Source organism: Streptomyces antibioticus (genome assembly GCF_002019855.1).
Lineage (GTDB): Bacteria > Actinomycetota > Actinomycetes > Streptomycetales > Streptomycetaceae > Streptomyces > Streptomyces antibioticus_B.
This window is the reverse complement of record NZ_CM007717.1, coordinates 2732420-2847412: the sequence shown is the minus strand read 5'-3', so window position 1 is coordinate 2847412 and position 114993 is coordinate 2732420. Positions and strand designations below refer to the sequence as shown.

The following is a 114993-nucleotide window of genomic DNA, read 5'->3' as shown; positions in this document are numbered from 1 at the left end:
ACCCGTCTGCCGTGCACGTACGCCGTCAACTGCCCCTCGTAGTCCGGCAGTTCCCCGGCGACGAACGAGGCGAACTCCTCCCGTACCGCCTCGAAGCCGTCGGCCACGGTGCCGTGGATCTCCTGCGTGTCCGCCATCCCAGTCATCCGCTCTCCTCAGCCGGCCTTCCACAGACCGGTACGGCGAGGTGTACCCGTTCGACTCAACTGTGACAGCGGGGTGTCGGTGTCACCGATACCCCGGACGGCCTAGAGGCCCTTGTCCCGGCCTCGGGCTAGAGTTCGGCCATGCGAGATCTTGGGGTGGGGTTCCGGTACCTCCTGAAGGGCCAGCGCTGGGTGGCCCGGCACGGCAAGCAGTACGGATTCGGGCTGCTTCCCGGCCTGATCACACTCGTCCTCTACATCGCCGCGCTCGTCGCGCTCGCGGTGTGGGGCGCGGACTTCGTCGGCTGGGCGACGCCCTTCGCCGACGACTGGTCCAGCCCCTGGCAGGGCCTGTTCCGAGGCTTCCTCACCGCCGTGCTGTTCGCCCTCGGCCTGCTGCTGTCCGTCCTCACCTTCACCGCCGTCACCCTGCTGATCGGCCAGCCCTTCTACGAGAGCCTCTCGGAGAAGGTCGACCGGGACGTGTCCCCCGACGGCACCGCACCGCAGTCCACCCTGCCCCTCTGGCAGGAACTGTGGATCTCCGCCCGCGACAGCCTGCGCATCCTGGCCCGCGCCCTGGTCTGGGGCCTGCTGCTGTTCGCCTGCGGATTCATCCCGCTCGTCGGACAGACCGTCGTCCCCGTGATCGGGTTCTTCGTCACCGGCTTCTTCCTCACCGAGGAACTGACCTCCGTCGCCCTCCAGCGCCGCGGCGTCGACCTGCGCGCCCGCCTCGCCCTGCTGCGCACCCGCAAGACCCTGGTGTGGGGCTTCGGCACCCCGCTGGCCGTGTCCTTCCTGGTGCCCTTCGTCGCCGTGTTCCTGATGCCGGGCGCGGTCGCCGGCGCCACCCTCATGGCCCGCGAACTGCGCGGCGAGGAGATCCAGGAGGACGGCGAGAACGACGGGGACGACGACGCGAACGGCGGGAACGGCGGCGGCGACTCCGAGGAGATCACCGCGTGACCGAGATCCTCGCCGTCGCCGTCATCACCGTCCTGGCCGTCGTCGCCCCCGGCGCCGACTTCGCGATGATCGTCCGCAACAGCTACCTCTTCGGCCGCCGCACCGGACTGCTCGCCGCCACCGGCGTCGCCGCCGGCGTCCTCGTGCACGTCACCTACACCATGCTCGGCGTGGGCCTGCTGATCGCGTCGTCCACCGTCCTGTTCACGGTCATCAAGGTCATCGGCGCGGCCTACCTGATCTACATCGGCGTCCGCACCTTCCGCACCAAGGGCGACGTCGAGATCGACCTCACCGCCGGCACCGAACTCACGCCGTTCGCCGCGCTGCGCGCCGGGTTCCTCACCAACGTCCTCAACCCGAAGACCACGCTCTTCGTCGTCTCCACGTTCTCCCAGGTCGTCAGCCCCGGCACACCCGTCGCCCAGCAGGTCGGCTACGGCCTGTTCATGGCGCTGGCGCATCTGCTCTGGTTCGGCGTCGTCGCCGTGTTCTTCTCGCAGGAGCGGATGCGCACGCTGATGCTGCGCGCGCAGAAGGTCCTCAACAAGGTGATCGGCACGGTCCTCGCCGGCCTCGGCATCAGCCTCGCCTTCGCACCCGCCCACTGAGGACCCCGCCCACTGAGGACCCCGCCCACTGAGGACCCCGCCCTCTGGCTTCGGGCTACTCCCCGGCCGCCACCGCCAGGATCGCCCGCACCTGCGCGACGATGTCCAGCCGGTTCCGGACGAACTCCGGGTCGGTCACCTCCGTGGTGTTGCCGGCGCCGAACTGGAGCACCGGCGTGTGCACATGCCCGCCCGGCAGCCGACCGTGCAGCCCGAGCCGGTCGCGCAGCAGCGTCGCCCGGTAGGCGATCTCGTTGGAGAGATAGTCGCCGCCGCCCCCGGCCCGCGCGAGCGACCCCGCGGTGGGCCCGTCCGGCCGTACGACGGCCGTGGTGCCGCCCGCCGGTATCTCGGTCACGCTCGTGTTGTCGTAGACCGGGAACCGCCCGGTGGCGGCCGCCGTGATCGCCGCGTACGGCAGGGTCGTCGTCGTCCACTGCGGCTGCCCGGCGGGGTCGGCGACCGGGATCGTACCGGTGTCGCCGACGTTCTCGTTGTCCGCGAAACCGCCGCGCCAGGCGCCGTTGGTGCGCTCCACGTCGAAGCGGCCGACCCGGCCCTGGCTGACGGTCGCGAACAGATCGACGCGCGGCAGATACGGCCGCAGGGTGCGCTCCACCGTGCCCTCCGCGAAGTCCCGCCAGCGCACCGGGAACACCACCGCCTCCACCCGCGCGGGACCGTCCGCCGTCTCGATCACCGTGCCGTCGAGGGCGAGCGCACTGGCCCCGGACGGGTTGGAGATCCGGATGTCCCGGTCCAGGGTGAACGGGTCGAAGCCGGTCACCAGGACCCGCTTGAGCCCCTCGGTGCGCGGATACCCGATGCCGGTCTGCCCGCGCGAGGTGCGCTCCAGGGAGTCGAGCAGCGCGCCGCGCTGGGCCTCACCGAGCCCGAACTCCGGCTCCCAGGTGCGCACTTCACGGCTCAGACCGAGCCGGGCCCAGTACAGCGGCCGGTCGTCGTCCCGGCTCAGGTCGCCGCCCGCCGGACCGCGGCCCTGCGCCCGGTCCACGGCCCGCCGCCACAGCGCGGTGCCCTCGCGGACGACGATCCGGCGGGCCTGCGCGTAGGAGCGCGCGTCCGCCAGCAGCCGGGCCAGCCGCGGGGCGAGCGCGTCGAACCCGGAGCGGGCCAGGATCTCCTGGGGAACGGCCCGGTCCAGCCGCAGTTCCTCGACGGTGGGGGCGGGTGCGGCCGGGGCCGCGGTCGCGGTGGCGGGGGCGGAGAGTCCGGCCAGCAGGGCCAGTCCGAGGAGACCGACACGAACGCGTAGTGCGTGCACAGGAGTTCAGGTCCTTCCGTCGCTGTGGGGGAAGCGTGGTGCGGGACCGGGGAAGTATCCCGTGACGGAAGGGGCCGGCGCCATGGCGCGCGTTTCCGCCGGACGGGACCGGCCCGCCGATGCACGATGGAACGACCGCGCGCCCGCACTCGACGAGGAGGCCCCCATGGCAGCAGCAGGACCCGAGGTGGCGACCCAGGCCGGACCCGGCACGACGACCGGCACCGTGTCCGACGCTGTGCCCGACGCCGCGACCGAGCACGCCGTCGAGGCCGCCCTCGTCCGGCTCGACCTGGACGCCAAGGCCCGGCTCCTGGCCGGGCAGGACACCTGGTCGCTGCCCGCGCTGCCGGAGATCGGCCTCGCCTCCCTCGTCATGTCCGACGGCCCGATCGGCGTCCGAGGGGTGCGCTGGACCTCCGACGACCCCTCGATCGCCCTGCCCTCCCCGACCGCCCTCGCCGCCACCTGGGACCCTGCCCTCGCCCGCCGCGCCGGTGCGCTGCTCGCCCAGGAGGCCCGCCGCAAGGGCGTCCACGTGCTGCTCGCCCCCACCGTCAACCTGCACCGCTCCCCGCTCGGCGGCCGCCACTTCGAGGCGTACAGCGAGGACCCGTACCTCACCGGCCGGATCGGCACCGGCTATGTGACGGGCGTCCAGGAGGGCGGCGTCGGCACCACCGTCAAGCACTTCGTCGCCAACGACGCCGAGACCGAGCGCTTCACGGTCGACAACCTGATCGGCGAACGCGCCCTGCGCGAGCTGTACTTGGCCCCCTTCGAGGCCATCGTCAAGGACGCGCGCCCCTGGGGCGTCATGACCGCCTACAACTCGGTCAACGGCACCACGATGACCGAGCACCACCATCTGGTGAACGAGGTGCTGCGCGACACCTGGGGCTTCGACGGCGTCAACGTCTCCGACTGGTCGGCCGCCCGCGACACCGTCCGCGCCCTGCGCGGCGGCCTCGACCTCGCGATGCCCGGCCCGCGGACCGTCTACGGCCCCGCCCTCGCCGAGGCCGTGCGCGACGGCCGCCTCGACGAGTCCGAGGTCGACACCGCCGTACGCCGCGTGCTGCGCCTGGCGGCCCGCGTCGGTGCCCTGGCCGGCGCCGGACCCGCCGTCACCGACCCGCCCGCGGACCTCGACGGCGAGGCGCTCGCCCGTGAACTGGCCCGCCGTTCCTTCGTCCTGGTCCGCAACGAGCGCGCGGCCCTGCCGCTGCGGCCCGGCACCACGGTCGCTCTGCTCGGCGCCGCCGCCCGCGACGCCCGGATCCTCGGCGGCGGCTCCGCCGTGGTCTTCCCGGCCCGGACGGTCTCCCCGCTCGACGGCCTGACCGCCGCCCTCCCAGAGGGCGCCCTCACCTACGCCGTCGGCGCCGACCCCGACGAGGAACTCGCCGTCGCCGACCGGGGGTTCGCGCTGCGCGCGGTCTGCCGGGCCGCCGACGGCACCCTGCTCGGCACCGGCTCCGCGCCCAACGGGCACATCCAGTGGATGGGCGCCGACCTCCCCGAGGGTGTCACCCACGACCGGCTGCGCACCGTCGAACTGACCGGCACCTTCACCCCGCGCGAGAGCGGCGTCCACACCTTCGGCACCCGGGGCCTGGGCGCCTTCCGGCTCGCCGTCGGCGGCACCGTGCGCTTCGAGGGCGTCGAACGCCCCGAGAAGAAGGACCCGTTCGCCGCCTTCTTCGGCGGCCCGGTGGAACGCGCCCGCGTCGAACTGACCGCGGGCGAACCGGTCGACGTCTCCCTGACCTATGTCGTCGAGCTGCCCGCGGACGGCCCGCTGAAGATCGTCACCTTCACCCTCTGCCACCAGGAACCCCGGCGCGACCCCGACGAGTTGATCGCCGAGGCGGTCGAGGCCGCCCGCGCCGCCGACACCGCCGTGGTCGTCGTCGCCACCACCGAACGCGTCGAGTCCGAGGGCCACGACCGCGCCGACCTGCGGCTGCCCGGCCGCCAGGACGACCTGGTCCGCGCCGTCGCCGCCGCCAACCCCCGCACCGTCGTGGTCGTCAACTCCGGCGCCCCGGTCGAACTGCCCTGGCGCGAGGAGGTCGCCGCCGTGCTGCTCACCTGGTTCCCCGGCCAGGAGGGCGGCGCCGCCCTCGCCGACGTCCTCACCGGCGCCGAGGAACCCGGCGGACGGCTCCCCACCACCTGGGGCTCCCTCGCCGACGCCCCGGTCACCCGGGTCGCCCCGGACGACGGCCGACTGCCGTACGACGAGGGCGTCCTCATCGGCCACCGCGCCTGGGAGCGGGCCGGCCGCACCCCGTCCTACCCCTTCGGCCACGGCCTCGGCTACACCGACTGGGCCTACGAATCCGCCGAGGTGACCGGGACGGCGGCGGAGGGGACGACGGTGCAGGTGCGGGTCCGCAACACCGGCACCCGCCCCGGCCGCGAGGTCGTGCAGGTCTACCTCGCGCCCACCGAGCCCCACGCCGGGCCCGACGCCGACCAGCCGGACCACCCGGACCACCCGGATCACCCGGACCAGCCGCACCGCCCGGCCCGCTGGCTCGCCGGGTTCGCCGCCGTCGAGGCCGGACCGGGGGAGACCGCCGAGATCACCCTCGACCTGCCCCGGCGCGCCTTCGAGATCTGGGACGAGACCGCTCACCGGTGGTTCTTTGTGAAGGGTTCGTACGAAATCCAGGTGGGACGCTCGATCGCGGACCGCAGGATCGGCGTGGCGGTTACCGTCTGAAGCGGGCCCCAGACGCCCCCCTGAGCAGCCCCGGTCCGGGACCCTGACCCCTGGACCGGGGCTTACTGACAGGCTTCTGTCGGTTCTGCGACTAGCGCGCCGAGAAGCCGTACACCGTCTCCGAGCGGTACACCTCGCCCGGCCGCAGCTCGGTGCTCGGGAACTCCGGCCGGTTCGGGGAGTCCGGGAAGTGCTGGGTCTCCAGCGCGATCCCCTCCCCGGGCAGGAACGGTTCGCCCAGGTGGTCCGCCGAGTACACCTGGATGCCGGGCTCGGTCGTCGCCACCGTCAGCACCCGCCCGGACCCCGGGTCGTACAGCTCGGCCACCTCCACGGGAGCGGCGGTGACGCCCTTGTCGAGCACGAAGTTGTGGTCGTAGCCGGGCCCCAGCTTGCGCGGGGTCCGGAAGTCGAAACGGGTGTCCGCGACCTCGGCCAGCTCCCCGGTCGGGACGAGGTCCGCGTCCACCGGCGTGTACCGGGCCGCCGCGAGCCGCAGTTCATGACCCCAGGCGTTCCCGGCGCCCGCCAGGTTGAAGTAGCTGTGGTTGGTCAGGTTCACCAGGGTCGGTTCGTCGGTCACCGCCTCGTACGCGAGGCGCAGCGCGCCCGACGCGTCGAGCGTGTAGGTCGCCGTGACCTCCAGCCGGCCGGGGAAGCCCTCCTCGCCGTGCGGGCTGACCCGGCTCAGCCGCAGCCCGTGCTCGACCGGCGTCACCTCCCACACCCGCTTGTCGAAGCCGCGGGGGCCGCCGTGCAGGGAGTTGGGCGCGTTGTTGGGCTCCAGCGCGTACGTCACCCCGTCCAACGGGAAACGGGCGTGCGCGATCCGGTTCGCGTACCGTCCGATCAGCGCGCCGAGAAAGGGCTCCGGGTGCGTGACATAGCCGTCCAGGTCCGCGAACCCCACCACCACGTCCGCCGTCCGCCCGTCCCGGTCCGGGACCTCCACGGACTGCACGATCCCGCCGTACGACAGCACCCGCACCCGGGTGCCCGCCCGCTCCAGCGTCCAGCGGTGCACCGCGGTGCCGTCGGAAAGTGTTCCGAAGTGTTCGCTCATGAGCGGAACATTAAGTCACGGCCCGGCGGACGCCCCAGTCACGGCACCTTCGCGACCACCTTCCGGTAGGCGATCTCCGCCAGCCGCGCCTGTCCGTCGGTGCTCGGATGGAACCAGTCCCAGTGGCTCAACTGATCCGTGCCGAACCGGAAGTCGTACACCGCGCCGCCGTCGAACCGGCACCGCTCGTCCTTCGCGCAGACCTCCTCCAGCACCGCGTTGTAGTCCTCCACGCGCCGCTGCACGGTGTCGCGGCGCTCGGTCGCCGCCGTGTCCAGCGCGTCCGCGTCGCCCAGCATCGACGGGCAGATCCCAAGCTTCCACACCTGCTTGCCCAGCACACTGGTGCGCCCCTGCGCCCACAGCCGCTTCAGGTTCGGCACGCTCGCCACGTACACCTGCGCCTTCGGCACCTCACGGCGCAGCGCGCGCAGCGCGTCCTGGAAGTCGGCGCGGAACTCGGCGACCGGCGTCATCGCCGCGGTGGACGCCCGGCACGCGTCGTTCGCCCCCGCCATCACCGTCACGAGCTGCGGCTTTCTGGCCGCGGCCCGGGTCATCTGGGCCGGCAGGTCCGCCATCCGCGAGCCGGTCACCGCGTAGTTCCAACTGTGCGTGGCCGCCTTCGCCGTACCCAGCAGCCGGACCGCCAGGCTGTTCACCTCGGCGCTGGCACCGGTCGCCCAGGACACCTCCGGGCAGTCCTGGAGGACCGAACAGGCGTCGAAACCACGCGTGATGGAGTCGCCCACCGCCGCCATCGACGACGGACTGGAGTCCCACAGCGGGGTCGGCGACGGCGACGGACTCACCCGCCCCGCCCGGTCCCCGGACGGCGCGTCGCCCCCGCCGCCCAGCGCGTCACAGCCGGCCAGCCCCAGCACGGCGGCCGTGGTGACGGCCAGCCCCGCGCGCGCCCGCCGGTATCGCATCCGCATCCCCTGATGATCCCCTCGTTCTCGGTGCAACGCCCCCTCATGACAACGTCCGGGAGTTCCCGGACCCCCGCCCGGCGCGGACCCGGCCGGGGCCCCGCCCCGACCGCGGCCCGCGGAACACGGCGGACAAGATGGCCCACAAGAGGGAACGCGCGACCCCGCTCCAGGCGTCCTGCCGGGTGAATGGCGGCGGTTTCGGGGCACCGGGACCGACGGTACGTCACACTCCTTGCACCGCCGCACGGTAGCCTCGCCATCAACGCGGCTGCCTGCCACCGCCGCCACACCAGCCAGCAAGACTGTCCCGCTCTGCCCGGAGGTCCCGGTGACGACACGTGGAGTTCTGTACGTGCACTCCGCGCCGCGCGCGCTGTGCCCGCACGTCGAGTGGGCCGTCGCCGGGGTGCTCGGCACACGCGTCAGCCTCGACTGGATCCGGCAGCCCGCCGCGCCCGGCACCTGGCGCTCGGAGTTCTCCTGGCAGGGCGAGGTGGGCACCGCCTCCAAACTCGCCTCCGCGCTGCGCGGTTGGCATCTGCTGCGCTTCGAGGTCACCGCCGAGCCCTGCGCCACCGCCGAGGGCGAGCGCTACAGCTGCACCCCCGACCTCGGCATCTACCACGCCGTCACCGGCATCCACGGCGACATCCTGATCCCCGAGGACCGGCTGCGCGCCGCCCTGCTGCGCAGCCAGCGCGGGGAGACGGACCTGGAGGCCGAGCTGGCCAAGCTCCTCGGCAAGCCCTGGGACGACGAACTGGAGCCCTTCCGCTACGCCGGCGAGGGCGCCCCGGTGCGCTGGCTGCACCAGGTGGTCTGAGGGCCGTACCGCCCGCCGTACCATCCGCCCTATCGCCCGCCTGTGACAGCAAAGGGGCCCCACCTCGAAAGGTGGGGCCCCTTCACACGCGTACGCGCGTCTCTCAGACCGTGCGGAACGCCAGGACCACGTTGTGCCCGCCGAAGCCGAACGAGTCGTTCAGCGCGGCGATACGGCCCTCCACGGGCAGCTTGCGCGCCTCGCCGCGGACGATGTCGACGTTCGCCTCGGGGTCGAGGTTCTCGACGTTGATGGTCGGCGGGGCCACCCGGTGGTACAGCGCCAGGATCGTCGCCACGGACTCGACACCGCCGGCGCCGCCGAGGAGGTGACCGGTCATCGACTTGGTCGCGGAGACCGCGAAGTGGTCCGCCTCGTCCCCGAAGACCTTCCGCAGCGCCTTCAGCTCGGCGATGTCACCGGCCGGCGTGGAGGTGGCGTGCGCGTTCACGTGCACGATCTCCGCCGGGTCCAGGTCGGTGTTGTCCAGCAGGTTCTGCAGGGCGTGCGAGATGCCGCGGCCCTCCGGCTCCGGCTGCACGATGTCGTGCGCGTCGGCGGAGATGCCCTGCCCGACCGCCTCGGCGTACACGCGGGCCCCGCGCTTCGCCGCGTGCTCGGCGGACTCCAGGACGACCACACCGGCGCCCTCGCCCATCACGAAACCGTCGCGGGCGACGTCGTAGGGGCGCGAGGCGGCCTGCGGGTTCTCGTTGTTCTTGGACATCGCCATCATGTTGCCGAACGCGGCGATCGGCAGCGGGTGGATGGCGGCCTCCGTACCACCGGCGACGACGACGTCGGCGCGGCCGGTACGGATCATCTCGATGGCGTAGCCGATGGCCTCCGCGCCCGACGCGCACGCCGAGACCGGCGTGTGCACGCCCGCGCGGGCGCCCACGAGCAGACCCACGTTGGCGGACGGGCTGTTCGGCATCAGCATCGGCACGGTGTGCGGGGAGACCCGGCGGACGCCCTTCTCCTTCAGCACGTCGTACTGGTCGAGGAGGGTGGTGACACCGCCGATGCCGGAGGCGATCACGGCGCCGAGCCGGTCGGGGTCGGCGGCCGGGTCCTCACCGGCCCGGCCCTCGAAGCCGGCGTCCTTCCACGCCTCCTGGGCCGCGATCAGCGCGAACTGCGCCGAGCGGTCCAGCTTGCGGGCCTGCGGCCGCGGAATGACCTCGGTGGGCTCCACGGCGACCGGGGCCGCGATACGGACGGCCTGGTCGGCCGCCCAGTCCTGCTCCAGGAGCTGCACACCGGACCTGCCGGCGATCAGCCCCTCCCAGGTAGAGGCTGCGTCGCCACCCAGCGGTGTGGTTGCGCCGATACCGGTGACGACCACGGTGCGATTGGTCGGGCTCACGGATTCTTTCTCCAACGTGACGAGGATTCAGCGGCGCCACCGCCGGGTGGCGGGGCAGTCCGGCCCAGGGGACCGGGGTGGATCAGCCCTGGTTCTTGAGGATGTACTCGGTCGCGTCGCCGACCGTCTTGAGGTTCTTGACGTCCTCGTCCGGGATCTTGACGTCGAAGCGCTCTTCGGCGGCGACGACGACCTCGACCATGGACAGCGAGTCGACGTCCAGGTCGTCGGTGAAGGACTTGTCCAGCTGGACGTCCTCAACCGGGATGCCGGCGATCTCGTTGACGATGTCGGCGAGACCGGCGACGATCTCTTCCTGAGTGGCGGCCATGGTGGCGCTCCTTCTTTGGTATCCAGAGGGTGTGGCTGTGGTGCTTCATCCCGCCCCGGATCGCATGATCCGGCACGGAGTGCCTAGGGGAGGGTAACGACAGTGGCGGCGTAGACGAGACCCGCCCCGAATCCGATGACGAGCGCGGTGTCGCCGCTCTTCGCCTCGCCGGTCGCCAGGAGCCGCTCCATCGCGAGCGGGATCGAGGCGGCCGAGGTGTTGCCGGTGGTGCGCACGTCCCGGGCGACCGTGACGGACTCCGGCAGCTTGAGGGTCTTCACCATCGAGTCGATGATCCGCTCGTTGGCCTGGTGCGGGATGAAGACGTCCAGGTCGGCGGCGCTGATCCCGGCGGCGTCCAGCGCCTCCTTGGCGACCTTCGCCATCTCGAACACGGCCCAGCGGAAGACCGCCTGGCCCTCCTGCGTGATCGCGGGGAACCGCTCGACGGTGCCGTCGCGGTAGTCCGTCCACGGCACGGTCTGCTTGATGGTCTCCGACTTGTCGCCCTCGGAGCCCCACACCGTCGGGCCGATCGCCGGCTCGGTGGACGGGCCGACCACGACCGCGCCCGCGCCGTCGCCGAACAGGAAGGCCGTCGCACGGTCCTCCAGATCGGTCAGCTCGGACAGCCGCTCCACGCCGATCACCAGGACGTACTCCGCCGAACCCTCGACGATCATGCCCTTGGCGAGCGTGAGGCCGTAGCCGAAGCCCGCGCAGCCCGCCGAGATGTCGAAGGCGGCGGCCTTGGCGGTCCCCAGCTTGTCGGCGATCTCGGTCGCCACGGCCGGGGTCTGCTTGAAGTGCGAGACGGTCGAGACGACCACGGCGCCGATCTGCTCGGCGGCGATCCCGGCGTCGGCGATCGCCTTGCCGGACGCCTCCACCGACATGGCGGCCACGGTCTCCTCGGCGTTCGCCCAGTGCCGGGTCTCGATGCCGGAGCGCGAGCGGATCCACTCGTCGGAGGAGTCGATCGTCTCCAGGATGACCTCGTTGGGCACCACCCGGACGGGACGGTAGCCGCCGACGCCGAGGATCCGCGCGTACGGGGCGCCCTTGCTGGGCTTGATCTTCGCCATCAGGGCTCCTCAGGCGACGCCGTGCTCGGCGATGAGCTCGCGAGCGGCGTCGAGGTCGTCGGGGGTCTTGAGCGCCAGCGTTCTGACGCCGGGCAGGGCACGCTTGGCGAGACCCACGAGGGTGCCGCCGGGGGAGACCTCGACGATCGCGGTCGCGCCCAGCTCCTTGAAGGTCTCCATGCACAGGTCCCAGCGGACCGGGTTGGCGACCTGGCCGACCAGCCGGTCCAGGACCTCGGCGCCGGCGGTCACGGTGCCGCCGTCCTTGTTGGACACGTAGGCGACCGTCGGGTCGGCGGCCGTGACGTCCGCGGCGGCCTTGGCGAGGGTCTCCACCGCGGGGGCCATGTGGTGCGTGTGGAACGCGCCGGCCACCTTCAGCGGGACGACCTTGCGGACCCCCTCGGGCTTGTCCTCGTTCAGCGCGGCGAGCTGCTCCAGCGTGCCGGCGGCGACGATCTGGCCCGCGCCGTTGATGTTCGCCGGGGTCAGGCCCAGCTTCTCCAGATGCGCGACGGACACCTCGGGGTCCCCGCCGAGCAGCGCGGACATCCCGGTCCCGGTCACCGCGGCGGCGTCGGCCATGGCCAGACCCCGCTTGCGGACGAGGGCCAGCGCGGCGGTGTCGTCGAGGACGCCCGCGAGGACGGCGGCGGTGAACTCACCGACGCTGTGTCCGGCGACCGCGCCGGGCGACACGTCGCCGAGCGCGGCGGCGGACAGGATGCCGGCGGCCACCAGCAGCGGCTGGGCCACCGCGGTGTCGCGGATCTCGTCCGCGTCGGCCGCGGTGCCGTAGTGGGCGAGGTCCAGGCCGATGGCGTCCGACCACGCGGCGACGCGGTCCGCGGCACCGGGCAGTTCGAGCCAGGGAGTCAGGAAGCCGGGCGTCTGGGCGCCCTGGCCGGGAGCGACGAGTACGAGCACTCTCACACTCTCTCTTGGGGACGGGCAAAGCCGCCCGTGGGGACAGGGACGAAGAACGGCAGGGGGTTTTGTGGACCCCCGACAAAAGCCTAGGTCTGGGGTTCGCCATCCATCAGGCGCCCCAGGATCAGCGCGATCCGCAGCGTGAACGCGGAGCGTACATCCGAAGGCGACCAGCCGGTGACGTCAGTCACACGTCGAAGCCGGTAGCGCACGGTGTTGGGATGGACGAACAGCATCCGCGCCGCGCCCTCCAGACTGCTCGCCTGTTCGAGATAGACCGAGAGCGTCTCCAGGAGCGCCGACCCGGCCTCCTCCAACGGTCTGTAGATCTCCTCCACCAACTGCTCGCGCGCGCTGGGATCACCGGCGATCGCGCGCTCCGGGAGGAGATCGTCCGCCAGCACCGGACGGGGTGCGTCCTGCCAGGCGGAACACGCCTTGAGCCCCGCCGCGGCGGCCTGTGCGGACCGGGTGGCGGCGAGCAGATCGGGTACGACGGGCCCGGCGACCACCGGTCCCGCGGCGAACGGCCCGATCAGCGACTTGGCGACGGCCAGCGGGTTGTCGCTGCCGCCGGCGATGACCACGAGCCGCGATCCGAGCACCCCGGTGAGCACCTGGAGCTTGGCGTGCCGCGAGGCCCGCCGGATCGCCTCGACGGTCAGCTCGGAGTCCCCGTCGGGGGCGGTGCCGAGGACCACGCACACATGCTCCGGCGCGTTCCAGCCGAGCGCCGCGGCCCGGCTCACCGCGCCCTCGTCGGCCTCGCCGCTGAGCACCGCGTTGACCACGAGGGACTCCAGCCGGGCGTCCCAGGCGCCGCGTGCCTCGGCGGCCTGGGCGTACACCTGGGCGGTCGCGAAGGCGATCTCCCGGGCGTAGACCAGCAGCGCCTCCCGCAGGACGCTCTCGTCGCCCGGGGCCGCGACCTCGTCGATCGCGGACTCCATGACCTCGATGGTGGTGCGCACCATCTCCACGGTCTGGCGCAGGGTGATGGCCCGGGTCAGCTCGCGCGGGGCGGTGCCGAACACATCGGTGGAGATCGCCTGCGGCGCGTCGGGGTGCCGGAACCACTCGGTGAACGCGGCGATGCCCGCCTGGGCGACCAGCCCGATCCAGGAACGGTTCTCCGGGGGCATCGCCCGGTACCAGGGCAGGGTCTCGTCCATCCGCGCGATGGCCTGGGCGGCCAGACTTCCGGAGGACTTCACCAGCCGCTTCATGGTCGCGGGGTGCGGGTGCGCGGCGTGTGCCGCCGGGTCGGGGTGAGTGGCTTCGGGTTCGGGCACGGTGACAAGACTGCCTTATCGGGACGCGAACGTGCGCCGGAGGGTCGTGGGGCCGCGGGACGGGGCGGGCCCCGGCGGGACTACGGTGGGTCCGTGATGGACGTACGCCGCGCCGACGCGCGCTACCCCGGAGGGGACCCGGCGGCCGGCATCGAGACCCGGCACGCGTTCTCCTTCGGCCCCCACTACGACCCGGACAATCTGCGCTTCGGGGCGCTGATCGCCTGCAACGAGGAGCGCCTCGCCCCCGGCGCCGGCTTCGACGAGCACCCGCACAGCCACACCGAGATCGTGACCTGGGTGGTGGAGGGCGAGCTGACCCACCGCGACTCGCGCGGACACGCGACGACCGTGCGGCCCGGGGACGTCCAGCGGCTCGGCGCGGCGTCCGGCGTGCGGCACGTCGAGCGCAACGACGGCCCGGACCCGCTCACCTTCGTCCAGATGTGGCTGGCCCCGCTCGACCCCGGCGGCGACCCGTCGTACGAGATCGTCCGCGGGATCGCCGACGCGACGCCGTACGCCGTCCCCGAGGCCGGCGCGATGCTGCACGTGCGGCGGCTCGTGGCGGGCGAGCGCACGGCGGTCCCGGACGCGCCGTACGTCTACGTCCATGTCGTGCGCGGCACGGTCCGGCTGGACGGCGTGGAGCTGGGCCCCGGCGACGCGGCCCGGATCACCGACGCGAAGGACCTGACGGCGGCCGGGGTGAGCGAGACCGAGCTGCTGCTCTGGGAGATGGCCCAGGCCCTGTTCTAGCGCAGCTCGGCCAGTACGGCGTCCGTGAACGGCGGCCACGCCTCGACCGCCCAGGGGCCGAACGCCCGGTCCGTGAGGGCCACGCAGGCCGCCCCTGTGCTGTTCCCGCCCGCCCACCCTGCGGACGGGTCGATCCACAGGAACGTACCGGACTGCCCGAAGTGACCGAAGGTGCGCGGCGAGGAGGCGGCGCCGGTCCAGTGCGGGGACTTGCCGTCGCGGATCTCGAAGCCGAGGCCCCAGTCGTTGGGGTTCTGGTGGCCGTAGCCCGGCAGGACGCCCTTGGTGCCCGGGTACTGCACGGTCATCGCCTGCGCGACCGTGCGCGGGTCGAGCAGCCGGGGCGCCTGCACCTCGGCGGCGAACCGCAGCAGGTCCTCCACCGTCGACACCGCGTCCTTCGCCGGGGACCCCTCCAGCGAGGTGTCCGCCATGCCCAGCGGCTCCAGCACGGCCTGCCGCAGATACTCGGCGAACGGGATGTCGGTGGCCTTGGCGAGATGGTCGCCGAGCTGCTCGAACCCGGCGTTGGAGTACAGCCGCCGGTCGCCGGGCGGGGCCGTCACCCGGTGCTCGTCGAAGGCCAGGCCCGAGGTGTGCGCGAGCAGATGACGGACCGTCGACCCGGGCGGCCCGGCGGGCTCGTCCAGTTCGACGGCGCCCTCCTCGTAGGCGACGAGCACGGCGTACGCGGCGAGCGGCTTGGTGACCGAGGCCAGCGGGAAGCGCCGCCCGACCGGGCCGTGGGTGCCCAGGACGGTGCCGTCCGCGCGCACCACGCCCGCGGCGGCGGTGGGAACCGGCCAGGTGGCGAGGGACGCCAGGCTTGTCAGGGAGGACATGCCGTCGAGCCTAAGGGGCCGGGAAGGTCAGCCGCATCGAGGGGTCCGGCTTGCGCACGAAGCCGAGGGACGCGTAGAGCGGCTCGGCCGCGGCGGAGGCGTTCAGGTCGACCTGCGGGACCCCGCGCTCCCGGAACCACGCGAGCAGCGACTCCATGCACGCGCGCGCGTACCCGCGGCGCCGGGTCTGCGGGTCGGTGGCGACGCTGAAGACGTGCCCGACCCGCCCCTCGGGGTTGCCGGCCCGTCCGATCCGGTACTCGACCGTCCCGGCCACCAGCGCGGCCAGCGCTCCCGGCCGCTCCGGATGGTCCACCACGAACGCGCCGAAGTCCCCGTCGGGCTCGGCGAGCCGGGCCGTGAGCACGGGGAGCGAGTCCGCGTGCCAGTCCGTGTGCCAGGCCGCGTGCAGGTCCCCGGCACCGCGGTCGGGAAGCAGGGAGTCGATCATCACCTGACGCAGCCGCAGCACCTCGGCGGCGTCCTCGGGCCGGGCCCGGCGTACGGCAGTCATGTCCGGCACGGTAATCGCCGTGATCAGGCCGCGTCCCACGGTTTTCTCACCGGTTCCGCTTGCTTCGAGCACACTCCAAGGCCATAGCGTGGAGGGCATGACGGTGTTGCAGACCACGCCCGTGACCACCGAACAGACCCCCGCCCCCGCCGACGTGTGTGCCGCGCCGGCGCCGCGGCACCCCCGCCCGAACGGCCAGGACAGCTACACGATCAGCGAGGTCGTCGCGTTCACCGGCCTGACCGCCCACACCCTGCGCTGGTACGAGCGGATCGGGCTGATGTCCCACATCGACCGCTCGCACACCGGGCAGCGCCGCTACAGCAACCGCGACCTCGACTGGCTCGACCTCGTCGGCAAGCTGCGGCTGACCGGTATGCCGGTCGCCGACATGGTGCGGTACGCCGAGCTGGTGCGCGAGGGCGACGGCACGTACGCGGAGCGGCACGCGCTGCTGGAGGCGACCCGCCGGGACGTCCGGGCCAGGATCGCCGAACTCCAGGACACGCTCGCCGTGCTCGACCGCAAGATCATGTTCTACTCGGACGCCTCGCGCGCCACGGCCTACGAGGCCGAAGCCCTCGGAGCCCCGGCCCCCGAACCGGAAAGGACCGCCCGATGAGCGCCACGCCCCTCCCCACCGCCCCCCTGGGAACGCACGGCCCCGAGGTCGGCGTGCAGGGCCTGGGCTGCATGGGCATGAGCTTCGCCTACGGCCCCGTCGACGCCGACGCCTCCCGGGCCACCCTGGAACGCGCCCTGGACCTGGGCGTCACCCTGTACGACACGGCCGACGCGTACGGCGCCGGCGACAACGAACGCTTCCTCTCCCCGTTCTTCAGGGCGCACCGCGACGAGGTCGTCGTCGCGACCAAGTTCGCGCTGTCGATCCCGCCGGACGACCCGACCCGGCGGGTCATCCGCAACGACGCGCCCTACATCCGCCAGGCCGTCGAGGCGAGCCTGACGCGGCTCGGCATCGAGGCGATCGACCTCTACTACATGCACCGGCGCGCCCCCGAGGTCCCGATCGAGGAGACCGTCGCGGTGATGGCCGACCTGGTCCGCGAGGGCAAGGTGAAGCATCTGGGCCTGAGCGAGGTGACGGCGTCCGAGCTGCGCGCCGCGCACGCGGTCCATCCGATCGCCGCCGTGCAGTCGGAGTGGTCGCTGTTCTCCCGGGACATCGAGGCCCGGGTGGTGCCGGCGGCCCGCGAGCTGGGTGTCACGCTCGTCCCGTACTCCCCGCTCGGCCGGGGCTTCCTCACCGGCGCGTTCGCCAGCGCCGAGACGCTCACGGCCGACGACTTCCGCCGCCAGCAGCCCCGCTTCACCGGGGAGAACGCCGCCGTGAACGCGGCCCTGCTGGAGCCGGTCCGCGCGGTGGCGAAGGCGCATGACGCGACGCCGGGCCAGATCGCGCTGGCCTGGGTCCACGCGCGGGCCCGGGTGCACGGCCTCCCGGTGGTCCCGATCCCGGGCACCCGCACCCCGGCCCGGGTGACGGAGAACACCGCCGCGGTGGCGATCGAGCTGACCGCGGACGAGCTGGCGGCCCTGGAGCCCATCGCGGGGCGGGTCGCGGGCGACCGGTACGCGGACATGACGTTCACCTCGGCGGGCCGCGAGTAGCCGGGCCGCGCGCGGCTACAGCTCGGAGAGCAGCTCGGCCTTCTTCGCGGCGAACTCCTCGTCGGTGACCAGACCGGCCTGGTGCAGCTCCCCGAGGTGCCGGATGCGTTCGGCGATGTCCGCGGGGTCACGACGGGGGCCCGGGGGCGCGGCGGTGACCGCGGCCGCGGGCCCGCGCGTGCGCACGGCCGCGAGGACGGCGGCGGCGAACGGCAGCGACTCGTGCACGGATCCGTACCCCAGCCCGAAGACGACCGTCGCCGGGTCCTGGTCGGCCTGGGCGGGCGCGTCCTCGCCGCGCAGCAGCCGCAGATGCCCCTCGAACACCTCGGGGGAGCGCCACTCCACGCCGTTCAGCTCGGAGACGTCGAAGCTCTGGTCGCCGGCCTTCCACTTGGCGGAGGACGCGCCGGTCCAGAACCACCGGTAGCGCACGGTCCGCCCGTCGAAGGACGCCTTCCCGTCGTACGCCTTGAAGGACAGGGGCGCCTCCGGGGCCGCCACCAGGAAGCGGTCCGCCGGGCCGGGGTCGGGTTTCAGCCGGGCGCGCAGTTCGTCGGCGTAGTACTCGGCGAGGACCTCCCGCTCGGCGGGCAGCACCAGCCGGTACGGGTCGCACCCCTCCTTGAGCTGTCCCGCCGCCGCCTCCACGAGGGGATCGGCGCCGGGCCGCGGCTCGGCACGCAGGACGACCGTCCCCCGCCGCCCGGGATCGAGCGTCACCCCGGCCAGGGCCGCCAGCGGAATCCTTCGCTCCCCCAGCGCGGCCAGCAGCTTGGGCGTGCGCAGACCCCGTTCGTAGCGGATGAGGACGGAGTCGGAATCGAACTCCCAGGCGGCATGCAATCCGGCCAGTACGTCACCCATGCGGCTCATCGTATGCGGGACACGCATCTACGTCCCCTCCCTGCGCGCGCCGCAATTCCTGCGTCTCTACGCGCGTCCGGCCGTCGTCGTGTCGGACAAACCCACCCGGCAGGAGTCCTCCTGCCCGGTCTTGCCCGCGCACCGCACCGAGCGGTACGCGCCAGTGCCGATGTCGGCGAGGTTGCGCAGACTGTCCGTGCCCGGCACGAAGTAGCCGCCGTGGCCCTTCGCGTCCCGGGAGGACAGCAGCCGGGCGCCGAACGCCCCGGCCATCGGGTCCTCGCCGTGCCCGAGGCCGCCCAGCTCCAGATGCGGTACGTCCTGCACCCAGTCGTCGGCGTCCCGCATCGCCCAGACCCGGGCGTCGGTGCCGAGCTGGGACGCCTTCTCCACCCGCATGCCGGGGCTGCCGGCCACGGCTATGTCGGCCACCCGCTCCGGCATCCCGCGCGCGGCGACCCCGCACACCACCGAGCCGTAGCTGTGGCAGAACATCGACACCTGCGAGGTGCCGGGCAGCGCGTGCAGCAGCGCGTTCAGCCGGACGGCGCCGCTCTCGGCGCGCATCGCGGTGGCCGAGTCGATGCCGAGGCCGTCGGGGGAGGTGTAGTCCGCCCAGGCGATCACGGCGGTCCGGGTGCCGGGGCTCGACGCGCGCTCGGCGTCGAACAGGGCCTGCGCCATACCGGCGGGGGCCGACCAGCGGCGGTCGGTGCGCTGGAAGGTGAGCAGATCGGTGTCGACGCCGGGGACGACCACGGAGATCCGCTCGGCCCGGTCGAGATCGCCGAGGACCTCGGCGACCCGGCCCGAGCCGTCCGGGTCGAAGGCCAGGATCTGGCGGCCTGCGGTGCGCAGCGCCTCGTAGCGGTCCAGACGGCGGCCGGCCTCGCGCTGTCCGCCGGGGGAGAGGCGCTCGTCGTGGGTGCGGGCGGCCTCGATACGGATCTGCTGCCCGAGGGCGATCCGGTTGGCCCGGTAGCGCAGCTCGACGGGCGCGCCGTTCATGTTGCCGACCGCGAGCGCGTAGTCGTGCGCGAGGGCGGTCTGCTGGTGGTCGGTCAGCGAGGCGAAGAACTCGGCGAGCCGGGCGGGCGCGGCCTTCGGGTCGGGCAGCGCGTGACCACCTGTGCGGCCGTCCTTCCACGCGGACAGGGAAGCCTGGAGAGCGGTGGGCTCCCGTTCCTGCCGCAGGGCGGTCCAGCCGGTGGTCGCCAGCATCACGAACACCACGGCCAGGGCGAGCAGTGCGCGCCAGACGCCGAGTTGGGGGGAGGTGTCGAAGGAAGTCACTGGGAGGACACACTAGGAGAACGGGAGTGTCTCGGGTTAATAAAGTGATCGGTATCACGTTTCAAAGAGAGTGGCACCGGTCATACATGCCTTTACGGCCTCATGCCGTCACACCGTACGCCAGTCGCCCAGTAGGGCGGGCCCCACCTGGTCCAGGTAGCGGGACGTGAGCGCGTGGATCCCCGCGAGGCTGAACTCCTCCTCCAGCAGCCACTGGCGCTCGGTCACCCGCATCACCGCGCTGAAGACCGCCACCGCCAGCCGGGGCCGCGGATCGGTGTCCGGGTCCAGCCCCTCGCGCTCGGCGATCACCCCCGCGATCGTCTCCTCGGTCTCGGCCGCCCGGCGCAGATGCGCGGCGAGCAGCACCGGCGTCGACTCGATCACCCGGTACATCCGCAGATACAGCTCCACCGGGACGACGGACTCGACGGCCTCGCCGATGGAGTGCCAGCCGCTCAGCACGGCCCGGCGCAGCGCCTCCATCGGCGGCTCGTGGGGCGGGCGCGAGCGGACCGCGTCGACGAAGTGCGCCACGGTCAGCTCCTCCAGGGCGAGCGCGGCCTCCTCCTTCCCGGCGAAGTAGCGGAAGAAGGTGCGCTGCGAGACGTCGACGGCGGCGGCGATCTCGTCCACGGTGGTGTGCTCGTAGCCCTGGGAGACGAACAGTTCCACGGCGGCCCGCAGCAGTGCGTCCCGGGTGCGCTGTTTCTTGCGCTCGCGCAGTCCCGGCGGGGGCGGTGCCGTGTCCATGAACTGACCCATCTCTCTGTACCGAATGTCGTGACAGTTACCGACTAGTGAACTCGTTTGTCAATTGTCAGTCGCTGTCATTAGCCTCTGGGCATGACTAGTCAGACCACCATCGACACCCCCGGGCCGGGAGGCAAGGCGCCGGGCACCCCGCCGGGCCCGGCGCCCGTCACGGGGCTGCGGGGCCATCCGTGGCTCACCCTCATCACCGTCGCCGTCGGGGTCATGATGGTGGCCCTCGACGGCACCATCGTGGCCATCGCCAACCCGGCCATCGCCGACGATCTGCACGCCACCTTCGCCGAGGTGCAGTGGATCACCAACGCCTACTTCCTCGCCCTCGCGGTCTCCCTGATCACCGCGGGCAAGCTCGGTGACCGCTTCGGCCACCGCCAGACCTTCCTGATAGGCGTGGTCGGCTTCGCCGCCGCCTCCGGCGCGATCGGGCTCAGCGACAGCATCGCGCTGGTCGTCACCTTCCGGGTCTTCCAGGGCCTGTTCGGCGCGCTGCTGATGCCGGCCGCGCTCGGCCTGCTGCGGGCCACCTTCCCGGCCGAGAAGCTCAACATGGCCATCGGCATCTGGGGCATGGTCATCGGCGCCTCCACCGCGGGCGGCCCGATCCTCGGCGGTGTCCTCGTCGAGCACGTCAACTGGCAGTCGGTGTTCTTCATCAACGTGCCGGTCGGTGTCCTCGCGCTGGTGCTGGGCACCCTCATCCTGCGCGACCACCGCGCGGAGAACGCGCCGCGCTCCTTCGACCTGCTCGGCATCGCCCTGCTCTCGGCCGCGATGTTCTGCCTGGTCTGGGCCCTGATCAAGGCCCCGGCCTGGGGCTGGGGCGACGGCAAGACCTGGGCGTTCATCCTCGGCTCCGCGCTGCTCTTCGCGGGCTTCGCGGTGTGGGAGACGAAGGTCAAGGAGCCGCTGATCCCGCTCGGGCTGTTCCGCTCCGTGCCGCTGTCGGCCGGTGTGGTCCTCATGGTCCTGATGGCCATCGCCTTCATGGGCGGCCTGTTCTTCGTGACGTTCTACCTCCAGAACGTGCACGGCATGAGCCCGATCGACGCCGGTCTGCATCTGCTGCCGCTCACCGGCATGATGATCGTCGGCTCGCCGCTGGCGGGTCTCGCGATCACCAAGCTCGGCCCGCGTGTCCCGCTGGCCGGCGGTATGGCCGCCACCGCGATCGCCATGTACGGCATGTCCACGCTGGAGAAGGACACCGGCAGCGGACTGATGTCCCTCTGGTTCGCCCTGCTGGGCTTCGGCCTCGCGCCGGTCATGGTCGGCGCCACCGAGGTCATCGTCGGCAACGCCCCGCTCGAACTGTCCGGTGTGGCCGGCGGTCTCCAGCAGGCGGCCATGCAGATCGGCGGCAGCCTCGGTACGGCCGTGCTGGGTGCCGTGATGGCCTCCAAGGTGGACGGCGACCTGCCCTCCAACTGGACCTCCGCCGGGCTGCCCCCGCTCACCGAGGGCCAGCTCGACCAGGCGTCCGAGGCGGTCCAGGTCGGTGTGGCACCGGTGCCCGAGGGCACCCCGGCCGAGGTCGCCGCGAAGATCACCGACGTCGCGCACGACACCTTCATCTCCGGCATGAGCCTGGCGTCGCTGGTCGCGGCCGGGGTCGCGCTGGTCGCGGTCTTCGTCGCCCTGCTGACCAAGCGCGGTGCGAACGCGGACGCGGGCGCGGGCGTGGGCCACATCTGATCCGCTCCCGCTCGTCTTCTCCTCGGGGCGAGGGATCCTGACGCGTCGTCAAGGAATTTCCCCTATCAGGGTGACAACGCTAAAGGTCCCTCGCCTCCGGCACCCGCCCCAGGTCACAGTGGGTCAAGCCCTCCGCAAGGCAGGAGGGCGGCCGGGCCCGCGGCGCGCTGCCGGAGGGGGACAGCGCGCCGCAACGGGCCCCGGCCCCGGGCGGCATCGGGCATGAACCGCGCGTGCGGGGTACCCGGTCATCGAAACATCCCCGGAGGACAGGGAGTTGACGATGGCCGGCTTTGGACACGGCACGCGCAGGTACCCCCGCTCACGTGGCCGGACGGGGTCACGGACCGGGCCGGATCGCGCGACGCTCGGGATCGTCGGACTCGTCTGTGCCGTGGCGGGATTCTTCACCCTGGGCATCGTCCTGGGCCCGGTGGCGATCGTCTGCGGCTGGCTCTCCATGGGGCGCGCCTGGTCGTCCCGGTCCCTTCCGCCGCTCATCGCCGTCGTCCTGGGCGCCGTCGACACCCTGCTGGCGGTCATCTGGCTGGCGGGGGCGGCGGGGCCGGGCACTGGCTGGCTCTGAGCGCGGGCGGCACTTCGGTGAAGGAACCGTGGTGAAGGAACCGTGGTGAAGGAACCGTGGTGAACGACCGACCCGCCGGGTCACCCGGCGTGCGCATGTTCGCGAACGGAGGGGGGTGGCGGAACCCGCGGGTTCCGCCACCCCCCTCCGTCCTGTCGCGCCCGGCGCCCGGTCAGGCGTCGCCGCCCGCCGCCCCCGGGTCGGCCGCCGTCACGTCAAGCAACTGGTACCGGTCGATCGCCTGCTTCAGCAGCGACCGGTCGACCTTGCCCTCCTTGGCCAGCTCGGTCAGCACGGCCACCACCACCGACTGCGCGTCGATGTGGAAGAACCGCCGCGCCGCGCCCCGGGTGTCGGCGAAGCCGAAACCGTCCGCGCCCAGCGACTGATAGGTCCCCGGCACCCATCGGGCGATCTGGTCCGGCACCGACCGCATCCAGTCCGACACCGCCACGAACGGCCCCTCGGCCCCGGTCAGTTTGCGCGTCACGTACGGCACCCGCTGCTCCTCCTCCGGGTGCAGCAGATTGTGCCGCTCGACCTCGACGGCCTCGCGCCGCAGCTCGTTCCAGGAGGTCGCCGACCAGACGTCGGCGCGTACGTTCCACTCCTCGGCCAGGATCCGCTGCGCCTCGATCGCCCAGGGGACGGCCACCCCGGACGCCATGATCTGCGCCGGGATCGACCCCGAGGTGCCCCGGCCGATGCGGTGGACGCCCTTGAGGATGCCCTCGACGTCCACGTCCTCCGGCTCGGCCGGGTGCTGGATCGGCTCGTTGTAGACGGTGAGGTAGTAGAAGACGTCCTCGCTGTCCGGGCCGTACATCCGGCGCAGACCGTCCTGCACGATGTGCGCGATCTCGTACCCGTACGCCGGGTCGTAGGCCACACAGCCCGGGTTGGTCGAGGCGAGGAGCTGGGAGTGGCCGTCCGCGTGCTGGAGCCCCTCACCGGTCAGGGTCGTGCGCCCGGCGGTCGCGCCCAGGACGAAGCCGCGCGCCAACTGGTCGGCCATCTGCCAGAACTGGTCACCGGTGCGCTGGAAACCGAACATCGAGTAGAAGACATAGACGGGGATCAGCGGCTGGCCGTGCGTGGCGTACGCCGAACCCGCCGCGATCAGGGACGCCGTGCAGCCGGCCTCGCTGATCCCGTCGTGCAGCATCTGGCCGGTCGGCGACTCCTTGTAGGCGAGCAGCAGGTCCCGGTCCACGGCCTCGTACTGCTGGCCGAGCGGGTTGTAGATCTTCGCACTCGGGAAGAACGAGTCCATGCCGAAGGTGCGGTACTCGTCCGGCGCGATCAGCACGAACCGCTTGCCCAGCTCCTTGTCCCGCATGAGGTCCTTGAGCAGGCGGACAAAGGCCATGGTCGTCGCGATGGACTGCTGGCCCGAGCCCTTCTTCACGCTCGCGTACACCTTGTCGTCCGGCAGCGCGAGCGGCTGGGCGCGCACGACGCGGGTCGGGACGTATCCGCCCAGGCCCTTGCGCCGGTCGTGCATGTACTGGATCTCCTCCGAGTCCCGCCCCGGGTGGTAGTAGGGCGGCAGGCCCGACTCCAGCTCGCGGTCGGAGATCGGCAGGTGCAGCCGGTCCCGGAAGCCCTTGAGGTCGGCGACCGTCAGCTTCTTCATCTGGTGCGTGGCGTTGCGGCCCTCGAAGTTCGGGCCCAGCGTCCAGCCCTTGATCGTCTTGGCCAGGATGACCGTCGGCTGGCCGGTGTGCTCCACGGCCGCCTTGAACGCCGCGTAGATCTTCTTGTGGTCGTGCCCGCCGCGCCCCAGGTGCAGGATCTGGTCGTCGGTCATGCCCGCCACCATCGCGCGCAGCCGCTGGTCGTCACCGAAGAAGTGGTCGCGGATGTAGGCGCCGGACTCGGTGGCGTACGTCTGGAACTGGCCGTCCGGCGTGGTGTTCATCCGGTTGACCAGGATGCCGTCACGGTCCTGCGCGAGCAGTGGGTCCCAGCTCCGGTCCCAGATCAGCTTGATCACGTTCCAGCCGGCGCCGCGGAAGACCGACTCCAGCTCCTGGATGACCTTGCCGTTGCCGCGCACCGGGCCGTCGAGCCGCTGGAGGTTGCAGTTGACGACGAAGGTCAGGTTGTCCAGGCCCTCCCGGGCGGCGATCGTGAGCTGGCCGAGCGACTCCGGCTCGTCCATCTCGCCGTCCCCGAGGAACGCCCACACGTGCGACTTCGAGGTGTCGGCGATCCCGCGCGCGTGCATGTAGCGGTTCATCCGCGCCTGGTAGATCGCGCCGATCGGCCCGAGGCCCATCGACACGGTCGGGAACTCCCAGAAGTCCGGCATCAGCCGGGGATGCGGATACGAGGACAGCCCGTACGGCGCCTTCGACTTCTCCTGGCGGAACGCGTCCAGGTTCTGTTCGCTCAGCCGGTCCAGCAGGAACGCGCGCGCGTAGATGCCCGGCGAGGCGTGCCCCTGGAAGAAGACCTGGTCGCCGCCGTCACCCTCGTCCTTGCCGCGGAAGAAGTGGTTGAAGCCCACGTCGTAGAGGGAGGCGGAGGACGCGAAGGTGGCGATGTGGCCGCCGACGCCGATGCCGGGCCGCTGGGCCCTGGACACCATCACGGCCGCGTTCCAGCGGGTCGCGTTCAGGATCCGGCGCTCGATGTCCTCGTTGCCGGGGAAGAAGGGCTCGGCCCGGGTGGGGATGGTGTTGACGTAGTCCGAGCTGCGCATCTCGGGCACGGCCACGCGCTTCTCGCGGGCCCGCTCGATCAGGCGCAGCATGAGGTAGCGGGCCCGCTCCCGGCCGCGGTCGTCGATCGCGGCGTCGAGGGAGTCGAGCCACTCCTGGGTCTCCTCGGGATCGAAGTCAGGAACCTGACTCGGAAGGCCGCCAATGATGATCGGGTTGCGATCGGATCCGGAAGCCACGCTGGTCCTTACCTGTCAGAGGGCTGGGTGAGGCGGGGTGGGGCTCGCGCGGGGCCGTACCCGCACCGCCCCCATCGTGTACCTCGGGCGCTCAAACGTCATCTCTACCCCGAGGTAACCGGTACCTGTTCGAAACTCGTACCCTTGGATGGTTCCCAAATACGCAAACAGGGCAGATAGGTGTGGTGTATGTCACCTTGAGTGCGGATCGCATGCCTGGAGTTGCGTCGACACGGCCAGGATCGTCACCGTTTCGGCGGTCCGAACCGCCGGGTACTTGCGCGATCCGTCCCGCCCGTGTGGACTACGGCCAATGCTTCGCGCACGCGCGTGGCTGAGTTATTCCCGAAACATGATCAGGAGGCAACCCGTGAGCGCGACCGCGGACCACGCGGAGGAGCGGACGAGCCCTGCCGTCAGGCTGGGGTTCCAGCCCGAGCAGGTGGTCCAGGAGATCGGCTACGACGACGACGTCGATCAGGAGCTCCGCGAGTCCATCGAGGAAGTCATCGGCAGCGAGCTGGTGGACGAGGAGTACGACGACGTGGCCGACGCCGTCGTGCTCTGGTTCCGCGACGATGACGGCGACCTGACGGATGCGCTGGTGGACGCCACCACGTACATCGAAGAAGGCGGCTCGATCCTCCTCCTCACGCCGAAGACCGGCCGGGACGGATACGTGGAACCGAGTGACATCTCGGAAGCCGCGACCACCGCGGGTCTGTCGGCGAGCAAGAGCGTCAGTGTGGGCAAGGACTGGAGCGGCAGCCGGCTGGTGACGCCCAAGGCCGCCAAGTCCAAGAAGTGACGTGAGCGCACCGGTGTGCGGGCCGGGCCGTCGTGCCCGGCCCGCACACCGGTTCCCCGCGGCTCGCTGCGTAGGGTGGTCGCACCGGTCCCACCGGTCTCACCCAGACAGCTCCACCGAAGGGACATCTCCGCGATGGCGATCCAGGTCGGCGACAAGGCCCCCGACTTCGAGCTCAAGGACAACCACGGCCGCACCGTGCGCCTCTCCGACTTCCGGGGCGACAAGAACGTCGTGCTGCTCTTCTACCCCTTCGCCTTCACCGGCGTGTGCACCGGAGAGCTGTGCGAGGTCCGCGACAACCTGCCGAAGTTCGCCGACCGCGACACCCAGGTGCTCGCCGTCTCCAACGACTCCATCCACACCCTGCGCGTCTTCGCCGAGCAGGAGGGCCTGGAGTATCCGCTGCTCAGCGACTTCTGGCCGCACGGCGAGGTCTCGCGCGCCTACGGCGTCTTCGCCGAGGACAAGGGCTGCGCGGTGCGCGGCACCTTCGTCATCGACAAGGAGGGCGTGGTCCGCTGGACCGTCGTCAACGCCCTGCCGGACGCCCGCGACCTCGGTGACTACGTCACCGCGCTCGACGCGCTCTGACCCCCCCCGGGCTCGCCGACACCCTGCGAATCTTCCCCTCCAGGGCCTGCGAGGGTCGGGAACCCGTCACTAGGATCGACTCGTTGATCCGATATCCGACGCACGACGGGGCTTCCCGCCCCCGAAGACCAATGGAGGACTCGTGGGAGTCAGCCTCAGCAAGGGCGGCAACGTATCGCTGACCAAGGAGGCCCCGGGCCTGACCGCGGTCATCGTCGGTCTGGGGTGGGACGTCCGCACCACGACCGGCACCGACTTCGACCTGGACGCGAGCGCGCTGCTGCTGAACAACGCCGGCAAGGTCGGCAGCGACGCCAACTTCGTCTTCTTCAACAACCTCAAGAGCCCCGACGGCTCCGTGGAGCACACCGGTGACAACACCACCGGTGAGGGCGAGGGCGACGACGAGGCGATCAAGGTCAACCTGGCGGCCGTCCCGGCCGACATCGAGAAGATCGTCTTCCCGGTGTCGATCTACGACGCCGAGAACCGCCAGCAGTCCTTCGGCCAGGTGCGCAACGCGTTCATCCGCGTGGTGAACCAGGCCGGCGGCGCCGAGATCGCCCGCTACGACCTCAGCGAGGACGCCTCGACCGAGACCGCCATGGTCTTCGGCGAGCTGTACCGGCACGGCGCGGAGTGGAAGTTCCGCGCCATCGGCCAGGGCTACGCCTCCGGCCTGCGCGGCATCGCCCAGGACTTCGGCGTCAACGTCTGACACGCCCCGCGCTCCGACACCCGGCGCCGTTGCCGTTTGGGCACGGCGCCGGGTGCGCAGACAACGAGAAGACGTCGTGCGACGCGGGGCGCAGACAATCGGGAAGTACCGTCTCGGGGAGGGACCAGCATCATGGGCGTCACGCTCGCCAAGGGAGGCAATGTCTCCCTGTCCAAGGCCGCTCCGAACCTCACGCAGGTGATGGTCGGACTCGGCTGGGACGCGCGCTCCACCACCGGAGCCCCCTTCGACCTCGACGCCAGCGCGCTGCTCTGCACCGGCGGCCGGGTCCTCGGCGACGAGTGGTTCGTCTTCTACAACCAGCTCAAGAGCCCGGACGGCTCGGTCGAGCACACCGGCGACAACCTGACCGGCGAGGGGGACGGCGACGACGAGTCGCTGATCGTCGACCTGCCCCGGGTGCCCGCCCAGTGCGACAAGATCGTCTTCCCGGTCTCGATCCACATGGCCGACGAGCGCGGACAGACCTTCGGCCAGGTCTCCAACGCCTTCATCCGTGTCGTCAACCAGGCCGACGGCCAGGAACTCGCGCGCTACGACCTGAGCGAGGACGCCAGCACCGAAACCGCGATGATCTTCGGTGAGCTGTACCGCTACCAGGGCGAATGGAAGTTCCGGGCGGTGGGACAGGGGTACGCGTCCGGTCTTCGCGGCATCGCTCTAGACTTCGGAGTCAATGTTTCGTAAAGCCGGGTACGGCACGGGGGATTCCGGCTCTCGGACTTCGGTCCGGGGGGACCCCGAACACAGGATTGGGTAGCCAGTGGTTCTGAAAACCTTCGGCTGGTCGTTCGCGGTCACCGCGCTCGGCCTGGTCGCAGCGGTCTTCTACGGGGGGTGGACGGCCTTTGGCATCGTGGCGATCCTCTCCGTCCTCGAGATCTCGCTGTCCTTCGACAACGCGGTGGTCAACGCCGGAATCCTGAAGAAGATGAATGCCTTCTGGCAGAAGATCTTCCTCACCATCGGTGTCCTCATCGCGGTCTTCGGCATGCGACTGGTCTTCCCGGTCGTGATCGTCGCGATCAGCGCCAAGGTCGGACCGATCGACGCGGTCGACCTCGCGCTCAACGACAAGGACCACTACCAGGAACTGGTGACCGACGCCCATCCGTCGATCGCCGCCTTCGGTGGCATGTTCCTGCTGATGATCTTCCTCGACTTCATCTTCGAGGACCGTGACATCAAGTGGCTCTCCTGGCTGGAGCGCCCGCTGGCCAAGCTCGGCAAGGTCGACATGCTGTCGGTCTGCGTCGCGCTGATCGTCCTGATGATCACCTCGATGACCTTCGCGACCCACGCCCACCAGCACGGCGGCGCACACGTCGACAAGGCGCAGACGGTCCTGCTCTCCGGTATCGCCGGCCTGATCACCTACATGATCGTCGGCGGACTCTCCGGCTACTTCGAGGACCGCCTCGAAGAAGCGGAGGAGCGCGAGCACGAGGAGGAGGAAGCCGCCGAACGGGCCGGCAAGCCCAAGTCCGCGGTCCTCCTGGCCGGCAAGGCCGCGTTCTTCATGTTCCTCTACCTGGAAGTGCTGGACGCCTCCTTCTCCTTCGACGGCGTGATCGGCGCCTTCGCCATCACCAACGACATCGTCCTGATGGCGCTGGGCCTCGGCATCGGCGCGATGTACGTCCGTTCGCTCACCGTCTACCTGGTCCGCCAGGGCACCCTCGACGACTACGTCTACCTGGAGCACGGCGCGCACTACGCGATCGGCGCCCTCGCCGTGATCCTGATGGTCACCATCCAGTACCAGATCAACGAGGTCATCACCGGCCTCGTCGGCGTGATCCTGATCGGCTGGTCCTTCTGGTCCTCCGTCCGCCGCAACCGCGCGCTGGCGGCCGCCGAGGGAAAAGACCTGAACTCGGACGAGAAGACTGAGGTCTCGTCCGGGGTGTGATCACCTTCCGGGTGAGGAACGCTCTGAGCGGGGCGGCCGTCGGGGAGATGTCCTCCACGGCCGCCCCGTCGGTTCACCAGTGGCGTCGAGGTGGGGGCGGGAATGGGTTTCTTCGACGGGCTCTTGGGCAGCCGCACGACCGACTTCGACTCGGGCAACGCGGCCACCAACGCCATCGAGCTGACCAAACGGCATCATCAGGTCTCGCTGACCAAACAGGGCGCGGCCACCGGCAACCTCCGGGTCAATCTGACCTGGCGGATGCGGACCTCCGACATCGGCGGACCGCAGCGCGAGAGCCTGCTGCGCCACCCTTTCAAGGCCCTGCGGCCCCCCGAGGTCCTCGGACACAGCCAGAGCATGGTCAACGTCGACCTCGACCTCGGCTGTCTGTACGAGCTGGCCGACGGCACCAAGGGCGTCGTCCAGCCCCTGGGCGGCCTCCTCGGCGACGTGAACGCGCCCCCGTACGTCAAGCTCAGCGGCGACGACCGCTTCGGCTCGGCGTCCGGGGAGACGATGTACGTCAACCTCGACCACCGCGACGACATCAAACGGCTGCTGGTCTTCGTCTACATCTACGACCAGACCCCGGCCTTCGACCGCACCCACGCGATCGTGACGCTCTACCCCAGCAACGGCCCGCGCATCGAGATAGGTCTCGACGAACGGCACCCCCAGGCGCGCTCCTGCGCGGTGGTGATGATCGAGAACGTCAAGGGGGAGCTGATCGTCCGCCGCGAGGTCCGGTTCGTCTACGGCTTCCAGGGCGAGCTGGACCGGCTGTACGGGTGGGGACTCCAGTGGGGGCGCGGCTACAAGTCCAAGGTGGAGAAGTAGCCCCTCGAGCCCCGCACCACAGGCCCTCCCGCCCTCACCGCCCTCACCGCCCGATGAACTGCGGCCCCTGGGGCGGCATCCGGAACGGCCCGTCCGGATAGCCGTAGCCGTGCGTCGGCAGGTTCGGCGGATAGCCGTACGCCGGCTGCTGCGGGGGCACCGCCGACGCGGACACCGACGCCGGCTGCTCCGGCGGCAGCGGCTGCGACAGGCTCGGCGCCGACGGCGCGGGGGCCGGCGCGGGATCCGCGGCCGCCGCCTCCTCCGACTCGTCCACCGAGATGCCGAAGTCCGTCGCCAGCCCCTTGAGACCGTTGGAGTAGCCCTCGCCGAGCGCCCGGAACTTCCACTGGTCACCGCGGCGGTACAGCTCGCCGCAGATCAGGGCGGTCTCCTCACCGGTCTCGGGCCGGATGTCGAAGGTCGCCAGCGGGGCGCCCTCGGCGGCCGCGTCGTACAGCAGGATGGTGAGGGCGCGCACACGGTCGAAGGTGACGCCGTCCGCCGAGGCGACCACCAGAATCCGGCCGACATCGGGCTCGACACCGGTCAGCTCCGTCTGCACGGTGTCGGTGAGACCCTCGGCGACCCGCTTCTTGCCGAGCCGCCAGACCTTCCCCGAAGGGTGCCGGGGCTGGTTGTAGAACACGAAGTCCTCGTCGGAGCGCACACGGCCGTCCGGGCCGAGGAGCAGCGCCGAGGCGTCGACGTCCGGGACCCCCTGCCCGGGTGTCCAGCGCAGCACGGCGCGCACCGTGGCGGCCTTGAGCGGGACGTTGGACCCCTTCAGCATCGCGTGCGTCATGCGGTCATCCTGCCCTCTCGGTCCTGATCACGACAACGCGGGGTGAGGCACTCCGCACAGGCGAGTTACCTGATATTCATGCCTGCGGGGAACCCCGGACATGGACTTCTACGTACTATTACCGGCCACCTCATACTCAATCCACAGTCTTACCGGGCATCACGGGGGAGATTTATGCGTCATTTCGGGCACCTCACCCCTGAGGTGCGGCAGCGACTGTTCCACCGCGAGCCCTGCGAGTTCGACACGGACTCCCCGGCCCGGCTGCTCGCCGCCGCCCTGGGCGCCACCCTCTACAGCCCCGCCACCCGGCCCCGGCTCGCCGACGACATCGTCAAGCAGACCGGGCGCGGCGTGGTCTCCATGGTGCTGTGCCTGGAGGACTCCATCGGCGACGAGGACGTGGCGGCGGGCGAGGAGAACCTCGTCCGGCAGTTCGCCGACCTCGCGAGCCGCCCCGGCCTGGAGCGGCCCCTGCTGTTCATCCGGGTGCGCACCCCCGAGCAGATCCCCGACCTGGTCGCCCGCCTCGGCCCGCACACCGGGCTGCTGAGCGGCTTCGTCTTCCCGAAGTTCACAGAGGAGCGCGGCATCCCGTTCCTGGAGGCCCTGGCGGCCGCCGAGGGCGCGAGCGGCCGCCGGCTGTTCGGCATGCCCGTCCTGGAGACGCCCGAGCTGATGTACCGCGAGTCCCGGGTGGAGTCCCTGGAGGGCATCGCCCGCGCCGTCGACAAGTACCGCCACCGGGTCCTCGCGCTGCGCCTCGGCGTCACCGACTTCTGCTCCTCGTACGGCCTGCGCCGGGCCCCCGACATGACGGCCTACGACGTCCAGATCGTCGCCTCCGTGATCGCCGACGTGGTGAACATGCTGGGCCGCGCCGACGGCACCGGGTTCACGGTCACCGGCCCGGTCTGGGAGTACTTCCGGGTGCCGGAGCGCATGTTCAAGCCGCTGTTGCGCAACAGCCCCTTCCTGGAGGGGCAGGCGGTGGAGCTGCGCGAGAGACTGATCGAGCACGCGATGGACGGGCTGCTGCGCGAGATCTCCCTCGATCACGCCAACGGCCTGCTGGGCAAGACCTGCATCCACCCCTCGCACGTGCCGGCCGTGCACGCGCTGTCCGTCGTCAGTCACGAGGAGTACAGCGACGCGGCGGACATCCTGCGGCCGGAACGCGGCGGTGGGGGTGTCCTCAGGTCGCAGTACACGAACAAGATGAACGAGGTGAAGCCGCACCGCGCGTGGGCCGAGCGGACCATGCTGCGGGCGGAGGTCTTCGGCGTGGCCAACGAGGACGTCAGCTTCGTCGACCTGCTCGCGGCCGGCATTCCCGGCTGAATCCACCTCACGATCTAGGGACGCATGAGTAACGCAGTGAACAACGGGGTCTGGTCCGGCACCTGGGTGGCCGAGCGGCTCGGGGTCGAGCTGGTCGGCGACGACACGCTGACGGGCATGCTGGGGCTGGCCCTGCGCCGCAACCCCAAGCGGGCCCATCTGCTGGTCTCCCACGTCCTCGGCAAGCACGTACCGCAGTCCCCGACCGTGGTCCACGGCCACGGCCTCGCGCTGGGGCAGCGGGTGCGCGCGCTGCTCGGCTCCGAGGCGGCCGACGCGGTCGTCCTCGGCTACGCGGAGACGGCCACCGGCCTCGGCCACAGCGTCGCGGACGGCCTGGGCGGCGCGCCCTATCTGCACTCCACCCGGCGGCCGGTCGCGGGCGTCGCGACCGCCGGCGGCTTCGAGGAGTCGCACTCCCACGCCACCTCCCATCTGCTGCTGCCGGAGGACCCGGCGCTGCTGGTCGGGGACGGCCCGCTGGTCCTCGTCGACGACGAGTTCTCCACGGGGAACACGGTGCTGAACACCGTGCGCGATCTGCACGCCCGGTATCCGCGGCGGCGGTACGTGGTGGTCGCCCTGGTCGACATGCGGTCCGCGGCGGACGCGGGGCGGCTGGAGGACTTCGCGCGGGAGATCGGTGCGCGGGTCGATCTGGTGGCGGCGGCGTCGGGGACCGTGCGGCTGCCGGAGGGGGTGCTGGAGAAGGGGCAGGCGCTGGTGGCGAGCCACGAGGCGGAGAGTGCCGCGGAGGGTCGTACGTCGGCTGCGGGTACGTCGGGGCTGGTCGCGCAGTTCCCCGCGCCCCTTGAGGGCGTCGCAGTCACCCACCTGCATCATGTCCGCGTCGATCTGGGCTGGCCGCAGGGCCTGCCGGACGGCGGCCGGCACGGGTTCACACAAGCGCACCGCGAAGCCCTGGACGCCGCCCTGCCCGGGATGGGCGCCCGGCTCGCCGAGGCGATACCCGAGGGCGCCTCGCGCGTCCTCGTCCTCGGCTTCGAGGAGCTGATGTACGCCCCGCTGCGGCTCGCCCGCGAGCTGGAGCACCTGGTTCCCGCCGAGGTCCGCTACTCCACCACCACCCGCTCGCCCGTCCTCGCGGTCGACGACCCCGGGTACGCGATCCGCAGCCGGATCGTCTTCCCGGCGCACGACGACCCGGCCGACGGCCCCGGCGAGCGCTACGCCTACAACGTGGCCGGCGCGGGCTTCGACGCCGTCGTCGCCGTCGTGGACTCCGTGGCCGACACCGCCGCGCTGCACGCCCCCGACGGCCTGCTCGCCACGCTCGCCGCGCACATCCCGCACGTGGTCCTCGCGGTCGTACCGTCGTACGTGCCCGCGCCGCTGTACGTACCCGACCTGCCGGAAGAGAGCCCCATGCTGCCCGAGCCCCTCCGCGGCCCCGCCTTCTCCTCGTATCCGCCCGAGGAGGTCGGCTGGCTGCTCCAGGACCTCTCGGACGTCACCCTGGAGGCGCCGACCGAGGAGCGGGAGGAGGCCATCCAGAGCGGCGGCGCGCACTACGCCGAGTCGCTGCCGGTGGAGTACCAGCCGAGCGAGCAGTACCAGCGGCTGTTCCACGCGGCCCTGGAGACCTCCGCGGCCCGGATCGCGCAGGCCGTCGGTGTCGTCACCGAGACGGTGATCGCCGAGCGCTCGCCGCGGCCGGTGCTGGTCTCCCTCGCCCGCGCCGGCACCCCGGTCGGCGTGCTGATGCGCCGCTGGGCGCGGTACCGGCACGGCCTCGACCTGCCGCACTACGCGGTGTCGATCGTGCGCGGCCGGGGCATCGACGCCAACGCGCTGCGCTGGCTGGCCGCCCACCACGACCCGCGCGACGTGGTGTTCGTGGACGGCTGGACCGGCAAGGGCGCCATCACCCGCGAACTGGCCGCGGCGATCGAGGAGTTCGAGGCGGCGGGCGGCGCGGCCGGCTTCGACCCGGAGATCGCGGTGCTCGCCGACCCGGGCTCCTGCGTGCGCACGTACGGCACCCGAGAGGACTTCCTGATCCCCTCCGCCTGCCTCAACTCCACCGTCTCCGGGCTCATCTCCCGGACCGTGCTCCGGGCCGACCTGGTCGGTCCGGACGACTTCCACGGCGCGAAGTTCTACCGCGAACTGGCCGGCGCGGACGTCTCGGTGGCGTTCCTGGACGCGGTGGCGGCCCGCTTCGACGAGGTCGCCGACGCGGTGGCCGGCGCGGTCAAGGAACTCCTCGCCGTCGACCGCACCCCCACCTGGGAGGGCTGGGCGGCCGTCGAGCGCATCAGCGAGGAGTACGGCATCCACGACGTGAACCTCGTCAAGCCCGGCGTCGGCGAGACCACCCGGGTGCTGCTGCGCCGGGTGCCCTGGAAGATCCTGGCGCGGGCCGGCGCGGGCGCCGACCTGGACCATGTCCGGCTGCTCGCGGAACAGCGGGGCGTACCGGTCGAGGAGGTCGGCGAACTGCCGTACACCTGCGTCGGGTTGATCCACCCGCAGTACACGCGCGGGGCGACCGGCGCCGACGGCCGGGCGGTGTCGGTCTGATGCCGGTGATGGTGGCGAGCGACCTCGACCGTACGCTCATCTACTCGTCGGCCGCGCTGGCGCTGACGATGCCGGACGCGCGGGCGCCCCGGCTGCTCTGCGTGGAGGTGCACGAGAGCCGTCCGCTGTCCTTCATGACGGAGACGGCGGCCGGGCTGCTGACCGACCTCGGGGACACGGCGGTGTTCGTGCCGACGACCACCCGGACCCGCAAGCAGTACCTGCGCATCAACCTCCCGGGACCCGCCCCGACGTACGCGATCTGCGCGAACGGCGGGCACATCCTGGTCGACGGGGTCTCCGACCCGGCGTGGCACGCGGCCGTGACCGCGCGGCTGGCCGCGGAGTGCGCGCCGCTGGAGGAGGTCAGGGAGCATCTGGAGCGGACCGCCGACCCGTTGTGGGTGCGCAAGCACCGGATCGCCGAGGACCTCTTCGTCTATCTCGTGGTGGAGCGCGAGCTGCTGCCCGAGGAGTGGGTGAAGGAGCTGGCGGCCTGGGCCGAGAACCGCGGCTGGACGGTCTCCCTCCAGGGCCGCAAGATCTACGCCGTCCCGAAGCCGCTGACCAAGAGCGCGGCCGTGCGCGAGGTGGCGCGCCGCAGCGGCGCGGAGCTGACGCTGGCGGCCGGTGACTCGCTGCTCGACGCCGATCTGCTGCTCGCGGCCGACCGCGGCTGGCGGCCGGGCCACGGCGAGCTGGCCGACACCGAGTTCACCGCCCCCGGCCTCACCGCCCTGCCGGAGCGGGGCGTGCTGGCCGGGGAGCGGATCCTGCGGGAGTTCCTCAGGGCGTCGAGGGCGCCTCAGTAGGATCCGTCCGGTTTCAGGAGCAGCAGCCTCCGCCGCAGCAGCCGCCTCCGCCCCCGCCGCCCCCACCGGGCGCGGGGGCGGACGTCGTACCGCCCACGGCGACGGCTGAGAGGAGTTTCACAGTGTCGCCGTGACCTGCCGGGCAGTCGGCGGGCGCGGCGGATTCCGCCATCGGGCGGCTCAGTTCGAATGTGTCACCGCAGGTCCGGCAGCGGTACTCGTAGCGAGGCATGGACACAGGCTAATCCCCGCCGGCCGGACGAGGCGCCCTTCGTTTCGGCTGTGTTCACTTCTGTCGTTTTCTTATGTGGAGAATTTGCGAAGCACGCTGGTAATTTGAGGGTGCCGCGATGAACCGCGAGGTCGGGGGGATTCAGGGTTTGCAGCCGCGTCCACGGCAACCATGTCAGACCCTCGTACGTCTGTACGTCTGCCTGTGCGAGCATTTCGATGTGCGGAGGGAGACGCGACGTGACACAGCGGGGGCGGGGGGAGGAGCCCCAGGAGCCGGACGCCACCATGCAGCTGAAGGTCCCTGCCTCTTTCAGGGCGGACGAGACCATGCAACTGCGGGTGTCGGATATTCCAGACATACCCGAGAACACGTCCTCCGACAACGCAGGTACATCGGATAAAGCAGATAGGGCGGATAAGGCGGGAAGGGCGGAAAAGCCCGGCCGTTCCGGAAACCCGCGCAAGGCGCCCCGCCCCTCCCTCCTGGCCCGGCTCTCCGCCGCCCTCGGCCCCCGGCTCGCCCCGCTCGTCGCCGTCCTGGCCCCCTTCGCGGCCCGGCTCGCTCCCTACGCCCGCAAACTCCGCCCGCTCTACCCGCGCCCCGGCCGGGCCGGCTGGCGGCGCTGGATACCCTCCTGGCGGCAGGTCGTGGGGGGCTTCTTCGCGTCCATAGGTCTCAGCGCGATGTTCCTCGTCGTCGCCTACGCGGCCACCGACGTGCCGGACAACCTCAACACGTACGCCACCCAGCAGGACAACGTGTACTTCTGGGCCGACGGCTCGCCCATGGCCCGTACCGGATGGGTGCAGCGCCAGGCGATGCCGCTGGAGGACATCCCCGAGGACGTCCGCTGGGCCGTCCTCGCGGCCGAGAACGCCAGCTTCTACAGCGACCCCGGCATCTCCTTCAAGGGCGTCAGCCGCGCCCTGTTCCGCACCCTCGGCCAGGGCGACACCCAGGGCGGCTCCACCATCACCCAGCAGTACGTCAAGAACGTCTACCTGAGCCAGGACCAGACGATCAGGCGCAAGTTCACCGAGGCGATGATCTCCCTCAAGCTCGACAACCAGATGAGCAAGGACGACATCCTCGAGGGCTACCTCAACACGAGCTGGTTCGGCCGCGGCACCTACGGCATCCAGCGCGCCGCCCAGGCGTACTACGGCAAGGACGTCAGCGAACTCAACGCCAGCGAGGCCGCGTTCCTCGCCGCGCTCCTCAAGGGCGCGGGCCTGTACGACCCGACGCTCACCTCCGCCAACCGGGCGCGGGCCGTGGAGCGCTGGTCCTGGACCCTGGACCGGATGGTCGAGATCGGCAAGCTGTCCAAGGCCGAGCGCGCGACCTACAAGAAGTTCCCCGAGCCGCTGAAGACCAACCCGCTCTACGACACCGGTGAGCAGAGCGACTACCTGGTCGAACTCGCCGCCCAGTACGCCAAGAAGAGCGCCGGGATCTCCGACAAGGACTTCGACCTCGGCGGCTACCAGATCTACACCACGTTCGACAAGAACCGGCAGGACCAGCTCACCGAGTCGGTCACCAAGGCCCGCGCGAAGGTCCTCGAGGACGAGCCCAAGAAGGCGAAGACGGCCCACTACGGTGCCGCGTCGGTGGACGCCGACGGACGGATCCTGGCCGTCTACGGCGGCCCCGACCACCGTAAGCAGGGCTACAACGAGTCCAACGCCACCACCGTCCCGGCCGGCACCGCCTTCACGCCGTTCGTGTACGCGGCCGCGCTGGAGAACGGCGTCCACAAGACCCGGGACGGGGAGACCACCCCGGTCACCGGGGAGTCGCTCTACAACGGCGACAACAAGGTGCCGGTGACCACCCCCGAGGGCCCCTACTGGGACCGCAGCGGCCGCAAGGTCGCCGCCGAGAACGACGGCGGGCGCAACTACGGGCAGATCTCCCTGCGGCGGGCCATGGAGCTGTCGGTGAACACGCCGTTCATGCAGCTCGGCATGGACACCGGCCTGGACGTGGTGCGCAGGACCGCCGAGGACTCCGGCTTCCTGCCCTCCAGCATCGGCGCCCAGGTGCCCACCCTGTCGCTGGGCAGTTCCACGCCCAGCGCCATCCGGATGGCGAGCGGCTACTCCACCTTCGCGGCCGACGGCCGGCACACCGAGCCGTACTCCGTCCGCAAGATCACCAAGAACGGTTCCCGGGTCGCCCTGGACACCCCCGCCGTCCGGCGGGCGGTCGGCGTGGAGGTGGCCCGGGAGGTCAGCGCCGCCCTGGCCGGCAACTTCCGCAACGCCCACCCCGCCGACGTCCCCCCAGCCCGGGGAACGGAAGGCGGACAGGCGGGGGCCGGCGCCGCGGAGGTGGCCGGAAAGGCGGGGACCACCGCGACCGACACGGCAGCCTGGTACGTGGGCACCGCCAAGGACGTGTCCACGGCGGTCGTGCTGTACCGCATCGACCTCGGCAAGAGTCTTGAACCGCTACCCCTGGAGGGCATCGCCGGACCGACCGACGACAGCGTCCCGTACGGCATCTGGTCAGGTGCCATGAGCCCGCTCGACTGACCGACGAGCAGGCCCTGTGTCCCCAACTTCCGGAGAATGAGCTGCACATGAAGTCACCGTCGGGCCGCCGACGCAAGGCACCGGAACCGCGCCGCCCCGCGACCACGCACCCGGGGTTCCTGACCCTGGCCGCGCTGCTCGTCGTCGCGTCCCTCGTGGGCGGCTATCTGGTGCTCAACCGGACGGCCAACACCGCGCCGACCGCGTCCTCGGGGGAGAGCAAGAAGGACGCGGCGAAGTCCAAGGAGCCGAAGTGGGACGGCAAGACCCATGTCCTGGGGGACGGCTCCACCTCGTACACGGGGCCGCAGACGGGCCAGTTGAAGGCGGTGCCGCTCAAGCCCGGTGAGAAGCCGCCGCAGTTCGTGGTCTTCTCCTGGGACGGCGCGCTGATGGGCGACGACGGACTGTTCGAGCACTACCGGGACATGGCCAAGCAGTACAACGCGCACATGACCTTCTTCCTCACCGGCATCTACCTGCTGCCCAAGAGCAAGAAGGACCTGTACGACCCGCCCCAGCACGACCAGGGCAGCGCGGCGATCAGCTTCCCCACCGACGACCACATCCGCACCACGCTGGAGCAGCTCGGCGAGGCGTGGAAGGAGGGCAACGAGATCGGCACCCACTTCAACGGCCACTTCTGCGGCGCCAAGGGCGGCGGGGACTGGAGCGTCGAGGAGTGGAAGAGCGAGATCGACCAGTTCTTCGAGTTCGCGGAGAAGTGGAAGACCAACACCGGCTACACGGACATGGACCCGCTGCCCTTCGACTTCAAGAAGGAGGTCACCGGCGGCCGTGCCCCCTGCCTGGAGGGCCAGGCGAACCTGCTGAAGGCCGCCAAGAGCTACGGCTGGCGCTACGACGCCTCCTCCGCCGGTGACTTCCAGATCTGGCCGACGAAGAAGGACGGCATCTGGGACTTCCCGCTCCAGGGCCTCCCGTACGGTGACATCCAGGCGCTGTCCATGGACTTCAACTTCCTCTACAACCAGACCGGCGGCGAGACCGAGGGCGATCCGGCCAAGCGCCCGCAGTGGCAGCAGCAGACCATCGACGCCTACATGGCCGGCTTCAACCGGGTGTACTACGGCAGCCGGGCGCCGATGTTCATCGGCAACCACTTCGAGGACTGGAACGGCGGCATCTACATGAAGGCCGTCGACCACGTCATCGAGAACGTGTGCACCAAGAAGGACGTCAAGTGCGTGTCCTTCAAGGAGTTGGCCGACTGGATGGACGTCCAGACGCCCGCCACCCTGGAGCGGCTGCGCAGCCTGGATCCGGCCCAGTCCCCGGACTGGTCGACCGTCGTGAAGTGACGCGCGGTGACCTGAAGTGACGTGCGGTGGAGGGGTGGTTGGCGTAACCAAACCTCAACCGCATCCCCCTTCACAGGAGCTGCACACGGCGTGCGAAGATGCCGTACTCCGGCAACCCACCGCCGGGGCAAGAGGGGAAACATCAGTGAAGTCAAGGAAATTGCGGCCGACACGCCGCAGAGCCACGATAATCGGCGCGGCCGCGACCTCGGTCGTCGCCGGAGTCGCGCTGCTGCCCAACTGGATGGCGGGCGCCACGGTCGTCGACGACCCCACGGTGGACGCCAGGACCAAGGCCACCTTCCAGCGCCTCGCGGACGCGGTCTTCACCGACCGCACCGACGCCCTGGTGGTCGGCAAGCAGGGCAACCGGGACAAGCCGCTGACCGACGGCTTCTCGGGCAAGGTCCGGCTGTCGACGGGCACCGCCCGCGGTGAGGACGCCGCGCTGTCGGCCCTCGGCAAGCGCAAGGACAAGCTCGCGAAGGCCGGCGAGAAGTACAGCAAGGCCGCCACCACGGTCACCCTGAACGCCACGCGCGTCACGGGCCGTACGGCCAAGGCCGCGGTCACCGAGACCACGACCCTGACCTACGCCCAGGCGGCCGCGGGCGAGCCGAAGACCACCGGCTTCCAGTCGAACCACGAGCTGACCTTCAAGGCCGACCGCCGCGGCAACTGGCAGCTCACGGACATCCGCGACACCGACCAGGGCGGCCTCGCGGTCAACACCGTCGCCGAGCCGCCCACGGTCAAGGTCGCCACCACCGCCGACACCACCACGCCGAGTGCCCCGCGCGCGGCGACCACCCGCAACCCGGTGGCCGTCCCCAAGACCGGCACCACGTACGACTACAAGGCGATGGCGGCCTACGCCGAGAAGTACTGGAACGTCTACAACAAGGACTACCCGGACTTCAACGGCCAGGGCGCGGGCGGCGACTGCACGAACTTCGTCAGCCAGTCCCTGAAGGCGGGCGGCTGGAAGCACGCCCCCGGGTACGTCTACGACTACACCAAGTGGTTCGGCAACGCCGAGATCCAGTCCCACTCGTTCATCGGTGTCAACGAGTGGTCCTGGTTCGCCCAGAACTCCAAGCGGACCACGGCGCTCGCCAACGTGTACCAGCTCGAGATCGGCGACGTCCTCCAGATGGACTTCGACCGCGACGGGTCCAAGGACCACACGATGATCGTCACCGCCAAGAGCGGCGGCGTGCCGTACGTGACGTACCACTCGAACAACACCCTGCGCCGCTCGGTCGCGAGCCTCGTGGCCTCGTACCCGAACGCGTACTACTACGCGTACCGCACCTGACCGGTCTCCCGTCGGTTCAGGACGGGAAGTTCTCCCGCCGCTCGCGCTGACGGTCGTGCTCGTCCGCCAGTTCGGGGTGGCGGGCCCGCCAGTACGGGTTGTCGTGCGGCAGGGCCGATCCGACCCTGCCGTACATCCCGAACACCATCAGCAGAATGCCGATGACGAAACTGAGCATGCAGTTCTGGATCTGGAAGGCCAGGAAGTTGTAGTCCGTCTCCAGCAGCGCCATGTTCACGAAGCCGCTGAGGATGAACAGGATGCCGAGCGTCATGTTCAGCGTGGAGGCGAAGTTCCCGCCGATCACCATGCCGACGAACAGCAGCAGTCCGACGGCGATCGACAGCCAGCTCAGGGCGCCGTTGGTGTTGAGGCCCCAGACCTCGTCCCCACCGGTGTCGAAGAAGCCGATCTTGTCGATGACGCCGAAGATCCCGAAGACCAGCAGCCCCAGGCCCATCAGCCCGGCGCCGATCCGGTAGACCCTGTTCAGGCGGTGGTCGACCGGCAGATGATCGTCGATCCTGATCCGCCGCTTGTGTTCGGAGTGCACTGCGTGGGCCGCCATCTCCGCCTCCCGAGGGGTGAGACATGCCGGCGGGGGCCGTACCACCCAATATCCGCTTCCCGGGGGCGGGCAGCAACGCGGTGGCGGGACCGGCGGCCGGTCAGCCGGCCGTGCCCCGCTCCTCCCGGATCCGGGCGACGACGTCCGCGACCGCCCGCCGCACGCCCTCCGTCTCGGTCAGGAAGTGCCAGTAGTCGGGGTGCCGGCCCTCCAGCGTGCCGACGGCCCGCTCCAGCCGGGCCACCGCCTCGTCCAGCGGGCGCGCGTCCCGGGGGTCCGGGGTGGTGCGGCCGGCCATCGCCAGCCGCTGGGCGTCCCGGATCGCGAACCGGGTCCGCTCGATCTCCTGGCCCGGGTCCTTCTGCACGGCGTTGAGCCGGGCCAGCCGGTCACCGGCGGCCGAGACCGCCTCGTCGGTGGTGTTCAGCAGCGCGCGGGCCGTGGACAGCAGCGCGGTGGCGTCCGGCCAGCGCTGCGCGTCCCGCGCGGCCCGCGCCTCGGTGAGCTTGCGCTCGGCCTGCCGTACGTGCTCCACGGCGTCGTCCGGCACCTGCTGGAGGTCCTGCCAGCAGGCGGCCGTGAACCGCCGCCGCAGCTCGCTCAGGATCGGCTCCACCTGCCCCGTGCGGGTCGTCAGGGCCTGCGCGCGGGTGCGCAGCGACACCAGCCGGCGGTCGATCTCGGCGGCCCGCTCCGGCAGCCGCTCCGCCTCCGCCCGGATCGCCCCGGCCTCCCGCGACACCCGCTCGGCCCGCTCCAGCGTCTGCGCCACGCCGTGCTGCCCCGCGCCCTGGTTCAGCAGGGTCAGCTCGGGCGCCAGCGCCGCCAGCCGCGCCGCCAGATCGTCCGCCCGCAGCCCCGTGGCCCGTACGGCGTCCAGCGCGCCGGAGGCGGCCGACAGGGCCTGCCGGGCCCGCTCCACGGCGGGCGCCAGCCGGGCGAGCTGGGTCTCGGCCTTGCCGAGCAGCGGACCCAGCCCGTCGGTGAAACGGTCCAGCTCCTGCTTGACCCGGCCCAGCTCGTCCTTGGCGCGGGTCAGTTCGGTGCGCGCCCGGGCGGCCGTGGCGGCCTCCAGGTCGTCCCGGTCGAGATCGTGGGCGTCGACGGCCTGGATGTACTGGTGGCTGACCTCGTCGATCCGCCGGCCGAGCGCCTCGAAGTCCGCGACGGCGCGGCGGGCGGCGGGGGAGTCGTCGACCGCCGTGATCGTCTCGATCGAGATCCGCAGGTCCCGCTGGGCGGTGTCCAGCTCGTAGAAGGCGGCCGCCGCGGCGTCCTTCGCCGCCTGCGCCTCGGCCCGCTGGCCCTCCGCCCGCCCCCCGAACCAGCGCCGGGTACCGCCCCCGGCGAACGCGGCGGACAGCGCCGGCGCGAGCAGGACCGCCGGCAGCGCGACGAGGGCGAGGGTGTCGTTCAGGGTGTCCCGGAGGCCACGGGACATGCCGGAACGGGCGCGCGGCCTCGACGGCGAGTTCGGCTGCGCTGGTGTCGCCGTCACATCCCTCTCCCGTACGTCCGCCCTGCCCGGATGTCATTCTCCCACCCGTTAAGGACGAACACACGACCGCGTCAGTTCGCCGTTCGGCCACCGACTTCGCCCTCCACCGCCCCGAAACGCGTTTGCCGGACACCGCCCCACGCCATGTAGGCTGTCGACTCGTTCACGGGTGCGTAGCTCAGGGGTAGAGCGCCTGCCTTACAAGCAGGATGTCGGCGGTTCGAAACCGTCCGCGCCCACACAGGCCGGAGGGCCCTCACCGGATCGGTGAGGGCCCTCCGGCGTGTTTTCAGGGGGTATGGGGGCGACCGGCGTCGGTGTCGCCCTCGCCCTCGCCGGGCGGGGTCTCGTGGGCGTGCTTCAGGCGGGTGCGGGCCTCCACGCGGTCGGCGACGGCGACCTCCGACCAGAAGCGGTGGCCGCTGACGAAGACCGCCAGTTCGTGTTCACGGCGGCGGAGTTTCTCCACCTCGGCCTGTTCGTCGGCCGTCCAGCCGGGGGAGGCGGGGCGCTCGATCTTGCGCCAGCCGCTGTCGTCGCTGAAGCCGTCCAGGGGCTCGACCGACCAGGGCAGCCGCCTCAGGAGGGCCGACAGCTCGGCCCGGACCTGATGCAGCTCCTCCTGACCGGCGCGCAGGTCGCTCGGAAAGTCATAGGTCGTCGCCACGCGCTAATGCTACGCCTGTTCGATTTTGGGAGGCGAGTCTCTTTGGGGTGTTCGTGTGAACGTACGTTCGAATGACAGGGGCGGGCGAGGGCCGGTTGTCAGAGCCCCGCTCTACCGTGGGGGCATGGAACTGAACGGTGGGCGGCGGGTGCTGTTGGTGCCGTGGGCGGGTGGGGACATGTGGCTGCTGCGGCGGTGCAACACCCCGGAGATGACCGACCAGCTCGGCGGGCCGGAGTCGGAGGAGCAGCTCGTCTCCCGGCACCGGCGCTACTGCGAGCCGGCCGCCGGGCGGATGTACCGGATCGTGCTCGACGGCGATGACGGCGACGGCGAGACCGTCGGGTCCATCGGGTACTGGGAGCACGAGTGGCAGGGCGCCACCGTGTGGGAGACGGGCTGGGCCGTCCTGCCCGAGTACCAGGGCCGGGGCCTCGCCGTGTCGGCGGCCCGCGCCCTGATCGGCGTCGTCCGCGAGGCGGGCGGTCACCCGACCCTGCACGCCTTCCCCAAGGTGGACCACAGCGCGTCCAACGGGGTGTGCCGCAAGGCCGGGTTCACGCTCCGCGGGCAGGCCGACTTCGAGTACCCGAAGGGCAACCCGATCAGATCCAACGACTGGTACGTCGACCTGCGCGCCGGGCTCAGCGGTTAGCCGCCGCGACCTCCTCCACCAGCCGCGCAGCCACCGGCACCGGTACCCCGTGCCGCTCCGCCGCGCGCAGCAACGCCCCGCCGATCGCGTCGAGTTCGAGCGGCAGACCGGCCTCGGCGTCCCGCAGCATCGAGGACTTCGCGGTGGGCTCGAAGGCGTCGTAGAGCGCGAGCGTCCGCGCCGGGTCGGCGGGCGCGCCGCAGGCCCGGCTGACCGCGGCGGTCTCCTCGACCAGCGCGGTCAGCTCCTCCCGGTACCGGCCGCGGATCTCGCCGACCGGGGCGCGGTGGCGGGTGGTGAGCAGCGCGAAGGGGGCGAGGAAGGCCAGCTTCCCCCACAGGACGGCCGTCTCGTCCGGGTGCGTCTGTACGGCCGGGTCGACGGCGGCCAGGGTGCGGGCGAGCGCGTCGAGCCGGTCGGCGGGCACCTGGTCCCCGGCGAGGTCGATGCTCGTGAACCGGCTGCCGTGCTCGATCACCCCGGGCGCGACCCGGGTCGACTCGACGCGGACGACGGCCGGCGCGACCCGGTCCGGGCGGTGGTGGGCGCGCAGCCGCGCCGGGTGCTCGACGCCGTTGAGGAACGGCACGAGCAGGGTGTCGTCGCCCAGCGCGGAGGCCGGGATCCGGGTCAGGGCCTCGTCCAGCGCGGTGTGCTTGACGGTGATCAGCACCGCGTCGACCGGCGTCCGCAGGGTGGTGTCCGCGTCCACCCGGGCCGTGAAGTCGCCGAACTGCCCGCTGCGGACGGCGATCCCGCGCTCGCGCAGGGCCGCGGCCGTGTCCTCACCGGCCAGGCAGACCACCTGGTGGCCGGCCCGGGACAGCAGCGCGGCGAGCAGTCCGCCCACGCCGCCGGGGCCCAGGACGGCGACGGTACGTATGTCGTTCCCCATGGGGTTGTCGATCCTCTCGTCGGTCGGCCCCGCGGGTCGCGGTGGCCGCCTCGGAAACGATCATGGCACGGAGGCGGCGCGGCGGGGCAGACTTGGGGACATGTGCCGCAGCATCAAGACGCTCCGCCCGCCCGCGCTGGCCGAGGAGGCCACCCAGGACGAGATCCGGGCCGCCGCCCTCCAGTACGTCCGCAAGGTGTCCGGCTTCCGGGCACCCGCCGCCCACAACCAGGAGGTCTTCGACCGGGCCGTCGAACACATCGCGCAGGCCACGGCGGAACTGCTGGACGGCCTGGAGGTACGGGGCGCGGCCCACCGGGCGTGAGTCCTGTGACCTCGGGACGGCCCGGCCCTGCGCCCCCCGTCAGGCCGACGACGGTCGCCGCATCACGTACGCCGCCACCGCGCCCGCGCCGAACAGGGCCAGGACCGAGACACCCGTGGCCAGCCAGGTCGTGCCCAGCCAGTGGGCGCCGTAGTAGCCGAGGGCGGCGCTGTAGGCGGCCCAGGAGAGGCCGGCCAGGGCGGACCAGGGGAGGAAGTCGCGGGGGCGGCGGTGGGCGGCGCCGGCGATCAGGGAGACCACCGAGCGGCCGGCCGGTGCGAAGCGGGCCAGCACCACCAGCGCGCCGCCGCCCTTGGAGAGGGCCTCGCCGAGACGTTCCTGCGCGCTCGTGAGGCGTCGGGAGCGGGCGATCGCGCGGTCCAGGCGTTCACCGCCGCGCCAGGCCAGCCGGTAGGCCACCAGATCGCCGAGCACGGACGCGGTCGTCGCCGACAGGATCAGCACCATGATGTCCGGCACGTCGTGCGGCACCTGCCCGGTCGCCGCTCCCGAACCGGCCGCGGCGGCCGTCGCCGCCGTGATCACGAGCACTCCGCTGGGCAGCACCGGCAGGAACACGTCGAGGAGGACGGACAGCCCCACCACCACATAGATCCATGGGCTGCCGAACAACGCCCCCACACTCTCCAACACCCGATCGCTCCCCGTGTCTCCCCCGTGACGGCCGACCGTGCCGCTGTGTCGCGAGGGAGCGGCAGGTGCGGCCAATACAGCCATACAGCGTACGCGGAAGGTGTGACAGAAGATTCACGGGGGGCGTGTGCGTTTGATATCGGACGTTCACCGGAGAGGCCGATTCGGATCGGGATGTGAACGCCTGACCGCTTACCGGAAGTGGATGCTCCTGTTCACGAACTTCTGGGAATGAGATCGGACTCCGCCACGGTCGTCAGGACGTCGTTCCCGCGCGCCTGCTCCAGCCGCAGCCGGGCCGAACGCCCGCGCAGCTCCAGGGACATGAGCTGGTTGCCGAACCACGGCCCGCCGAGCTTGCGCCAGTCGACGGGCGGGTGCGCGCAGCGCCCGTGCCGGGCGAGCCGGCGCCCCACGGCTCGGGAGACCGCGCTCCAGCCGAGGCGGAACCCCACCCTTATCGACAGCGGTATCGAGTTGTGCACCGGCGAACAGGTGAGCTGGAGCACCCGCGCGTCCGGCCCCGGCCCCTCCCGCCACCGCGGCTCGGCGACGTACGCGTGATGGACGTCCCCGGAGAGCACGAGCACGCTTGCCGGTGCCGCCGGGCCCGTGCCGGCCTCGGCGATCAGCCCGGCCAGCGCGGCGAAGGAGCCGGGGAAGGCCGCCCAGTGCTCCAGATCGGCCGCCCGCCGCAGCTTCTCGCCGAACCGCGCCCAGCGCGCGCCGCGTTCACCCCGGCACAGCGCCGCGTTCCACGCCTCGGCGTCGTGCACCAGCGGCGGCAGCAGCCAGGGCAGGGAGGTGCCGATCAGGAGATGGTCGTAGGAGCCGGGGTCGTCCAGGGCCTGGGCGCGCAGCCACGCGTCCTCGTCGGGGTCGAGCATCGCGCGCCCGTCCTCCGCCAGGACCCGCGCGGCCCTGCTGTCCACCATCAGCAGCCGGGTCCGGCCGAAGTCGCGCCGGTAGCTCCAGCGGACGGAGGCCGGGTCGGCGTCGGCCCGGCAGGCGAAGGCGCGCAGCGCGTCGGTGCCGTCGGGCTGCGCGCACACGGCGGCGTAGAGCGGGTCGGCGGCCAGTTCGGCGGGGGAGAGGTTGCCGAGCTGCTGGTAGACCCAGTACGACATCAGGCCGCTCAGGATCCGCTCGCGCCACCAGGGCGTGGCCCGCATGTCGGCGAGCCAGGCGGCGGAGGTGTTCCAGTCGTCGATCACGTCGTGGTCGTCGAAGACCATGCAGGTGGGGACGGTGGAGAGCAGCCAGCGGACCTCGGGGTCGCCCCAGGACTCGTCGTAGAGCCAGGTGTACTCCTCGAAGTCGGCGACCTCGGCGCCCGGCGCGTCGGCCAGGCCGCGGCGGGCGCGGATCCGCTCGCGGGTCGCGTCGGAGACCTCGTCGGCGTACACCTGGTCGCCCAGCAGCAGGAGGACGTCGGGCCGGGCGGCCGCCGGGTCGGCGGCGATCCGGGCGGCCAGTCCGTGCAGGGCGTCGGGGCCCACGGGGTCGCTCTCACCGGCCGGGGGTGCCGCCCAGCGGCACGACCCGAAGGCGATCCGGAGGACACCGCCGTCGTCGCCGCCGTCGTCGCTGTCGCCGTCCACGCCCTTGCCGGGCGCCGGGAGGCGGATGACGGACGGCGGGAAGCGGGAGTCGGGCTGCGGCCACACGCGGGTGCCGTCCAGGAACACCTCGTAGGCCGTCTCCGTGCCCGCCGTCAGTCCGGTGACCGGGATCAGGGCGTAGTGGTGGCCCGCCACCTGGAAGGTGCGGCCCGTGCCGCCGGCGCCGTCCGCGCAGCGCACCTCGGCGGCGCACGGACGGGTCGCCTCGACCCACACCGTCGCGGAGGGGGACGAGGCCGATGACGAACCGTCGATGTGCCTCAGCAGTGGTCCCAGCCGCAGTCCGGCCACCCGATCACCCTCCTCCGTCGCTCCGTACGGTACGGAACGACGGGGAGCGTGGGGAGATCCCTGCGTCGGCCGATCGCTGCGTCGGCCGATCCCGGCGTGGCCCGATCGGCCGGCCGGTTCAGCAGCCGGAGAGGTAGCTGGTGAGCGCGGACTTCTCGGCCGAGTCGACGGAGAGGCCGTAGTAGTACTTCACCTGGACCCAGGCGCGGACGTACGTGCAGCGGTAGGAGGTGACCGACGGCATCCACTGGGCCGGGTCCTGGTCGCCCTTGGCCTGGTTGACGTTGTCCGTGACGGCGATGAGCTGCGGGCGGGTCAGGTCGTTGGCGAAGTTCTGGCGCTTGGCGCTGGTCCAGCCGCTCGCGCCGGAGTCCCACGCCTCGGCGAGCGGCACCACGTGGTCGATGTCGAGGTCGGAGGCGGCGGTCCAGGTCGCGCCGTCGTACGGGGAGTACCAGCTTCCGCTGGTCGCGGTGCAGGCGGAGTTGGTGACGACGTTGGAGCCGTCCCGCTTGAGGACCGTCTCGCGGGTGTTGCAGGTGCCGCTGATGGTGATCCAGTGGGTGAAGAGGTCGCGGTTGTAGCCCGTGCGGTTCTCGGTGGCCACGGTGAGCTGGGACAGATAGCTGCGGGCGGTGGCGGCGCTGACGGGGGTGGGGAGGGCGGCCGAGGCGGTCGGTGCGTCGAAGAGCGCGACGGAGGCTATGAGACCCGACAGGGCCGCGAGTATGCTCAGTCGTCGACGCGCGTAGAACTTGGCCATGCGAACTCCTTGGTGGGGAGGGGCTGTTGAGCGCGAGCGGTGGGAATGCTCCCCGCGCCGCATTGCGGAGAGGTGTGCGCCCGGTAAGAAGCTAGTGACGTGCACATGACACGACAAGGTTTATGGCGGAACGATCTCGTATGATTGACGGAGCAGAAGGGGAGTAGCTCTTCGCCGGGACCGTCGACATACTGCTCAGCTCGTCTGAGCCGGCGCCCGGAGGCAGGTTCCGAGAGGAACCGGCCAGCGAGACCTTCGGCAAGCAGTGCACACCCGTGCCCCCTCGGCGCGGGTGCCATGTGTGCTGCCGTGCCGAGGTGTCTCCATACTGGGAATCCAGCGGATCTCAGGCTCTCGGCGGGGTGGCCCCGACCGATTGAGGAACCTTGATCAGCATCAGTGTCATGGCGGTCGTCTTCGGCGTCGTCTTCCTGGCCGAGCTGCCCGACAAGACCGCGCTCGCCGGCCTCGTCCTCGGCACCCGCTACCGCGCCTCCTACGTCTTCGCCGGTGTCGCCGCGGCCTTCGCGCTGCATGTGACGCTCGCCGTCGCCGCGGGCAGCGTGCTCACGCTGCTGCCGCACCAGATCGTGCAGGCGATCACCGGCGTGCTGTTCCTGGGCGGCGCGGCCGTGCTGCTGATGAAGAAGGACGACGGCGACGAGGAGATCCGGCGGCCGAAGGACCAGTCCTTCTGGAAGGTCTCGGGGGCCGGTTTCATGCTGATCCTGGTCGCCGAGTTCGGTGACCTCACGCAGATCATGACGGCCAACCTGGCCGCCCGCTACGACGACCCGCTCTCCGTCGGCCTCGGCGCGGTGCTGGCGCTGTGGACCGTGGCCGGTCTGGGCATCGTCGGCGGAAAGGCGCTGATGAAGCGGGTGCCGCTGACGCTGATCACCCGGATCGCGGCGGCGCTGATGCTGGCGCTGGGCGTGTGGAGCCTGTGGGAGGCGATCGCCGGCTGAGCCGTGGTGCGCCGGCGGTGGCGGCCTCTTGTGCCAGCGGTGGCGACCTGTTGTGCCGGCGGTGGCGGCCTGAACGGAGGGTGAACACCGGGCGGCGCTTTCCGGGGCGGGTGGCGGGGGACCCCCATTGTTTTGTACCGTGGAGAAACAAAGTGGCTCCCGCTCGTTCTCCCTGACCGACGGGCGGGGCCGCCTTGGTCTCACCCAGCTATCACTGGAGCCGTCGATGCCGGTCCTGCCCGCCCGTGCCCTTCTCCTCGACATGGACGGCACCCTCGTGAACTCCGACGCCGTCGTCGAGCGGATCTGGCGGCGCTGGGCCGACCGGCACGGGCTGGACGGCGACGAGGTGATGCGGGTCGTCCACGGCCGCCAGGGGTACGCCTCGATGGCCGTGCTGCTGCCGGACCGCCCCATGGAGCAGAACTACGCGGACAACGCCCGGATGCTGGCCGAGGAGACCGCCGACCTGGACGGTGTCGTGCCGGTGCCCGGCGCGGCGGAGTTCCTCGCCTCGCTGCGCGCGCAGGACGTGCCGTACGCCCTGGTCACCTCGGCGGACGTCGCGCTGTCCACGGCACGGATGGCGGCGGCCGGGCTGCCGATGCCGGACGTGCGGATCACCGCGGAGTCGGTGGGCGCCGGCAAGCCGGACCCCGAGGGCTTCCTGAAGGGCGCGGCCGAGCTGGGGATCGCGGCCGCGGACTGTGTGGTCTTCGAGGACTCGGGGGCGGGCATCGCCGCCGGACACGCGGCCGGGATGCGGGTCGTGGGCGTCGGCCCGAGGGCCGCGGCGCACGGGCCCGACGTGGTGGTGCGCGACCTGCGGGAGATCCGGGTCGAGGCGGTGCGGGACGGCGCGCGGGACGGCGTCCGTATCCACGTCGGCCGGGACTGAACCCCAGGGCCCGGGGACTGAGTCCTACGGCGCGCTGGTCTCCGACTCCAGGCTCTGGCGGGTCGCCGCCCCGTACACGCCGTAGCCGTCGGCCTTGATGCCCCGGTACCACTGGTAGTTGCGCACGGCGTTCTCCAGCCGCTGGTCGAAGACCCCGTTGACGTCGTGGTTGTAGAGGCGCAACTGACGCAGCCGGATCTGGAGTTCGGTGACCTCCGGGCCGCTGTCGCCGCGCCGCAGGACCGGCGCCGCGATGGGCTGCCCGCCGCCGTCACCGTCCGTGCCGTTGTCGGGCCCGGCGGAGGCGGTCTCCTCGGCGGTCGACACCGTCGGGCTCGGTTCCGCCGAGGCGGACGCGGACGGCGACGCGCTCTCGCTCGCGGAGGCCGACGGGGAGGCGCTCTCGCTCGCCGAGGCCGACGGCGACGCGCTGGACGCCGAGGGGGACGGCGATCCGCTCGCCGAGGGCGACACCGAGGCCGCCTCGGTGCCCGAGACCTCCGGCACGGCGACGCGGACGTCCTCCGGGGCGGCGTCGTCCCGGGTCGGCTTCTCGTAGGAGAACAGCCCGCTCGCGAACCCGGCCGCGGTCACGACGGTCACGACGGCACCGGTCGTGGCCAGCAGCAGGGCGCGACGGCGGCGCCGGCCGCGCGGGGTCGACGCGTCCTCGTCGTCACGGTAGGCGCCGGCACCGTACGCACCGTCCCGGTCCGCGCTCTCGAAGAGGCTCAGATCGGTGGTGCTGGGCTCCGCGCCCAGGGGACCCGTGCGCGTGAGGGGCGTGGGGAGCGCCGTCGTCGCGTCCGCGGGCACGGCCCGTAGCTGCACGGTCTCGTCGGCGGGCACCGCCCGCAGGGGCATCGTCATGTCGACGGCACCCTGCCCGCCCTGGTGGACGTCCGCGCCCTCCCCCGTCTCCCCTATGTCAACGTATGGCCGTATCCGCAGCGGATCGAAGTCCTCCGCCGCGGCCGCCTCCGCCGTACGGGTGTCGCGCAGGGCGTCCGCGGCGCGCCGGGCGCAGGCGCACGACGGGGTGTTGTCGGCGGCGCGGAGCGCGCCGCACTCCGGGCACGGCAGCCCCTGCCGCTCCGGTCGCCCCTGCCACCCCGTCGGATCGCTCACGTGCCCGTCCCTCCCCATCGAAACTCCAGAGATTATGCAGATCCTCCACACAAGCGCCCGTCCGCGGCCCCCGGAATGCGGGATTCCGCTCGGCTTCCGGAGGAATCCGGGGCCGCCCCAAGGGGACTCGGGAGGCCATAACGGGTCACACCGATCACGATGAAAGGGTCACCAGAGTCCCAGGAGGCATCCATGGCCTTGGACGCGCACAGCGCGACGGCGGATCCGCGTCAGGAACACGTGTCCAAAAACGTGCTCGTCTCGATCGGCGCCCTGCTGCTCGGCATGCTCCTCGCCGCCCTCGACCAGACGATCGTCTCCACGGCCCTGCCCACGATCGTCAGCGACCTGGGCGGCCTCGACCATCTGAGCTGGGTCGTCACCGCGTATCTGCTCGCCTCGACCGCCGCCACCCCGCTCTGGGGCAAACTGGGCGACCAGTACGGGCGCAAGCGGTTGTTCCAGATCGCGATCGTCATCTTCCTGGTCGGCTCGGCGCTGTGCGGAATGGCTCAGAACATGCCCCAGTTGATCGCCTTCCGGGCGCTCCAGGGACTGGGCGGCGGCGGTCTGATGGTGCTGTCGATGGCGATCGTCGGCGACATCGTCCCGCCCCGCGAACGCGGCCGCTACCAGGGTCTGTTCGGGGCGGTGTTCGGCGCGACCAGCGTCCTCGGACCGCTGTTGGGCGGTGTCTTCACCGAACACCTCAGTTGGCGCTGGGTGTTCTACATCAATCTGCCCGTCGGGATCGTCGCGCTCGTCGTCATCGCGGCTGTCCTGCACATCCCGCACCGGGCGACCCCGCACGTCATCGACTACCTCGGCACCTTCCTCATCGCCTCCGTCGCCACCTGTCTGGTCCTGGTGGCCTCGCTCGGCGGCACCACCTGGGACTGGGGCTCGCCGCAGATCATCGGCCTCGCGGTGGCGGGCGTGGTCCTCGCCGTCGCGTTCGTGGCCGTGGAACGCAGGGCCGCCGAACCCGTCCTGCCGCTGAAACTGTTCGCCATCCGCACCTTCACCCTCTCCGCCGTGATCAGCTTCATCGTCGGCTTCGCGATGTTCGGCGCGATGACCTATCTGCCGACCTTCCTCCAGGTCGTCCAGGGCGTCTCCCCGACCATGTCCGGTGTCCACATGCTGCCGATGGTGTTCGGCATGCTGCTGTCGTCCACCGTTTCCGGGCAGCTCGTCAGCCGCACCGGCCGCTGGAAGGTGTTCCCGGTCGCCGGCACCGGCGTCACCACCCTCGGCCTGCTCCTGCTGCACCAGTTGGACGAGAACAGCTCCACGGGCGAGATGAGCGCCTACTTCTTCGTCTTCGGCCTCGGTCTCGGCCTGGTCATGCAGGTCCTGGTCCTGATCGTGCAGAACGCCGTCTCCTACGAGGATCTCGGCGTCGCCACCTCCGGAGCGACCTTCTTCCGCTCCATCGGGGCGTCCTTCGGCGTCGCCATCTTCGGCACGGTCTTCACCAGCCGCCTCGGCGACAAACTCACCGACGCCTTCCTCGGCGTCAGCCTCCCCTCCGGGGTCTCCGTGGACGCGCTGGAGGCCGACCCGCGCCGGATCGCCGACCTCCCGCCCTCGCTGCGCCCACCCGTCCTGGACGCCTACGCCTCCGCGATCACCGACGTCTTCCTCTACGCCGCCCCCGTCGCCCTCCTCGGCTTCGTGCTCGCCTGGTTCCTGCGCGAGGACCCGCTGCGCGGCTCGGTCACCGCGCCCGACGTGACCGAGACCCTCGCCAGCAACCCGGTCCAGCGGTCGTCGTACGACGAGGTGTGCCGGGCCCTGTCCGTGCTCGGCACCCGGGAGGGCCGCCGCGAGATCTACCGGGAGATCAGCGACCGCTCCGGCCACGATCTGCTCCCGGCGTCGGGCTGGCTGCTGCTGCGGACCTGGAAGTACGGCAGCGTCGAGCCCTCGGTGCTGGCCGAGCGCACCGCCGTACCGCTGCACGTGATCATGGAGGCGGTGCGGCAGGTCGAGGCGCGCCGGCTCGCCGTGCGCGAGGGCCTGGACCTCGTCCTCACCCCGCGCGGCCACGAGGTCGCCGAGGACCTGGCGCGGGTCCGCGAGGAGTCGCTGGCCGAGCTGCTCGGCGACTGGTGGGGCCCGGACCGGCCCACCGACCTGATCCAGTTGGTCAAGGAACTCACCACCGAACTGTGCGGCTCCGACCGCGAACAGCCCCACGACGACGGGCCCGCCCGCCGGCCGGCGACCGGCGTCACCTGAGCCGGCTCCCGTCGAGCCGCTTCGTGAACCAGTGCTCGGCGTACGGGTCGTCGTTGTGCCGCCCGGTCTCCGTGTAGCCGAGCCGCGCGTACAGGGCACGCGCCTCGACCAGGTCGCCACGGGTGTCCAGGACGATCCGGCCGGCCCCGAGCGCGCGGGCGGCGTCCTCGGCGGCCCCGACCAGCAGCGGGGCGCCGCCCGTCCCGCGCAGCCCCGGCCGCACGAACACCCGCGTCAGCTCGGCGGTCCCGGCGTCCAGCAGCCGTACGCCCGCGCAGCCGCCCGGTGCGCCGCCGTACCGCCCGACGAGCAACCGGCCGACGGGCGGGGCGAGTTCGGCACCCGGCCGGGCGGCGATCTCGCGCTCCAGCTCGGCCGGGTCGGTCCTGCGCCCCTCGTGCAGCAGGTACCAGCGGTCGCTGACCTCCGTGTAGTACTCCCGCCACAGGGCGGCGGCGTCGGCCGAGTCGAAGGGTTCGGGGGTGACGGTCCAGGCCGGGGTGGTGGTCATGGCGGCCATTGTCGCGAGCCGGTTCGCCCTGGTGGGCGCGGGCCCCGTTCACCACGGGTGGGCGGGCCCATTTACGTGGGGTGCGCGGGCCCCGTTTACGCGGGGTGGTTGGGGCAACCCGAACTCCGAACCGGCCCGCGGGGCCGACCCATCGGAGGGCAACATGTCCACAGGCGTGATCATCGCTCTGATCGTGATCGTGGCGGTCGTCGTCGCCGTCCTGGCCGTGCGGGCGCGGGGCTCGCACGGCGGAGGCGGTCTCAAGCGGCGCTTCGGCCCCGAGTACGACCGTGCCGTCGCCCGGCACGACGGCGACGTCCAGGCGGCCGAGCGGGAACTCGCCGCACTCGTGGAGCGGCACGGCGGACTGCGCGAGCGGCCGCTGGAGCCTGCGGAACGCGAGCGCTACGAGGCCCGCTGGACCGCCACGCAGGAACATTTCGTCGACTCGCCCCGGGAGGCGGTCGCCGAGGCGGACCGGCTCGTCGCGGAACTGGCCGGCGCGCGCGGCTTCCCGGACGCCGGCCAGTACGAGGAACAGGTCGCCGCGCTCTCCGTGCACCACGCGCGCCATGTGCAGGGCTACCGCAGCGTGCACCGGCTCGCGGGGGCGCAGGGCAAGGCCGTCGGCACGGCCGACGGTTCTTCGGACGCCGCCGCGCCCGGCACGGAGGACCTGCGGGGCGCCCTGCTGGAGGCCCGCGCGCTCTTCGAGGACCTGCTCGCCCCGGCGCGCGGCGAACTCACCTCGAAGAAGACGGAGACGACCACCACCGCCACCGCCCGGCACGACGACCACGGCCGTCATCTGCCGCGCGCCTTCCAGCGCCACCAGCCGAAGGAGAGCTGACCGACATGACTGACGTGACACCCAAGGGACGGGACGTCCGCGACGTACGGAACGCACCCGAGACGCTCGGCAAGCCCGACGACCTGACCGAGGCGCCGGCGCCCGCCGCCACGCACCGGGAGACGAGCGCGACGAGTGCATCGAGCGCACCGAGCGCACCGAGTGCGTCGAATCCGTCGAGTGCGCCGGGGGCTCTTCTCCCGCGCGAGGAGAGCGACAAGCTCACCGCCCGCCTGGAACACGCGGTCGGCGGCTTCGTGGACGGCCCCCGGGACGCCGTGGAGGAGGCCGACGAGGTCCTCCAGGAGCTGGCGGCCCGCCTGACCGACGCCGTGCAGCGCCGCCGCCGTGCGCTGCGCGGCTCCTGGCAGCCGTCCGGCACCGGCGAGGGCGGCACCAAGGAGGGCGCCTCCGCCACCGTCGCCACCACCCCCGACACCGAGCAACTCCGGCTCGCCCTGCGGGACTACCGCGAGCTGACCGAGCGGCTACTGCACGTCTGACCCGTCGCCCTGGGCTCGTGTGTCCGCCCGGCGCTCCCGCCAGAGCCGTACGACGTCTTCCACGTCGTACGGCTTCATGCCCAGCGGGGGGCCGGGCGGCGGCTTGAACATCATCTCGCGGAGTTTGACGTTGACGTCCGTGATGATCTTCCGGACGATCCGCTCCGTCGGGGCCGCGAAGGCCGCCGCGAGCGCGTCCTCCGCCTCCTTGCGCAGGGCGAGCGTCGGCGGCAGCACCGACAGACCCTCGCGCGCCATCTTCCGCTTGATCCACCACAGTTCGTCGTACGTGGTGTCCGTACCCGGCGGCAACGGCCGTCCGGCGCCCGGCAGTCGGTCGAACTCACCCCGCCGCTCGGCGTCCCGGATCTGCTTGTCGACCCACGACTCGAACGGGACCCCCGGTGGCTTTCGCTCGGTCATGCGTCCATTGTGCCGGACGGGACCGGCCCGGGCGATTTATCATGCGGCCGCTGTACAAAGACTGTTCAGCCGCTGATGCAGCCGTTGTTTCACGAAGGAGCGCACGTGCTCGAACTCACCATGGCCACCGTCTCGGGGGCGGAAGAGGGTGCCACGGCAGGCATGCTCATGGCCGATGCGCCGAGCGACCCGGGCGCCGTGCTGCGGGTGGGCCGGGACAAGTCCGTGTGCCGCCTGGTGACGCCCGAGGACTGGCTGTTCGTCTCCCGGGTGCACCTGGAGTTCCTGTGCGGCCCCGAGGGCGCCTGGCAGGTCACCTGGCTCCAGGGCTCCCAGGCCGAGCCCTCCTCCGAGGTCCGGCTGGTCTCCGGGGCGTACGCCCAGCCGCTCACCTACGGCGGGACGGTGACGCTGCCGCGCGGCGGCTCCGGCGAGATCATCGTCCTCGACCGCACCGGGCCGCGCAGCGTCAACGTGGGCTTCTACCACGAGGCGTAGACACGGGGCGTAGACACGAGGCGTAGACACGGGGCGTAGGCACTGCGGTCATGGTTCTTGGGGGCTACGCCAGGACGCGTGCCAGCGCGAAACCGTCGTAGCCCTTGGTGCCCACGGTCTGGACGGCGGTGCCGCTGAGTCTGGGGTGCGAGCCGATGAGTTCGAGCGCGGCCCGGGTGCCGCGCACGTCCCCGTCGGTGCTGTCGGCGTCGACGACCCGGCCGCCCCGGACGACGTTGTCCACGACGATCAGGCTGCCTGTGCTGGTGAGTCTGAGCGCCCACTCCAGGTAGTGCGCGTTGTTGGCCTTGTCGGCGTCGATGAAGACCAGGTCGAACGGCGGCGGGTTCTCGTCGGCCAGCAGGGGCAGCGAGTCCAGCGCGGCGCCGACCCGCACCTCCACCAGCTTGTCGAGACCCGCGCGCGCGATGTTGCGCACGGCGACCTCCGCGTGCCGCGGGTCGTACTCCAGCGAGACCAGCCGGCCGTCGGCGGGCAGGGCGCGGGCCAGCCAGATGGTGCTGTAGCCGCCGAGGGTGCCGATCTCCAGGATCGTCCGCGCGCCCTGGATCTCGGCGAGGAGCTGGAGCAGCTTGCCCTGGTTCGCCGTGACGCTGATCCGGGGGAGCCCGGCGGCGTCGCTGTCGTGCAGCGCGGCGTCCGTCACCGCGTCGTCCGGGGCGAGGTGGGCCGTGAAATAGGCGTCTACGGCCTCCCAGACCTGCGACTCGCTCATACGCTGCCTCCCGTGTCCGCCCGGCCATGACCGCCAACAATCATGCCAACGGCGCGGGCCGCGCGGGGGTTCCCTTCACGCCGCGGGTCGGCGGGCGCCCGCACGTCAATTCACCCGTTCGACGGAAGCGGGGGGGGGGTACGGAGGAGGGCGGGGGCGGGGGCGGGTGGCGGATGACGGGTGGCGCCGATCGCCGCGGCGGCGGGCCCCACGACCTTGGCCTCTCCCGTCGTAACTCCTTCGAGCGGTAGTGCCGCCACTGCCCCGGCACGAAACCGACCGGGCGGAGCGTGCCCGGAGCCCCTTCGGCGTCCGCACGGCCCGAGCCGTCGGCCGTACGGCCCGAGCTGCTGTTCCGCGCGCGGACGTGCGGGTTCAGGGCGCGGACGTGCGGGTTCAGGGCGCGCGGTGGCTCACTTCGCGCCCCTCCGACAGGCCCACGGTCGTCTTTCGGACACCTTCCGGACAAAGGGAAGGCCGCTGTCAGGTGAAGCGGGGGTGGCCCGCGTCCTTCTCCAGGGGCGCCGCGAGCGCCCTAGGCTCGTTTCCGGAGACACCCTGGCAATGCGGACATGGCACGAACGGGGCGGGAGGCCGACGAGGCGTGGCGAATGCGGAGCACGGCGAGCGACGACCGGCGGAGGTGTTCGGGGCGACGGCGGTCGGCACGGCCGTCGACACGGCGAGAGTGCGTCTGAGAGCGGCCCGGCTCGGTCTGTGGCTGGTGGCGGCGGTCCTCGCCGTCCGCCAGATGGCCGTGGTCCTCGCCACCCCGAGCGGTGAACGGCTGACGGACCTGGAGACCTGGGTCGGCGACGACGGCGTGCTGCACGTCAACGGCTCGCTGTACGACTCCTCCCGCTTCACGGGCACCCCGTTCGGCGGCCTCGTCCTCAAACCGCTCACCCGGGCGGCGGAACAGGCCCTGGGCTGGGGCTGGACCTTCGGCAGCCTGCTGCTGGTCGCCGCGATCGGCCTGGTCGCCGCGCGGGCCCTGCCCCGGCCGGTCGGCAGACGTACGGCGCTCCTGGCCGCCCCGGTCGCGATCAGCCTGCTCATGCTGTCGCTGCCGGTGCGCAACGCGCTGTGGCTCGGCCAGACCAGCATCCTGCCGGTGCTGCTGGTCCTCCTCGGCTGTTTCGTCGTACGGGACTGGCGGGGCGCCGGGGTGCTGATCGGCCTCGCGGCCGCGCTCCAGCCGACCGTGCTGCTCTTCGCCGCGCTGCTCTGGTGCACCGGGCGCCGCCGGGTCGCGGTGGCCACGGGGGCGACGTTCGCCGGGGGCACGCTGCTGGCGTGGGCGGCGATGCCGCACGACTCCGCCATGTACTGGGTGCACCATGTGGCCGGGGCCGGGCTCGGCGGGGACGCCGACGCGCTCGCCAACCAGTCCCTGCACGGCGCGCTGCTGCGGCTCGGCCTCTCCGGGCCGCTGGAGATCGGCCTGTTCCTGACGCTGGGCGCGGCCGTCGCCGTCCTCGGCGTCCGGCGGGCGGTGCGGTACGCGCGCGACGGGCAGATGCTGCTCGCGGTCGCCGTGACCGGCTGCGCGGCGATCGCCGTCTCCCCGACGACGTGGCAGCACCAGTTGCTGTGGGTGCTGCCGGCGCTCGCGGGCCGGGTCGGGAAGCGCGCCTCGGACCGCTATGTGTGGCCGGTGACGGTGGTCCTGGTCATGACCCTCCCGGCGACGATGCTGCTGCCGAACATGGAGGCTCTGTATCCCGTCCGGGACAACGCGATCCTGCTCACCGCGCTTGCCGCGGCAACGGTCGTCCCCTTCCTCCCCCGCGCCTCCCCGTACTACGCCGCGCCGATCCCCGCGCGGTACGCCGCACCGGTCCCGACGCGCTGGAAACACGTCCCGCTCCTCCCCTTCCTCCGCCGCGTCCTGACCCGCCCCAACCTCCTCCTCGAACTGCTGCTGCTCCGCGTCACGTACGCGGCGTACCAGCAGGTCCGGCTGGCGGCGACCGGCGGCACGAACTCCGGCGGCCGCGCCCGCGCGGAGGCCCACGGACAGCAGATCCTCGACCTCGAACGCGCCCTGCACATCGACATCGAGCACGCGGTGAACCACTGGGTGGTGGGGGTGGGAGGCCTCCGCGACTTCTTCGACTTCTACTACACGTCGTTCCACTTCGTGGTCCCGCTGACGGTGCTCGCCCTGCTGTACTGGCGCCGCCCCGTCGACTACCGCTGGGCCCGCGCGACCCTCGGCTTCACCACCCTCCTGGCCCTGATCGGCTTCTGGCTCTACCCCCTGGCCCCGCCCCGCCTGATGCCGACCCTCGGCATCATCGACACGGTCCACGGCGTCCAGGACTTCTCCCAGCCGGAGTACGGCACGCTCACGGCCCTCACGAACCAGTACGCGGCGATGCCGTCCCTCCACTTCGGCTGGTCCCTGTGGTGCGGCCTGGTCATCGCCCTCGTAGCCCGCCAGTGGTGGCTGAAATCCCTCGGCCTCCTCCACCCCCTGTTCACGGCGTCCGCGATCGTGGCGACGGGCAACCACTGGATTCTGGACGCGGTGGGGGGTGGGGTGGTGGTCGTGGCGGGGTTCGGCCTGTCGTATCTGCTCATGGGGCCACGGGCACGGTCGATGACACTGGCGCCGACACAGCGCACCCTCAGCGAGGAACCGACGGTGCTTTCGGGGGGCCGGACGAGGGGCTGACCAAGGTCAATGTTTTCAGCCATATTCACATGTCTGTACGAACGAGCGTCCCTGTGTGATCAGCCCGTTGCATCGCAATCGGCGCAAGGATTTCCGGCAGTACGCGGGGTGATGCATATGAGCCACCTGAGCACCAAGGGGCGGCCGCGCAGGGCGAAATGTCGTTGACGCAAGGTCAGAGCGGCATTTGAATGCGTTCACATTTGAAGATCTTGTGACTCTGGGGGCGGGGTTCAGTGCTGTTGGGGCGGGGCAACAGAAGAACTTTGGGATGGCATGGGCATGCCGGGCTGCTGAGGGGTGGAGTCGCGGCATCTGTGTTCGCCGTGACGCTGACGCTGCTGGTGGCACCTCCGCATGCGGCGTCCGCGGCCCCGGTGACAGCGGACCCCGCCGCCCGGACCGAGGCGCAGCGGGCATCGGCCAAGGCGCAGGAGTCCGGCGAGCGCGTAGAAGTGACCGGGGAGCGCACGGACCGGACGACGGTCTTCGCCAACCCCGACGGCTTCACCTTCACGCTGGAGCAGTCGGTCGTTCCGATCCGGGTGGCCAAGCCGGACGGCGGATGGCAGGCGCCGGACGCGACTCTGGCGAAGCGATCGGACGGCTCTGTGGGGCCGAAGGCGGCAGCCGTGACGATCGCCTTCTCGGCGGGAGGCAACAAGGAGCCCCTGGCCTCGATCGAGGATCACGGCAGGTCGCTGGAGCTGGAGTGGCCGGGCAAGCTGCCCGCTCCGACGTTGAACGGCCCCAGCGCTGTGTACGCCGATGTCCTCCCCGACGTCGACCTTCAGGTGACCGCGACACCCGAGAGCTTCCAGCCGGTGTTCGTCGTCAAGACGCCCGAGGCCGCAGCCAACGAGGAGCTGAAGAAGCTCACCTTCGGGCTCAAGGCCAAGGGCCTCGACGTGCACGAGGGCGCCGCCGGCAACCTCATGGCCGTCGACGGCAGCGGCCTCACGGTGTTCAAGTCGCCGCCGGCGCGGATGTGGGACTCGGCGGGTGCGACGTCCGGCAAGCAGACGCAGTTGATGCGCGCCGAGGAGGGGCTGGGGAAGACGACCGCGTCCGCCGACCCCGCCGAACTGGCACCGTCCGGGTCGGGCCTGGAACCTGGCCAGGGCGACAAGGTCGCCAAGATGGATGTCGCCGTCACCAAGAACTCGCTGTCCGTCGTCCCGGACGCGGCGATGCTCACCAAGACCGACGACTCTGCCTTCCCGGTCTTCATCGACCCGAGAGTGTCCTGGGGGGAGGCGGAGCGCACCCTGCTGCGCAGTGACGGCTACGAGTCCTACGGCTGGGGCAACGGCGACGACGACCAGGGCAAGGGTGCCGGCAAGTGCGGCACCTGGAACGGCTATTACTGCGGCCCCGGATACGTGCAGAAGCTGTACTTCGAGTTCTCGCCGGCCAACCTGAAGGGCAAGAAGGTCCTGGACGCCACGTTCCGGGTGACCGAGCCGTGGGCGTTCCAGTGCGACCCGCGCTGGGTGGACCTGGTCCGCACGAACAACATCTCCTCGGCCACCACTTGGGCCTCGCGGCCCAAGGAACTGGACCTGATGGTGGACGTCAACGTGTCCGCGGGCCGGGGCTCGCTGTGCGACCCCGACTCACCCGATGCGCCCATTGAGTTCAACGACAACCCGAGCGAGTCGAACGAGAATCTCACCGCGACGGTGACGGACTTCGCCGCGGGCAAGTTCTCCCGCCTGACCCTCGAGCTGAAGGCACACGACGAGTCGGATCCTTCCGCGTGGAAGCGGTTCCGCAACGACGCCTCGCTGGTCGTGAAGTTCGTGGGGGTGCCCGCGCTTCCGGCTGAGGTCGGCCTGGTGTCCGGCAATGGTTACGTGTGCTCGACCAGTTCCACCGACCCGGCCGTGGTGTCCAGTCCGATGCCGCTGGTACAGGGCAAGCCGCGCACCGCTTCCGGCGGCTCGGCGGGCGCCAGCCTGCGCATCCGGTGGCGGACGGAGAAGTTGGAGGGCTCGGCCTGGACGGTCGCGCACACCGACCTCGACGGTCCGTCCTCCGGCTATGTGGGGAACCTGGTCAAACAGTCACGCAGTCTGCCCACTCTCAAGGAGGGCGTGCTGTACAGACTGAAGGCGCTGACCATGTCGTACTACGAGGACGGCAGCAGCCGACAGAACACCGGTTACACAACCCCTTGCTACTTCAAGGTCGACTCCACGTCACCCAAGGCGCCGAAGGTCGGCTTCAGCGGTCCCTACACGGAGTGCACCGCCAACGACTGCGTGGCCCATGGCGGACCGGGCGAGACGGGCGCGTTCACGCTCGCTCCCGCGTCGGGCGACACGAACGTGGTGTCCTACCAGTACCGGATGTCCACGGACGCCACCTGGACCGACCAGCCCGGTTCCACGGCGACGATCAGGATCAAGCCGGACAAGGCCGGCACCCACCGTCTGTACGTACGGGCCAAGGACAACGTCGGAAACGGTCGGGTCGGCGCGGAGACCGTCGTCGACTTCCTCGTTGCCGCCGGTCAGACGCCGGTCGGACGGTGGAGCTTCGCCGAGACGAGCGGGGTAGCGGTGGACACCGCGACCAACACGGGCGTGGCCCGGCACAACGCGGCCCTCAGCTCCGGCGCGGTTCGCGACGATCGAGGCCGCCGGGGCGTGATCACGCGGGACGCGTCGGGTGAGTTGCTGGCGACACCTGTCGTCGACAAGGGCCTTTCGCTGGACGGCAGCGGCGCCTATGCCGCGACCGACGGCCCGGTCCTGGAGACCCGTTCGGCCTACACCGTCGCTGCCTGGGTCCGCCTGAACAACAAGAACCAGGACGCCGTCGTGCTGTCCCAGGACGGCCAGAACTACAGCGCGTTCCTGATGTGGTACGACGCGTCGTACGGATCCTGGGTGTTCGGCGTCAAGCAGAAGGACGAGGACACCGGTACCGCCTACTACGGGGTGGTCGGGAAGGTCCCCGCGACGGTCGGGGCGTGGACGCATCTCGCGGGCAGCTTCGACCCGGCGACGGGCCTGCTGAAGTTCTACGTCAACGGTGAGCTCCAGGGTTCGCGCACCGTGACCGGCGGCTGGTCCGCCACCGGCCCGTTCAACATGGGCCGTTACCTGTGGGCCGGAAAGCGTTACTGGGCGTTTAACGGCTCCATCGACGAGGTCACCGCGTGGCAGCGCGTGGCGAGCGACGCCGAGATCCGCGAGGAGGCGCGGCTGCTCACTTCGCAGACGTACGCGGGTGTGGAGCTGGTCGCGGACTGGTCGGCGGACCGGGGATCCGGCACCACCGTCGCGGACACCACCTCCGGATACGGCCGTTCCCTGACCCTGGCCGGTGGCGCCGCGCTGGACGGCGAGGCGATCGTCCTGGACGGCGTGGACGACGCGGCTTCGGTGGCCGGACCGGTCGTTGACGACACTGGGTCGTTCACGGTGACCGCCCTGGCGGGGGTGGACAAGGAGACACTCGCCACCAAGGACATCGGCTACATCGGCCAGGTGGTCGGTCAGCGTACGTCGGACGGCTCCGCGTGGGGCTTCTGGTACGAGCTGACGGCAAAGGAGACCGTGCTGGACGAGGAGACGCTGGAGGAGAAGACCGTTCCGGTTGGCTTCTGGCGCTTCGGCCGGCTCAACACCGACGGCACGTTCAGCGCGGTGGCCTCGGAGGAGGCCGCGGTGGTGGACGGCATGGTCCGCATGACCGGGGTCTTCAACGCCCAGGACGGCACGCTCAGCCTCTATCTGGGTGCCGTGCAGAACGGTGACGACAAGGCGTTCACCGCCAAGATCGGCTCGGGCGACTTCGCTGTCGGCAAGGGCTTCAACAGCAGCGCCTGGCGGTACTACCTGCCCGGACGCGTGGCCGACGTCCGCTTGTGGGCCGGTGCGATGGCGAGCTCCGACCAGGTGAGCGAGACCGTGGGCGACTGACGCACAGAGACCCGGCGGCAGGTGCCGAGCAACTGTTCCTGCCCACTACCGACTTTCTGAACTTCTCCGCACAGAATCCCGGGACGGAACCATGATTTTTGGCAGGGGCACCTCACGAATGTTGAGGGGTGCGAGACAACTGCAAGGCGGCAGACTGCTCGTGCAGTCGCTGGCCCTGGCGCTGATCGTGCCCCTGGGCGCGGCCCAGGTGGCTCAGGCCGCCGCGGATCCCGGTGGCCTCGGACGTCCGGACGTGCCCAAGTCCCGCGTGAGCAAGGTCGAGGAGTTCGACGGCCCAGGCGCGAAGGCGGCCCGCGAACGGGTCGCGAGGGAGAAGAAGGCCAACAAGACGCAGGCTGAACGTGCCCGTAACGAGCAGCAGGCGACCTGGCCGCGGCAAGGCGAAGCGACATTCCGTCTTGCCGCGGGTGAGAAGGCCGCTGCCCAGCCGGGCGGCGTTCCCGTCACTCTCCGTCCTTCACCCGGCTCCAAGTCCCCCGCTGACGCCAAGGCCCGCGTCACCGTGCTGGACCAGAAGACCGCCCGCGCGGCGGGCATCACCGGCGTCATGCTCAGCATTGACGCGGACGTCGCCGACAAGGCTGAAATCGCCGTCGACTACGGCAGTTTCGCCTCCGCCGTGGGTGGCGGCTGGTCCCAGCGACTCCGTCTCGTCCAGCTCCCCGCCTGTGTCCTGACGACGCCCGAGAAGGCGGAGTGCCGCACGCAGCGACCGCTCGCATCGGAGAACGATTCCGCGCTCCACGCCGTGACGGCCGAGGTCCGCCTCGCCGAAACCCCGGTCGGCCCCTCACCTCAGCTCCGAACGGCCGCCGACAGCACCTCCGGCACCGTACTGGCCGTCACCGCCGCGGCCGCCGGCTCCGGGGAGTCGTCCACCGGCACCGGAAACTACTCCGCCACGCCGCTGTCGGAGTCCTCGTCCTGGGAGGCGGGCGGCAGCTCCGGTTCCTTCACCTGGTCGTACGACTTCACGGTGCCGCCGGCAGCAGCGGGGCCACAGCCGCCCCTGTCCCTGTCGTACGACTCGGGCAGCGTCGACGGCCGCACGGCCACGTCCAACAACCAGGGCACGTCCGTCGGTGAAGGCTTCGGGCTCACCGACTCCTTTATCGAACGCAGCTACGGCTCCTGTGATGACGACGGTCATGACGATGTCTTCGACCTGTGCTGGAAGTACGACAACGCCCGCCTGGTCCTCAACGGCAGGTCCACACGGCTGGTCAAGGACGACGACAGCGGACAGTGGCGGCTGGAGAACGACGACGCCTCCACGGTGACCCGGTCCACCGGCGCGGACAACGGCGACAACGACGGCGAGCACTGGACCGTCACCACCGACGACGGCACTCGCTACGTGTTCGGCCTGAACAAGCTGGACGGCGCGGACACGCAGCGCACCGACTCCGTCTCCACGGTCCCGGTGTTCGGTGACGACTCCGGTGAACCCGGTTACTCCGGCGGTGACTCCTTCGGCGACCGTGCGCTCACGCAGGCATGGCGGTGGAACCTCGACTATGTCGAGGACACGCGCGGCAACGCGGCCACGTACTGGTACACGAAGGAGTCGAACCACTACAAGAAGAACAAGTCCGAGACCGCCAACGCCTCCTACACCCGCGGCGGTTATCTGAGCCGCATCGAGTACGGCCTGCGCAAGGGCGCTCTCTTCACCGACAAGGCCGACGCGAAGGTCACCTTCGGATACGCCGAACGCTGCACCGCGTCCGACTGCTCCAGCCTGACCAAGGACACCGCCGACAACTGGCCGGACGTGCCCTACGACGCGATCTGCTCGAAGGACGACGACGACTGCGACGGGGGCGGTCCGACCTTCTTCTCCCGCAAGCGGCTCACCGGAATCGACACCTTCTCCTACAACGCGACCAGCGGTGTCTATGACCCGGTGGACTCCTGGGACCTGGTCGAGGAGTACCTGGACGGCGGGGACATCGGTGACACGTCCGACCAAGTGCTGACGCTGAAGTCGATCAAGCGCACCGCCAAGGCCGGCACCACCGCCATCGCGATGAACCCGGTCACGATCACCTATCAGATGCGCCCCAACCGCGTCGACGCCACCGACAACATCCTTCCTCTGACCCGGCCGCGCATCTCCACCATCACCTCCGAGACCGGTGCCATCACCACCGTCACGCTCTCCGGCGAGGAGTGTGTGCGCAGCCAGGTCCTGAACGCGGCGCCGGACACCAACACCCGTTCCTGCTACCCGCAGTTCTGGCACATCAACGGCTCCACGAACGCCTCCATCGACTGGTTCCACAAGTACCGGGTACTGGCCGTCCTCGTCTCCGACCCGACCGCTGTCAACGAGAGCGTCGAGCACGCCTACACCTACAGCGGCGCGGCCTGGCACTACAGCGACGACCCGTTCACGAAGACGGACGAACGCACCTGGTCCGACTGGCGGGGCTACGCCCAGGTCACGGCGTGGACCGGTGCCACCGACGTGACCCGCTCCAAGACGGTCTCCCTCTATCTCCAGGGCATGCACGGCGACCGCAAGCGCGACGGGACGACGAAATCCGTCTCCGTCGACCCGCTGACGGCGCCTGCGCTCGGCGCGGAGGCGATCACCGACAAGGGTGAGTACGCCGGACAGTTGCGTGAGCAGGTCACCTACGACGGCTCCACCGCCGTCTCCGCGACGATCAACGATCCCTGGTCGCAGGAGACCGCCAAGCAGACACCGCCCGGAGCCGGGGCACATGTCGCTCGCTTCGTCCGCACGAAGAAGGTGCACAACTACACCTATCTGACGGCATCGAAGACCTGGCGTGAGCGGCTGACGAGCACATCGTTCGACAGCTTCGGCATGCCCGTCACCGTGGAGGACGCCGGACAGGTCGGCAAGTCCTCGGACGAGACCTGCACTCGCACGTGGTACGCCCGGAACACCGGCCTCGGCATCATCAACCCGGTCTCTCGCACCCGCACCGTCGCCCGCACCTGCGCCACGGCCGACACCTCGCTCGCCCTGCCCCTGTCCATGGATCCGGCGAAGCCCGCGCGGGGCGACGTCCTCGCGGATGTCAGCACCGTCTATGACACCGCGAACGCCACCGGCTGGTCGGCCACCCAGAAGCCGACCAAGGGCCTGCCGACCTGGACCGGCCGCGCCACCGGCTACGCCGCCACAGCGGACGCGGGCGGCGACCGGCTCCCCAGCGGCTGGCAGAGGCTCTCCGCCACCAGCTACGACAGCCTGGGACGACCGCTCAGCGTCAACGACGCCTCCGCCAACCCGCCCACGTCCGTCGCCTACACCCCCGCCGATGCCGGTCCCCTGACCCGGACCGTCACCACCGACCCCAAGACGTACAAGACGACGAGCTTCCTCGACCCGCGCCGCGGTCAGCCGCTGCGCGTCTACGACGTCAACCTCAAGAAGACAGAGCTGACGTACGACGCCCTCGGCCGTCTGACCCAGGTGTGGCTGCCCAACCGCACCACCGGCCAGCCACCGAACCAGAAGTTCGACTACCACCTGAACACCGCCAAGCCCTCCTGGGTCTCCGTCTCGACCCTGAAGAAGGACGGCGAGACCTACAACACGACCTACACGCTCTACGACGCACTCCTGCGCCCTCTACAGACCCAGTCGCCCACACCCGAAGGCGGCCGCCTGCTCACGGACACGCGCTACGACACCCGTGGCCTGGCCTACGAGACCTACAGCGACATCTTCGACAACACCGCCACGCCCAACACGACGTACACCCGTGCCGAATACGGTGAGGCTCCGACCCAGACCCAGACGGTCTTCGACGGCGCCGGCCGCGCCAGGGTGAGCACGCTGTACACCTACGGGGTCAAGAAGTGGTCCACGACGACGAGTTACACCGGTGACTCCGTCGCGACCACCGCCCTCGAGGGCGGCTCCGCGCAGCGCACCATCACCGACGTCCGTGGCAAGACGCTGGAGACCCGTGAGTACGCGGGCGTGAGCCCCGCCGACGCCGCCTACGGCGACGGAACCGGCGCGGTCTACACGAGCACCGGCTTCACCTACGAACTCGACGGCCAGAACAAGACGATCACCGGGCCGGACAAGGCGACCTGGACCTACGTCTACGACCTCTTCGGCCGCCAGGCGATCACCACCGATCCCGACAAGGGGACCACGGTCACCGAGTTCGACGAACTCGACCGGCCCGTCAAGTCCACCGATTCCCTCGGCACTTCGGTCCTGACCGCATACGACGTGCTCGGACGGGTCACCGGCACCTGGAAGAACACGAAGACGGACGCCAATCAGCTCACCGGCCATGTCTACGACACCCTTCTCAAGGGTCTGCCCACCTCCTCCACCCGCTACGTCGGGGGAGTGGCCGGTGACGCGTACACCCAGGCCGTCACGGCGTACGACAGCCTCGATCGCGCCACGGCCACCGAGCTGCAACTCCCGGCGAACGACGCCTTCGTGAAGGCGGGGGCACCGGCCAAGCTGACGTTCGAGACGTACTACAACCTCGACGGGACCCTGAAGCAGAACAAGGAGCCGGCCGTCGGCGGTCTGGCGTCCGAGATCCTGGACTACGGCTACGACGCCCTCGGCAACGTGACCTCCGTCGGCAGCGCGACCGGCTATCTGCGCGACGTCGACTACTCGGCTCTGGCCCAGCCGAAGCTCCTGACCATGGGTCCCGGCGGCAGCGGCAACAAGAACGTCTACATCGGCAACGACTTCGAAGCAGGCACCGGCCGTCTGACCCGCAGTTTCGTCACCGACGAGACCCACGGCTACATGCTTCAGGAGCTCAACTACACCTACGACCAGGCGGGCAACGTCACCGCCATCAGCGACCCGGCCACCCTCGGCGGCACGGGCTCCGCGGAAACCCAGTGCTTCGCCTACGACGGACATCGGCGCCTCGTCGAGGCTTGGACCCCGGCCTCGCAGAAGTGTTCCGACGCGCAGAGCGCGTCGAGCCTGTCCGGGCCGGCCCCTTACTGGTCGTCCTACTCGTACAACGACGCGGGTCAGCGGACCAGTGAGACGGTCCACAGCAGCACCGGTGACACCAAGACGACGTACTGCTACACCAGCACCACGCAGAAGCACGCCATGACCGGCACCACGACCAAGGCCGACTGCTCCAGTCCGGAGCGCAAGTACGACTACGACGCGGCCGGCAACACCTGGCACCGTCCCGGCAAGTCGGGTACGCAGACCCTGGACTGGTCGCCCGAAGGCAGAATCAGCAAGCTCACCGAGAACGGCGTGGCGACCGATTACCTGTACGCCGCCGACGGCAGCCTGCTGATCCGCAACACGCAGAACGGCGAGCGTGTCCTCTACGCCGGTGCCACCGAACTCCACCTCCGTGCCAACGGCACCCTGTGGGCCCAGCGCTACTACGGTGCCGGCGGCGTCAACGCCGCGCTGCGTTCCAACCAGACCGGCACCAACAAGGTCACCTACCTCACCGGCGACCAGCACAACACCTCCTCGCTGGCCATCAACCAGGACGTCGGCCAGACCTTCACCAAGCGCTACACCACCCCCTTCGGCGCCGACCGCGGAAAGCCGCTCTTCGGGCCTTGGCCCGATGACAAGGGGTTCCTCGGCAAGACGCGAGACGCGACAACGGGCCTGACCCACGTCGGAGCCCGCGAATACGACCCGGAAATCGGCCAGTTCATCAGCGTCGACCCGCTACTGCAGGCCGACATCCCGCAGACCCTCAACGGCTACAGCTACGCCGCACAGAACCCGGTCACCCAGACGGACCCCAGCGGCCTGGGCCTGGCCTGCGGCGCCCAGTTCGACGTCGCCTGCCCGAACCGCCCCGACGGCACCCCCGGCAACGGCCGCCCCGGCGAGGCCGCCAAGCCCATGTACAACTGCCCGAGCTTGAGCAACCCGCAGTGCCCGGGGTACACGGGGGGCACTGCGAGCTCGGACCCCGTCTCACCCGCTATGGCTGCCGCTGCCGACGCCGCTGCCGACGCCGTTGCAAATAGGACCCCAGCCGATCTCTCCGGTCTGTGTGGTGTTGATGTAAGCAGCGGGTGCGATGCGGAGTTCCGTTGGCAAGTCCGTCATGACTACATGGAGATGACAGTCCTCGACGACTACTTTAATTGCACCGTCTATCATGATCAGAAAGCCTGCGATGTTGCCGGATCGGCATTTTCGTCAGGCGGCGGAACTTGGGCTGCCAGCTTCTTCTTTGCCGCTTCTCATCGCCTACAGGAACGGTTCTTGAACCGAGCTGAGAGCTACGCCGGTAGCAAGGCAGCCAAGGCGGGGGTTGACGCAGCGCTCGCAAGCAAACTCTGGAGCAAGAACAAGGCAGGGTTGGTGGGAGTTCTAAGGATTGGGGACGGCGGACCACAGTTTCTGACCTCAGTCAGCGGAGCTCGGAATAATCGTAAAGGTGTTGTGCCCGACGTTGGCACGGATGGCAACCCGGTGCGCTACAAGGCAATCGCGACTGGTAATAACCTCCGGAACAACGATACCGAATATAAAATGCTGACGTATATTGCAAACCAGCTCGGTGCACCCTCGAATGTCCCCGGCAGCCTCACGCTGCACTCAACCCAGCCCGCCTGCTTTTCCTGTACATCAGTAATTGGGCAGTTCGCGCAGGAATTTCCGAACATTCGCATCAACTACTCGTCCGGAAGCTAGGGTAGAATTTGGGTTAGCATTGCAATGGGGCGTCGATCGACGTCGGCGCCCCATTGGTTATTTCGTAGAGTGGAGGTAGCTGTGATGGATGTCGAGCCGTGGACGCCGACGCATCAGGCGGTTGAAACCAACGATTATGAGGAACTTGCCGCACTTCTTGATGCGGGAGCCGATCCGAACGAGGTCTGCTTCGGGATGACGCTGCTTGCGCACGCCATCGAGCTCGAAGGGGACTCAACGCTTCAGTCCGGCTATCGACTGCATGCCGCGGTCACTGCGATCGTCCTGGCTTATGGCGCTGACCCGGAATTGGTTTCGCGTAACGATCAAACCCCCATGGAAATCGCGGAAGAGTATGACCACGAACCGGCTAAGCGTCTGTTGCGGAACTTTTTGAAGCGAGGTCGAGTCCAGACAAGTGGGCAGTAGGGGGTAGATTTCGTGCACAAGCCATCACCCTTTTGGGAGATCGCCACGCTGGTGGTCGGGGAGGAAGTTCCTGGAGTTACGTTTTCCGTTTTTATCGGCGATGGAGACGATGCTGCGGAAAACGGATACTACTTCGGTTTTCGGCGTTTTTTGAATGAGTACCCAGACGATCAGAATGTGAGGAACGGGACGGATAGTTACTGTGTTGTGAACGAGAGTGGGGGAGTTCACTACGGTGGGCTAAGGGGAGTTTCATTGGCACCTGGTCTTCTGGTTCTGAGCTTCAATGAGGAATCCGCTGAGGTGCTGGGTTTGCCCTCCGCTGTCATCCCGTTGAGGATTTCATCAGGAGTCGACCTGGACGGGTTGCGAGCGGGACTCCGTCGCGTTCTCACGTATGGGAACCCTCAAAAATTCCCTCGGCTCAATCTCGGGTGAGTGAGCTGCGGCGAGAGGTGGAAATGGGCGGGGTGGGATAGCTGTGGTTTCGTTTGATGTGGGTGGGGGGCGGGAGCCCTGGGTGGTTTTTGGGGTGGAGGGGGCGGGGGTGGTTCTTCGGCAGGTTGAGGGGCTGGAGGGCAGAGGTGGGCGGGTGGTTGACTTTTGGGCTCGGGATCTTTGTCGGGAGGAGGATTTGTTTCGGGCGTTCGCTGAGCGGCTGAGGTTTCCGGGTTACTTCGGGTGGAACTGGGATGCCGTCGTCGACTGTCTCGATGATCTGTGTGGGGACGTCACCGGCGGGGTCGGGGTGGTCGGTGTGATCCATGACGCCGATTCGTTGATTGACGCGGACCATCTCCAGGTTTTCGTTTCTGTGCTTTGTCAGGGTGCGGCGCGGGCCAATTCTCACGTGGATCTGGATGGGGAACCGCTCTATCGGCCCGCCATTTCTCAGCACTTCGTCTTCCTGGTGAAGGATTTCGATGCCGAGGAGATCGTCGGGAAGATTCAGCATCCCGATCTTGTCGTCGCGCAGGACGGGGAGTTCGTCACGGTCACCTTGGACCCTGACGTTTGGTTCTCCTGATCAGCGGTCAGTTCGCACCAGACCCTTTTTCCGCCGGTCGGTGTCGGCTTCACGCCCCACTTGTCGGTCATCGCGGTCAGGAGGAGCAGGCCCCTGCCTCCCTCCGCGTCCGGGGGCGACTCGGCCGGCTTCGCCGGTAGTTGGGTGTAGGCGTCTGTCACCTCCAGCCTGACTCCGTTCCGTTGTTTCCGGAGGAGGAACGTGCAGCGGCGGTCCGGGACGTGGCGGAAGACGTTCGTGGTCAGTTCCGTCGCCGCCAACTCCGCGGCTTCCGTCAGGTGTTCCATGTTCCAGTCCGTCAGGAACGCCCGCACGATCCTGCGGATGTGGCGGGGCGTGTGCTCGCCGATCGTCAGCGTCATGCGGTACTGCGTCGCCACCGGCGATGCGTAGATGGAGGGGAAGTATCCGTTCACGGGACGAGCGTGACCTGTGGCGACTACCGTGGGCTACCGGTTGAATGCAACCTGTTCCGTCGTAGAGGGGGACCCCACGTGACCCACATCAACGTCCTCGACCCGGGCGCCTCACCGCTCGACTACTACGGCTTCGAGCTGCGGAGATTGAGGGAGGCAGCCAACCTCACCCAGCGTCAGTTGGGCGACGTGCTGAATTACACCGGTTCGCTGGTCGGGCAGATCGAGACCGCGAGGAAGGTCCCGACGGTTGAGTTCAGCGAGCGCCTGGATGCGGCGCTGGTGACTGGTGGGCTCTTTTCGCGGCTCCTGACACTGGTGATGCGCAGTCAACTTCCGGCCTGGTTTCAGCAGGTGGCCGAGTTGGAAGCGCGGGCCGTCGAGATCTGCTCCTTCCAGACGCACATGGTGCTCGGCCTGCTCCAGACGCCCGCGTACGCGCGCAGTGTGCTCGGTGCCGTGCACAAGACCGACCTCGACGACCGCACCGCGGTCCGGCTGGCACGGCAGAGGGTTTTCGAGAAGGACGAGCCGCCGGTGTTCTGGGCTGTCCTCAGCGAGGCTGCGCTCCTGTTGGAGATCGGCAGCCGAGACACCATGCGCGGTCAACTTGCCCACCTGTTGACCCTTGAGGAAGACCCGCGGATCAACATCCAGGTGCTGCCCTACTCATCTGGCCCGCACGCGGGACTGACCGGCTCGTTCGACCTCTACCGCTTCGCTGGCGACCCGACCATTCTCTACACCGAGAGTTACGGGAGTGGGCACCCAACGGCCAATCCAGACACCGTCAAGGACTGCTCGCTCCGTTACGATCATCTTCGGGCCGCCGCGCTCTCGATCAAGGACTCGGCGGAGCTGATCCGACGTGTGATGGAGGACCGCTATGGAGCCCAAGTGGCGTAAGTCGTCGTATAGCAGCGACCAGGGGGGCCAGTGCGTCGAGGTCACCGACACCCCCACCGCCATCGCCATCCGTGACTCCAAGAACCCGGCGGGACCGATCCTCACCCTCGACCCCGCCGCGTTCTCCGAGTTTCTTTCCTGGGCTACAGACGCTGGATGATCGTCCCCGTCGCCAGCGCGCCGCCCGCGCACATCGTGATCAGGGCGAACTCCTTGTCGCGGCGCTCCAGTTCGTGGAGGGCCGTGGTGATGAGGCGGGCGCCGGTCGCGCCTACGGGGTGGCCGAGGGCGATGCCGCCTCCGTTGACGTTGACCTTGTCCAGCGACTGTTCGAAGACCTGGGTCCAGCTCAACACCACCGACGCGAACGCCTCGTTGATCTCGACCAGGTCGATGTCCTTGAGAGACATGCCCGCCTTGCCGAGTACCGTGCGCGTCGCGTCGATCGGGCCGTCCAGGTGGTAGTGGGGGTCCGCCCCCACCAGCGCCTGGGCGACGATCCGAGCCCGGGGCTTCAGTTTCAGGGCGCGGGCCATCCGTTTCGATGCCCACATGATCGCCGCCGCGCCGTCGCTGATCTGGGACGAGTTGCCGGCCGTGTGGACCGCCGTCGGCATGATGGGTTTCAGGCCCGCCAGCGCCTCGGCCGACGTGTCGCGCAGGCCCTCGTCGCGGTCGACCAGGCGCCACATGCCCTGGCCCGCCGCCTGTTCGTCCTCCGTGGTCGGGACCTGGACGGCGAACGTCTCCTTCTTGAAGCGTTCCTCCGACCAGGCCACCGCCGCGCGGGACTGGGAGAGCAGGCCGAGGCGGTCGACGTCCTGGCGGGTCAGGCCGCGGCGCCTGGCGATACGTTCCGCCGCCTCGAACTGGTTCGGCAGGTCCACGTTCCACTCGTCGGGGAACGGCTTTCCGGGGCCGTGCTTCGAGCCCGAGCCGAGCGGAACCCGGGACATCGCCTCCACCCCGCACGAGATGCCCACGTCGATCACGCCCGCGGCGATCATGTTCGCCGTCATGTGCGACGCCTGCTGCGAGGACCCGCACTGGCAGTCGACCGTGGTCGCCGCCGTCTCGTAGGGCAGGCCCATGGTCAGCCAGGCCGTCCTCGCGGGGTTCATCGACTGTTCGCCGGCATGGGTCACCGTGCCGCCGACGATCTGCTCGACCGCGTCGGCGGGGATGCCGGTGCGGCCCAGGAGTTCGCGGTAGGTCTCGCCCAGGAGGTAGGCGGGATGCAGATTGGCGAGCGCGCCACCGCGCTTGCCGATGGGGGTGCGGACTGCTTCCACGATCACGGGTTCGGCGGCCATGGGTGCGGATCCTCCTCCGAGGAACTAGTACGTGTTCTAGTTCTTCCGAGCAGTCTGCGGACGTGATGTGCGTCACCGCAAGGGTCTTGCAGCCTTCGGCACCCTGAACTACCTTCGCGGCAGCCTGTTTCTGATGAACCGTCAGATGGAACGTTCGATGGCTGGAGCCGCCCATGCCCTGTCCAGCGCTTCCCGACGGGTTCGACTTCACCGACCCCGACCTGCTGCATCACCGCGTCCCCCACCCGGAGTTCGCCGAGCTGCGCCGCGCCGAACCGGTCCGCTGGATCCCCCAGACGGGCAACGCCGCCGGTTTCCAGGACGAGGGGTACTGGGCCGTCACCCGGCACGCCGACGTGAAGTACGTCTCCACCCACCCCGAGATCTTCTCCTCCTACCTCAACACCGCGATCATCCGCTTCAACGAGCACATCCAGCGCGACTCCATCGACGCCCAGCGGCTGATCCTGCTCAACATGGACCCGCCCGAGCACACGCGCGTACGGCAGATCGTGCAGCGCGGCTTCACACCCCGGGCCGTACGGGCGCTGGAGGGGCGGCTGCGGGAGCGGGCGCGGGCCATCGCCGAGGGCGCCCGCGCGCACGACGGCCCCTTCGACTTCGTCACCCAGGTCGCCTGCGAACTGCCCCTCCAGGCCATCGCCGAGCTGATCGGCGTACCCCAGGACGACCGGGCCAAGATCTTCGACTGGTCCAACAAGATGATCGCCTACGACGACCCCGAGTACGCCATCACCGCCGAGGTCGGCGCGATCTCCGCCGCCGAGCTGATCTCGTACGCCATGAACATGGCCGCGGAGCGGAAGCGGTGCCCCGCCCACGACATCGTCTCCACGCTGGTGGCCGCCGAGAACGAGGGCAACCTCAACTCCGACGAGTTCGGCTTTTTCGTGCTCATGCTCTCCGTCGCCGGGAACGAGACCACCCGCAACGCCATCACGCACGGCATGCACGCCTTCCTCACCCACCCCGAGCAGTGGGAGCTGTACAAGGCCGAGCGGCCCGCCACCGCCGCCGAGGAGATCGTGCGCTGGGCCACCCCCGTCGTCGCCTTCCAGCGGACCGCCACCCAGGACACCGAACTCGGCGGCAAGCTGATCAGGAAGGGCGACCGGGTCGGGCTCTTCTACGCCTCCGCCAACCACGATCCGGAGGTCTTCGACCGGCCCGACCTCTTCGATGTCACCAGGGATCCGAATCCTCACCTCGGATTCGGTGGCGGCGGGCCGCACTTCTGCCTCGGCAAGTCCCTCGCCGTACTGGAGATCGACCTCATCTTCAACGCCGTCGCCGACGCCCTGCCCGGACTGACCCTGGTGGAGGACCCGCGACGGCTGCGGTCCGCCTGGATCAACGGGGTGAAGGAGCTGAGGGTCAGCGCCAGGCCCTAGGTGACGAAGTCGCTGCGGCTGACCGTGGTCGTGGAACCGTCCTCCCGCTGCACCGTGTACTCGACCTTGGTGATCGTGCCGGGGGTGGGCGTGACGGGCGCGGTCAGCCTCAGCAGGTCGCGCATCTCGGTGTCGTTGAACACGACGTGGTCGCCCACCTGGTAGTCCGGCATGGTCATGGTCGTGGTCCTTCACTCGTCGTCCGGCGGGGCGCGGGGCGCGGGGTGCGGGGCGCGTGTACGCGTGTCGCGTGTACCCGTACCGCGCCACGCCGTACGGCATGCCCGCAATCCCTCGCTCGGATGAGTCCCCGCTCGGATGGGTCCCCGCTCGGTTCAGTCGCGGCCGGAGGCGGTCACGGCCAGGACGCCGGAGGCCGCCGCCGCGACGAGCAGCGGGAGCGCGACCCCGTGGTGGATCACCAGCCACGCGCCCAGCACGGCGCCGACGAACATCGCGACCACCGCCGCCGCGCGGCGCGGTGTGCTGCGGCCCGTGCCGCCGCCCGCGTGCGAGTCGGAGGCCAGGCCGGTCAGGGTCATCGTCACGACGGTCGTCGTCGAGAGATCGCGGACGGCTAGTTTGCGGACGGTCGCGTTGCGCAGCCCCATCGCGAACGCGGTGAGGGCGATGACCGCGTAGATCCGGCCGGGGGTCGCGTATGCCACGGCGGACGCGCCGGCCAGCAGGAGCGCCTCGACGGCGAGCGTCGCACGGGCCCCTGTACGGCGGGAGTCGCCCACGCGCCGGATCAGCCGGCCGCCGGCCGCCGCGCCCACCAGGAAGCAGGCGAGCGAGATCGCGGTGTGCCGGACGGTGAAGCCGGGGGCGCCGGCGGCGGCGAAGCCGAGCATGACGACGTTTCCGGTCATGTTCGCGGTGAAGACATGGCCGAGGCCGAGGAAGCTGACGGCGTCGATCAGGCCGCTCACCAGGGTGAGGCCGAGGAGGACGGGGACGAGGCGCACGCCCCGCGCCTCGGGGTCCTTCGAGGGCTCCGTGGTCATCCGGTCAGTGGATCACGCGAGGGGGCGGAAACGCCGAAACGGCGGCCCCGGGGGCGGGGGCGCCGTTGTCATGCGTCATGCGTGGTGGTGCTGTGTGGCTGGGTTGGCTCAGTACCAGCCGTGGGACTGCCAGAAGTTCCAGGCGGCGACGGGGCTGCCGTAGCGGGAGTTCATGTAGTCGAGGCCCCACTTGATCTGGGTGGCGGGGTTGGTCTTCCAGTCGGAGCCGGCAGAAGCCATCTTCGAGGCGGGCAGGGCCTGGACCAGGCCGTAGGCGCCGGAAGAGGAGTTCGTGGCCTTGACGTTCCAGCCGCTCTCGTGGCTGACGATGTTGGAGAAGGCCTTGTACTGCGCGGCGTCCGGGATCATCTTGTGCGCGATCGCCTGAGCGCTGGACGCGGACGACGTCGCCGCGTGGGCCGGGGCCGCGGTCATGGCGATGCCGGCGGAGGCAGCGACCAGGGCGACGGCGGTGACGGCCTTCTTCGGGCTGGCGATGCGACGGATGACAGAGACGGACACAGAGAACCTTTTTCTTCGGGGACGTTGCCATCGCTCGCATGCAAGTCACGTGGTGGTGTCTGCATGCGTCGGCGCCGAGGCCCGGGGGCTTGTCGGCGCCGTGCGACGTCATCCAGATAAGCACCCCGGACAGGCGTCCGCAATGACCCCTTTTGCTAGTTGTGGTCGTATTCGCCGACCTGACCGTCTCTGTGAGCTGGCTCTCAATGTGCAGGTCAGAGGCCGTTATGGCATGCTCATGGCGTCCGAAATGTCCTACTGGGATGGTTAGTAGGTGATGTGGGTCATGTGGGGTGCTTCACCGGTCAACGGTCCTCGAACGTGACCGCGGTCTCGAACGCCGCCCGCCGGGTCGCTCTGCGTAGCGCCTTCAGCACGTACGGGCCGAGGGTCAGGGTCAGGACGACCGTCACCAGCGCCCGGCCCAGGTCCCAGCCCAGCGAGGTCGCCACGCAGTACGCGATGAACCGGGCCAGGTTCGCGGGCACCGCCGCGTCCGGGTCGAAGGCGATGTGCGAGGCCAGCGTCCCCATGAAGGGCCAGCCCGCCATGTTCATCGCCGTGCCGTAGGCGAAGGCGGCGAGGAAGCCGTACGCGGCGAGCAGGACGAGTTCCGTACGGCCGCGCAGGCCCGACCGGCCGGGCAGCAGGCCCGCGCCCATCGTGAACCAGCCCATCGCGAGCATCTGGAACGGCATCCAAGGCCCTACCCCGCCCGTGAGCAGGGCGGACGCGAACATCGTCACCGAGCCGAGGACGAAACCGAAGCCCGGTCCGAGGACCCGGCCGCTGAGCACCATCAGGAAGAACATGGGCTCGATGCCGGCCGTACCCGCGCCGATCGGCCGCAGGGCGGCGCCCGTCGCGGCCAGCACGCCCAGCATGGCGACGGCCTTCGCGCCGAGACCGGACTCGGAGATCGTCGCCGCGACCACCGCGACGAGGAGCACCAGCAGGCCCGCGAAGAGCCAGGGCGCGTCCTGGGCGTGGGCGTTCAGGGTGGAGGCGGGCGGGGCGAGGAACGGCCACGTGAACGCGATCACCCCGACCGCGCTGACCAGGGCCAGGGAGAGCAGGGAGCGGGGGCCGAGCCGTACGGCGCTCATGCGAGGGCCTCCCGGACCTGGGCGACGGTGAGCCACTCCTGCGGGGCGAGGATCTTCGTGACCTGCGGCGCGAAGGAGGGGGACGACACGACCACCTCCGCGGTCGGGCCGTCGGCGATCACCTCGCCCTCGGCGAGCAGGACGACCCGGTGGGCCAGCTCGGCGGCGAGTTCCACGTCGTGCGTGGCCAGGACGATCGCGTGTCCGGCCGCGGCCAGCTCCCGCAGTACGGCGACCAGACGGGCCTTCGCCGCGTAGTCCAGGCCGCGGGTCGGCTCGTCGAGGAGGAGCAGCGGTGGGCGGGCGGTCAGGACGACGGCCAGGGCGAGGGTGAGGCGCTGGCCCTCGGAGAGGTCGCGGGGGTGGACGTCGTCCGCGATGCCGGGGAGGAGACCGGAGACCAGGGCGCGGCAGGTGCCGGGTTCCGCCTGCGCGTCCCGGTCGGCGGCCGCGCACTCACCAGCGACCGTGTCGGCGTACAGCAGGTCACGGGGTTCCTGCGGGACGAGACCGACCCGGCGGACCAGGTCCCGGGGCGAGGTGCGGTGCGGGGTGACCCCGCCGACCTCGACCGTCCCGGCGGACGGCTCGACGAGCCCCACCAGGGTGGAGAGCAGGGTGGACTTCCCGGCCCCGTTCCGCCCCATGAGCGCCACGGTCTCCCCGGCGACGAGGGTGAGCCCGATGCGGCGCAGCGCCTGGACGTGGCCTCGGCGGACGGAGAGGGCGTGGACTTCGGCGGCGGGGGGTGCGGGGGTCGCGGGATCTGTGGGGGCGTGCGCCGGCGGCTGCCCGGGGGTCTTGGCCCGGCTGCCGTCCCGGCCGCGACCGGTGAGCTTCCCGAAGAGGCGCCACCGGGGGGCGGCGACGGGGCGGGTCGCGGGCGCAGGGGACGGAGACACGATGGCGGACGGCGTCGGCTCGACGGCTTCGCCGCCGGAGGAGGGGTCGGCGGCAGGGGCGGTGACGGCGGCAGTGGCGGTGACGGCGGCAGGGGTGCCGCCGCTTGCCGGGCCGACGCCGGTGGCCGGGCCGGGGGCGTTGGTCGCGTCGGCGGTGGTGGTCGGGACGCCGGTGGCTCGGGTGTGCTCGCTCACCGGGGTCGGCGGGGTCGCCGGGTCTGCGGGGGTGGCTGGGGCGTCGGCGGATACCGGGGTGGTGCCGGTCGGGTGGGCAGCGGCGGTGGCTGGACCGTCGGCGGTCATCGGATCTGCGGCGATGGCCGGGCTCGCGGTACTCGCTGGGTCCTCGCCGGTTGCCGGGTCTGTGGCGTTGGTCGGGCGGGCGGCCGTCGCCGAGGCGGTGGCGGTGGCGGTGGCCGGGCCTGCGGTGGTTGCTCGGCTGGCGGTGCTTGCCGGGCCCGTGCCGGTCGCCGGAGCCGTGGGGCCCGTGCCGGTCGCCGGAGCCGTGGGAGTGGTCCAGGTGCCGGCCGTCGTAGGGGCTGCCTGGGGCTTCCCGCCGGTCGGGGTCAGGACAGCCAGGCGTTCCCGGAGATCCGTGGCGCGGCGGCGGGCGTCGCGGACTGTGAGGGGGAGCGGGGTCCAGTGGGCCAGGCGGCCCAGGGCCACCACCGGGGGGTAGACCGGGGAGACGGACATCATGTCCGCCGGGGTGCCCAGGAGCGGGGGTGTGCCGGGGGACGGGAGGAGGGCCACCTGGTCGGCGTACTGGAGGACGCGTTCCAGGCGGTGTTCCGCGAGCAGGACTGTCGTACCGAGGTCGTGGACCAGGCGGAGGAGGACGGCGAGGACCTCTTCCGCGGCCGCCGGGTCCAAGGCGGACGTCGGTTCGTCGAGGACGAGGACCCGGGGGTGCGGGGTGAGCACCGAGCCGATCGCCACGCGCTGCTGCTGGCCGCCGGAGAGCGTGGCGATGGGGCGGTCGCGCAGGGCGGCGAGGCCGAGCAGGTCGAGGGTCTCCTCGACGCGGCGGCGCATCACCTCGGGGGCAAGGCCCAGCGACTCCATGCCGTAGGCCAGCTCCTCCTCGACCGTGTCGGTCACGAAGTGGGACAGCGGGTCCTGCCCCACCGTGCCCACGACGTCGGACAGTTCACGCGGCTTGTGGGTGCGGGTGTCCCGCCCGGCGACCGTCACCCGGCCGCGCAGGGTGCCGCCCGTGAAGTGCGGCACGAGCCCGGACACCGTGCCCAGCAGGGTCGACTTGCCGACCCCCGACGGGCCCGCGAGCAGGACGAGTTCGCCCTCGGGGATGGTGAGGTCGACGCCGCGCACGGTCGGCTCGGAGGCGCCGTCGTACGTCACGGAGACGTTCTCGAAGCGGATCACGACGGCTCCTTGGGAGGCGCGGGGGCGAGGAACGCGGGCAGCAGCCCGAGGAGTACGGCCGCCGCGGGCCACACGGGCAGCGTGGGCGCCGTCAGCGGGACGACACCCGGGTGCAGGGCCTCCGGATCGGTGCCGGACGCGACGGTCAGCAGCGCGGCCACCGCGACACCGGACCCGGCGACCAGACACGCGCGGGGCGTCCAGCGGTCCGGACGGTAACGCGTGCGGGGGGAGCGGCGGCCGCCCAGCCGCAGCCCGGCCAGCGCCGCCGTCACACCGGCCAGGAGGAGCGGCAGGCCGTAGTCCGCCCCGGCCGCGGTGAGCAGCCCGTACGTGCCCGCGCAGATGCCGAGCAGACCGCCCAGGGTGAGCGCGGTCGTCGTACGGCGGACGGGGGCGGGGACGTCGGCGGTACGGCCGTACCCGCGCGCGTCCATCGCGGCGGCGAGGGCGACGGAACGCTCCAGCGCGCCCTCCAGGACCGGCAGGCCGACCTGGAGGAGGCCGCGCACCCCGCGGTCCGGACGGCCCCGCAGCCGGCGCGCGGCCCGCAGCCGCTGGACGTCGGCGATCAGGTTCGGCGCGAAGGTGAGCGCCACGACCACGGCCACGCCCGTCTCGTACAGCGCGCCGGGCAGCGCCTTGAGCAGGCGGGACGGGCTCGCGAGGGCGTTCGCGGAGCCCACGCAGACCAGCAGCGTGGCGAGGCGCAGACCGTCGTAGAGGGAGAACAGGACCCCCTCGGCGGTCACCGCGCCGCCCAGCCGGATGCCCTGCGCCCACTCCGGCAACGGGACCTCGGGCAGCGTCACGATCACATGCGTGCCGGGGACCGGGGAGCCCAGCGCGACGACGAACACCAGCCGGATGACGAGGACGGCGAGGGCCAGCTTCAGGAACGCCGAGTAGGAGCGCGCCCAGGGCGTGGGCGGGCGGCAGGTCGTGACGACGTACGCGGAGGTGGCCAGGAGCAGGGCGAGGAGGAGCGGGTTGGTGGTGCGGGTGGCGGCGGTGCCGAGCGCCAGCGCCCACAGCCACCAGGCGGCGGGGTGCAGGGGGGTGCCCTGCGCTCGCACCGGCTCCTGGCGCACCGCCCCGCCGCCGGGGCGGCCGTCGTCAGCCATTCCTCCGCCGCCGTGCCTGCCAGACCGCCGCGCCCGCCAGTACGGCCACGACCGCGCCGCCCGCGATCAGGCCCACGGACGGGCCGGAGCCGTCGTCGTCCCGCTGTTCGCCCTTGGCGGTGGGCGTGCCGTCGGAGGACACCTGCTCCCCGCAGCCCGTCCGGGGGTAGCCCGCGATCGCGCAGAGCATGGCGGAGGTGTCGTAGCGCAGGGGCTTGGCGACCGAGGCGAGGGCCTCGGCCGTGGTCGCGTCGGGGGAGACCCGGGCGCAGGCCGAACGGGCCGCGGGCGGGGTTTCGCCGGACGGGGCGTCCGCCGCCGTACCGAAGTCGATGACCAGGGCGACCCGCTTCGTCCCGTCCTTCGCGGGCGTCCGCGCGCAGATCGCGTCGAACGACGCTGCGCCGCGCGGCTGGTCCGCGTCGGAGGAGTCCGCGCTGACCGCGAACCGGAAACCCTGGACGTCGCCGTCGGAGGGGCGCGCGGTGGACGGCCCCTGGGTGGCGTAGACCCAGCGGTCGCCGGACCGGTCCCAGAAGGACCAGTACCGGTAACCGGCCGCCTGCGCCTGGGCGGGGACCAGGAGCAGCAGCGCCAGCGCCAGGAGCAGGACGCGCGCGGCGGCGCGGCGGCGACAGGGGTGGAGGGATCGCCCGGGCGTCACGACTGCCGCCGCTTCCGGCCGCGGACCATGAGGACGAAGCCGATGGCCGCGCCGACGAGGAGACCGCCGCCGATGGTGTACGCGGGGCTCAGACCCTTGTCGTCGTCCTTCTTCTCGGCGGACGCCGTGCTCTGGTCCTTCTTCTCCACGGCCTTGGGCGCCGGCCCGGTCGCGTTCAGCAGCTTGACCAGGTCCTGTCCGCCGAAGTCCCGGGCGTCGGCGCCCCGGGCCGCGTTCGCGACGAAGACGAGCTGGGCGTAGGCGGCCGGGCCGCTGTCCTTCGCCCACTGCGCGAAGTTGCCCTCCAGCCAGCGCAGGGGCGCCTCGGCCTGGTCGTTCAGGCCGGTGGAGGACAGGGCGACGATCGCGTCGGCGGTGTTGCCGTAGTCGGGCTGGTCCTCGGCGCCGGGCAGCGCGGACGTGAGGTGGCCGTCCTTCGCCATGGCCTCGGCGAGCCAGCCGGCTCCGTTCGCGGCGCCCTTCTCGGGCTCCTTGGAGGCGTCGAAGGCCGTGCAGGCGGCGGGGGAGGCGGAGTCGTCCTGGCGGCTGCCGGTCAGCGGCTCGCCGAGCAGGCCGAGCACGGCCGCCGCGGTCGCGTCCGCGTTGGCCGCCAACTCGCCCTTCTTGCCGGGCTGGTAGGCGAACGCGCCCGCGTCCTTCCCGTCGCACGGCAGGGCGAGCGTGTGCAGGGCGTCGTAGGGGGACTTGCCGCCCTTGCGGAGGTTCGGCACGGTCTCGCCGCCCTGGGCGAGGGCACCGGCGACGACCGAGGTGGAGTTCGCGTCGCTGGCGCCGCCGGGGGTGTAGCCCCAGCCGCCGTCGGCGTTCTGGACGGACTTCAGCCAGGTCACGGCCTTGCGGACCTCGGCGTCGTGGTTGCCGAGCGCGGCCAGTGCCTGGGTCGCGGCGGCCGTGCTGTTGGTGTCCACCATCAGCTTGGCGTCGCAGGGCTTGCCGGCGTCGGCGCGGAACGCGGCGAACGCGCCGTTCGCGCACTGCTGTCCCGCCAGCCAGGCCACCGCCTTGTCGGCCGGGGTCACGCCCACCGACTCCTGGGCGAGCAGGGCGAGCGACTGGCGCCACACGCCGTCGTAGGTCGGGTCGGTGGTGCCGTAGAGGCCGTCGGGTATGGCCACCGACGGGGTGGGCGACGGGGCCGGTGACGAGCTTGCGGCGGCGGCCGGGCCGGCGCCCGCGAGCACGACGGCGGTGGCGGCCAGGGCCGCTGCGCGGTGACGGTACTTCATGATCGGCGGGTGCCTCTCCCGGTGGGGGAGCCAGGCAGCACGGGACACCCCGGCGGCTCGGCTCCGCATTCCTCGACGGTGCCGCGCGACGGCGGGCTCGCCGACGCGCATGAGCCGGTCACGATCCCGTACGCGGCGGTCCGGCTGGCCACGGGGTGGCTTCACGGTTGCGGGTCAGCGCCGGAATTGCACCGGCTTCCCCCCGTACGAGCGTGATACGACGCGGTCACTCTACCCGCAGGTAGCCGGGAGGCTGAGGGGCGGCTGTGCGGCCGGGCGGCTCGGGCGTAGGTTTCGGCGCATGAGTGCGACGGGGAGGGGGCCGGGCGTCCCGGGCAGACTGCTCGGTTCGGGCCGCACGGCCGACGTGTACGAGATCGACGAGGCGTGGGTGCTGCGCCGCGACCGGGCGGGGTACGGGGACGCGGCGGCGGAGGGGGCGCTGATGGCGCACGTCCGCGCGCACGGCTATCCGGCGCCTGCGGTACGGCCGTCGCCCGGTGCGCTCACCGATCTGGTGATGGAGCGGGTGGACGGGCCGACGATGGTGGAGGCGTTCGCGGCCGGTGCGCTGGACCCGGTGGAGGCGGGCGCGCTCCTCGCCCGGTTGCTGCGTGAGCTGCACGCCGTGCCGGGGCTGACCTCGCCCGACGCGCACGTCCTGCATCTCGACCTCCACCCCGAGAACGTCATCCTCTCGGTGGACGGACCCCGGGTCATCGACTGGGCCAACGCGGCGGAGGGCGACCCGGCGCTGGACTGGGGCACCTCGGCGGTGATCCTCGCCCAGGTCGCCGTCTCCGCCGAGCCGGTCGCTGCACCGGCGGGCGAGATGCTGGCGGCGCTGCTCGCGGACCCGTCCGCGCTCACGGGGGAGGGGCTGACGGAGGGCGGCCTGACGGAGGACGGCCTGACGGAGGCGCTGCGGCGGCGGGCGGTGAATCCGACGATGAGCCGGGAGGAGATCGAACTCCTGGGTGCGGCGGGGGAGTTGGTGCGGTCGGTGGCCGGTCTTTAGAGGAGTGGCGCCGGTCCGCCGCTTGGGAGGAACAGCGTGCGGGCCGCGAGGAGCCAGGTGCCGTCGGGGGTGCGGCGGAGGGTGTCCTCGTAGTGGCCGATGCGGATGTCGGGCTCGGTGGCGGGCGGGGCGGGGGGTTCGCTGCGGCGGGGGTCGTTGCGGGGTCCGGCGCCGACGGCGGCCGTACGGTCGTGTTCGACCCGGAAGGTCGTGAAGTACGAGGTCGCCGTCGCCGTGTCCGGGGAGACCACCTCGACGTGCACGGACGACATCAGGCTGCGGGTGTGCCGGTCGGCGGGGCGGGAGTCGAAGTGGGCGCGGAGCGCGGCGCGGCCGGTGATCCGCCGGTCGCCCTCCGGCCAGGTCCAGGTGCCGTCCTCGGTGAACAGCTCGGCCACGGAGGCGGGTTCATCGAGGTCCAGGCTCCGGACGAGGTCGAGGAGCAGGCGCCGGCAGGCTCGTTCGGCGAGGAGCTGCTCGATCGGGTCCATGGGCGATGCCACCAGGGGTGCCGGAACGGGTGCGAGGCGGTGTGCGGCGGTGCGGTTCGGGGCGTTCTGCGGGCACCGTACGGCGCGGGCGTGAACTCGGTGGATCGGCCGTGTGAACGCTGACGGCATCCGTGCCGGACCGTCGGTCAGGCCGCCACGTAGGTCACCGGTTCGCTGCCCGTCACCGCTTCTGCGCGCCCCAGTTTCACCAGGCGCCGCAGATGGGCCTCGGCCTCCGAGACCGCGATGTTCCTCGACCCGTAGGGGATCTGCGCCCAGGGCCGGTTCCACTCCATGCGCTCGGCGAGCTGCCAGGGGGTGAGGGGGGTGGAGAGCAGGGCGAGGAGTCCGGTGAGCCGGTCCTCGTGGTGTGTGAGCAGGTCCCGTACCCGGGCCGGGGCGTCGGTGAACGGGTGCTGGTGGGCCGGGAGGACCTCGGCGGGGGCGAGGCGGCCGACGCGTTCGAGGGAGTCGAGGTAGTCGCCGAGCGGGTCGGTGACGGTGGCGTCGTCGGGATCCTCGTACAGGCCGATGTGCGGGGTGATCTCGGGCAGCACATGGTCTCCGGAGAACAGCCGCCCATGGCCCGGCAGTCCACCCGGGTGCTCCTCCTCCAGGTGGAGACAGACATGGCCGGGGGTGTGCCCGGGGGTCCAGATCGCCCGCAGGCGGCGTCCGGGCAGGTCGAGCAGTTCACCGGGGACGATCTCCCGGTCGGGCAGGGCGGGGGCGAACCCGGGCAGGGCGCGGCGGGCGGTCCGCAGCGGCGCGACATGCTCCTCGGGGGCACCGGCGGCGGTGAGCTTGTTCGCCATGTACGTGTACCAGTGCTCGGGCCGCGTCTCCCGGGTCCGCCGCACGATCGAGGCGTCGGCGGCATGCATCGCCACCCAGGCCCCGGACGCCTCCCGCACCTTGCCGGAGAGCCCGTGGTGATCGGGGTGGTGGTGGGTGATGACGACGCCGTACACCTCACCGACGCCACCCGCACCGCACGCTGCGAGCCCGTCGACCAGGACATCCCAGGCCCCCGGATCGTCCCACCCGGTGTCGACCAACACGGGCCCACGGTCGGTGTCGACGACGTACACGAGGGTGAAGCCCAGGGGATTGTCCGGAATGGGAACCCGCAGCGAACGCACCCCACCGCCATGGTCGTACGCCCGGACCTGACCCCGACTGCTCACCATCTGCCCACTATAACGAGAACGAGTTCCAATGGGTGCCCGAGTCGACCGTCGACTGTTCCCGACGCCTAACTAGCCCCACAGGAATGCCAGTCGGAGTCCGGCGGAACCTCGTCGTCGCTCGTGGCCAGGGCGAGGTCCGTCGCATGGACACTGTCGCCCCGCGCCACCCGCACCTTGAGGACACCGGCCGTCCAGCCCTCGAACTTCAGCGCGTAGACGGTGCGTTGGGTATCAGCCTTGCCGTTCACCCGGATCTCCCGGAACTCCACCGGTGCGCCGCCGCAGGTGACGGTCCGGATGGTCTCGCGGTCGGCGGCGACGAGCAGAACGTATCCGCCCGGTGAACCGAAGTCCGTTTCGTAGAGGCGGATCAGCTTCGGGGTGCGGCTGAAGGGCTTGGTGGACTCATGGCACTGCACGGTGTGGTGGCTGGGGTCGTATATCGCGATGCAGTAGCGCCCGTCCGCTGTCGACCAGAAGAACGCGGTGCTCTGCGGGTACGCGCCGACCACGCTCAGCCCCTCGCCGTCAGGGGCTTTGGTGCCCGTGGCGATCTTCGTCAACACCTGCTGCCGATGCGACTCGACCCGCTCCCGCGCCTGTTCCCGTGCCGACGGCCCGGACGGCCCGGACGGCCCGGACGGCCGCACCGACGCCGTTGACGACGAGCTGCGTTCGGGATCCTTCGCCGCGCCCCCGCCCTGCGAGCACGCCGCTAGAACGGTCGCGACCGCCGCCGCCCCCACAGTCCTGGCCCATATCCGTCGCCCCATGGCCCCCGCCCCCCGCTGTCGGATGCAGATCATCGTAGGTCGTCGCCGCGCCCTGGCTTAGTTCAATTAGAACTGGTATCAGTTCTGAAACACCGTCAGAAGCGAAGGCAGTGGACATGGCCGAGCTCGTGGAACACGGACAGTTGGTCATCGGGGGGAAGCTGACCGAACCCCTGGGTGAGGGTGTGATCGAGGTGGTCTCGCCGCATACCGAGGAGGTCATCGGGCGGGTGCCGCACGCCTCCGAGGGGGATGTGGACCGGGCCGTGGCCGTCGCGCGGCGGGCCTTCGACGAAGGGCCCTGGCCTCGGCTGTCCCTCGGCGAGCGGATCGCCGTCGTCGGGCGGATCAAGGACGCGATCGCCGTGCGGCACGAGGAGATCGCCCGGGTGATCTCCTCCGAGAACGGCTCCCCGTACTCCTGGAGCGTCCTCGCCCAGGCCCTCGGCGCGATGATGGTGTGGGACTCCGCGATCAAGGTCGCCGAGGGATTCCCGTACGAGGAGCGGCGCGACGGCGTCCTCGGGAAGATCCTCGTGCGGCGCGAGCCCGTGGGCGTGGTCGCGGCCGTCGTTCCCTGGAACGTCCCGCAGTTCGTCGCCGCCGCCAAGCTCGCCCCCGCGCTGCTCACCGGCTGCACCGTGGTCCTCAAGCCGTCGCCCGAATCGCCCCTGGACGCCTACATCCTCGCCGACATCGCCCGCGAGGCCGGGCTGCCCGAGGGCGTGCTGTCGGTGCTCCCGGCCGACCGCGAGGTCAGTGAGTACCTGGTCGGGCACCCCGGCGTCGACAAGGTCTCCTTCACGGGCTCGGTCGCGGCCGGCAAGCGGGTCATGGAGGTCGCCGCCCGCAACCTCACCCGCGTCACCCTGGAGCTGGGCGGCAAGTCGGCGGCCGTCGTCCTGCCGGACGCGGACCTCGCCACGGCCGTCCCGGGCATCGTCTCCGCGGCCTGGATGAACAACGGCCAGGCGTGCGTCGCCCAGACCCGCATCCTGCTCCCGCGCTCCCGCTACGACGAGTTCGCCGACGCCTTCGCCGCAGCGGCGAGCGCGCTCGTGGTCGGCGACCCGCTGGACCCCGCCACCCAGGTCGGCCCCCTGGTCGCCGAACGGCAGCGGCGCCGCAGCCTCGACTACATCCGCATCGGCCAGGAGGAGGGCGCCAAGATCCTCACGGGCGGCGGCCGTCCGCCCGGCCTGGAACGCGGCTGGTACGTCGAACCCACCCTCTTCGGCGACGTCGACAACTCCATGCGCATCGCCCGCGAGGAGATCTTCGGCCCGGTGATCTGCCTCCTGCCCTACGGCGACGAGGACGAGGCGCTGAAGATCGCGAACGACTCCGACTACGGGCTGAGCGGCAGCGTCTGGACGGGCGACGTGGCCCACGGCGTCGACGTCGCCCGCCGGGTCCGTACCGGGACGTACTCCGTCAACACGTTCAGTCTCGACATGCTCGGACCGTTCGGCGGCTACAAGAACTCCGGTCTCGGGAGGGAGTTCGGGCCCGAGGGGTACTCCGAGTACCTGGAGCACAAGATGATCCACCTCCCGGCGGGCTGGGAGGGCTGAACCATGGGGGCGACTCCCCTGCGCGAGCAGCCGGGCGTGGGCGCGGGCGACCGCTGGCACGTCGAGGTCGACCGCTCCCTGTGCATCGGTTCCGCCCAGTGCCTCCACCACGCCCCGGACGGGTTCCGCCTCGACAGCGCCCGTCAGTCCCGCCCGGTCGACCCCGACACCGACGCCAGCGAACAGGTGCTGGCGGCGGCCGAGGGCTGCCCGGTGGAGGCGATCATGGTGACGCTGGCGGGGAGCGGCGAGCCCGTGTTCCCGCCGGAGGAGTAGAGGGGCCCGGAAGGACCGGCAGGGCTCACGCCCGCGGCTCCGTCACGTCGATCAGGCGGCACACCGTCTCGATGTCCACGCGGACCTGCGCGATCGAGGCCCGCCCCGAGAGCCAGGTGATCAGGGCCGAGTGCCAGGTGTGCTCGATGACGCGGACGGCGGAGAGCTGCTCGGGCGTCGGGTCCTCCAGGCCCATCGCGTCCAGGATGATCGCCGTCGTCTGCCGGGAGACCTGGTCGACCTCGGGCGAGACGCTGCGGTCGGCGAAGGTCAGCGCGCGGACCATCGCGTCGGCCAGATGCGGTTCGCGCTGGAGGGCGCGGAAGGCGCGCATCAGCGTCTCCGCGACCCGCTCCGCCGCCCGTTCGCCGGTCGGGGGCTTGCGGCGCAACGTGCCGTGCATGTGCTCCAGTTGGTCCTGCATGGTGGCGACCAGCAGATGCACCTTGGACGGGAAGTAGCGGTAGAGCGTGCCCAGCGCGACCTGGGAGGACTCGGCGACCTCCCGCATCTGCACCGCGTCGAAACCGCCCCGGCTGGCGAGCTGGGCGCTCGCGTGCAGGATGCGCCGACGGCGGGCCTCCTGCCGCTCGGTGAGCGGGGAGGGGCCCCCGGACCGGGTGGCGCCGAGAGCCGGGGAGGGGGTGGCGGCGGGCGCGGGGGAGGGAGCGGTGGCGGGGCGCTGGGTGCTGTCTTCCGCAGGCATGGGTCCTGTTCCGTGACAGTCGGTGAGGGCCGGTGATCACACAGCGGAAGGGCACGGCCCGCCGTGGCGTGAATCACCTGATCCACTGCTCACCGCGTCCCTACCTGCCGGTAGATTCAGAGCCTCCCGAACGATCAAGTCTGAAACTTGTTCTAGATTAGCGTCCCGTCGTAGTCTCGCGGGACAATGCAGGCAGAAGGGGGCCCGGAGTGACCGCTGAGGCCAGTCAGGCGGGGTCCCGGCATGACCTCGCCGCGGACGGCGAGCGACCGCTCGACATCGCGCTCCTCACCTATAAGGGGAACCCGTTCTGCGGGGGCCAGGGCGTCTACGTACGGCACCTCTCGCGCGAGCTGGCCCGCCTCGGACACCGCGTCGAGGTCATCGGTTCCCAGCCGTATCCGGTGCTCGACGAGGGCCACGACGACCGGCTGTCCCTCACCGAACTCCCCAGCCTCGACCTGTACCGCCAGCCCGACCCCTTTCGCACCCCCGCGCGCGGCGAGTACCGGGACTGGATCGACGCCCTCGAAGTGGCGACGATGTGGACCGGCGGCTTCCCCGAACCGCTGACCTTCTCGCTGCGCGCCCGCCGCCATCTGCGCGCCCGGCGCGGACAGTTCGACGTCGTGCACGACAACCAGACCCTCGGCTACGGCCTGTTGGGCGACGTCGGCGCCCCCCTCGTCACCACGATCCACCACCCCATCACCGTAGACCGGCAGTTGGAGCTGGACGCCGCTGACGGATGGCAGCGCCGCTACTCCGTGCGCCGCTGGTACGCGTTCACCCGGATGCAGAAGCGGGTCGCCCGCCGGCTGCCGTCCGTGCTCACCGTCTCCGGCACCTCCCGCCAGGAGATCGTCGACCACCTCGGCGTCCGCGACGACCGTATCCACGTCGTCCACATCGGCGCCGACACCGACCTGTTCGCGCCCGACCCGTCGGTGGCCGTCGTCCCGGGCCGGATCGTGACGACGTCCAGCGCCGACGTCCCGCTCAAGGGCCTGGTCTTCCTCGTCGAGGCGCTGGCCAAGACGCGCGCCGAACACCCGCACGCCCACCTCGTCGTTGTCGGCAAGCGCCCCGAGGAGGGGCCCGTCGCCCAGGCGATCGAGCGCTACGGCCTCGAAGGCGCCGTCGAGTTCGTCAAGGGCATCTCGGACGCCGAACTGGTCGACCTGGTGCGCTCGGCGGAGGTCGCCTGCGTGCCCTCCCTCTACGAGGGCTTCTCGCTGCCGGCCGCCGAGGCCATGGCCACCGGCACCCCCCTGGTCGCCACCACCGGCGGCGCGATCCCCGAGGTCGCCGGAGCCGACGGGGAGACCTGCCTCGCCGTACCGCCCGGCGACGCCGGCGCCCTGGCCGCCGCGCTGGCCCGGCTGCTCGGCGACCCCGCACTGCGCGCCCGGCTCGGCGCCGCCGGACGACGGCGCGTGCTGGAGCGGTTCACCTGGGCCAAGGCCGCCGAGGGCACCGTCGTCCGCTACCGCGAGGCCATCGCCCGGGCGGCCGGGGCGGGGGGCGGCGCCGGACCGGCACACCCGGCCCGCGAAGATGTTGACGTTGTATCCGATCGCGAAAGCAGGGCCACGTGCTGACCGTCGACTTCTCCCGGTTCCCGCTCGCCCCGGGGGACCGGGTCCTCGATCTCGGCTGCGGGGCCGGCCGGCACGCCTTCGAGTGCTACCGGCGGGGCGCCCAGGTCGTGGCCCTCGACCAGAACGGCGACGAGATCCGCGAGGTCGCCAAGTGGTTCGCGGCGATGAAGGAGGCCGGCGAGGCCCCCGAGGGCGCCACCGCCACCGCCATGGAGGGCGACGCCCTCGCGCTGCCCTTCCCCGACGAGTCCTTCGACGTCGTCATCATCTCCGAGGTCATGGAGCACATTCCCGACGACAAGGGCGTGCTCGCCGAGATGGTCCGGGTCCTCAAGCCCGGCGGCCGCATCGCGATCACCGTCCCGCGCTACGGCCCCGAGAAGGTCTGCTGGGCCCTCTCCGACGCCTACCACGAGGTCGAGGGCGGCCACATCCGCATCTACAGGGCGGACGAACTCCTCGGCAAGATCCGCGAGGCCGGCCTCCGGCCCTACGGCACCCACCACGCGCACGCGCTGCACTCGCCGTACTGGTGGCTCAAGTGCGCGTTCGGCGTCGACAACGACAAGGCGCTCCCGGTGCGCGCGTACCACAAGCTGCTGGTCTGGGACATCATGAAGAAGCCGCTGGCCACCCGGGTCGCCGAGCAGGCGCTCAACCCGCTGATCGGCAAGAGCTTCGTCGCCTACGCCACCAAGCCGCACCTGCCCCGGGTGGCGGCCAAGTGACCACCCCCCGGACAGAACACCTCGTCCTGCCCGGGGTCCTCACCGCCGAGCAGGCCGCCGCGACCGTCGCCGGCATCCTCGCCGTGCAGCGGGAGGACGGCGCGATCCCCTGGTTCCGGGGCCACCACCTCGACCCGTGGGACCACACCGAGGCCGCGATGGCGCTGGACGCTGCGGGCGAGCACGAGGCCGCCGAGCGGGCCTACACCTGGCTCGCCCGGCACCAGAACGACGACGGCTCCTGGTACGCCGCCTACCGGGACGGCGACTTCGCCGACGTCACCGACCGGGGACGTGAGACGAACTTCGTCGCCTACCTCGCCGTCGGCGTCTGGCACCACTACCTCTCCACCGGCGACGACACCTTCCTGGACCGCATGTGGCCGGCCGTCTACGCGGCCGTCGAGTACGTCCTGCGGCTCCAGCAGCCCGGCGGTCAGATCGGCTGGCGCCGCGACGACGACGGCACGCCCACCGCGGACGCCCTGCTCACCGGCTCCTCCTCGATCCACCAGGCGCTGCGCTGCGCGCTCGCCATCGCCGAACAGCGCGAGGAGCCGCAGCCGGACTGGGAGCTGGCCGCGGGCGCGCTGCGGCACGCGATCCGCAGCCACCCCGAACGGTTCCTGGACAAGGACCGCTACTCCATGGACTGGTACTACCCGGTCCTCGGCGGGGCGTTGACGGGCGCGGAGGCCAAGTCCCGTATCGAGGGCGACTGGGAGCGGTTCGTCGTGCCCGGACTCGGGGTGCGGTGCGTCGTGCCGAACCCGTGGGTCACGGGCGGCGAGTCGGCCGAACTCGCCCTCGCCCTCTGGGCGATGGGGGAGTCCGACCGGGCGCTGGAGATCCTCCAGTCCATCCAGCACCTGCGGGACGACGAGTCCGGGCTGTACTGGACGGGCTACGTCTTCGACGACGACGCGATCTGGCCCCGCGAACTGACGACCTGGACGGCGGGCTCGCTGCTGCTGGCCGTCGCCGCGCTGGGTGGCCATGAGGCCACGTGTGCGGTGTTCGGGGGGGAGCGGTTGCCGGTGGGGCTCGATCCGGACTGTTGCGGGTAGCCTCCGGCGGTTCGGGGGATACGGCCGGAGGGCCCGTGCGGGTGCGTTGTGGCTGGGCGCGCAGTTCCCCGCGCCCCTGAGTGGGGTCGGGCGGCGCTCCTGACAAGGGGGGCTAGTGGCGGTGGACCCGGTTGGCTATGGCGTGGCCCACGAAGAGGTAGACCACCGCCGCCAGGCCGTAGCCGGCCACGACCCTGGCCCACGCCTCGTCGAAGGTGAACAGGTCGTGCGACCAGCCGGCGAGCCAGCGGGCCACGTCGTGCACGAACTGCACGAAGTCGTTTCCGCGGTTCGCGTCCAGCAGGTACATGAGGATCCAGAGGCCCAGGATGAGGGCCATGACATCGGCCACGACGGCGATGACCGTCCCGGCCTGGTTCGCTCCGTTGCGATAACGAGGGGACATACGGGTCGGGTTGCCGCTCCCGCCCGGCTGAAACCAGGTGCTGAATTCAAGTGCCTTGTTCAGGTCAGGAGTTCAGCTCCGCCAGCACGCGCAGGGTGTGCGGGTCCGGGGCCAGCGCCAGCAGGTCCGTCACCGGGCCCTTGCGCCACAACTCCAGCCGCTCCGCGATCCGTTCGCGCGGCCCGACGAGCGAGATCTCGTCGGCGAACGCGTCCGGCACGGCCAGCACCGCCTCCTCGCGGCGGCCGGCCAGGAACAGTTCCTGGATCCGCCGGGCCTCCTCCTCGTACCCCATGCGCGCCATCAGGTCGGCGTGGAAGTTGCGGGTGGCGTGGCCCATGCCGCCGATGTAGAAACCGAGCATCGTCTTGACGGCCAGCAGCCCTTCGGCGAGGTCGTCGCAGACCCGCACGCGGGCCATCGGCGCCACCCGGAACCCCGGTGGCAGACTCGCGAGCCCCGGCCCGTACGCGTCCGGCCGGCTCGGTGACCAGTACAACGGCAGCCAGCCGTCCGCGATCCGCACGGTCTGCGCCACGTTCCGCGGCCCCTCCGCCCCCAGCAGCACGGGCAGCCCGGACCGCAGCGGATGGGTGATCGACCGCAGCGGCCGGCCCAGCCCGGTCGCGTCCGGGCCCCGGTAGGGCAGCGGATGGAACCGTCCCTCGCCCAGCTCCACCGGCGCCTCCCGCCGCAGCACCTGCCGTACGACGTCCACGTACTCGCGCGTCGCGGTCAACGGCGAGGCGGGGAACGGCCGCCCGTACCAGCCCTCGACCACCTGCGGGCCCGAAAGCCCGAGCCCGAGTGTCATCCGCCCGCCGGAGAGATGGTCCAGGGTGAGCGCGTGCATCGCCGTGGTGGTGGGGGAGCGGGCCGCCATCTGCGCGACCGCCGTGCCCAGCCCGATCCGGGTCGTGTGCGCGGCGATCCAGGTGAGCGGCGTGAAGGCGTCCGAGCCCCAGGACTCCGCCGTCCACACCGAGTCGTACCCGAGCCGCTCCGCCTCCCGCGCCAGCTCCAGATGATGGGGGTCGGGGCCGCGACCCCAGTAGCCGAGCGCCAGACCGAGCCGCATCACTGCCTCCTGACGGTCCGTCAGACGGGTGTGGTGGCTGCGACTGTACGACAACGGCCCCCCGCCCGGAAGGGCGAGGGGCCGTGAGTCCGCGTGGTCCGCGCGGGGTTGCTCAGCCGCGCTGGATGCCCGAGGTGTCCCGCAGGACACCGCGACGGCCGTCCTGGGTCTGCGCGATGAGACCCTGGGCGCCCTGCTCGACCGCGAGGTACCAGGTGCCCGGCGCCAGCTCCGCGATCGGAGCCGCCCCGCCGTCCTCCCCGAACAGCGGGCGCGCCACCGGAACGGCGAACCAGAACGGCGAGAAGTCCGGCGCCGGCGGCTGCGCCGGACCCGGCTGGCCACCGAACGGCGGCTGCCCCTGCGGCTGACCGCCGCCGAACCCGCCCGGCTGCGGCGCACCCGGGTAGCCGTAACCGGCGGGCGGCTGCGCCCCGTAGGGCTGCGGCGCGGCCGGCGACGGAGCCGGGATCAGACCGGCCTGGAGAGCGGGGACCAGGGGGGTGGCGATGGCGGCGCCCGCCATGATCAGCGTGGCCACCAGGGCGAGGATCAGGCCCACACCGGCGTCGGGACCGCCCGAGCCGAAGCCGTTGCCGATGTTGTCCAGGCCGCCCACCGGGTCGATGACGTTGCCCAGCGCGCTCCACGCCGCGAACAGCGTGAACGCGACCCCGAACGGGCCCAGTTCCAGACCGGCGACCTTACGGGGCTGCGGCAGTGCGCGGGCGACGACGACGAGGGCCGCGCCGATCAGCCCCGCCAGTACGACACCGAGCAGGACCGGTCCGCTCGACCAGAGGCTGGGCATGTCGAGACCGTTGTCGCCGTCGTACGAGTAGTTGTCGAGGAACGACGCGATGAACAGCAATACCGCTGCTCCGATCACCACGCCGTCGCCTCGAGTGAGGGAGCGGATATTCACTTCAGGTCCTTCGTCAGTCGTCTCGTCATCAGTACGTCATCACTACGCGTCGGCACAGACGCGTCGCTGGAGGCGTCGCTGTCACCCTGTCGCCCTCGGGCCCCTGTGTGAAGCGCGGGGGTGGCCCCTCATCGTATGGGCGACACTATCGTCCGCACGATCGGTATGTCCGCCCGGATCAGGGCGCTGACCACTACCCGCGCAGGAAACTCACGATTCCCTCAGAGATCCCCTGCGCCGCCTTCTGCCGCCAGGCACCACTGGTCAGCAGTGCCGCGTCCTTGCTATCGCGCATGTTGCCGCACTCGATGAACACCTTCGGAACCGTTGACAGATTGAGACCGCCCAGGTCCTCACGTGTGACGAGACCGGTGCCGCCGCCGATGTAGTTGGACGGGGAAGTACCCGTCGCCGCCGCGAAGTCGGCCGCGATCAGCTTTCCGAGATCCTTCGACGGGCCCACGATGGCACGGGTGTCGGCGGCACCCGCCCGCACCGAGCCCGGCAGGATCACATGGAACCCGCGGTTGCCCGCCCCCGATCCGTCCGCGTGGATCGAGACCACCGCGTCGGCGTGCGCCGCGTTCCCGATCCGGGCCCGCTCGTCCACGCACGGGCCGTAGGGACGGTCGGCGTCCTGGGTCAGTTTCACGGTGGCGCCCTGCTGTTGCAGCAGCGTCCGCAGCCGGTGCGCCACGTCCAGCGTGAACCGGGCCTCGCTGTAACCCGAGTTGGTGGACGTCCCCGTGGTGTCGCACTCCTTGGAGTGGGTGCCGATGTCGACCGTGCGGTTGATCTCGGCCGTGTGCTCGACGTTGGTCGGGTTGTGCCCCGGGTCGATGACGACGACCTTGCCGGCGAGCGAGCCCTCACCGGACGAGCCCGCACCGGACGACGCGGAGTCCGACGGGGCGGCGTCGGTGGAACCGGACGGTGCCGCGAGGCCGGACTTGCCGTTGCCGACGTTCGGCCAGCGGGGCGCGCTCGCGGTGCCCGTGGCGGCCCCGGCCGAGCCGGACCCGTCGCCCTCGCCGTCCGGGCCGAACGTGGCGTACGCCAGCCAGCCCACCAGCGCGCCCGGCACGAGCACGGCGAGCGCCACCGTCAGCCCGCGGCGCAGCGGCGAGCGCCGGGGCTGCGGAGCACCGAAAGGGTCGAACGGATCGAGGGGCGGGCCTGTGTACGACACGCCCGCCACCCTAGCGGGAGGTCTGTCCGGTCACCTCCACCGACTGGTAGGCGGTGCCCCGGGGGGCGAGGCAGACGAACCAGGAGTACGGGGAGCCCTCCGGGTCCCGGATCACCATCTCGTCCTGGTTGATGTCGTCGAGCGCGGCCCGCTCGACGGTCGTGGTCGTGCCGTCCTTCCAGGTGCAGGTCACCTGCCGGGCGGTCTTGGCGACATGGCCGACCACCAGGCGCTCGGCGCTGTCTCCGGGGAACAGGGGTCCGGAGGCGGCCTCCACGTCGGTGCCCGACAGGGTGTCGCCGGCGGGCACCAGGTTCTGCGAGATCAGCGTGAACTGGGGATTGTCCCCGTCGGCGTCCTCGGGGTCCTCGGTGGTGCGGTGCACGAAGTACGCGACCTTGCCCACCAGGTCGGACGGCGTCCGCACGTCGGCGGGGTACTCGCCGTATCCCGCCATCGCGTCCAGCACGGTCCGGGCGTCCGCCGTGTCCCTCGGGGCACGCCACACCTTGACGGAGACCTTCCACTCCCGGCCCTTGTCGGTGCCGAGCGCCAGCGTGCCGCCCCCGGCCTCGACCGTGTCCGGCAGCTCCGGTGCCGTGGGCCGGACCGCCGGCAGCGTCCGGTCCTCGTCGTCCGAGAGGCCCGTGACCGCCAGGGCCCCCGTCGAGCCGGCCACCACCAGGGTCGCCGCGGCCGCCACCGCCCAGCGCCGGGCCTTGCGGCGGCGGCCGCCGCGGATCAGGGCCTGGGTGGGGGCTATACCGATCTCCACCTCGTCGGCGGCGTCGGCCAGCAGGAGGGCGATGTCGTGCCGTGTCATGTCGTGGTTCTCCCGGTCCGCGCTCATCACTTCCGCCCCCCGTACGTCACCGTCTCCGCCAGTCCCGGTATGGCGCGCAGTTTCGCGATCCCCTTGGCCGCGTTGCTCTTCACCGCGCCGATCGAACAGCCCATCGCCTGGGCCGTCTGCGACTCGGTCAGGTCCTCCCAATACCGCAGGACCACCGCCTCCCGCTGCCGCGGCGGCAGCTCGGCCAGCGCCTTGAGCAGGGTGTGCCGGTCGTCGGCCTGGGCGATGCGGTCACCGGTGTCCGCGATCTCGTGCGCCAGGCCCGGGTCCTCGCCCCTCGGCGCCAGGAACTCCCGTAGTTTCTTGCGGTACCTGCGACTGTGCGTGTTGATCATCACGCGCCGTACGTACGCCTCCGGCTCGTCGGCCGCCGCGACGCGGTTCCAGGCCACATAGACCTGTTCGAGCGTCGTCTGGGCCAGGTCCTCCGCGGCGTGCTGCTCCCCCGTGAGGAGAAATGCCGTCCGCATCAGCCGTGGCCAGCGGCCGATGACGAACGCCTGGAACTCCTCGTTCCCCGACTGTTTGCGATCCCCCATGCGCACCTCCTAGATGTTCAAAGGAGGCCGCGAGGGGTCAGGATCGTTGCCTCGTCCCGGAGACTTTTTCCGAGGCCGTCCGGGAGTCCGTCCGCGAGTCCGTGTCCATCTCCGCTTCCGCTTCCGCTTCCGCGACGGCGGGGGCCGTGGCGGTGCGGGGCAGCCAGAGCAGGGTCAGGACGACCCCGGCGAGCAGCACCCCGGTACCCGTGCGGAACGCCAGGGCGTACCCCTCCGTCAGCGCCTCCGGCGTGGCCCGTCCGCCGGTCCGGGAGGCGGCGATGGTCGACAGGACCGCGAGGCCCAGCGAGCCGCCCATCGTGCGGGAGGTGTTGACGAGGCCCGAGACCAGACCGGCCTCGCCGGGCGCCGCCCCCGAGGTGGCCAGCGCCGCGAGCGGGGTCGTCGCCAGGCCGGCGCCCAGCATCATCAGCACACCCGGCAGCATGATCCCGGTGACGTAGGGGTCGTCGATCCGCATGGTCGACTGCCAGCCGAAGCCGGTCGCCGCGACCAGCGTGCCCAGCGCCGCCACCGCGCGCGCCCCGGCCGTACGCATCAGGCGCGGTGCCAGCTTGGAGCCGAGGACCACGGCCAGCGAGCTGGGCACCAGCGCGAGACCGGCCTCCAGTGGGGTGTAGCCGAGGGCGTTCTGCGCGTACAGCGTCATGAAGAACCACATGGCGAACATCGCCGAGCCGGACAGGAACATCGCCGCGTTCGCCCCCGACACCGCCCTCCGCCGCAGCAGCCCGAGCGGCATCAGCGGGGCCGTCGTCCGTGCCTCCACGGCGAGGAACAGCCCGATCAGCGCGAGCCCGGCCGCCAGCGGCACCAGGGTGGCGGGCGCCGTCCAGCCCTCGGCCTCCGTCTGCGAGATGCCGTACGCCAGAGTGGCCAGCCCGGCCGTGACCAGCAGCGCGCCCGGCAGGTCCAGCCGGCGGCCGTCACCGGCGCGGCTCTCGCGCAGCCACCACACGGCCCCGGCCAGGACGACGGCCCCCACCGGCACGTTGATCAGCAGCACCCAGCGCCAGGACAGGACGTCCACCAGCACACCGCCGACGAGCCCGCCCGCCGCGCCGCCGCCCGCGCCGACCGCCGTCCAGGTGGCGATCGCGCGGGCCCGGGCGGCGCCCTCCGGGACGGCCGAGGTGACGATCGTCAGCGTCGACGGCGCCAGTACCGCCGCGCCCAGGCCCTGCACGGCCCGCGCGAGCAGCAGGTGCCAGTCGTCCTGGGCGAGCCCGCCGGCCAGCGAGGCCAGGGTGAACAGGGCGAGCCCGGTCAGGAACATCCGCTTGCGGCCGTAGAGGTCGCCGGCGCGGCCGCCGAGCAGCATGAAACCGGCGAAGGCGATGGCGTACGCGTTCACCACCCACTGGAGGCCGGACGGGCTCAGGTCCAGGTCGGTCCGCATCGAGGGCAGGGCCACGTTGACGACGGACACGTCCAGCACGACGAGGAACTGACCGGCGCACGCGAGCGCCACGACCAGCCAGGCGGCGGGAGCGGGAGCGCTGCGGCCGGACCCGGGGAAGCGGGCGGATCTGCGGGGGCGGGGGCGAGGGCGAGGGGTGTCGACGGATTCCGGCATGGGCGTCATGGTCTCAACCCGGCGGCGCCCCTTGCATCGGGATTTGGGCCTAGGCCGGAGGGCGGTGGGGGTGCGGGTGTGGGTACAGGTGCGGGTGCGCGCCGATTACCAAGAGAAGCTAAAGAAATTGTTAGGGCGCCGAAGGACCGGAATAGTTGCCCATGCATACAGGTTCGGTCTCCATGTATTCCTGACCGGTATTCCTGACCGCACCCCTGACGCGCAGCTCTTCCGCGCCGCCCCGGAGGCCCCCTTCATGACGCACACGACCGACCGGCCCACCCGCCGGGCGAGCGGAGCCGTCGTCCCCGTGCTCGCCTTCGCGGGCATCGTGGTCGCGGTGATGCAGACCCTGCTGGTCCCGGTCATCAAGGACCTGCCACAACTGCTGGACACCTCGCCCGGCGACGCCACCTGGGTCCTGACCTCCACCCTGCTCTCCGGGGCCGTCGCCACCCCGATCATGGGCCGCCTCGGCGACCTGTACGGCAAGCGCCGCCTGCTGATCCTCAGCCTGGCCGTGATGGTCGTCGGCGCCCTGGTGAGCGCCGTCACCAGCGCGCTGATCCCGATGATCGTCGGCCGCACCCTCCAGGGCTTCGCCATGGGCGCGATACCGCTCGGCATCGGCCTGATGCGCGACATGCTGCCCCGCGAACGGCTCGGCTCCGCGATGGCCCTGATGAGCTCCTCCATCGGCGTCGGCGGCGGCCTCGCCCTGCCCGCCGCGGCCCTGGTCGCCCAGCACACCGACTGGCACGCCCTGTTCTACGGCGCCGCCGCCCTCGGCGTCCTCGCCATCGCCCTCACCCTGCTCGCCGTCCCCGAGTCCCCGGCCCGCGCCGAGGGGACCTTCGACCTGCCGGGCGCCCTCGGCCTCTCCGCCGGGCTGGTCCTCTTCCTCCTGCCGATCACCAAGGGCAGCGACTGGGGCTGGACCTCCGGCACCACCCTCGGCCTGTTCGGCGCGGCCGCCGCGGTGCTCCTGCTGTGGGGCGTCTACGAGCTGCGCACCCCGGCACCCCTCGTCGACCTGCGCACCACCGCCCGCCCCGCCGTCCTCTTCACCAACCTCGCCTCGATCATGGTCGGCGTCAGCTTCTACGTCGTCTCCCTCGTCCTGCCCCAGCTCCTCCAGCTCCCCAAGAGCACCGGCTACGGTCTCGGCCAGTCGATGGTCGTCGCCGGTCTGCTGGTCGCCCCGCTCGGCCTGACGATGATGGTCACCGCGCCCGTCTACGCCCGGCTCTCCGCCAAGTACGGCCCCAAGGTCACCCTGATCCTCGGCATGCTGATCATCGGGATCGGCTACGGCGCCGGCCTCGGCCTGATGAACGCCGCCTGGCAGAGCCTGGTCATCGCGATCGTCCTGGGCGCCGGCATCGGACTCGCCTACTCCTCGCTGCCCGCCCTGATCATCGGCGCCGTCCCCGCCTCGGAGACCGGCGCGGCCAACGGCCTCAACACCCTGATGCGGTCCATCGGTACGTCCGTCTCCAGCGCCGTCATCGGCATGGTCCTCGCCAACACCGCGAACGACGTCAACGGCGTCGCCGTCCCGACCATGCACGGCTTCCGCGTCTCCTTCCTGATCGCCACGGCCGCCGTCGCCGTCGGCCTGGTGCTGGCCCTGCTCCTGCCCCGGCAGCAGCGCCCGTCGAACGAACCCCACCTGCGCGCCAGCAGCGAGGAGGACACCAACCTGGAGCGTGCGGAGGAGGCGTTGCGGGGAGAGACGGTCGTGCGCGGTGAGACGGTCGTGCCGAGCGAGGCGGTCGTGCGGGGTGCGGTGCTGCGGGACTAGGTGGTCAGGGGATCGGTCGTGACAGGGGCCCAGGTCAAGCGCTAGGGCTGCGGGGTTGTGACGGAACTTCCCGCACCCCCTGTCACCCCGCCGGCCAGGGCGTACGGCAGCATGGCGCCCGTACCTCTACCAGTCGTGTTGGAAGGCAGGCCCCCATGACCGCGGCACCGAAGCCCGAGATCCTGGCCGCGTTCGAGGCCGCCAAGGGGTTCATGCCCGCGGACGAAGGGCTCGCCCTGTACGCCGCCGCCGTCGAGGCGGGCCGGCTCGGGCTGCCGTTGCTGGAGGTGGGCACCTACTGCGGGCGCTCCACGATCCTGCTCGCCGACGCGGCCCGCGCCTCCGGCGTCACCGCGCTGACCGTCGACCACCACCGGGGCAGCGAGGAGCAGCAGCCGGGCTGGGACTACCACGACCCCGAGACCGTCGACCCCGAGATCGGCCTGATGGACACGCTGCCCACCTTCCGCCGCACGCTGCACCGGGCCGGCCTGGAGGAGCACGTCGTCGCCGTCGTCGGCCGCTCGCCGCAGGTGGCGAAGATCTGGGGCACCCCGCTGGGCCTCGTCTTCATCGACGGCGGCCACACCGACGAGCACGCCACCGCCGACTACGAGGGCTGGGCGCCCCATGTCGCCGAGGGGGGCCTCCTGCTGATCCACGACGTGTTCCCGGACCCCGCCGACGAGTTCACCGGCCAGGCCCCCTACCGCGTCTACCTGCGCGCCCTCGCCTCCGGTGCCTTCGAGGAGATCTCCGACACCGGTTCCCTGCGGGTGCTGCGGTGCACGGGGGCGGGCTTCTAGGACGCCGGGCTTCTCCCCCGAAGCGGGCCTGCCGCTACAGCCAGCCCTGACGGCGGGCCTCCCGCATCGCCTCCATACGGTTGCGGGTGGCCGTTTTGCCGATGGCGGACGAGAGGTAGTTACGGACCGTGGACTCGGACAGGTGCAGCCGTCCGGCGATGTCCGCGACCGTCGCGCCGTCCACCGACGCCTTCAGCACGTCCCGCTCGCGGGCGGTGAGCGGGTTCGGGCCCGCGCCGAGGGCGGCCGCGGCGAGCGCCGGATCGACGACCGTCTCGCCCGTCAGCACCTTGCGGATCGCCGCCGCCAGCTCCTCCACGGGACCGTCCTTCACCAGGAAACCGGCTGCCCCCGCCTCCATGGCCCGCCGCAGATAGCCGGGCCGGCCGAAGGTGGTCAGGATCAGCACCCGGCAGTCGGGCGCCTGGTCGCGCAGCTCGGCGGCGGCCTCCAGGCCGCTGATGCCGGGCAGTTCGATGTCGAGGAGGGCGACGTCGGGGCGGTGGAGCAGGGCCGCGTCCACGATCTCGTCCCCGGTGCCCACCTGGGCGACGACCTCGATGTCCGGCTCCATCCCGAGCAGCAGGGCCAGCGCGCCGCGCATCATCCCCTGGTCCTCCGCCAGCAGCACCCTGATGGACTTGGCGGGCCGGTGATCACCGGGCATCTCGTTCACGGGCCAAGCGTAGGTCCGGCCGGGACGGGCGGCACCGCCTGTGCGGGCTCCGGCACGGCGTACGCCGTCGGAGCGGGCGCCTCCACGGGCAGCTCCGCCGTCACCGTGAAGCCACCCCGGGCCCCCGGCCCGGCCGTCAACGAACCCCCCGCCCCCGCGAGCCGCTCCCGCAGCCCGGCGAGCCCGGTACCTCGACGCACGGCGGGCCGGCCGCCCGGGTACGGGTTCGGGTTACTGCCAGGGTTCGGGTGACCACTTGGGCCCGGGTGACTGCCTCGGTCCGGGTGACCGCCTGGGTCCGGGTGGCTGCCTGGGTTCGGGTGACCGCCTGGGTCCGGGTGAACGTCCGAGCCGGATCGGCCGCCCGCGCCCAGTTGTTGGCCCGCACCCTGGTCCTCGACCGTGCTCCGGTTGCTTCCCGCCCCGTGGCCACTGGCCGCATGGTGGACGGCGGCTGTGGTGCGGCCATCATCCGCGTCCAGGACCTGGGCTTCGTCCTGACTGGCGCCCGTACGGCCGCCCTTGTCGGCGCGCCGGGCCGGTGCCTGGGCTTCGTCGTGACCGGTGCTCGTACGGCCGCCCTCGGCGGTGCCCCGGGCCCGGACCTGGTCCTCGCCCTGGCCGGTGCCTGTACCGCCGCCCCCGGTGGCACCCTCGCCCAGGACTCGGGCCTCGTCCTGGTCGGCGTTGGCGCCCTCTCGATCGCCCCCGGCGGCACCCCGGCCCAGGACCCGGGCCCGGGCCCCGTCTTGGTCGGCGCCCGCACCGCCACCCTCGGCGGCACCCCCGTCATCCCCCTCCCCGGGACCGTCACCGGTCGCCCCCTTGGCGGCGCCCCGTCCGTCGTCCGTCACCGTCAGGCGGACCCGGTCCTGGGTGCCTGTCACCGTGATCGTGCAGTGGGTGGCGGCGCTGTGGCGGACCACGTTGGTGACCGCCTCTCGGACCACCCAGCCGAGCAGGGCCGCCGTCTCGGGTGCCACGGGTGGGCCCGACTGGCTGACCGCGGGCTCGACGCCCGCCGCGGTGAGCGCCGAGCGGGCCCGGTCCAGTTCGGTGGGCAGGCTGCCCTCGCGGTAGCCGGTCACCGCCTCGCGGATCTCGGTCAGTGCCTGCCGGCCCACCGACTCGATGTCCGTGATCTGCGCGAGGGCCGCGTCCAGGTCGCCCGGCGCCAGCCGTCTCGCCGCCTCCGACTTCACCACGATCACCGACAGCGTGTGCCCGAGCAGGTCGTGCAGGTCCCGCGAGAACCGCAGCCGCTCCTTCTCCACCGCCCGCCGGGCCAGCTCCTCCCGGGCCGCACGCAGCTCCCGCACGGCCTCGGCCAGCGTCAGGATCACGGCCGTCACCACCGTGGAGATCCCGGTGGCGTAGGCGATGGCCAGGCCGCCCCAGCCGTCGTGCGGGACGGCGACCGCCCCGGCGAGCAGACCCAGCCCCACGCTGGTCTCACGCAGCCGGGGACCGCGCAGGGCGGCACCCGCGGCCAGGCCGAGCAGCGGGAAGAACAGCAGCCACGTGCCGCCGTAACCCCCGGCGAGGCCGCAGGTCACCAGGGTCATGATCAGCAGCGCCACCCGGGTGGAACGCGCCTCGCGCTTCTCCTTCACGAAGGAGCGCACGGCGACGTATATGTAGCAGGAGTTGAAGATCAGCAGTCCGAGGCCGCCGAGCAGCGGGTTGGGCGTCTCGCCCTGGAAGAGGTTCGAGAAGGAGCCCAGCCCCAGGAGCAGCCAGGGCAGCAGTGCCAGGGGCGTCGGCGGGGGACCCGGCGGCTCGCCGAAGGCGTCCGGACCGCAGTCCTCGCCGGCCGCACAACGGTCCGGGTCCTCGTCCCGGTGACGCGCCCGCCAGGCGGCCCAACGGCACGCCATCGTCCGCCGCCACTGAGCCTTCGCCCTCGGTGTCCTCGTCGCGCTCGGTGTCCTCGTCGTGCTCGTCGTCCTCGTCATGTGCCTTCCCCCGTCCGTTCGGTCCTCCCACTGGCTCCTACCTCTTCGACGCTACGTTCCCCGGCCGCCCACCGGCAGGGCCGCATGTCATCGGTCCGCCGGGACAAATGTCATGGGTGGATCGCGCCGTCGACACCGGCCCGCGTCCGGCCGTATCTGACATGCCGTCAGGAGCCTTCACAACTCCGGGGGCCTCGGCTATACAGAGGATCGCCGCACTGGAACGCGTTCTAGAACCGAGCGGGTTCCGCGGCCCCGTGACGACCTCGGTGCGGCCGACGGTGCGGACGGCCGTATCGAGGTCTCACACCCTGTACCGCCACCGTCAGGAGCCCCATGCCCATCGACGCAGCCAAGGCGCTCGCCGCCGAACCCCGGACCGGCGAGATCTCCTGGGACCACAAGGACGTCCAGCTCTACCACCTCGGCATCGGCGCGGGCGTCCCCGCCACCGACCCCGACGAACTGCGCTACACGCTGGAGTCCCGGCTGCACGTCCTGCCCAGCTTCGCCACCGTGGCCGGTTCCGGCTCGCCCGGAGTGATCAGCGGACTGTCCATGCCCGGCGTCGACGTCGATCTCGCCCGGGTCCTGCACGGCGGACAGCGGCTGGAGATCCACCGTCCGCTGCCGGTGCGCGGCCGCGCGACCGCCACCGGCCGGATCGCCGCTGTGTACGACAAGGGCAAGGCGGCCGTGCTCGTCATGCGCACCGAGGTCGCCGACGCGGACGGGCCGCTGTGGACCAACGACGCCCAGATCTTCGTACGAGGAGAAGGCGGCTGGGGCGGCGACCGGGGGCCGTCCGCCCGTCTCGAACCGCCCGTCGGCGCGCCCGACAAGGTCGTCGAACGCGCGGTCCGCGAGGACCAGGCCCTCCTCTACCGCCTCTCCGGCGACTACAACCCGCTGCACGCCGACCCCGAGTTCGCCAAGCTCGCCGGGTTCGACCGGCCCATCCTGCACGGCCTGTGCACCTACGGGATCACCCTCAAGGCGGTCGTGGACACGCTGCTCGACGGGGACGTCACCCGGGTGCGGTCGTACGCCACCCGCTTCGCCGGGGTCGTGTTCCCCGGCGAGACCCTGCGCATCCGGCTGTGGCGGGGGGAGGGCGAGGTGCGGGTCGCCGTGGGCGCGGTCGAGCGCGACGACGCGCCCGTCCTCGCCGACACGGTCGTCGCACACTCCTGAACCTTGGATGACCTGCCTGATCCCCGGATGACCTGCCTGAATCCCAGACGACCCGCCTGAGCCCTGAATGACCCGAGGGGAGCCGCACCATGCGCGCAGCCGTACTGCACGAGATCGGCCAGGACAAACTGGAGGTCCTCGACGACGTCGAGGCGGTCGGCTTCGGTCCGGGCCGGGTCAGGGTCCGGATCCGGGCCACCGGCCTGTGTCACTCGGACCTGTCGGCGATGGGCGGCGTGCTGCCGCAGCCCGCGCCCTTCGTGCCGGGCCACGAGGGCGCCGGCGAGATCCTGGAGGTCGGCGAGGGTGTCACCCGGGTGAAGCCGGGCGACCGGGTCGTCGTCTGCTGGCTGCCCGCCTGCGGCGCGTGTCCCGCCTGCCGGCGCGGCCAGACCGAACTGTGCCTGGCCGGGTTCATGAACGCGGGCACCCCCAACTTCCGCCGCCCCGGCGGCGATGTGTTCGGCTTCGCCGGGACCGGCACCTTCGCCGAGGAGGTCGTGGTCGACGCGGGCTGCGCCGTCCCGATCCCCGACGACGTGCCCTTCGACATCGCCGCGCTGATCGGCTGCGGGGTGACGACCGGCCTCGGCGCCGCGCTCAACACCGCCGACGTGGAAGCGGGTTCGTCGGTCGCCGTCATCGGCTGCGGCGGGGTCGGTATCTCCGCGATCCAGGGCGCGCGGCTCAAGGGCGCCGCCGAGATCGTCGCCGTCGACCCGGTCGCCTCCCGCCGCGAGGCCGCGCTCGGCTTCGGCGCCACGCGGGCCGTCTCGCCCGACCAACTGCCCGACGCCAAGCAGCAGATCACCGGTGGCGAGGGCTTCGACTACGTCTTCGAGGTCGTCGGCCGCTCCGCCACCGCCCGCACCGCCTACGACACCACTCGGCGCGGCGGCACCCTGGTCGTCGTCGGCGCGGGCGCCATGGACGATCACCTCCAACTCAACATGTTCGAGCTGTTCTTCGACGAGAAGCGGATCCTGCCCTCGATGTACGGCGGCGGTGACGTCCTGCGTTCCTACGAGCGGACCATCGCCCTGTGGCGGGCGGGCCGGATCGATCTGGAGGGCCTGATCACGCACCGGGTGCCGCTCGCCGAGATCAACGAGGCGCTGGACCAGATGCGCACCGGGACCGCGCTGCGGACCTGCATCGAGATCTGAGGGGCGGCGGACCGTATGGCACTCCCGTCCGAGGAACCGACCGAGGGATCGACCGAGAGACCGACCGAGGAACCGACCGAGAGACCGCACAAAAGGCTGAACGAGGCGCCGCTCGCGGGGCGTTGTGCCGTCGTCACCGGGGCCGGGCGCGGCCTCGGCCGGGCGGAGGCGCTGGAACTGGCCCGGCTGGGCGCGGCCGTCGTCGTCAACGACTACGGGCGGCCCGGCCGTGACGGCTCCGGCGAGTCGTCCGCCGGGCCCGCCGAGACGGTCGCCGAGGAGATCCGGGCCGCCGGCGGCACCGCGCTCGTCCACAGCGGGGACGTGTCCGACTTCCGCGAGGCCCGTGAGCTGGTCGGCCTGGCGATCGACACGTTCGGGACGCTGGACGTCGTCGTCAACAACGCGGGCATCCTGCGCGACCGGATGGTCTTCTCCATGGCGGAGGAGGAGTGGGACGCGGTGATCCGGGTTCATCTCAAGGGCCATTTCAATCTCACCCGGTTCGCCGCCGCGCACTGGCGGGAGCGGTCCAAGGCGGCGGGCGGGCCGGTGTACGGGCGGATCGTGAACACGTCCTCGGAGGCGTTCCTCGCGGGGTCGGCCGGACAGCCCAACTACGCCGCCGCCAAAGGGGGGATCGTCGGCCTGACCACCTCCACGGCGCTCGCGCTCGCCCGGTACGGCGTCACCGTCAACGCGATCTGTCCGCGCGCCCGGACCCGGATGACGGAGGACGTCTTCGCCGGGGTCGGACCGCCCGCCGAGGGGCTCGACCCGCTCGCCCCCGAGCATGTCGCCCCGCTCGTCGGCTACTTGGCGTCACCGGCCGCCGCGCGGATCAACGGGCAGGTGCTCGTGGTGCACGGCGGGATGGTCGCCGTCGTCGAACGGCCGCGGGTGCGGGCCCAGTTCGACTGCAAGGGGGACGTCTTCGGCTTCGAGGAGCTGGACGCGACGCTGGGCGCGCACTTCGCGGAACGGCCGGACGGGGAGACGTTCGCGGCGGCGGAGGTGCTGGGGTTGCGGCGGGGGGTGGGGTGACCGCGGGTACGCCCCGGTCCGCATATGCGTTTTGGATGTGCGAAGGGGCTCCGTCCGTCCTGTGGACGGGCGGAGCCCCTTCGGCGTACTGTCAGGCAGCCGCTTCGGCCGTTTCCTCGGCCGGCTTACGGTGCCGGCCGCGAGGAGCCGCCGACTCGCCGTCGTGGGACGACGAGACCGGGCCCCGGTGTCGGCCGTGCCCTGCCGTCTCCTGGGAGTCGGCGGACGGCGGCTGCGTGATGCTTGCGTCGCTCATCGGTTGAGTTCACCCCGTCAACATGATCTTTATTTCGCCGGAAGATTTTATCCGGGGCACCACGGGGCGAATCCAGGCGGCCACGCCAACCGCAGCTACTTCGTTACAAGTCGATCGAGCGGCGCCTGTTGCAGGGGGACGGGGCGGGCCGCGGGGGCCGGGGCGGTCGTGACGGCCGGTGGCTCGTCCGGCGGCTGGGCGACCGGTGGGGTCAGGTGCGCCACGCCGCAGGGTTCCGCCTCGGTGGCGTACGGCAGACGCAGCACGCCGTCCGGTGTCCAGCGGCCGCAGCCCGCCAACCAGCCGTCCGGTGCGGCGAGTTGGTGAAGGCGGCGTTCCGTGGGGCGCCAGCTTCCGACCCAGGTGCCGTAGGGGCCGTCGATGCGCAGCGCCACCGCGCACAGCTCCGGGAGCAGGACCTGTCCCGGCTGGATCGCGAACGGCGTGAGCGTGCAGCCGGGCAGCCGCAGGGACTCCGGGAAACGGACCGGCAGGGTGCTGCCGAGGACACCCCAGCCCAGCCGGGGGGTGCCGGGGGAGGGGGCGTCGGAGGAGATGAGGAGCAGTCCGCTGTCCACGTCGGCGAGCAACAGACGGTCGTCGCTGCCGGCGGTGATCTGGAGCAACGGCGACACCTCGCCGCCGCGCTCCAGGTCCACCACCAGCGACTTGGTGCGGCCGGCCACCTCACGGTCCAGCGCGAGCATCCGGCCGGTGCGGTCCAGCCAGACGCCGCCGGAGCAGCGGCCCGGGATCTCGGCCACGTGCTCGGGCCCGAAACTGCCGCCCGCGACGAGCCATACGGCGGTGGAGTACCGGCCGGCGGCCAGGGCGTAGGCCCGCTGTCCGCACGGCGCGGGCGGGAGCAGCCGGAGCCGGGTGTCGTCGTCGGGGCACTCCACGGCACCGAGCGGCAGTTCGCCGGTGCCGGGGCCGGTCGGATACAGCAGGGAGAAGGCGTGCCGCCCCTGCGTGACCCGGCGGACCAGCACCCGCCCGTCGGTCATCGGCTGCACCTCCGTCCCCGGCTCCTCGGGCTGATGCACGGGCAGCGGTACGGCGTACGGCTCGGGCCCGTCCAGGGTCCACCGCTCGGGGAACCAGGCGTCGGAACGGGGGGCGCGCGCGAGGCGGGCGGCGTAGGTGCCGTCGGCGGTGATCACGCAGGGGGTGTGCGGGAGGAGCGTGCGCTCGTCGGCGACGCGAGCGTCCACACGGTCGTCCCGGACGCCGTCCGCGTGGCTGCCGTCCTCCGGGGGGACGGCCCTGTCGCCGTCGGCCAAGGGGGTGTCCGGTCCGGCGCCGTCGGTCCCACCGGGGGCGTCGCCCGAACCGGTACCGACCGCGCGGGTGTCGGCCGTGGGGCTTTCGACCCCCGGGGCGTCGATGCTGCTGTTGCCCAGCCAGAGGGTGTGCACTCCACGGAGGGCGACCTGCCTGAGGTGCCCCTCGCGGGCGTCGGGCCGGTGGACGTCCGCCGGACCGGGCACGGCCTCGCCGGTGTGGCCCGCGTGGTGGTGGGCCCTGTCGCTGACGGCCCAGCGCGCGTCGACCGGACCGGCGTCGACCGGACCGGCGTCGTCCGCGCGGCTGTCGTCCCCTCGGGCATCGGCCCTGCCGCCGCCCACCAAGGGGATGTGCGCCCCGGCGCTGTCGGCTCCGCTGGTGTCGCCCCCGTCATTGCCGACCCGGAGAGTACGCATTCCGCCGCTGCCGACCTGCCCGAGGCGGCCCTCGCCGACGTTGATCCGGTGAACGTCCTCCGCCGGAAGGGGCGCGGCCGCGCCGGTGTGCCCCACGTGATGGTGGACCCGGCCGCCGTCGGCCCAGTGGGCATCGGCCGGACCGGCGCCGTCCGCGCGGCCGTCGTCCGCTTGGGCATTGGCCCTGCCGCCGCCAACCAAGGGGAGGTGCGCCCCGGCGCTGTCGGCGCCATGGGTGTAGGCCCAGAGCGCGCTGACCGGACCGATGCCCACCCCGTGACTGTCGGCCCGGCCGGTGCCGTCTCCGCCGCTCTCGCCCCCGAGGGCGTCGCACCCGTCGCCGCCCTCGCAGCCAAGCTCCCCGTCGCTCCCGCGCCCCCATGCATCGGCCCCGTCGCCCCCACGGGCGTGACGCTCATCGCCGTTCCTGCAGGCAAGCTCCCCGTCGCTGCCGCGCCCCCATGCATCGACCCTGCCGCTCCGGCAGACGTGGCGCGCGTCGCCGCCCCTGCAGGCAAGTTCCCCGTCGCCCCCGCGCCCCCACGCATCGCCCCCCTCGCCCCCGCAGGCGTGACGCTCATCGCCACCCCCGAGGGCAAGCTCCCCGTCGCCGCCGGGCCCGCAGGCGTCGCCTGCATCGACGTCACCCTCGTCCCCGCGGGCAAGGTCGCCGTTCTCGTCCCCACCCGGGCCCCCGACCACATCCCCCGCCCCCAACGCAGCCTCCGACGCCGCCATCTCAGGCATCTCCCCCGTCCCGTCCGCTCCGTCCGTCGCGGTGGGTTCGATCGCACAGGTCGTCATGGTTCGGTCACCTCCGGCGACGAAGCTAGTTTTCGGGGGCGGGGCGAGGGCGCGGGCGCAGGGCCACTTCGCTCGTACGAGTGGTGCAGAAGCGATTCGCCTGAGGTCGGCGCCGTGCCTGTGCCTCCGCCCGGCCCCCACCGCCCCAGCCGGGCCGCATCTGTAGGGGACCCCATACGCGGCCAGGTAGCCTTTCCCCGTGCCCCGTCTGTCTGAAGTCATCGCCGCGCTCGAGAACCTGTGGCCCCCCGAGCGGGCCGAGGCATGGGACGCGGTCGGAACCGTCGTGGGGGAGCCGGACCAGGACGTTACCCGGGTGCTGTTCGCCGTGGACCCGGTCCAGGAGATCGTCGACGAGGCCGTACGGCTCGGCGCCGACCTGCTGGTCACCCACCACCCGCTGTATCTGCGCGGGACCACGACCGTCGCGGCCTCCACCTTCAAGGGCCGCGTGGTGCACACCCTCATCAAGAACGACATCGCGCTCCACGTCGCCCACACCAACGCCGACACCGCCGACCCGGGCGTGAGTGACGCCCTCGCCGGCGCCCTCGACCTGCGCGTCGTGGGCCCCCTGGTGCCCGACCCGAGCGACCCCGACGGCCGCCGCGGCCTCGGCCGGATCTGCGAGCTGGACCATCCGCTCACCGTCCGCGAGCTGGCCGCCCGCGCCGCCGAACGGCTGCCCGCCACCGCCCAGGGCATCCGCGTGGCCGGCGACCCGGACGCACTCGTACGGACCGTCGCCGTCAGCGGCGGCTCCGGCGACAGCCTCTTCGACCGGGTCCGCGCGGCCGGTGTCGACGCCTTCCTCACCGCGGACCTGCGGCACCACCCGGTGTCCGAGGCCCGCGCCCACAGTCCTCTCGCGCTGCTCGACGCGGCGCACTGGGCCACCGAATGGCCCTGGTGCGAGCTGGCCGCCAGCCAGCTCGACGAGATCTCCGACCGCAACGGATGGGGCCTCAGGGTCCACGTCTCGCGCACGGTCACCGACCCCTGGACCGCCCACGCGGCGTCCGTCACCACCTCAAGCACCGTGGCCACCGCCACGACTACCGCTCAGGGAGCCCCCAACTGAACGCCGAGCCTGCCGACCAGATCCGACTCCTCGACGTCCAGGCCCTCGACGTCCGGCTCCAGCAGCTCGCGCACCGGCGCAGGTCGCTGCCCGAGCACGCCGAGATCGAGGCGCTGACCAAGGATCTGACCCAACTGCGCGACCTCCTCGTCGCCGCCCAGACCGAGGAGAGCGACACCGCCCGCGAGCAGACCAAGGCCGAGCAGGACGTGGACCAGGTGCGCCAGCGTGCCGCCCGCGACCAGCAGCGCCTGGACTCCGGTGCCGTCACCTCCCCCAAGGACCTGGAGAACCTCCAGAAGGAGATCGTCTCCCTCGCCAAGCGCCAGGGCGACCTGGAGGACGTCGTCCTGGAGGTCATGGAGCGCCGCGAGTCCGCGCAGGAGCGCGTCGCCGAGCTGACCGAGCGGGTCGGCGCCGTCCAGGGCAAGATCGACGACGCCACCGCCCGCCGTGACGCCTCCTTCGAGGAGATCGACGGCGAGGCCGCCACCGTCACCAAGGAGCGCGAGGTCGTCGCCGGGTCCGTCCCGGCCGACCTGCTCAAGCTCTACGACAAGCTGCGCGAGCAGCAGGGCGGCATCGGCGCGGCCAAGCTGTACGCCCGTACCTGCCAGGGCTGCCGCCAGGAGCTGGCGATCACCGAGCTGAACGAGATCCGCCAGGCCGCGCGCGACACCGTCGTACGGTGCGAGAACTGCCGCCGGATCCTGGTGCGTACGTCGGAATCCGGTCTGTAAGGGGTCTGCGGCGTGCGGGAGTTCATCGTCGAGGCCGACGGCGGGTCACGGGGCAACCCGGGGCCCGCGGGCTACGGCAGTGTGGTGATCGACGCGGCGACGGGTGAAACCCTCGCGGAACGCGCCGAGTTCATCGGCGTGGCCACCAACAACGTCGCCGAGTACCGGGGGTTGCTGGCCGGCCTGCGGGCCGCGCGTGAACTGGACCCGGCGGCGACCGTACGGGTGCGCATGGACTCCAAGCTCGTCGTCGAGCAGATGTCGGGCCGCTGGAAGATCAAGCACCCCGACATGAAGCCACTCGCCGCGGAGGCCGCCCGGATCCTGCCGGCCGGCCAGGTCAGTTACGAGTGGATCCCGCGCGAGCGCAACAAGCACGCCGACCGGCTGGCCAACGAGGCCATGGACGCCGGCAAGCGGGGCGAGCAGTGGGACGCGGCCGCGTCCCGGGCCGCCCTGGACGCGGCAGGGCCGGGATCGGCCGGATCGCGGGCCCTGCCCGAGCCGTCCGGTCCTCCCGGCGACGCGACGGCCGGTGCGGCGAAGGCCCGCGAGGCGCTGGCGCAGGCCCGCGCCACGGAGGACACGACCGCCACCGAGGCCACGACCGCCGTGGCCGTCACCGAGGCCACGACCGGCACGGCCGCCACCGAGGCCACGACCGACGCGGGCGACGCCGACGCCCGCGCCGCCCGCACCCTCGCCGCCACCCCGCCGACGTCCCCCGAGACTCGCCCCTCCGTCGGCTGGGCCTCCGCCCCCGATCTCGGCGCCCCCGCCACCTTCGTGCTGCTGCGGCACGGCGAGACGCCCCTCACTCCGCAGAAGCGGTTCTCCGGGCGGGGCGGCAGCGACCCGTCCCTCTCCGCCGTCGGCCGGGAGCAGGCCGAGCGGGTCGCCGCCGCGCTGGCCCGGCGCGGGACCGTGCAGCACATCCTGGCCTCCCCGCTGGCCCGTACCCGGGAGACCGCCGGGGCCGTCGCCGCCCGGCTCGGTCTGGAGGTCGTCGTCGAGGAGGGGCTGATCGAGACGGACTTCGGCGCCTGGGAGGGGCTGA

At 71.5% G+C, this 114993-nt stretch carries 103 protein-coding genes, 1 tRNA gene, 2 pseudogenes and 1 riboswitch (2 of these 107 only partly in view); of the genes and pseudogenes, 53 read left to right on the top strand and 53 right to left on the bottom strand.

Going from position 1 to position 114993, the window contains the following annotated elements; all coding sequences use genetic code 11:
* On the bottom strand, positions 1-146 hold the beginning of the coding sequence (locus AFM16_RS12635) for a serine hydrolase domain-containing protein (RefSeq protein WP_078633359.1). Its footprint begins 1021 nt before the window's first position; only the first 146 of its 1167 coding nucleotides appear in the window; it begins with the start codon at positions 144-146; its stop codon lies beyond the left edge, outside the window.
* Between the two features lie 141 nt (positions 147-287).
* Here AFM16_RS12635 and AFM16_RS12630 point away from each other — a divergent pair, with 141 nt between their 5' ends.
* Positions 288-1115 (top strand): EI24 domain-containing protein, encoded by an 828-nt coding sequence (locus AFM16_RS12630; protein ID WP_078633358.1) that lies wholly within the window; start codon positions 288-290, stop codon positions 1113-1115.
* Complete coding sequence (locus tag AFM16_RS12625; RefSeq protein WP_078633357.1) at positions 1112-1726, top strand: LysE family translocator; 615 nt, start codon at positions 1112-1114, stop codon at positions 1724-1726. Before AFM16_RS12630 ends, AFM16_RS12625 begins: the two co-directional genes overlap by 4 nt.
* 55 nt (positions 1727-1781) lie before the next feature.
* Here the strand turns inward: AFM16_RS12625 and AFM16_RS12620 are convergent, their stop codons facing one another.
* On the bottom strand, positions 1782-3011 hold the full coding sequence (locus AFM16_RS12620) for a pyroglutamyl-peptidase I (RefSeq protein WP_078633356.1): 1230 nt from the start codon (positions 3009-3011) through the stop codon (positions 1782-1784).
* A 166-nt stretch (positions 3012-3177) separates the two neighbouring features.
* On the opposite strand from AFM16_RS12620, the gene AFM16_RS12615 reads away from it, so the two are divergent.
* On the top strand, positions 3178-5742 hold the full coding sequence (locus AFM16_RS12615; protein WP_078633355.1) for a beta-glucosidase: 2565 nt from the start codon (positions 3178-3180) through the stop codon (positions 5740-5742).
* A gap of 91 nt (positions 5743-5833) precedes the next feature.
* Here the strand turns inward: AFM16_RS12615 and AFM16_RS12610 are convergent, their stop codons facing one another.
* Positions 5834-6805 (bottom strand): aldose epimerase family protein, encoded by a 972-nt coding sequence (locus AFM16_RS12610; RefSeq protein ID WP_030796773.1) that lies wholly within the window; start codon positions 6803-6805, stop codon positions 5834-5836.
* A gap of 38 nt (positions 6806-6843) precedes the next feature.
* Positions 6844-7743 (bottom strand): SGNH/GDSL hydrolase family protein, encoded by a 900-nt coding sequence (locus AFM16_RS12605; RefSeq protein ID WP_078633354.1) that lies wholly within the window; start codon positions 7741-7743, stop codon positions 6844-6846.
* Between the two features lie 325 nt (positions 7744-8068).
* On the opposite strand from AFM16_RS12605, the gene AFM16_RS12600 reads away from it, so the two are divergent.
* Positions 8069-8563, top strand: a complete 495-nt coding sequence (locus AFM16_RS12600) for a DUF3145 domain-containing protein (RefSeq protein ID WP_030796767.1) — start codon at positions 8069-8071, stop codon at positions 8561-8563.
* 103 nt (positions 8564-8666) lie between these two features.
* Here the strand turns inward: AFM16_RS12600 and fabF are convergent, their stop codons facing one another.
* From fabF to fasR, 5 genes are all read right to left on the bottom strand, one after another.
* On the bottom strand, positions 8667-9932 hold the full coding sequence (fabF, locus tag AFM16_RS12595; protein ID WP_030796764.1) for a beta-ketoacyl-ACP synthase II: 1266 nt from the start codon (positions 9930-9932) through the stop codon (positions 8667-8669).
* A gap of 82 nt (positions 9933-10014) precedes the next feature.
* Complete coding sequence (locus AFM16_RS12590) at positions 10015-10263, bottom strand: acyl carrier protein (protein ID WP_030796760.1); 249 nt, start codon at positions 10261-10263, stop codon at positions 10015-10017.
* 83 nt (positions 10264-10346) lie between these two features.
* Positions 10347-11348, bottom strand: coding sequence for a ketoacyl-ACP synthase III (locus tag AFM16_RS12585; protein ID WP_030796758.1), 1002 nt, complete (start codon positions 11346-11348; stop codon positions 10347-10349).
* 9 nt (positions 11349-11357) lie between these two features.
* A complete protein-coding gene (locus AFM16_RS12580) occupies positions 11358-12275 on the bottom strand; it encodes an ACP S-malonyltransferase (protein ID WP_078633353.1) in 918 nt (305 codons plus the stop codon).
* Between the two features lie 89 nt (positions 12276-12364).
* Positions 12365-13570, bottom strand: a complete 1206-nt coding sequence (gene fasR / locus AFM16_RS12575) for a fatty acid biosynthesis transcriptional regulator FasR (protein ID WP_030796755.1) — start codon at positions 13568-13570, stop codon at positions 12365-12367.
* Between the two features lie 96 nt (positions 13571-13666).
* On the opposite strand from fasR, the gene AFM16_RS12570 reads away from it, so the two are divergent.
* On the top strand, positions 13667-14329 hold the full coding sequence (locus tag AFM16_RS12570) for a pirin family protein (RefSeq protein ID WP_107419070.1): 663 nt from the start codon (positions 13667-13669) through the stop codon (positions 14327-14329).
* Here AFM16_RS12570 and AFM16_RS12565 read toward each other — a convergent pair.
* Positions 14326-15171 (bottom strand): serine hydrolase domain-containing protein, encoded by an 846-nt coding sequence (locus tag AFM16_RS12565; protein WP_030796751.1) that lies wholly within the window; start codon positions 15169-15171, stop codon positions 14326-14328. The genes AFM16_RS12570 and AFM16_RS12565 overlap by 4 nt on opposite strands.
* Positions 15172-15181: 10 nt before the next feature.
* A complete protein-coding gene (locus AFM16_RS12560) occupies positions 15182-15685 on the bottom strand; it encodes a GNAT family N-acetyltransferase (protein ID WP_078636920.1) in 504 nt (167 codons plus the stop codon).
* A gap of 97 nt (positions 15686-15782) precedes the next feature.
* On the opposite strand from AFM16_RS12560, the gene AFM16_RS12555 reads away from it, so the two are divergent.
* Together AFM16_RS12555 and AFM16_RS12550 are read left to right on the top strand one after the other, a co-directional pair.
* Positions 15783-16307, top strand: a complete 525-nt coding sequence (locus AFM16_RS12555; RefSeq protein WP_078633351.1) for a MerR family transcriptional regulator — start codon at positions 15783-15785, stop codon at positions 16305-16307.
* On the top strand, positions 16304-17317 hold the full coding sequence (locus AFM16_RS12550; protein ID WP_078633350.1) for an aldo/keto reductase: 1014 nt from the start codon (positions 16304-16306) through the stop codon (positions 17315-17317). Before AFM16_RS12555 ends, AFM16_RS12550 begins: the two co-directional genes overlap by 4 nt.
* 15 nt (positions 17318-17332) lie before the next feature.
* Here AFM16_RS12550 and AFM16_RS12545 read toward each other — a convergent pair whose 3' ends face one another.
* The 3 genes from AFM16_RS12545 to AFM16_RS12535 form a co-directional block, all read right to left on the bottom strand.
* Positions 17333-18193 (bottom strand): DUF4429 domain-containing protein, encoded by an 861-nt coding sequence (locus AFM16_RS12545; protein WP_030796743.1) that lies wholly within the window; start codon positions 18191-18193, stop codon positions 17333-17335.
* A gap of 57 nt (positions 18194-18250) precedes the next feature.
* Positions 18251-19477, bottom strand: coding sequence for an alpha/beta hydrolase (locus tag AFM16_RS12540; protein ID WP_030796740.1), 1227 nt, complete (start codon positions 19475-19477; stop codon positions 18251-18253).
* Between the two features lie 108 nt (positions 19478-19585).
* Positions 19586-20230 carry a TetR family transcriptional regulator gene (locus tag AFM16_RS12535; RefSeq protein ID WP_030796737.1) on the bottom strand — a complete coding sequence of 215 codons (645 nt, stop codon included), beginning with the start codon at positions 20228-20230 and terminating at the stop codon, positions 19586-19588.
* Positions 20231-20323: 93 nt separating this feature from the next.
* Here AFM16_RS12535 and AFM16_RS12530 point away from each other — a divergent pair, with 93 nt between their 5' ends.
* Together AFM16_RS12530 and AFM16_RS12525 are read left to right on the top strand one after the other, a co-directional pair.
* Positions 20324-21943, top strand: coding sequence for an MFS transporter (locus AFM16_RS12530; RefSeq protein WP_078633349.1), 1620 nt, complete (start codon positions 20324-20326; stop codon positions 21941-21943).
* A 283-nt stretch (positions 21944-22226) separates the two neighbouring features.
* The gene (locus AFM16_RS12525) at positions 22227-22529 is read left to right on the top strand and encodes a hypothetical protein (protein WP_030796732.1); all 303 of its coding nucleotides are present in this window, start codon (positions 22227-22229) and stop codon (positions 22527-22529) included.
* 172 nt (positions 22530-22701) lie between these two features.
* Here the strand turns inward: AFM16_RS12525 and aceE are convergent, their stop codons facing one another.
* Entirely contained in the window at positions 22702-25434 is a 2733-nt protein-coding gene (gene aceE / locus AFM16_RS12520) for a pyruvate dehydrogenase (acetyl-transferring), homodimeric type (protein WP_078633348.1), read from the bottom strand.
* Between the two features lie 370 nt (positions 25435-25804).
* Here aceE and AFM16_RS12515 point away from each other — a divergent pair, with 370 nt between their 5' ends.
* The 6 genes from AFM16_RS12515 to AFM16_RS12490 all read left to right on the top strand — a co-directional run bounded on the left by AFM16_RS12515 (position 25805) and on the right by AFM16_RS12490 (position 30327).
* Positions 25805-26242 carry a DUF3052 domain-containing protein gene (locus AFM16_RS12515; RefSeq protein ID WP_030796727.1) on the top strand — a complete coding sequence of 146 codons (438 nt, stop codon included), beginning with the start codon at positions 25805-25807 and terminating at the stop codon, positions 26240-26242.
* A 135-nt stretch (positions 26243-26377) separates the two neighbouring features.
* Positions 26378-26836, top strand: coding sequence for a peroxiredoxin (locus AFM16_RS12510; protein WP_030796724.1), 459 nt, complete (start codon positions 26378-26380; stop codon positions 26834-26836).
* A gap of 142 nt (positions 26837-26978) precedes the next feature.
* Positions 26979-27554, top strand: a complete 576-nt coding sequence (locus AFM16_RS12505) for a calcium homeostasis/redox stress adaptation protein (RefSeq protein WP_030796722.1) — start codon at positions 26979-26981, stop codon at positions 27552-27554.
* A 132-nt stretch (positions 27555-27686) separates the two neighbouring features.
* Entirely contained in the window at positions 27687-28262 is a 576-nt protein-coding gene (locus AFM16_RS12500) for a TerD family protein (protein ID WP_030796719.1), read from the top strand.
* A 76-nt stretch (positions 28263-28338) separates the two neighbouring features.
* Positions 28339-29487 (top strand): DUF475 domain-containing protein, encoded by a 1149-nt coding sequence (locus AFM16_RS12495; RefSeq protein WP_078633346.1) that lies wholly within the window; start codon positions 28339-28341, stop codon positions 29485-29487.
* A gap of 102 nt (positions 29488-29589) precedes the next feature.
* A complete protein-coding gene (locus AFM16_RS12490) occupies positions 29590-30327 on the top strand; it encodes a TerD family protein (protein ID WP_030796715.1) in 738 nt (245 codons plus the stop codon).
* Positions 30328-30370: 43 nt separating this feature from the next.
* Here the strand turns inward: AFM16_RS12490 and AFM16_RS12485 are convergent, their stop codons facing one another.
* On the bottom strand, positions 30371-31132 hold the full coding sequence (locus tag AFM16_RS12485; RefSeq protein ID WP_030796713.1) for a TerD family protein: 762 nt from the start codon (positions 31130-31132) through the stop codon (positions 30371-30373).
* Between the two features lie 174 nt (positions 31133-31306).
* Here AFM16_RS12485 and AFM16_RS12480 point away from each other — a divergent pair, with 174 nt between their 5' ends.
* From AFM16_RS12480 to AFM16_RS12470, 3 genes are read left to right on the top strand one after another with little or no spacing between them, the layout of a single operon-like run.
* Entirely contained in the window at positions 31307-32473 is a 1167-nt protein-coding gene (locus AFM16_RS12480) for an HpcH/HpaI aldolase/citrate lyase family protein (RefSeq protein WP_030796710.1), read from the top strand.
* Positions 32474-32497: 24 nt separating this feature from the next.
* Entirely contained in the window at positions 32498-35017 is a 2520-nt protein-coding gene (locus AFM16_RS12475; protein ID WP_078633345.1) for a phosphoribosyltransferase, read from the top strand.
* Complete coding sequence (locus AFM16_RS12470; RefSeq protein WP_030796705.1) at positions 35017-35829, top strand: HAD family hydrolase; 813 nt, start codon at positions 35017-35019, stop codon at positions 35827-35829. The genes AFM16_RS12475 and AFM16_RS12470 overlap by 1 nt, the downstream gene beginning before the upstream one ends.
* A gap of 13 nt (positions 35830-35842) precedes the next feature.
* Here AFM16_RS12470 and AFM16_RS12465 read toward each other — a convergent pair whose 3' ends face one another.
* On the bottom strand, positions 35843-36061 hold the full coding sequence (locus AFM16_RS12465; RefSeq protein WP_030796703.1) for an FmdB family zinc ribbon protein: 219 nt from the start codon (positions 36059-36061) through the stop codon (positions 35843-35845).
* Positions 36062-36348: 287 nt separating this feature from the next.
* On the opposite strand from AFM16_RS12465, the gene AFM16_RS12460 reads away from it, so the two are divergent.
* From AFM16_RS12460 to AFM16_RS12450, 3 genes are all read left to right on the top strand, one after another.
* The gene (locus AFM16_RS12460) at positions 36349-38604 is read left to right on the top strand and encodes a transglycosylase domain-containing protein (protein WP_078633344.1); all 2256 of its coding nucleotides are present in this window, start codon (positions 36349-36351) and stop codon (positions 38602-38604) included.
* Between the two features lie 47 nt (positions 38605-38651).
* Complete coding sequence (locus tag AFM16_RS12455; RefSeq protein ID WP_030796699.1) at positions 38652-39926, top strand: polysaccharide deacetylase family protein; 1275 nt, start codon at positions 38652-38654, stop codon at positions 39924-39926.
* Between the two features lie 145 nt (positions 39927-40071).
* The gene (locus AFM16_RS12450; protein ID WP_078633343.1) at positions 40072-41244 is read left to right on the top strand and encodes an amidase domain-containing protein; all 1173 of its coding nucleotides are present in this window, start codon (positions 40072-40074) and stop codon (positions 41242-41244) included.
* A gap of 16 nt (positions 41245-41260) precedes the next feature.
* Here AFM16_RS12450 and AFM16_RS12445 read toward each other — a convergent pair whose 3' ends face one another.
* Positions 41261-41812: a DUF4383 domain-containing protein gene (locus AFM16_RS12445; protein ID WP_037876886.1), complete on the bottom strand. Its 552-nt coding sequence runs from the start codon at positions 41810-41812 to the stop codon at positions 41261-41263.
* Between the two features lie 100 nt (positions 41813-41912).
* Positions 41913-43310 carry a coiled-coil domain-containing protein gene (locus AFM16_RS12440; RefSeq protein ID WP_078633342.1) on the bottom strand — a complete coding sequence of 466 codons (1398 nt, stop codon included), beginning with the start codon at positions 43308-43310 and terminating at the stop codon, positions 41913-41915.
* A gap of 167 nt (positions 43311-43477) precedes the next feature.
* Here AFM16_RS12440 and AFM16_RS12435 point away from each other — a divergent pair.
* Positions 43478-43549 (top strand) — tRNA-Val (locus tag AFM16_RS12435).
* A gap of 50 nt (positions 43550-43599) precedes the next feature.
* Here the strand turns inward: AFM16_RS12435 and AFM16_RS12430 are convergent.
* A complete protein-coding gene (locus tag AFM16_RS12430) occupies positions 43600-43977 on the bottom strand; it encodes a DUF8825 domain-containing protein (RefSeq protein WP_030796691.1) in 378 nt (125 codons plus the stop codon).
* A gap of 124 nt (positions 43978-44101) precedes the next feature.
* Here AFM16_RS12430 and AFM16_RS12425 point away from each other — a divergent pair, with 124 nt between their 5' ends.
* Positions 44102-44632, top strand: a complete 531-nt coding sequence (locus AFM16_RS12425; protein ID WP_030796688.1) for a GNAT family N-acetyltransferase — start codon at positions 44102-44104, stop codon at positions 44630-44632.
* Here the strand turns inward: AFM16_RS12425 and AFM16_RS12420 are convergent.
* Positions 44622-45527 carry a ketopantoate reductase family protein gene (locus AFM16_RS12420; protein WP_078633341.1) on the bottom strand — a complete coding sequence of 302 codons (906 nt, stop codon included), beginning with the start codon at positions 45525-45527 and terminating at the stop codon, positions 44622-44624. The two genes, AFM16_RS12425 and AFM16_RS12420, sit on opposite strands and share 11 nt — an antisense overlap.
* A 100-nt stretch (positions 45528-45627) precedes the next feature.
* Between AFM16_RS12420 and AFM16_RS12415 the strand changes: the two genes are divergently transcribed.
* Positions 45628-45852, top strand: a complete 225-nt coding sequence (locus AFM16_RS12415) for a DUF2277 domain-containing protein (protein WP_078633340.1) — start codon at positions 45628-45630, stop codon at positions 45850-45852.
* A 39-nt stretch (positions 45853-45891) separates the two neighbouring features.
* Here AFM16_RS12415 and AFM16_RS12410 read toward each other — a convergent pair whose 3' ends face one another.
* The 3 genes from AFM16_RS12410 to AFM16_RS12400 form a co-directional block, all read right to left on the bottom strand.
* Positions 45892-46506: a DedA family protein gene (locus tag AFM16_RS12410; protein ID WP_030796682.1), complete on the bottom strand. Its 615-nt coding sequence runs from the start codon at positions 46504-46506 to the stop codon at positions 45892-45894.
* Between the two features lie 215 nt (positions 46507-46721).
* A complete protein-coding gene (locus tag AFM16_RS12405) occupies positions 46722-48419 on the bottom strand; it encodes an alkaline phosphatase D family protein (RefSeq protein ID WP_078633339.1) in 1698 nt (565 codons plus the stop codon).
* 118 nt (positions 48420-48537) lie between these two features.
* Positions 48538-49182, bottom strand: coding sequence for an HNH endonuclease family protein (locus tag AFM16_RS12400; RefSeq protein WP_030796678.1), 645 nt, complete (start codon positions 49180-49182; stop codon positions 48538-48540).
* A gap of 386 nt (positions 49183-49568) precedes the next feature.
* Between AFM16_RS12400 and AFM16_RS12395 the strand changes: the two genes are divergently transcribed.
* On the top strand, positions 49569-50150 hold the full coding sequence (locus AFM16_RS12395; RefSeq protein ID WP_030796676.1) for a TMEM165/GDT1 family protein: 582 nt from the start codon (positions 49569-49571) through the stop codon (positions 50148-50150).
* Positions 50151-50376: 226 nt separating this feature from the next.
* The gene (locus AFM16_RS12390; protein ID WP_078633338.1) at positions 50377-51048 is read left to right on the top strand and encodes an HAD-IA family hydrolase; all 672 of its coding nucleotides are present in this window, start codon (positions 50377-50379) and stop codon (positions 51046-51048) included.
* Between the two features lie 24 nt (positions 51049-51072).
* Here AFM16_RS12390 and AFM16_RS12385 read toward each other — a convergent pair whose 3' ends face one another.
* Positions 51073-52176 carry a peptidoglycan-binding domain-containing protein gene (locus tag AFM16_RS12385; protein ID WP_245177684.1) on the bottom strand — a complete coding sequence of 368 codons (1104 nt, stop codon included), beginning with the start codon at positions 52174-52176 and terminating at the stop codon, positions 51073-51075.
* A 192-nt stretch (positions 52177-52368) separates the two neighbouring features.
* Between AFM16_RS12385 and AFM16_RS12380 the strand changes: the two genes are divergently transcribed.
* Positions 52369-54420: an MDR family MFS transporter gene (locus AFM16_RS12380; protein ID WP_078633336.1), complete on the top strand. Its 2052-nt coding sequence runs from the start codon at positions 52369-52371 to the stop codon at positions 54418-54420.
* On the opposite strand, the gene AFM16_RS12375 is transcribed toward AFM16_RS12380, so the two are convergent.
* Positions 54413-54940: a GNAT family N-acetyltransferase gene (locus tag AFM16_RS12375; protein ID WP_078633335.1), complete on the bottom strand. Its 528-nt coding sequence runs from the start codon at positions 54938-54940 to the stop codon at positions 54413-54415. The two genes, AFM16_RS12380 and AFM16_RS12375, sit on opposite strands and share 8 nt — an antisense overlap.
* A 154-nt stretch (positions 54941-55094) precedes the next feature.
* On the opposite strand from AFM16_RS12375, the gene AFM16_RS12370 reads away from it, so the two are divergent.
* Positions 55095-55781 (top strand): hypothetical protein, encoded by a 687-nt coding sequence (locus AFM16_RS12370; protein ID WP_078633334.1) that lies wholly within the window; start codon positions 55095-55097, stop codon positions 55779-55781.
* Between the two features lie 5 nt (positions 55782-55786).
* Positions 55787-56284 (top strand): hypothetical protein, encoded by a 498-nt coding sequence (locus tag AFM16_RS12365; protein WP_245177683.1) that lies wholly within the window; start codon positions 55787-55789, stop codon positions 56282-56284.
* Here AFM16_RS12365 and AFM16_RS12360 read toward each other — a convergent pair.
* Positions 56270-56707 (bottom strand): DnaJ family domain-containing protein, encoded by a 438-nt coding sequence (locus AFM16_RS12360; RefSeq protein WP_030796658.1) that lies wholly within the window; start codon positions 56705-56707, stop codon positions 56270-56272. The genes AFM16_RS12365 and AFM16_RS12360 overlap by 15 nt on opposite strands.
* 105 nt (positions 56708-56812) lie before the next feature.
* Here AFM16_RS12360 and AFM16_RS12355 point away from each other — a divergent pair, with 105 nt between their 5' ends.
* Positions 56813-57205: an FHA domain-containing protein gene (locus AFM16_RS12355; protein ID WP_030796656.1), complete on the top strand. Its 393-nt coding sequence runs from the start codon at positions 56813-56815 to the stop codon at positions 57203-57205.
* A gap of 64 nt (positions 57206-57269) precedes the next feature.
* Here the strand turns inward: AFM16_RS12355 and AFM16_RS12350 are convergent, their stop codons facing one another.
* Positions 57270-57941: an O-methyltransferase gene (locus AFM16_RS12350; RefSeq protein WP_030796654.1), complete on the bottom strand. Its 672-nt coding sequence runs from the start codon at positions 57939-57941 to the stop codon at positions 57270-57272.
* Positions 57942-58545: 604 nt separating this feature from the next.
* Here AFM16_RS12350 and AFM16_RS12345 point away from each other — a divergent pair.
* From AFM16_RS12345 to AFM16_RS12325, 6 genes are all read left to right on the top strand, one after another.
* Positions 58546-60621: a bifunctional glycosyltransferase 87/phosphatase PAP2 family protein gene (locus AFM16_RS12345; RefSeq protein ID WP_078633333.1), complete on the top strand. Its 2076-nt coding sequence runs from the start codon at positions 58546-58548 to the stop codon at positions 60619-60621.
* A 326-nt stretch (positions 60622-60947) separates the two neighbouring features.
* Positions 60948-64553, top strand: coding sequence for a laminin G domain-containing protein (locus tag AFM16_RS12340; RefSeq protein ID WP_370628138.1), 3606 nt, complete (start codon positions 60948-60950; stop codon positions 64551-64553).
* A gap of 118 nt (positions 64554-64671) precedes the next feature.
* On the top strand, positions 64672-71235 hold the full coding sequence (locus AFM16_RS12335) for an RHS repeat-associated core domain-containing protein (protein ID WP_245177682.1): 6564 nt from the start codon (positions 64672-64674) through the stop codon (positions 71233-71235).
* Between the two features lie 84 nt (positions 71236-71319).
* Positions 71320-71664, top strand: a complete 345-nt coding sequence (locus AFM16_RS12330; RefSeq protein WP_078636918.1) for an ankyrin repeat domain-containing protein — start codon at positions 71320-71322, stop codon at positions 71662-71664.
* A 12-nt stretch (positions 71665-71676) separates the two neighbouring features.
* Positions 71677-72102 carry an Imm10 family immunity protein gene (locus tag AFM16_RS40790; RefSeq protein ID WP_107419066.1) on the top strand — a complete coding sequence of 142 codons (426 nt, stop codon included), beginning with the start codon at positions 71677-71679 and terminating at the stop codon, positions 72100-72102.
* 43 nt (positions 72103-72145) lie between these two features.
* Positions 72146-72691, top strand: a complete 546-nt coding sequence (locus AFM16_RS12325) for a barstar family protein (protein ID WP_306293470.1) — start codon at positions 72146-72148, stop codon at positions 72689-72691.
* On the opposite strand, the gene AFM16_RS12320 is transcribed toward AFM16_RS12325, so the two are convergent.
* Positions 72613-73107 (bottom strand): ATP-binding protein, encoded by a 495-nt coding sequence (locus AFM16_RS12320; protein WP_306293469.1) that lies wholly within the window; start codon positions 73105-73107, stop codon positions 72613-72615. The genes AFM16_RS12325 and AFM16_RS12320 overlap by 79 nt on opposite strands.
* Positions 73108-73185: 78 nt before the next feature.
* Here AFM16_RS12320 and AFM16_RS12315 point away from each other — a divergent pair, with 78 nt between their 5' ends.
* A complete protein-coding gene (locus tag AFM16_RS12315) occupies positions 73186-74013 on the top strand; it encodes a helix-turn-helix domain-containing protein (RefSeq protein WP_078633331.1) in 828 nt (275 codons plus the stop codon).
* Complete coding sequence (locus AFM16_RS12310) at positions 73994-74173, top strand: DUF397 domain-containing protein (protein ID WP_078633330.1); 180 nt, start codon at positions 73994-73996, stop codon at positions 74171-74173. The genes AFM16_RS12315 and AFM16_RS12310 overlap by 20 nt, the downstream gene beginning before the upstream one ends.
* On the opposite strand, the gene AFM16_RS12305 is transcribed toward AFM16_RS12310, so the two are convergent.
* Positions 74157-75326: a steroid 3-ketoacyl-CoA thiolase gene (locus tag AFM16_RS12305; protein ID WP_030796638.1), complete on the bottom strand. Its 1170-nt coding sequence runs from the start codon at positions 75324-75326 to the stop codon at positions 74157-74159. The genes AFM16_RS12310 and AFM16_RS12305 overlap by 17 nt on opposite strands.
* Before the next feature lie 173 nt (positions 75327-75499).
* On the opposite strand from AFM16_RS12305, the gene AFM16_RS12300 reads away from it, so the two are divergent.
* Entirely contained in the window at positions 75500-76738 is a 1239-nt protein-coding gene (locus tag AFM16_RS12300) for a cytochrome P450 (RefSeq protein ID WP_030796635.1), read from the top strand.
* On the opposite strand, the gene AFM16_RS12295 is transcribed toward AFM16_RS12300, so the two are convergent.
* The 8 genes from AFM16_RS12295 to AFM16_RS12260 form a co-directional block, all read right to left on the bottom strand.
* Complete coding sequence (locus AFM16_RS12295) at positions 76735-76917, bottom strand: hypothetical protein (protein WP_030796632.1); 183 nt, start codon at positions 76915-76917, stop codon at positions 76735-76737. The genes AFM16_RS12300 and AFM16_RS12295 overlap by 4 nt on opposite strands.
* 156 nt (positions 76918-77073) lie before the next feature.
* Complete coding sequence (locus AFM16_RS12290; protein WP_078633329.1) at positions 77074-77745, bottom strand: YoaK family protein; 672 nt, start codon at positions 77743-77745, stop codon at positions 77074-77076.
* 108 nt (positions 77746-77853) lie between these two features.
* Entirely contained in the window at positions 77854-78267 is a 414-nt protein-coding gene (locus AFM16_RS12285) for an aggregation-promoting factor C-terminal-like domain-containing protein (protein WP_078633328.1), read from the bottom strand.
* A gap of 305 nt (positions 78268-78572) precedes the next feature.
* Complete coding sequence (locus AFM16_RS12280) at positions 78573-79373, bottom strand: ECF transporter S component (RefSeq protein ID WP_037877226.1); 801 nt, start codon at positions 79371-79373, stop codon at positions 78573-78575.
* Entirely contained in the window at positions 79370-81661 is a 2292-nt protein-coding gene (locus AFM16_RS39970) for an ABC transporter ATP-binding protein (RefSeq protein WP_078633327.1), read from the bottom strand. The genes AFM16_RS12280 and AFM16_RS39970 overlap by 4 nt, the downstream gene beginning before the upstream one ends.
* Positions 81658-82785, bottom strand: coding sequence for an energy-coupling factor transporter transmembrane component T (locus AFM16_RS12270; protein WP_078633326.1), 1128 nt, complete (start codon positions 82783-82785; stop codon positions 81658-81660). Before AFM16_RS12270 ends, AFM16_RS39970 begins: the two co-directional genes overlap by 4 nt.
* A complete protein-coding gene (locus AFM16_RS12265; protein ID WP_179123267.1) occupies positions 82778-83449 on the bottom strand; it encodes an SCO2322 family protein in 672 nt (223 codons plus the stop codon). The genes AFM16_RS12270 and AFM16_RS12265 overlap by 8 nt, the downstream gene beginning before the upstream one ends.
* The gene (locus tag AFM16_RS12260; RefSeq protein ID WP_078633325.1) at positions 83446-84696 is read right to left on the bottom strand and encodes an SCO2321 family membrane protein; all 1251 of its coding nucleotides are present in this window, start codon (positions 84694-84696) and stop codon (positions 83446-83448) included. Before AFM16_RS12260 ends, AFM16_RS12265 begins: the two co-directional genes overlap by 4 nt.
* Positions 84697-84831: 135 nt before the next feature.
* A riboswitch (cobalamin riboswitch) is annotated at positions 84832-84951 on the bottom strand.
* 46 nt (positions 84952-84997) lie between these two features.
* Here AFM16_RS12260 and AFM16_RS12255 point away from each other — a divergent pair.
* On the top strand, positions 84998-85714 hold the full coding sequence (locus AFM16_RS12255; protein WP_078633324.1) for a phosphotransferase: 717 nt from the start codon (positions 84998-85000) through the stop codon (positions 85712-85714).
* On the opposite strand, the gene AFM16_RS12250 is transcribed toward AFM16_RS12255, so the two are convergent.
* From AFM16_RS12250 to AFM16_RS12240, 3 genes are all read right to left on the bottom strand, one after another.
* Positions 85711-86205 carry a nuclear transport factor 2 family protein gene (locus AFM16_RS12250; protein WP_030797984.1) on the bottom strand — a complete coding sequence of 165 codons (495 nt, stop codon included), beginning with the start codon at positions 86203-86205 and terminating at the stop codon, positions 85711-85713. The two genes, AFM16_RS12255 and AFM16_RS12250, sit on opposite strands and share 4 nt — an antisense overlap.
* A 146-nt stretch (positions 86206-86351) precedes the next feature.
* Positions 86352-87395 (bottom strand): Strvi_7410 family MBL fold metallo-hydrolase, encoded by a 1044-nt coding sequence (locus AFM16_RS12245; protein ID WP_030797982.1) that lies wholly within the window; start codon positions 87393-87395, stop codon positions 86352-86354.
* A 65-nt stretch (positions 87396-87460) separates the two neighbouring features.
* Positions 87461-87961, bottom strand: coding sequence for a hypothetical protein (locus AFM16_RS12240; RefSeq protein WP_143648347.1), 501 nt, complete (start codon positions 87959-87961; stop codon positions 87461-87463).
* A 323-nt stretch (positions 87962-88284) separates the two neighbouring features.
* Between AFM16_RS12240 and AFM16_RS12235 the strand changes: the two genes are divergently transcribed.
* Together AFM16_RS12235 and AFM16_RS12230 are read left to right on the top strand one after the other, a co-directional pair.
* On the top strand, positions 88285-89742 hold the full coding sequence (locus AFM16_RS12235; RefSeq protein WP_078633322.1) for an aldehyde dehydrogenase: 1458 nt from the start codon (positions 88285-88287) through the stop codon (positions 89740-89742).
* A gap of 3 nt (positions 89743-89745) precedes the next feature.
* Positions 89746-90018: a ferredoxin gene (locus AFM16_RS12230; RefSeq protein ID WP_051781192.1), complete on the top strand. Its 273-nt coding sequence runs from the start codon at positions 89746-89748 to the stop codon at positions 90016-90018.
* A gap of 25 nt (positions 90019-90043) precedes the next feature.
* Here AFM16_RS12230 and AFM16_RS12225 read toward each other — a convergent pair whose 3' ends face one another.
* Positions 90044-90724 carry a TetR family transcriptional regulator gene (locus tag AFM16_RS12225; RefSeq protein WP_078633321.1) on the bottom strand — a complete coding sequence of 227 codons (681 nt, stop codon included), beginning with the start codon at positions 90722-90724 and terminating at the stop codon, positions 90044-90046.
* A 209-nt stretch (positions 90725-90933) separates the two neighbouring features.
* On the opposite strand from AFM16_RS12225, the gene AFM16_RS12220 reads away from it, so the two are divergent.
* Genes AFM16_RS12220 through AFM16_RS12210 form a run of 3 tightly spaced genes read left to right on the top strand, consistent with a single transcriptional unit; the run spans position 90934 to position 94120 of the window.
* A complete protein-coding gene (locus AFM16_RS12220; protein ID WP_030797969.1) occupies positions 90934-92325 on the top strand; it encodes a glycosyltransferase family 4 protein in 1392 nt (463 codons plus the stop codon).
* The gene (locus AFM16_RS12215) at positions 92319-93053 is read left to right on the top strand and encodes a class I SAM-dependent methyltransferase (RefSeq protein WP_078633320.1); all 735 of its coding nucleotides are present in this window, start codon (positions 92319-92321) and stop codon (positions 93051-93053) included. Before AFM16_RS12220 ends, AFM16_RS12215 begins: the two co-directional genes overlap by 7 nt.
* Complete coding sequence (locus AFM16_RS12210) at positions 93050-94120, top strand: prenyltransferase/squalene oxidase repeat-containing protein (protein WP_078633319.1); 1071 nt, start codon at positions 93050-93052, stop codon at positions 94118-94120. Before AFM16_RS12215 ends, AFM16_RS12210 begins: the two co-directional genes overlap by 4 nt.
* Positions 94121-94232: 112 nt before the next feature.
* On the opposite strand, the gene AFM16_RS12205 is transcribed toward AFM16_RS12210, so the two are convergent.
* The 7 genes from AFM16_RS12205 to AFM16_RS12175 form a co-directional block, all read right to left on the bottom strand.
* Positions 94233-94526 carry a hypothetical protein gene (locus AFM16_RS12205; RefSeq protein ID WP_030797962.1) on the bottom strand — a complete coding sequence of 98 codons (294 nt, stop codon included), beginning with the start codon at positions 94524-94526 and terminating at the stop codon, positions 94233-94235.
* 64 nt (positions 94527-94590) lie between these two features.
* Positions 94591-95604 (bottom strand): LLM class F420-dependent oxidoreductase, encoded by a 1014-nt coding sequence (locus tag AFM16_RS12200; protein WP_078633318.1) that lies wholly within the window; start codon positions 95602-95604, stop codon positions 94591-94593.
* A gap of 112 nt (positions 95605-95716) precedes the next feature.
* A complete protein-coding gene (locus tag AFM16_RS12195; protein ID WP_078633317.1) occupies positions 95717-96529 on the bottom strand; it encodes a DUF5336 domain-containing protein in 813 nt (270 codons plus the stop codon).
* Positions 96530-96722: 193 nt separating this feature from the next.
* Positions 96723-97718 (bottom strand): N-acetylmuramoyl-L-alanine amidase, encoded by a 996-nt coding sequence (locus tag AFM16_RS12190; protein WP_030797955.1) that lies wholly within the window; start codon positions 97716-97718, stop codon positions 96723-96725.
* Between the two features lie 10 nt (positions 97719-97728).
* A complete protein-coding gene (locus AFM16_RS12185) occupies positions 97729-98568 on the bottom strand; it encodes a hypothetical protein (protein WP_179123265.1) in 840 nt (279 codons plus the stop codon).
* On the bottom strand, positions 98568-99110 hold the full coding sequence (locus AFM16_RS12180; RefSeq protein WP_078633315.1) for a SigE family RNA polymerase sigma factor: 543 nt from the start codon (positions 99108-99110) through the stop codon (positions 98568-98570). The genes AFM16_RS12185 and AFM16_RS12180 overlap by 1 nt, the downstream gene beginning before the upstream one ends.
* 37 nt (positions 99111-99147) lie before the next feature.
* On the bottom strand, positions 99148-100716 hold the full coding sequence (locus AFM16_RS12175; RefSeq protein ID WP_078633314.1) for an MFS transporter: 1569 nt from the start codon (positions 100714-100716) through the stop codon (positions 99148-99150).
* Positions 100717-100963: 247 nt separating this feature from the next.
* On the opposite strand from AFM16_RS12175, the gene AFM16_RS12170 reads away from it, so the two are divergent.
* Together AFM16_RS12170 and AFM16_RS12165 are read left to right on the top strand one after the other, a co-directional pair.
* Entirely contained in the window at positions 100964-102511 is a 1548-nt protein-coding gene (locus tag AFM16_RS12170) for an MFS transporter (RefSeq protein WP_245177681.1), read from the top strand.
* 155 nt (positions 102512-102666) lie between these two features.
* Positions 102667-103317, top strand: a complete 651-nt coding sequence (locus tag AFM16_RS12165; protein WP_078633313.1) for a class I SAM-dependent methyltransferase — start codon at positions 102667-102669, stop codon at positions 103315-103317.
* Positions 103318-103351: 34 nt separating this feature from the next.
* Here the strand turns inward: AFM16_RS12165 and AFM16_RS12160 are convergent, their stop codons facing one another.
* The 3 genes and pseudogenes from AFM16_RS12160 to AFM16_RS40640 all read right to left on the bottom strand — a co-directional run.
* Positions 103352-103984 (bottom strand): response regulator transcription factor, encoded by a 633-nt coding sequence (locus AFM16_RS12160; RefSeq protein ID WP_030797943.1) that lies wholly within the window; start codon positions 103982-103984, stop codon positions 103352-103354.
* A gap of 5 nt (positions 103985-103989) precedes the next feature.
* A pseudogene (locus AFM16_RS40740) lies at positions 103990-104184 on the bottom strand (sensor histidine kinase); the annotation flags it as partial.
* A 609-nt stretch (positions 104185-104793) separates the two neighbouring features.
* A pseudogene (locus AFM16_RS40640) lies at positions 104794-105870 on the bottom strand (sensor histidine kinase); the annotation flags it as partial.
* Positions 105871-106284: 414 nt separating this feature from the next.
* On the opposite strand from AFM16_RS40640, the gene chsH3 reads away from it, so the two are divergent.
* The 3 genes from chsH3 to AFM16_RS12140 all read left to right on the top strand — a co-directional run bounded on the left by chsH3 (position 106285) and on the right by AFM16_RS12140 (position 109352).
* On the top strand, positions 106285-107142 hold the full coding sequence (gene chsH3 / locus AFM16_RS12150; RefSeq protein WP_078633312.1) for an enoyl-CoA hydratase ChsH3: 858 nt from the start codon (positions 106285-106287) through the stop codon (positions 107140-107142).
* Between the two features lie 89 nt (positions 107143-107231).
* Positions 107232-108308, top strand: coding sequence for a Zn-dependent alcohol dehydrogenase (locus AFM16_RS12145; RefSeq protein ID WP_078633311.1), 1077 nt, complete (start codon positions 107232-107234; stop codon positions 108306-108308).
* A gap of 15 nt (positions 108309-108323) precedes the next feature.
* The gene (locus AFM16_RS12140) at positions 108324-109352 is read left to right on the top strand and encodes a 3-oxoacyl-ACP reductase (protein WP_078633310.1); all 1029 of its coding nucleotides are present in this window, start codon (positions 108324-108326) and stop codon (positions 109350-109352) included.
* A gap of 351 nt (positions 109353-109703) precedes the next feature.
* Here the strand turns inward: AFM16_RS12140 and AFM16_RS12135 are convergent, their stop codons facing one another.
* Positions 109704-110822 (bottom strand): hypothetical protein, encoded by a 1119-nt coding sequence (locus AFM16_RS12135; RefSeq protein WP_078636914.1) that lies wholly within the window; start codon positions 110820-110822, stop codon positions 109704-109706.
* A 1492-nt stretch (positions 110823-112314) separates the two neighbouring features.
* On the opposite strand from AFM16_RS12135, the gene AFM16_RS12130 reads away from it, so the two are divergent.
* The 3 genes in view from AFM16_RS12130 to AFM16_RS12120 are tightly spaced (at most 12 nt apart) and all read left to right on the top strand, a layout consistent with a single transcriptional unit that may run on beyond the window.
* The gene (locus AFM16_RS12130) at positions 112315-113196 is read left to right on the top strand and encodes a Nif3-like dinuclear metal center hexameric protein (RefSeq protein WP_078633309.1); all 882 of its coding nucleotides are present in this window, start codon (positions 112315-112317) and stop codon (positions 113194-113196) included.
* Positions 113193-113936, top strand: a complete 744-nt coding sequence (locus tag AFM16_RS12125) for a zinc ribbon domain-containing protein (RefSeq protein WP_030797926.1) — start codon at positions 113193-113195, stop codon at positions 113934-113936. The genes AFM16_RS12130 and AFM16_RS12125 overlap by 4 nt, the downstream gene beginning before the upstream one ends.
* Positions 113937-113948: 12 nt before the next feature.
* Positions 113949-114993, top strand: partial view of a bifunctional RNase H/acid phosphatase gene (locus AFM16_RS12120; RefSeq protein ID WP_078633308.1) — the 5' portion only. 338 nt of this gene lie beyond the right edge of the window; only the first 1045 of its 1383 coding nucleotides appear in the window; the start codon lies at positions 113949-113951; the stop codon falls past the right edge of the window.

Bases quoted from the DNA above. Each gene is read 5' to 3' on its own strand.
- AFM16_RS12630 (WP_078633358.1), top strand. From the start codon at position 288: ATGCGAGATCTTGGGGTGGGGTTCCGGTACCTCCTGAAGGGCCAGCGC.
- AFM16_RS12615 (WP_078633355.1), top strand. From the start codon at position 3,178: ATGGCAGCAGCAGGACCCGAGGTGGCGACCCAGGCCGGACCCGGCACG.
- AFM16_RS12610 (WP_030796773.1), bottom strand. From the start codon at position 6,805: ATGAGCGAACACTTCGGAACACTTTCCGACGGCACCGCGGTGCACCGC.
- AFM16_RS12605 (WP_078633354.1), bottom strand. From the start codon at position 7,743: ATGCGGATGCGATACCGGCGGGCGCGCGCGGGGCTGGCCGTCACCACG.
- AFM16_RS12590 (WP_030796760.1), bottom strand. From the start codon at position 10,263: ATGGCCGCCACTCAGGAAGAGATCGTCGCCGGTCTCGCCGACATCGTC.
- AFM16_RS12585 (WP_030796758.1), bottom strand. From the start codon at position 11,348: ATGGCGAAGATCAAGCCCAGCAAGGGCGCCCCGTACGCGCGGATCCTC.
- AFM16_RS12570 (WP_107419070.1), top strand. From the start codon at position 13,667: ATGGACGTACGCCGCGCCGACGCGCGCTACCCCGGAGGGGACCCGGCG.
- AFM16_RS12565 (WP_030796751.1), bottom strand. From the start codon at position 15,171: ATGTCCTCCCTGACAAGCCTGGCGTCCCTCGCCACCTGGCCGGTTCCC.
- AFM16_RS12560 (WP_078636920.1), bottom strand. From the start codon at position 15,685: ATGACTGCCGTACGCCGGGCCCGGCCCGAGGACGCCGCCGAGGTGCTG.
- AFM16_RS12555 (WP_078633351.1), top strand. From the start codon at position 15,783: ATGACGGTGTTGCAGACCACGCCCGTGACCACCGAACAGACCCCCGCC.
- AFM16_RS12550 (WP_078633350.1), top strand. From the start codon at position 16,304: ATGAGCGCCACGCCCCTCCCCACCGCCCCCCTGGGAACGCACGGCCCC.
- AFM16_RS12545 (WP_030796743.1), bottom strand. From the start codon at position 18,193: ATGAGCCGCATGGGTGACGTACTGGCCGGATTGCATGCCGCCTGGGAG.
- AFM16_RS12535 (WP_030796737.1), bottom strand. From the start codon at position 20,230: ATGGACACGGCACCGCCCCCGCCGGGACTGCGCGAGCGCAAGAAACAG.
- AFM16_RS12530 (WP_078633349.1), top strand. From the start codon at position 20,324: ATGACTAGTCAGACCACCATCGACACCCCCGGGCCGGGAGGCAAGGCG.
- AFM16_RS12525 (WP_030796732.1), top strand. From the start codon at position 22,227: ATGGCCGGCTTTGGACACGGCACGCGCAGGTACCCCCGCTCACGTGGC.
- AFM16_RS12510 (WP_030796724.1), top strand. From the start codon at position 26,378: ATGGCGATCCAGGTCGGCGACAAGGCCCCCGACTTCGAGCTCAAGGAC.
- AFM16_RS12500 (WP_030796719.1), top strand. From the start codon at position 27,687: ATGGGCGTCACGCTCGCCAAGGGAGGCAATGTCTCCCTGTCCAAGGCC.
- AFM16_RS12490 (WP_030796715.1), top strand. From the start codon at position 29,590: ATGGGTTTCTTCGACGGGCTCTTGGGCAGCCGCACGACCGACTTCGAC.
- AFM16_RS12485 (WP_030796713.1), bottom strand. From the start codon at position 31,132: ATGACGCACGCGATGCTGAAGGGGTCCAACGTCCCGCTCAAGGCCGCC.
- AFM16_RS12480 (WP_030796710.1), top strand. From the start codon at position 31,307: ATGCGTCATTTCGGGCACCTCACCCCTGAGGTGCGGCAGCGACTGTTC.
- AFM16_RS12475 (WP_078633345.1), top strand. From the start codon at position 32,498: ATGAGTAACGCAGTGAACAACGGGGTCTGGTCCGGCACCTGGGTGGCC.
- AFM16_RS12470 (WP_030796705.1), top strand. From the start codon at position 35,017: ATGCCGGTGATGGTGGCGAGCGACCTCGACCGTACGCTCATCTACTCG.
- AFM16_RS12465 (WP_030796703.1), bottom strand. From the start codon at position 36,061: ATGCCTCGCTACGAGTACCGCTGCCGGACCTGCGGTGACACATTCGAA.
- AFM16_RS12460 (WP_078633344.1), top strand. From the start codon at position 36,349: ATGCAGCTGAAGGTCCCTGCCTCTTTCAGGGCGGACGAGACCATGCAA.
- AFM16_RS12455 (WP_030796699.1), top strand. From the start codon at position 38,652: ATGAAGTCACCGTCGGGCCGCCGACGCAAGGCACCGGAACCGCGCCGC.
- AFM16_RS12445 (WP_037876886.1), bottom strand. From the start codon at position 41,812: ATGGCGGCCCACGCAGTGCACTCCGAACACAAGCGGCGGATCAGGATC.
- AFM16_RS12425 (WP_030796688.1), top strand. From the start codon at position 44,102: ATGGAACTGAACGGTGGGCGGCGGGTGCTGTTGGTGCCGTGGGCGGGT.
- AFM16_RS12420 (WP_078633341.1), bottom strand. From the start codon at position 45,527: ATGGGGAACGACATACGTACCGTCGCCGTCCTGGGCCCCGGCGGCGTG.
- AFM16_RS12415 (WP_078633340.1), top strand. From the start codon at position 45,628: ATGTGCCGCAGCATCAAGACGCTCCGCCCGCCCGCGCTGGCCGAGGAG.
- AFM16_RS12400 (WP_030796678.1), bottom strand. From the start codon at position 49,182: ATGGCCAAGTTCTACGCGCGTCGACGACTGAGCATACTCGCGGCCCTG.
- AFM16_RS12390 (WP_078633338.1), top strand. From the start codon at position 50,377: ATGCCGGTCCTGCCCGCCCGTGCCCTTCTCCTCGACATGGACGGCACC.
- AFM16_RS12380 (WP_078633336.1), top strand. From the start codon at position 52,369: ATGGCCTTGGACGCGCACAGCGCGACGGCGGATCCGCGTCAGGAACAC.
- AFM16_RS12375 (WP_078633335.1), bottom strand. From the start codon at position 54,940: ATGGCCGCCATGACCACCACCCCGGCCTGGACCGTCACCCCCGAACCC.
- AFM16_RS12370 (WP_078633334.1), top strand. From the start codon at position 55,095: ATGTCCACAGGCGTGATCATCGCTCTGATCGTGATCGTGGCGGTCGTC.
- AFM16_RS12365 (WP_245177683.1), top strand. From the start codon at position 55,787: ATGACTGACGTGACACCCAAGGGACGGGACGTCCGCGACGTACGGAAC.
- AFM16_RS12360 (WP_030796658.1), bottom strand. From the start codon at position 56,707: ATGACCGAGCGAAAGCCACCGGGGGTCCCGTTCGAGTCGTGGGTCGAC.
- AFM16_RS12350 (WP_030796654.1), bottom strand. From the start codon at position 57,941: ATGAGCGAGTCGCAGGTCTGGGAGGCCGTAGACGCCTATTTCACGGCC.
- AFM16_RS12335 (WP_245177682.1), top strand. From the start codon at position 64,672: ATGTTGAGGGGTGCGAGACAACTGCAAGGCGGCAGACTGCTCGTGCAG.
- AFM16_RS12330 (WP_078636918.1), top strand. From the start codon at position 71,320: ATGGATGTCGAGCCGTGGACGCCGACGCATCAGGCGGTTGAAACCAAC.
- AFM16_RS12310 (WP_078633330.1), top strand. From the start codon at position 73,994: ATGGAGCCCAAGTGGCGTAAGTCGTCGTATAGCAGCGACCAGGGGGGC.
- AFM16_RS12305 (WP_030796638.1), bottom strand. From the start codon at position 75,326: ATGGCCGCCGAACCCGTGATCGTGGAAGCAGTCCGCACCCCCATCGGC.
- AFM16_RS12300 (WP_030796635.1), top strand. From the start codon at position 75,500: ATGCCCTGTCCAGCGCTTCCCGACGGGTTCGACTTCACCGACCCCGAC.
- AFM16_RS12295 (WP_030796632.1), bottom strand. From the start codon at position 76,917: ATGACCATGCCGGACTACCAGGTGGGCGACCACGTCGTGTTCAACGAC.
- AFM16_RS12290 (WP_078633329.1), bottom strand. From the start codon at position 77,745: ATGACCACGGAGCCCTCGAAGGACCCCGAGGCGCGGGGCGTGCGCCTC.
- AFM16_RS12280 (WP_037877226.1), bottom strand. From the start codon at position 79,373: ATGAGCGCCGTACGGCTCGGCCCCCGCTCCCTGCTCTCCCTGGCCCTG.
- AFM16_RS12270 (WP_078633326.1), bottom strand. From the start codon at position 82,785: ATGGCTGACGACGGCCGCCCCGGCGGCGGGGCGGTGCGCCAGGAGCCG.
- AFM16_RS12260 (WP_078633325.1), bottom strand. From the start codon at position 84,696: ATGAAGTACCGTCACCGCGCAGCGGCCCTGGCCGCCACCGCCGTCGTG.
- AFM16_RS12255 (WP_078633324.1), top strand. From the start codon at position 84,998: ATGAGTGCGACGGGGAGGGGGCCGGGCGTCCCGGGCAGACTGCTCGGT.
- AFM16_RS12250 (WP_030797984.1), bottom strand. From the start codon at position 86,205: ATGGACCCGATCGAGCAGCTCCTCGCCGAACGAGCCTGCCGGCGCCTG.
- AFM16_RS12245 (WP_030797982.1), bottom strand. From the start codon at position 87,395: ATGGTGAGCAGTCGGGGTCAGGTCCGGGCGTACGACCATGGCGGTGGG.
- AFM16_RS12235 (WP_078633322.1), top strand. From the start codon at position 88,285: ATGGCCGAGCTCGTGGAACACGGACAGTTGGTCATCGGGGGGAAGCTG.
- AFM16_RS12230 (WP_051781192.1), top strand. From the start codon at position 89,746: ATGGGGGCGACTCCCCTGCGCGAGCAGCCGGGCGTGGGCGCGGGCGAC.
- AFM16_RS12225 (WP_078633321.1), bottom strand. From the start codon at position 90,724: ATGCCTGCGGAAGACAGCACCCAGCGCCCCGCCACCGCTCCCTCCCCC.
- AFM16_RS12205 (WP_030797962.1), bottom strand. From the start codon at position 94,526: ATGTCCCCTCGTTATCGCAACGGAGCGAACCAGGCCGGGACGGTCATC.
- AFM16_RS12200 (WP_078633318.1), bottom strand. From the start codon at position 95,604: ATGCGGCTCGGTCTGGCGCTCGGCTACTGGGGTCGCGGCCCCGACCCC.
- AFM16_RS12185 (WP_179123265.1), bottom strand. From the start codon at position 98,568: ATGAGCGCGGACCGGGAGAACCACGACATGACACGGCACGACATCGCC.
- AFM16_RS12180 (WP_078633315.1), bottom strand. From the start codon at position 99,110: ATGGGGGATCGCAAACAGTCGGGGAACGAGGAGTTCCAGGCGTTCGTC.
- AFM16_RS12175 (WP_078633314.1), bottom strand. From the start codon at position 100,716: ATGACGCCCATGCCGGAATCCGTCGACACCCCTCGCCCTCGCCCCCGC.
- AFM16_RS12170 (WP_245177681.1), top strand. From the start codon at position 100,964: ATGACGCACACGACCGACCGGCCCACCCGCCGGGCGAGCGGAGCCGTC.
- AFM16_RS12165 (WP_078633313.1), top strand. From the start codon at position 102,667: ATGACCGCGGCACCGAAGCCCGAGATCCTGGCCGCGTTCGAGGCCGCC.
- AFM16_RS12160 (WP_030797943.1), bottom strand. From the start codon at position 103,984: ATGCCCGGTGATCACCGGCCCGCCAAGTCCATCAGGGTGCTGCTGGCG.
- chsH3 (WP_078633312.1), top strand. From the start codon at position 106,285: ATGCCCATCGACGCAGCCAAGGCGCTCGCCGCCGAACCCCGGACCGGC.
- AFM16_RS12145 (WP_078633311.1), top strand. From the start codon at position 107,232: ATGCGCGCAGCCGTACTGCACGAGATCGGCCAGGACAAACTGGAGGTC.
- AFM16_RS12140 (WP_078633310.1), top strand. From the start codon at position 108,324: ATGGCACTCCCGTCCGAGGAACCGACCGAGGGATCGACCGAGAGACCG.